The following is a 115,343-nucleotide window of genomic DNA, read 5'->3' on the forward strand; positions in this document are numbered from 1 at the left end:
ATAGTAAAAATCCGGAAAAGGCGGATTATCGTCCGTCAGGCCATACGAGAGTGATCTCGCCGGACTCACGCGTCTTCTGAAGGTCGATGATGCGCTGGTTCGACGAGCCTCTGAAATAGAGTCCCGGGTCTTTCAAAGCGTCGACGAAGGGGCCGTCGACGAGGACGTCGCACTGATCGAGGAGGGCCTTTTTTTGCGGATCCTGAATAATTTCATCGTAGGTGAAGCCGGAGTAGACCCAGACGGATTTGTCGGGCAAGACCGCTTTGATTTCCTGAATCAAAGGCGTCAGGCCGTCGGTATTTTCCATCGGTTCCCCACCGAGGAGGGTCAAGCCGCTGTTAGTCGGCGCCTGAAGCCAGGACAGGAGCTGTTTCTTTTCTTTGTCGGTCCACTCTTGGCCAAACTTAGCATTTTGGTATTCCGGGTTGAAACAATTGAAGCAGTTTCGCGAGCAGCCCGTCACGAAGAGGGTCGAGCGAATGCCGGGCCCGTTAGCGATATCATATTGTCTCATCTGTGCATAATGCAACGAAAGTCACCTCTTATATGTGGAGGACACGGTTGTTGATTTCCTGTGTCCGCCCTTCATTCCAGAAATTTTCGCCCAAGTAGCCGCAGGTCCGGCGGATAACCGTCAGTTTGTTGCGGTCCTGATTATGGCAGCGCGGGCATTCCCATTGGTTGTCGTCGTTAAGGATGATTTCACCGTCAAAGCCGCATTCGTGGCAGTAGTCGAGCTTGGTATTGAATTCGCCGTAGGCAATATGGTCGTAAATATACTGGATCATGGTAAGAACAGCCGGGATATTATGGGCCATATTGGGGATTTCGGCGTAGCTGATGCAGCCGCCCGTCGATTTGTCTTCAAAATCGGCTTCGAAGGAGAATTTATCGAAGACGTTGATCGGTTCGCGGACGTCGACGTGATAGCTGTTGGTGTAGTAATCTTTGTCGGTAACGTTGGCAATGGAGCCGAAACGAGCCTTATCGATCTTGCAGAAACGGTTGGTCAGGTTTTCAGCCGGCGTACCGTAGAGGGCAAAGCCGATGTTCGTTTCCTTCTTCCACTTTTGGATATGGGCGTTGAGGTCGTCCATGATGCGCATGGCAAACTTGCGGCCTTCCGGCGTCGTGTGCGAGCAGTGCTTGGTCAACATCGTCGCTTCGTACATGCCGATGTAGCCTAAGGACAGGGTTGCGTAGCCGCCGTAAATGAATTTTTCGATCGTTTCACCGGGCTGGAGGCGGGCAATGGCACCGTACTGCCAGTGGATCGGCGATACGTCAGACGTCACCTTCTTCAAGAGATTGACGCGAAGGAGGAGGGCTTTTTTGCACAGTTCCAAGCGCTTGTCGAGGATCTGGAAGAATTTTTCTTCGTCGCCATCGGCGAGAATCCCGATTTGAGGCAGGTTCAAGGAGACGACACCCATGTTGAAGCGGCCGTCGAATTTATAGTTGCCTTCGGCGTCTTTCCAGGGGCTTAAGAAGGACCGGCAGCCCATGGGACTGAAAACGTTGCCTTCATAGGATTCGCGCATCTTCTTGGCCGAAATGTAGTCGGGATACATCCGTTTTGCCGTGCATTCGGCAGCCAATTGGGTCAGGTAGAAATAGGGGCTGCCTTCGCTGACGTTGTGTTCGTCGAGGACGTAGATCAGTTTCGGGAAGGCCGGCGTGACGTAGACGTTGGCGTCGTTCTTAATGCCCTGAATGCGCTGACGCAGGAGTTCTTCATCGATGAGGGCCGCTTCCTTAGCGTATTCGTAATCGGGCTTAAAGTACATGAACAAGGTCACAAACGGAGCCTGGCCGTTAGTCGTCATGAGGGTATTGATTTGATACTGGATCGTCTGGATGCCGTCTTTGATTTCTTTCTTCGTACGCTTCCAGGCGATTTCTTCGGCTTTTTCCATGTCCGGTTCAATGCCGTAGACTTCGCGCTGTTCTTCGACGACGGCGCTCATGTATTTTTTGAAGGACTTGCGGACGTAAGGAGCCAAGATGCGGTCGATGCCGTTGATGGACTGGCCGCCGTACTGGCCGCTGGCGACTTGGGCGATGATCTGGGTCGTAACCGTGCAGGCAACCTGGAAGGACTTCGGCGTGTCGATTTTCTTGCCGTTGATGACCGTACCGTTGGCCAGCATGTCTTCGAGGTTGATGAGACAGCAGTTGAACATGGGCTGAATGATGTAGTCCATGTCATGGAAATGGATGGCGCCGCTGTCATGGGCCTGGACGATGTCGGCCGGAATCAATTTACGGCGGGCAATGTCTTTGGAAACTTCGCCGGCAATGAGGTCACGCTGGGTCGAAACGACGTGGCCGTTCTTATTGGAGTTTTCATTCAGGACTTCTAAGTTGGTGTTGTTCAACAGGCCAAAAACGTCGTTGTCCGTCGTATTGGTCTGGCGCTTAAAGGCCTGGATGGCTTTGTAGTTTTCATAAGCCCGGGCCGTGGCCGGATTGTTGTACTTCAAGAGGCGATAATAGACCTGATCTTCAATAGCGTAAATGGTCATGTCCTTATGAATGGATGCAGCATATGCTTCGATTTCACCTGCAATCTTCGCAGCCTGGCCTTCTTCGTATACGCCGCTGCTGCTGTTCATGGCCTTTTCAATGGCGATGGTAATTTTGTCCCTGTCAAAAGGCACTTTTTGTCCGTTTCTCTTGATTACTTCCAGCATATGTCTACCTCCACAGTATATTGTATAAAAATGTCCACAAGTCCCGCGTATCCCACAATATATACGATTTCGGGGCCGATATTTACAAGATTTATGATACTATATATAGTAGGTCGTGTCAACGCGCAAATACTCTATCATGTTGTGGACAAGTATGCTCCGATACTTATCAAAATCGCCGAAATACCGTGAAAATATCGTAAAAAAAGACTGCGATTTTAGATCGCAGCCTTTGTGTATAAGATAGGTAAAATTTTATTTTAATCTAAATCGAGGAGGTCGCGGATGACGGCACCGGCTAAAATCATACCGGCTGTGGCCGGCACGAAGGAGATGCTGCCCGGGCTGGGACGAAGTTCTTCGCTGTCCGAGATGGGCGTACGGGGTACTTCCGTCGAATAGGCGACTTTGATGCGGCGGATGCGGCGCTTCTTCAATTCATGGCGTATGATTTTAGCCAAGGGATCGACGGATGTCTTTTCGATGTAGTCGAGCTTGAAGTACTCCGGATGGAGCTTGTTGCCGGCCCCCATGGAGGAGACGACGGGGATTCCGCTGTGGTAGGCTTCGTCGATGATGGCGATCTTGGCACTGGTCGTATCGATGGCATCGACGACGTAATCGGCACCGGATTTGGCGATGAAACCTTCATGGCTTTCGGGCAAGTAGAAGGTGGCATGGGTTTCGACGTCGATATCGGGATTGATGGTAAGCAGCCGTTCTTTCATGACCTCTACCTTGGATCGGCCAATCGTGTCGACGGTGGCGCCTAACTGGCGGTTGAGGTTCGACGGGTCGAAGACGTCGGCATCGACTAAGATGAGATGGCCGACGCCGGCTCGCCCTAAGGCTTCGACGACAGCCGATCCGACGCCGCCGACACCGAAGACGAGGACTTTCTTGGTATTGAGCTCATCGACTTTATCCTGACCGATGAGGCGGGCTGTCCGCTGGGTATATTCTTTCTTCATCATCCACGCTCCGGAATGATTTCCAGCCAGTAGCCGTCGGGATCGACGATGAAGTAGATACCCATAGCCGGATTCTGATAGACGACGCAGCCCATTTCCTTATGTTTGGCCAAGGCAGCATCCATATCCTTAACGGCAAAAGCCGTATGGAATTCGTTGTCGCCGAGGTTGTACGGTTCTTTACGGTCTTTGAGCCACGTCAATTCCAGTTGAAATCCCGTAACGCCGTCACCGAGATAGACGATGGTGAAATCAGGATTTTCAATGCGGCGGACTTCCGTGAGGCCCAAAGCTTCTTTATAAAAGTCCATGCTGCGCTGGAGATCTAATACATTAAAATTGGTGTGTTTAAACGTAAACTGCATGGTGTAACCCCCTTTGTTAAATGCTTTCTTCCTGCCAGACCTTGGACACGTCGACCCATTCGAGAGCCTTCGAATAGGTCATCAGCTCATCCAGGGTCAATTCGATGGCGCTGTTGGCCGTGCCGCAGGCCGGAAAGACAGTGTGAAAACGCTTGAGTGATTCATCGAGATACACGTCGACGCCGGGATTGATGGCAAAGGGACAAACGCCGCCGACGGGATGGCCGATGAGACCTTCGACGTCGTCCGCTTTGATCATGGACGCCTTTTTATGGAACCTCTCTTTGTACTTATGGTTATCGACGCGGGCATCGCCGGCAAAGACGATGAGGATCGGCTGGTCACCGACCAGAAAGGACATGGTCTTGGCAATGCGCCGACCTTCCGTATGAAGGGCTGCTGCCGCTTCTTCAACGGTGGCACTGGACTCGGTCAGTTCCATGACTTTGTCTGCCATTCCCCACTGAGAAAAATAGTCGCGTACTTTTTGAATGGACATTCCGTCCCTCCTCTCTCGATTATGCCTTATTATATACTTTTTCCGTCAATTCAACAATATAGAGACGAGCTTAGGAAAATTCAAAGGACGACGTACTGCCTCGATCGGTTTTATGAATGGCCAGGCGGGCGTCGATGCGCTCTTTTAATTCCGGCACGTGGGAAATGATGCCGACCAGGCGGCCGCCGCTCTTAAGCGACGCCAGGGTCTTTAAGGCATAGTCCAAAGTCTCACTGTCGAGGGTGCCGAAGCCTTCGTCGATGAAGATGGCATCGAGGTGGATGCCGCCGGAATAAGCCTGGACGACGTCGGCCAGCCCAAGAGCCAAGGACAGGGACGACAAGAAGGTCTCGCCGCCGGACAGGGTGTTGGCCGGCCGGGCATAGCCCGTATAGTTGTCGTAGACTTCGATGTCGAGGCCGATCTGTTTAACCCTTTTATCATCCCAACTTTGGGAACGCTGCAGGGTATAGCGCTGACGGCTCATGGCCTGGAGCCGTTCATTAGCGGCGGCCAAGACGTCGTCGAGGAGGGCCCCTAAGACGTAGCGCTCGAAGTTGATGCCCGTCTGTTTGCCAGCAATGAGGTCGTAGACGGCACCGACGGTCTTATAGGCTTCGACGAGATCCGCTTCGTCCTGACCGAGGGCCAGTAGCTTCTTCTTTTCCTGCTGCCATTGGGAGAAGGTCGCCGACAGACGTCCCCTTTCTTCGGCAAGATCGCGGCTCGTCTTTTCAGCTTCAGCCAAGTTTTTCCCCAAAGCAGGGACATCGGGACGTGGCTTACCGTCGATGGCTGATTTTTCCTGTTCGAGCTGGCCTCGTACTTGCTGCAGCTTGGTCTCATATTGACGGACTTCGGCTTCCAGGACGGGAATATCCTTTACGGACGGCTGCATGTCCCGGCAGGCACGAACGGAGGCAAAGCCCGCTGCCAGTACCCGTTGGCCGAGGTCGTTATAGTCCTGTTTGAATCGACTGCGCAGGGTCAGGACCTGCTGGGTGAGGCTTCTGGCTTCTTCCTGGCGCTGAGCTCCCTGACGTTCACAGCTTACCAGATGATCCCGGCTTTTCTGAAGAGCTTCTTCATAGTCTTTAAGGTGCTGCGTCAACTCGGCCAGACGGCGGCTGAGTTCCTTGGGATTGCGATAGGCCTCGGGCAGTTCCGCTTCCAAATGGGCCTGGGTCTCGCCGGCCTTGACGGCTCTCGTTTTGGCCTCTTCTAAGGCCTTTCTTGCCGCTTCTTCGGCCGCTTCCCATTGGCTGAGTTTCGTCTCGCCATCGGAAACGGCCTTGCGAAGATTTCCCCCTTGGGCCAGGGCCTTTTCAAGGTCTGCCTGTGTCTTTTGCGCCGCTTTCAATTCAGCTTCCAGTTCTTTCAAGGAGACGTCTTGCGGATACTGCTGACGGAGATGATCGTATTGACCTTCTAAGGCTTTATAGGCCGTTTCGGCAGCCTTGGTATCAACTTCCAGCTTTTGCCGCTCCTGTTCGCTCGTTTCGGCTGCTTTTTGCCGCCGTTCGACGTCGTCCCGCGTCGGTAAATCCTCGGGCGGAATGGCAGGCGTAGGATGATCCGTCGCCCCGCAGACCGGGCACGGCTTCCCGTCGATAAGTTCCGATGCCAAGACGGCAGCCTGGGCTTGTAAGAAGGAGGTCCGGACGCTTTCATAGTCGACGCGGTCGTTCCGTGCCTTTTGAGCGGCTTTTTCTAACGACTGCTGAAGCTGCTGCCACTGTTTCTGACTGTCTGACTTCTGAAAGGCCAGGGCAGCTGCTTCTTTTTCTCGCGCTACCCTTTCTTCCAAGGTCCGGCACTGCTGCTTCACCTGTTCAGCAAGAACGGCCTTTTCAGACAAGGCCGACAAGGCGACGCGGGCTTTCTCTAAATCCTTTTTCCCCGATTCTGTTTCGCCCTTAGCCTTCTTCCAGGCCTGTTCGGCAGCCATTGCTTCTGACCGAAGCTTTTGGACCTGTTGGCACTGGTCGTAGTAAGAATCGGCTTTGCCCTTGAGATTGGTCAGCTTGATTCGTTCTTCTCCGGCCGCCTTATAGGCTCCTTCCTGCTTAGAAAGTTTTTCCATCTTCTCGTTAGCGGCCTTCAAGTCGACAGCCGCCTGCTGTGCCGCTTCATTGGCTTTGTCAGCAGCCTTGGCGGCAGCCTTCCCTTCCCGTTCCAGCTCATCGAGGTGGCGGCAGGGTTCGGCTAAGACCTCGGCTTTTCTCAAGACGTCAATCTTATTCCGCTTATCCTGAAAAACCCCTGCTTGGCCATCGAGATTGGCTGCTTCCTGCCGTTTCTGCTCCCACAGTTTCCAGTGGGCTTCCAAGGCCTGGGCTGCCTGAAAGTCTTTCTGCCGAGCACTGCGCTCAGCTTCGGCTTTGTGCCACTTTTCGGACACGGAAACTTCCTGATCCCGAAATTCCTGCTCTCGTTCCGAAAGTTTCCCTTCATCGTCGACGCCGAGATTGAGCAAACATTGTTCCCGATCGCGGGCCACCTGTTCATGGCGTTTTTCCAGTTCGTCATGGCGTTCTTTAGCCAGGGCCTGGAGTCTGGCATAGGACTGGGTATGAAACAGGGTCTGCATGATCTGCTGACGCTCGCCGGAGTTTGCCAATAAGAGTTTTCGAAAGTCGCCCTGCGGCAGGAGGACGACCTGGCGGAACTGATCGGCTTTAAAGCCCAAGAGCCCTTCGACGGCGGCGTTGACGTTTTTAGCGGCCAAGAGTTTTTCATCAGCCCCGTCTTCATCGGTTTCATACAAGGCAGCCTGGGCCGAGGCCTTCTTCAGCCCGTCGCCTCTTTTTTTGGCGATCTGTTGTTCCGGACTGCGGTCGATGCGGTAATATTTCTGGCCGATGGCAAAGCGGAACGAGACCGACGTCGGCTCATCCGGCGTGGCATATTCGCTGCGCATATAGGAGCCGGTGCGGATGTCGCCGCTGGTACTTCCGTAAAGGGCGTAGCAGATGGCATCGAGGATGGTCGTCTTACCGGAGCCGGTCGGTCCGTAGATGAGAAATAATTTATGGTCCTTCAACCGGCGAAAGTCGACGATTTCCACCCCGGCATAGGGGCCAAAGGCCTTCATTTCTAAGTAAATGGGAATCATGATAAGCCCCCTTGTTCACGTTTTTCTAACTCGTTCCACAACTGGCGGACGCATTCTTCTTCGGCTTCGGTCAAGGGCTGGTCGGGCCGCATGGCCTTGGAGAAGCTGTCAAAGAGTTCCTGTCCCGTCGACTGTCTGAGATTAAAATCCCGCTGTCCGCCACCTTCTGTATTGCGATTGGGCATTTCAAGGGCCATGGCGTTGGGGTATTTTCGCCGCAGTTTGGCCATGCCGTCGAGGATTGGCTGTCGATCCGAAAGGCGTACCAAGATAAAATCGTCAGGCCGATCGTCGGAAGCTGCCATGACGTCTTCAAAGGAACCGCTGACGATGCGCACGTCGTGGCGGGGCGTAAATTCATGAAAGACGGGATCGGCCTTGCCTTTTCCATCGAGGTCGACGACGACGGCCCCTTTTTTCTGTCGGGCTTCGCCGAAGGAATATTTCAGCAAACTTCCGGCATAGCGGATGGTCGGCAGCGTAATCTGCTGCGGTCCGTGAAGATGGCCCAGGGCCGTATAGGAAAAGGACGTGAACAAATCGCTTCCGACCTGGTCACTGCCGCCGATGGACAAGGGCCGCTCCGAGTCGCCGGCAAGGCCGCCGGCTACAAAAGCATGGGCTGCGCAAACGGTCCGCATGCCGCGGGGAATCTTTTCCTGCTGCCACGAAAGAAGGGCGCAAAGGGCCGCCTCATGGCTGCGAAGGTTGTCATCGCCCAAGAAATGGCGGACGACGGCCGGTTCTGCATAAGGGGCCAATAAAAAGGCGACGGGGCCGTATTTATCGTCTAACACCACAGGATCCGTCATGCGGTCTAATTCGCCGGCGATATAAAGGCCCTGGGAGGCCAGAAGGCGGCTGGCAAAGGACAGGCGTGCGGCGCTGTCATGATTGCCGCTGATGACGAGAAACGGGACCTTTAGTTCGGCCGTGATTTTGGTCGCCATTTCATCAAAGAGGGCGACCGCCTCCGTCGGCGGAAGGCTCCGGTCATAGACGTCACCGGAAAGGACGACGGCGTCGATTCCTTCGTCTTTAATGAGAGGCAGGAGCTGAGTTTTTAATACATAGTCCTGTTCTTCCGTCAAATACGATCCATAAAATAGTTTTCCTAAATGCCAGTCGGCAGTATGTAGTATACGCATAAAAAGTCCCCTTTATCTACGTTTATTCCGATCGTTGTAAGGAGCGAAGCAGTGCAATTTCCCGCGCATAGCCGTCGAGTTCATTGGGCGTCTCTAAATAAAACGGCAGGGCCCGCAGGGCCGGATGATTGACGATGGCATCAAAGGCGGCAATACCGATATGGCCCTCACCGATTTTCTCGTGGCGGTCTTTATGGCTGGCCAGTTCGTTCTTGCTGTCGTTGATGTGGACGGCCTTCAGCCGGTCGAGACCGATGACCTTATCGAAGGTCAAGAGGACGTCGTCGAGCTCATGGACGATGTCGTAGCCGCCGTCAAAGACGTGGCATGTATCGAGGCAGACGCCGATTTTATCATTCATAACGGCCTTATCGATGATGGCCGCCAATTCTTCAAAGGTCCGCCCGACTTCCGTCCCCTTGCCGGCCATGGTTTCTAAGAGGACTGTCGTCTTCTGAACGGCAAACATGCAGGTATTGAGCATGTCGGCAATGAGGTCGATGCCCTTTTCCGGCCCTTGGCCGACGTGGCTGCCGGGATGGAAATTATAACGGCAGTTATCGAGGTATTCCAGGCGGCGCAGGTCATCGGCCATGGCCTGACGGGCAAATTCCCGTGTCTTTTCGGTCTGGGAACAGCCGTTTAAGGTATAAGGAGCGTGGGCTAAGATCGGGGCAAAATGGTGTTTCTTCATGAGTTCATTCAAGGCTTCCATATCATCGATATCGAGCTTTCGCACCTTGCTTCCCCGCGGATTGCGCGAAAAAAATTGGAACGTATCGGCTCCTATAGATAAAGCTTCGTCACCCATATGCAAAAATCCTTGTGACACCGACAGGTGACAACCAATATGCAGCATAACATTTCCTTTCTTCTCGTTGAGACGTATACTATCATTATATATAAAAATACTGCCGCACAAAACCGACAGGTCTCGTGCGACAGCAGCGAAAACAGACGTTACAACCTATTACGATTTTTCCCGACATTTCGGGCACACACCGACAAACGAAACACTTACACCATTGACCGTAAAACCAGTCTGTTCGGCAGCCAACTGACTCAGATGCTTCTGATCCAAGTCGATATCCATGACGCGGTTGCACTTCTCACAGCGAATGTGAGCGTGAGGGTTCGTGTTATAATCATAACGATGGGCATCTTCTGCACATTGCAAGACTTGTACGACACCTATTTTAGCAAAAATTTCCATGGTTTTATATACCGTGGCCATACTCATAGACGGGTAGTTCGGCTGTAAGGTTTTGTAAATAGCTTCGGCATTGGGATGCATCGGGTTGTGAATGATCGCATCATAGACAGCCAGCCGCTGCGGTGTGACTTTATAACCGTTTTTTCGCAAAACTTCAGCAATTTCCATTTTTATCCCCCTTTCTTTGAAAAGTATGGTATAATAAGATATTCTAGCTTTATTCCACATGGACTTACATGAGTAATTTACATGGTCAAAAAATAGAATATCCTTATTATATTGTAACGGTTATTAAGAGAAAATTCAATGACTTGTGTAAAGTTTCTCTTACAAAATAAGCAATCTTAACTATACATTATGGAGGGAATGAATTCATGACTGACGAAACGATGATTATTGAAATTGCCCGTACCCTCGGCGTTCGTCCTCAGCAGGTGCAGGCTGCCCTCTCCCTTCTCGACGAAGGAAATACGATTCCCTTCATCGCCCGCTATCGAAAAGAAGCGACGGGAACACTGGATGAAGTCCAGCTGCGCTGTATCCAGGAACAGTACGCCTATGAACAGGCTCTGGCCAGCCGCAAAGAAACGGTACGCCAATCGATTGAAGACCAGGGCTGCTGGAATGCCGAACTGGAAAAGGCCCTTTCCAAAGCCCGTCAGCTCCAAGAAGTCGAAGACATCTATCTTCCTTATAAACCAAAGAAGCGTACCAAGGCATCCATGGCCTGTGACGCCGGCCTCGAACCCCTGGCCAAGCTCTTTGCTGAGCAAAATCCCAAAGGACCGTCTCCGGAAGAAGCGGCCAAGGCCTTTCTTAATGATGATGTCCCGACAATCGAAGACGCCATCCAAGGGGCGGCCAATATCTTAGCCGAACGGTTCTCCGAACGGGCTGACTTCCGTCAAAAACTGCGCCGCAGCCTCTGGCAGGAGGCCCGCTTAACCTGCAGCCTCCAAGTCGAAGAAAAAGACGCCGGCCCCATGCTGACCTACGCCGATTTTAGCGAACGCATCACCCGTCTTCCGAGCTACCGCATCTTGGCCATCAACCGCGGCGAAAATGAAAAGAAACTAAAGGTCACGATCAAGGAACCGACAGACAAGCACATCGACATGCTGTGCCGATTAGTCATGGAGCGCCATTCGCCGTATGAAGCCATCATCAAGAGTGCCGCTGCTGATAGCTATAAGCGGTTAATCTTCCCGCAAATGGATCGGGAAATCCGCAATGAACTGACGGCCCAGGCCGAAAAGCAGGCCATCGACGTCTTTGCCGAAAATCTCCGCCACCTCCTCTTGCAGCCGCCCTTTGAAGGACAAATCATCTTGGGCCTCGACCCCGGATTTCGCACGGGCTGCAAGGCCGCTGTCATCAGTGCCACCGGTCGGGTCCTCGACTACGGGACCTATTACCTGACCCATTCGGAGGCGCAGAAGAAAAAGAGCGCCAAGGATTTGGCCAATATGATCCGCCGCCACGGCGTCACCCTCATTTCCATCGGCAACGGGACGGCCTCTTATGAAACGGAACAATTCGTCTCCCAGCTCATCGAGAATTACAACCTGAGCTGCCGCTACGTCATCACCAATGAAGCCGGCGCTTCGGTCTACTCGGCATCGGAATTGGCTCGGGAAGAACTGCCCGACTTGGACGTCACCATCCGCGGCGCCGTCTCCATCGCCCGCCGCATCCAGGATCCCTTGGCCGAATCGGTAAAAATCGATCCCTCTTCGATCGGCGTTGGCCAGTATCAGCACGACGTCAACCAAAAAGATCTGGCGACGGCCCTCGATCAGACCGTAACCTCTGTCGTCAACTACGTCGGCGTCGACCTCAATACGGCCTCAGCCGCCCTCCTCCAGCACATCGCCGGTCTCACCACTTCGACGGCCGGCAACATCGTCACCTACCGCAACGAAAACGGTCCCTTTAAAAACCGTCAGGAACTTCTAAACGTTCCCCGCCTGGGACCGGCTACCTTTACCCAATGCGCCGGCTTCCTTCGCATCAAAGACGGCGAAGAGCCCCTCGACAATACGTCGGTCCATCCCGAATCGTATGACCTGGCCGCTCAAATTGCCGGTCAGTACGGCCTGACCCGCGACGATTTGAAGGAACCGGAAAAAATGGCAGGCCTACGCGATAAGATCCAGTGCAACGCCGCCCCGAAACTGGCGGCCTCCCTCGGTGCCGGCGAGCCGACCATCAAGGATATTCTGGAAGAACTCCGTAAGCCCGGCCGCGACGTCCGCAGCGAGTTCCCAAAACCCCTTACCCGCCAGCACGTCATGTCCCTCGCCGATCTCAAGGTCGGTACCGTCGTTCGCGGCACGGTCCAGAACGTCGTCGATTTCGGTGCCTTCGTCGACTTCGGCATCAAGACGCCGGGACTGGTCCACCGATCCCAGCTCAGCAACCATCCCTTCCGTCATCCCACGGACATCGTCCACACCGGCGACATCATAAACGCAGAAATCATCAGTGTCGATGCCGACCGCGGTCGCATCGGACTTTCGATGAAAAAAGTAAAACAATAAAAAGAAATCAAAAAAGAGGTTCAGCGATCATCGTGTCGCTGAACCTCTTTGGTTATGGAGAAAGTTTCTTACAGGCTGTTCCACTCGCTGTTCAATTTGTCATAGCGATCGGTTGCCGCTTGGCCGCGCTGGAAGCCCGGACGGTAGTCTTCGCCCTTCTGACTGGAGCTGACACCATCATAGAGGCCGCGAAGCCGATCCTGCTGGGCCTTAAACAAGGCATCGAGCTTGTACTTCATAGCCGTATTTTCGATGGACGAATCGCTTTCGAGCTGACTGCGGGTCTTAGAAATCTGGAGGTACAAGGTATTGGCCCGGTTGTTGAATTCCCGGCTGTCTTTGAAATCCTTGTGATCCTTCAAATAGTTGTTGATATCATCGGTAAGCTTATTGATATCGTCGTTGAACAAGTCCTTACTGCTGGCGTAGGATGAGAGAATCTGCTTGTCCGGATTGGCCTTTGCCTTCTTTTCTTCCTCATCCTTCTTTACTTTTGCCACATATTTTTCGAGGTAGGAAACGGCAGCATCGTCGTCGACGGCGGCCGTAAAGTCAGCCCCCGGGATTTGGATGGTGCGGGCGATTTTCTTGGCATTCTGGGACTGGGTGAGCATATCATTCAGTTTATCGTTAACGGCGGCATCGGTCGGCGCCTTGGCGATGGCAATGGCCTTATCGTAGAGAGCCATCTGATTTCGCATGACTTCGCGGATGGCCTGGTCATCGCTGGCATATTGGTCGGGGATCTTTTGCGGATTGTAATTCTTGGCTATTTTTTCCACATTAGCCCGACTCGTTTCCAGCGTCTTAATCAGCGACTCGGAACCATTCCCCTGGCCCTGCTGACTGAGGAGTTTAGCGGCATCGGTGACCGACTCATTTTCTGTCGTCAGCTGCTGTGAGAGGGAGACGGCGTCTTTCGTATAGTCATCTTGATGAGCCCCGTAAAAATACATGCCGATAACTCCGGCAATGACCACGACGAAGGCAATGATGAAGCCCACAATGGCTTTGCCGTGGCGGGCATAAAAGGGCTTTTCCTGAAATGGCGGCGGTGTCGGTCGGACGGGCGGCACCACAGGCGGCAGGTCCCCGTCAGCCGACATTTCCGGATGTTCGACGGCTTCTACCCGATCGTGATCAAAGGTTTCGGTCCCCGTCTCTTCGTCGATAATCGGTTCCTCTGGGGCTACCCGTTCGTGATCAAAGGTCTCAGTCCCCGTTTCTTCATCGATAACGGGTTCATCCAGGCCCATTTCAGGGAGTTTAGCTCCACAAAAAGGACAAAAGTCTCCGTCCACGTCGACCCATTTACCACATTCCGGGCAAAGGCGTTTTTTCATAAAATGACACATCCTTTCCGTATACACAAGCAGACTTTTTTTATTTCTATTATAAGCAATTCCTTTCAATCATGCAAAAACATTGCCATGCGCTTATAGGTATCGTCGATTTCCTCGCAGCAAATCTTTTCAAAGTTGAGGTAGGAATGAACCATATTGTCGTAATTATAGGTCTCCGCCCGAACGCCGAGGTCCCTGAGGCGGCGGATGTAGTCCAAACCTTCGTCATGAAAGGGGCAAAAAGACGTCGTAACGACAAAGGTTGACGGCATGGACGGCGTCAACTCGCCAAAAAGGGGCGACGCCGCCATTTTTTCGTCACGCCCCCGGAAGAACTGGTTGAAATACCAGGTCATTTTCTCCGCCGAAAATCCCGTTTCCGGGCAGCAGTTTGCCTGGCACGACGGAAAGGAACCGGTAAAGTCAAGGAGGGGATAGATCAAAATCTGATGGCTCAAGGGAAAGTCTGTCTCATGCTGCAGTTTTTGGCTGACAAAGGCGGCCATGCAGCCACCGGCACTGTCACCGCACAAGGTTACATCCCTTTCGTAGGCAATGTTCTTGGCCTCCAAAAAGGAAAGAGACTGCCGGGCCACGGCTAAGGCATCGTCGTAGGCGGCAGGATAGGGATTTTCCGGAGCCAGGCGATATTCCGGAGAGATGACGATATGGTCCGTCGCCTTGGCAATCCGGCGGCAGACGGGATCATAGACCGAGACCGTATCGATGACGAAGCCGCCGCCGTGGTAATAGACGAGGACCGGCAGGGGCCGACTCGTATGGGGAATGTAAACGCGAACCGGCACCGGATAGGCCGGGCACCCGTCAAGGACGCCGTCGACGACGGCCGCCATCTCAACTTTGGGCAGCATCTGTTCCTGCGCCGTCCGGAGCGATACTTCCCGCATCGTCACGGGCGTCATTATAAAATCCTCCACCTGATGGGCAGCGATAAAAGCTGCCACTTCCCTTTTGATAGCACTCATCATAAGCCTTCTTTCCCTCTGTTATGGTTTCTTATTTTATCATAAAAGAATCGGCCTGTGAACCGCATTTTCCGGCAACCTTTCTTTTTTAGGCAACAAAAAAAGACTGTCCATGAAAAAAGTTCATGTGACAGTCTCTTATGGCGTCGTATGGCGGAGAGCGTGGGATTTGAACCCACGATAGAGCGTTCGCCCTATACATGATTTCCAATCATGCTCCTTCAGCCGCTCGGACAGCTCTCCGCGTCTACATACCCTTTGTTGTATCTTCGGGATAAATACGGATATGTAAAATATGGTCGGGGCGACAGGATTTGAACCTGCGACCTCTTAGTCCCGAACCAAGCGCGCTACCAAACTGCGCTACGCCCCGTTGACCCGACTTGTTTATTGTACCATATCCCACAAAAAAGTCAAGAAAATCGGGGCATTCATCCGACTCGGCCGCACCGGTAACATGAATCAAAGGCCCTAGGCCAATTTCTTCTCGCGAATGAAATCAACGACCATGACTGCCGTATCGGCCATCAAGGTTTCGCAGGACACGGGACCGCCATTGGCCGGGCTCTTTAACACACGACAGCACGTCGCTTTGAAGCGGTCGCTCCAAATTTTCTGAAATTCCCGAACGGGCTGATTGATTTCAGCCTTTGTCTTTTCCTCGGGCTGCGTCCGGCCGACGAGACTGCCTAAGACGAGACAGGCTCCGTTCAAGGCCCCGCAGAGACAGCCGGAGCCGGCAACACCGCCGCCGAGGATGGATACCATGCGCAGCGTTTCATCGGGCAGATGCAAAGCCAGGCTGTCATTACAGACCTTGACCACCGTTTCTGCACAGTTATTGCCGGCCTTATGATAGGCCACGGCCAGTGTTCTTATATCTTCCATCGTATGTCCTCCTTGCTCTTTCTTATAGATCTATCTATATTGTACCTGTTTCCCTGCAAGATGGCCAGACTTTGTCGCAGGAACGTCCTCGTCCCCCTGGCCGCCTATAAAAGGGCATAAAAAGAGGATGACGACAAAATGATTTCCACTTTGTCGTCATCCTCTTTATGTTAAGATTACTGAGCTTTGGCAACTTCGACGAGTTTCGTGAAGGCAGCAGCATCATTGACAGCAAGATCTGCCAACATTTTACGGTTTACAATGACACCGGCTTTGGTCAGACCATAGATGAAACGGCTGTAGCTGAGGCCGTTTGCACGGGTAGCTGCGTTGATACGAGCAATCCACAATTTACGGAATTCGCGTTTCTTGGCACGACGGTCACGACGAGCGTAGTAGAGCGCTTTCATGACGCTTTCGTTAGCTTTTTTGAAGAGACGGCTGCGGGTACCGCGATAGCCCTTAGCCATTTTTAAGATTTTTTTATGACGAGCGTGTGCTGTAACGCCAACTTTGATTCTTGCCATTAGTCTATTCCTCCGAGTCTATGTCAAAAAATTTACTGTCTGTAATTAGATGAACGGGCACATCTTGCGAACGACGCCGGTCATGGACTGCGATACGAGTGCAGCTTTTCTCAGGTTACGTTTCCGTTTTGCAGTCTTGCTTTCCAAGATATGGCTCTTGTACGGTTTCATGCGTTTGATCTTACCTGTAGCAGTTGATTTAAAACGTTTTGCCGCGGCACGGCGGGTTTTGATTTTCGGCATAATAATTGTCCTCCTGTTACTTCTTGTTGACAGCAATGACCATGGTCATGTTTCTGCCTTCAATTTTAGGTTCTTTTTCTACATGGGCGGTGTCTTTCAATTCATCAGCGAATCGAACCAGCAAATCACGGCCCAGTTCCGGATGGCTCATTTCACGGCCGCGGAACATGATGGTAACCTTTACTTTGCTGCCTTCACCCAAGAAACGCTGGGCAGCTTTCATTTTAACGTAGAAGTCATGATCTTCGATATTGGGACGAAGCTTTACTTCTTTCAATGTCAAGACCTTCTGTTTTTTCTTAGCTTCCTTTTCGCGCTTCTGCTGTTCATAACGGTACTTTCCGTAATTCATGATACGGCAGACAGGCGGCTTGCCATTCGGTGCGACTTCTACTAAGTCCAAACGCCGTTCTTCCGCAATCTGACGGGCAGAACGAAGAGACATGACACCGAGCTGTTCGTTAGAATCACTGACCACGCGAACTTCACGGGCTCTGATTTGATCGTTGATACGTAATTCCTTACTAATTGTCTTTCACCTCCGAATAAAAAAAGAACGGATAGCATGACTATCCGCTCTACGTTTCCGTCATAGACCCTAGTGACACCATCGTCGTGTAAGGTGAGAAGCGGATAGCTTCTGCTTTATTTTCAACATTCTATATTATATCAGCACTTTTCGAAACTGTCAAGATTATTTAATCTTAACGAAGCGATATTCCTGTTCCGAACGAGGATATTTTTCCTTGTCGACTTCGCTCATAAAATCTTTCAACGGGCGGGCATAGGTCTTCATCGTATCATGCAGGGCTTTGTAGATAACGAACTTTTCACCCGTTTCCGTGTGTTCGGCAAGCGTAATGATTTCATAAGTATTGTTTTTAAAATGGCGCCACGTTTCATGCGCTTTCGGTAAGTCTCTCATCAGTGACCCTCCTAATATCATAACATTATAAGCTGTGTAGTAATTATACCATAGATCAGCCTTATTTCAATGGTTCGACCGGTGCCGCCGCCATGGTTTTTGCCGGAAGCTCGGCAAGAGATTTCTGAGCCGCCGCCGCGTCGATGCGGGCACTTTCCTGTTCGGCCACATCGATGCCCAGACGCAGTTTCGCTTCCTTCTTAATGGCCTTATAGAGCCCGTTAGGAAAATCGGCAACGGCCGTCGTTACGCCGCGGGGAAAGACGGCTTCCCGTTCGAGGGTATAGCCTTCAGGATAGAGACGGGAGCAGCGGGGATGATACATGTCGACGTACAGCCGGTCGGCAAAGTGACCGCTGACGTTGGTCAGTTCAAAAACATGGATGCGCCCGATCTGTCCGACATTATGAAAAAAGACCATCGATCCTGTCCGCCGCAGGCGCAGGCGCGACAAGTAGACGAACTCTCCACTCGGCCCGTTGACGGGAATGGGATTGGTCACATCATGGCCAAATCGGCCGTAAGCCCCGCTCACCTGATCACAGTCTTCGCCGGCAAGTACTTCTCGGGCAAGTTCCGCTGACAAGGCCTCGTTTTGCAGCTGAGGTGAATTAAAGATCTGCAGGGCACGGTCATAAATCTCTTCGCTCTTCGTGCGCTGCTGCTCTTTAAAAAACGCGTCGAAAAATCCCATCATATTCCTCCTAATATTATCATACAATGGGCCGCAGTCTTAACGGTATATAGGGGAGACTGCCGCCCTTTTCTTTATTATATTCATTATAGAACATTCTTTACGCTCCTGCCAATACTTATCTCACCATTATCTTATTTTATTTTTTTAAGTCACACCTTTATTTAAACGTAAAATTTAACATTTTTCGGTTTTGAATAAATAATCATTTTATTCACTTTTTTCTTGATTTATTTTTTCTTGAGAAATGATTATTTTGCCTAATACGCGAAAATATTTTTCCGCTTTTCGCTTGATATTCTCTATTTTATGCGCTTATTTTTGCATTCAAAGCATATTGACCCCCTACAATTGCATTTTTCAGCTATTGATTTTATTTTAATCACGCGTTATTATATTTATAGATAAAGAGATCAAACACCAGCCGGTCATTATCCAGTAACAACTTAAAATATTAGGCTGGCATATTATAAAGAAGAAATGAGGGAGAATCATGAACTTAAGTGCAAACGCAAAAATCATTATTTCCATGGGTGCTTTGCTTTCGTACAGCTTCATTGCACACCTTCTTTAATATGTCCGACTGTAATGCCTGAAAAAGCGACCTCACGTATTGTGGAGTCGCTTTTTTAGTTGCCATTTTCAGTTCTATCATCACCATTTGAGCTTTGTACCCATTCCGGTCTCCGTCCCCCCTTGCCATATATAAAGAATAATATATTACTAACTATCACTAACACAGCCAAAGAACGTCCCCATCACGAAGAGTCTTATAAAGATTATATAAATAACATATCAGCTGATGGAATGCAGGAGAGAGGCAAGTAAGAGACAACGACCAACAAAAAGGCCCTGTGTGAACCATACCCGTAACATGGTTCATACAGGGCCTTTAAAATTCTATCGGGCATTCAGAGCGTCAAGCCAATCAATACGATACAGACAATCACAACGATCAGATCTCTTACGGTCTGCTTATATTCACGATGATTGTAGTAAGACACAGCGGCATGGAAGATTGTCCCGAACATTACATAGCTCACTAAGATACGTATGTTCTCGATGAAGGTTCGCGGATCAATTATATTTATCAGTCCAATGCTTATAATGCCAAAAAGTAACCATGCTATCACGTGTGCATCTACCTGCCTTTCAAAGTTAATATGTGTCATCAAGTCTCTATATAACTATACAGACGTTTTGATGTGCTGTCTAGGTGTGGCGCTGTGATTGTAATGGCTAGTACAATTTAGCGCAGGCCTTGATAGTGCGTATAGGCACGATGAGCCGAATAGAACCGCAAGCGTCAATCGTGTGCAACGGGACAAAGGGCCTACTAAAGATTTTGTCATCCTAATGTGAGGCATGTTTCCTTAAAATGATATGCATGGCGAACTATTCGGGGTGTTCATTCTTCTTTTCGCTGTCTCTTCCTTTATCATGATTATTCGGCACAGCAAAAATCCATTTTGCTCTTGCATTTACTTGTGAAAAAATGTACTATATAGACATGGAGATTGTGAAATTTAGAACTCAAATTCTTCATTTCAACGTAACCCCCAAGGAGCTGCGTAAGCGGCGGCTCCGTCAATCAAGGCTATATACTATATTATTCTATATTTTGTTTCATGTCAGAAAGGATGGTTTTTCTAATGAGAGATGCTGTTATCGTAAGTGCTTGCCGTACGGCCATCGGCAGCTTCAATGGCCAATTCGCAGATATTACCGCTGTAGACCTCGGTATTGCTGCGGTTACTGAAGCAATCAAACGCGCAGGTGTCCCTGTCGATCAGATCGACGAAGTCATCATGGGTCATGTACTCCAAGCCGGTTGCGGTGAAAACACAGCCCGTCAAGTTGCCCTTCATTCGGGTATTCCCCAGGAAGTTCCAGCTTTCACATTAAATAAACTCTGTGGTTCCGGCATGCGTGCCATTTCCTTGGCTTCGCAGCAGATTAAACTCGGCGACGCTGATATCATCGTTGCCGGCGGTATGGAATCCATGTCCAATGCTCCCTACTCCATCGCGAAAGGCCGCCGCGGCTATCGCATGGGTAACGGCGTTCTCGAAGATCTTCTTCTTCGTGACGGCTTGATCTGCACGGAAAACAACTATCATATGGGCGTAACAGCTGAAAACGTATCCAGCCGCTTTGGCGTAACGCGTGAAGACCAGGATAAATTGGCTCTCCGTTCGCAGCAGTACGCTTACAAAGCTCAGCAGGAAGGCAAATTCGACAGCCAGATCGTACCGGTTACGGTTCATAAGAGAAAAGGCGACGTCGTCATCGACAAAGACGAATTCATCCGTCCGGACTGCACCATGGATATGCTCTCGAAACTCCGCCCGGCCTTCATTAAAGACGGCACGGTTACGGCCGGTAACGCTTCCGGCATCAACGACGGCGCAGCTGCTGTCGTCATCATGTCTGCTGACAAAGCCAAAGAACTCGGCATCAAACCGCTGGCTCGCATCATCGATTGGGCTTCGGCTGGCGTAGATCCGGCAATCATGGGTATCGGCCCTGTTCCGGCTGTTCGCAAAGTCATGAAGAAAACGGGCATGACCGTCGATCAGATGGACCTCATCGAATTGAACGAAGCTTTCGCAGCTCAGTCCGTATACTGCTGCCGCGAACTCGGCCTCAACATGGACAAAGTCAACATTCACGGCGGCGCTATCGCTCTCGGCCATCCGATCGGCTGCTCCGGCGCTCGTATCATCGTCACCTTGCTCTACGCTATGGCTGAACCGGAAATCAACGGCCGCTATGGTCTTGCTGCTCTTTGCATCGGCGGCGGCCAGGGCACGGCTGTTATCGTAGAACGCCTGTAAGTTTTTACCCCCCTATTCCCTAATAGTAAGCAATCAAATGTATAGACTACGTAATTTTCTGAACGTGGTCTATACATTTCCTTTTGGAGGGTGTATTATATCATTATCTGGTATCATCATTATGATGATGCTTTTCGCGGCGCATTCGCCTCATACCGATGCGTCCCATTTATTTCATACGTAAAAAAATCTCAAGGAGTGATTCCAATGAAAGAAGTAGTTATCGTAAGTGCTTGCCGTACAGCTATCGGTAAATTCGGCGGCGGTTTCAAAGATACCCCGGCTGTTGAATTAGGTGCTGTCGTTATCGCAGAAGCCCTCAAACGTGCCGGCATCGAAGGCAAAGACGTCGACGAAGTCGTCATGGGCAACGTTCTTCAGGCAGCTCAGGGCCAGAACCCGGCTCGTCAGGCTATGATCAAAGCCGGCATGCCCATCGAAGTTCCGGCTCTTACGGTCAATAAAGTCTGCGGTTCCGGTCTTCGCTGCGTATCCTTGGCAGCTCAGATGATCAAAGCCGGTGACGCAGACGTCATCGTAGCCGGCGGTATGGAAAACATGTCCATGGCTCCCTTTGCCGTTCCTAAGGGCCGTTACGGCTACCGTATGGGCAACGGCGTCCTCGTCGACACCATGATCAAAGACGGCTTATGGGATGCTTTCAACGACTACCACATGGGCATCACGGCTGAAAACGTAGCTGAAAAATTCGGTGTTACCCGTGAAGATCAGGACGAAATGGGCGTCCGTTCTCAGGTAAAAGCCTGCGAAGCTATTAAGAGCGGCGCTTTCAAATCCCAGATCGTTCCGGTTACGGTCCATCAGCGTAAAAAAGACGTCGTCATCGACACGGACGAATTCCCGCGTGAAGGCACGACCATGGAAAGCCTGGCTAAATTGAAACCGGCCTTCAAAAAAGGCGGTACCGTAACGGCCGGCAACGCTTCCGGCATCAACGACGGTGCTGCAGCCTTCGTCGTCATGTCGGCTGACAAAGCCAAAGAACTCGGTCTCAAACCGATGGCAAAAATCGTAAGCTATGCATCGGCTGGTGTCGATCCGACCATCATGGGTACCGGTCCGGTTCCTTCGTCCCGCAAAGCCTTGGCGAAAGCCGGCCTCGAAGTTAAAGACCTCGACCTTGTCGAAGCCAACGAAGCTTTCGCAGCTCAGGCGGTATACTGCTGCCGCGAACTCGGCTTTGATATGGATAAAGTCAACATCCACGGCGGCGCTATCGCTCTCGGCCATCCGATTGGCGCATCGGGCGCCCGTATCCTCGTAACCTTGCTCTACGGCTTGAAAGAAGTCGGCGGCAAATACGGCTTGGCTACGCTGTGCATCGGCGGCGGCCAGGGTACGGCCTGCATCGTCGAAAACATCGACTAATCACCCTTGTAAAAACTGCAAAGAGTCTCGCATGCATGATGGTGCGGGACTCTTTTTTATCGTGTTTTTTCCGATCGAAAAAAAAATCATTTCTTGTCTCAAAACTTTCCATTTCTTATTGACGTCTGACCCTAATATTGATATACTTATCCAGTCGCAAAGAGGATTCATTTTTACTGGCTTATGGTTCTGAGGCTTGCTCAAAGATGAATCCTCTTTTTTCGTCCTTTTAGAGGCGGACCGCGCAATTTCCATAGGAGAGATTCCCCTCCTCTTTCGGCCCTGATGCAGCCATTCCGATAGGAGGCCCATGACAGATTCTGCCTTGCCTTTGAATCTGGATAAGTTCAGTGAATTTTTGTTCTTTGAAAAAGAACCTTCGCTTCAAAAGAAAAAAAGTCAGGACAAAAACCATCTCGGACAGCTCTTTACAAAGAGCCTCCCAAAGGCTCAACAGCGCCTCATTTTCTTTGAAAATCCATGTTTTCAACCCCTTGGGAAAGCTGATGAAACCTAGCCTTCCCGGCCCTTATCACGGTATGTAAAATTTTCTATACAGATTTAGAATAATCGACGTCAAAAGGGCCCTAAATACATATAGCATTTTTCAAAAAGCTATTTAATTTTCCCTGCAAAAATGATAGAATTAACTTGCTAAAATTTCTAGCCGTATACGCATTCTAAACGAAAGAAGGACTGATAATGAAAACTACATGTCGTAAAATGTCTGTTGTCCAGCTGACCTTCGTCACTGCTGCCAACATGCTTGGAGCCGGTATCATCATGCTGCCGACCAAGCTTGCCGAAGTCGGTACTATTTCAATCATTTCTTGGATTATTACCTCTTTTGGCTCTTTAGCCCTCGCCATGGCCTTTGCCCGATGTGGCATGTTTACAACGAAGCCGGGCGGTATGGGTGGTTACTCCGAATACGCCTTTGGGCGAATAGGACATTTTATGGCAAATTACGCCTACTCTGTTTCCATCGTAATTGCAAACGTCGCCATTGCCATCACGGCAGTCGGTTACGGCGCCGGTTTCCTTGAGACAACCTTTACGCCGATTCAGACGTGTCTATATACGATCGCTTTATTGTGGATTGCAGCTGCCCTCAACTTCAGCGGTTCCCGGTATTCGGGCAAGCTGAGTGCCATCACCATCTGGGGCGCTATTATTCCGGTTCTCGGTATTTCTATCATCGGCTGGCACTGGTTCAGCCCGGCAACCTGGCTCGCATCGTGGAATCCCAATGACCTGGGTCTCGGCGATGCCGTCGGAAATTCGATTGCCCTTACGTTGTGGTCTTTCTTGGGACTTGAATCGGCAGCCGTCAACATGGACGCCGTGGAAAACCCGAAAAAATCCGTACCCATTGCGACCTTCGTCAGCACCATCAGCGTCGCTGTCATCTACGTCGCTTCGACGAATGTCATCGCCGGAATCGTTCCCAATGCCGAAATCCTGGCATCGAGCGCACCTTTCGGACTGGCCTTTTCCTACATGCTCGGCGATACGGCCGGCAAGGTAGTCATGGGCCTGATGGTATTCTCCTGCGCAGGCTCTCTCCTGTCGTGGCAGTTCACCCTGGCCCGCGTCTTCAAGACCAGCGCCCAGCGCGGCTTGTTCCCCAAGATTTTTGCCAAAGTCACCAGCGCCGATGTCCCCGTCAAGGGCATGCTCTGCATCTTAGGCATGCAAAGCGTCCTCGCTTTGATGACTATCAGCCCGACCTTGGCCGCCCAGTTCGAACTCTTGGCGAACCTGGCCGTCGTCACCAACGTCATCCCCTACATCCTTTGCGCCGGGGCCTTGACGACAATCCTTACTAAGGAAAACATTCCCAATAAAGTCTGCAATCGAAATACTTCGATTTTCTTAGCAGGCGTATCGATTATCTACTGCGTATACGCATTGACAACGACCGATGCGACGACCTTCCTCAGCGGCAGTTTCGCCGCCTTCCTGGGCTGGCTCGTCTACGTCGTCCGCTTCACGATCATGAAGCAGACCATCGTCGAAATTAAATGAACAGATCAAAAAGGAGACCCCTTCAGGAGGCCTCCTTTTTTTACAGCCTTTCCAAAAAACCGACCGTAAACAGAACCACAGGTTACACCATATCGAAAACAACGACGGCAGCAGCCCTGCTCGATTATGGAAAGGCTTACCTATCAGATAGGAGTATTCACTATGGACATGACCTTAACATTATGTACCGTCGATGACTTGGATGAACTTCGTAAATTATCGATTCAAACGTATTACGAAACCTTTGCAGCCGTGAATACGGCGAAAAATATGGAAGAATATTTGAACCGGGCCTTTGACCGGGAAAAACTTCGCCGGGAATTGGAAAATATTCATTCAAAGTTCTTCATCCTGCGCTGCCACGAAAAGGCAGCCGCTTACCTGAAGGTAAACGAAGCACCGTCACAGACGGATATCAATGACCCGGAGTCCTTAGAGATTGAAAGGATCTACGTATCCGGAGAATTTCAAGAACAAGGCCTGGGACGCTATTTGATGGAACAAGCCATTGCCATGGCCGTGGCGCAAAAGAAAAGATACGTCTGGCTCGGCGTTTGGGAACATAATGAAAAAGCCCTTCAATTCTACAAGGCCAATGGATTTTATAAAATCAGCACCCACCACTTTGTCATGGGAGATGATGTGCAGACAGACGATCTCATGAGAAAAGATTTAGACCAAGCCCACTAAGAATCCGTCAAGGCGTCGTAATCGATTCTTGGGCCGCAAAAAGCCCTCATGATCAAAGGAACGTTTGCTCATGAGGGTTATCTATATTTATAAGGGCGCTGCGACGACTCATGTCCCACCGGGTCGTCACACTGTAAGGATTTTTAGGTTGGAAAACATCTTATGGAGCCGATAGGCCTCAAAGGGAAGGTATTCGGCAATGGTAAAACCGACAATATCGGAGCAGCCCTGGATCGTTTGGAGGATCTCTGACAGTTTTTCAAGGGTCATTTTTCCGCCGCCTGAGCCATCGCCGACGAGGTCGGGATTGGCAAAATAGGTAGCATGGAAAAACCGTTCATCCAGCACATCGATGTCGAAATGGACCAGGACATGGTCGAATCTTCCGGCAAAGGCGCGAATTTCTTGATCGGTCACAAATTCCTCGGTCTGGATTTTATAGCTTACGCCCATGTCATCCAAAAAATTTCGCTGATAGTCATGTAAGTCCTGAAGGCCGATATACAAGAGGTCTTTGGGATCAAACTTTGGCGACTGCATTAAATCGGACAAGGCTGCATCCCCCTGCCCCAATAACGAGCCTAACACCATGGCATGGGCATTGGGGTAGCTGTCTTTTGTCGTGGATACGTCGGGATGGGCATCGATCCAGATAAGGCCAAGATTTCCGTACTTTCCATGCAAATAGTCAAACGGAGCCTGAGACACCATGCAGTTCCCGCCGATGGTGATGATTTTATCAGGCTGTGCGTCTTCGATTTTACCCATGGCGTCGACAATCCCGCTTACAACTGCTTCTTTCCCATAGATACCGTCGGTTACCTTTTTTTCTTCGCCTGTCGGCGGAAGGATGTTCACCCGTATCAGGGGCTGGTTTTCATTTTCCGGCAAAATATGAGCCATCAGGTTAGCGCCAAAATAATAGGTCTCCAATCCGCCGCTCACATAGTCCGGGTACAATAGTCTGATTGTTTTCACGTGGCTGCACCTCCTAATAAAAATTTGTATCCAATTATATCATAATGTAGATTTATTTTCCATCCGTTTCCTCTATCGGCGTATCAAAAAAATCCCCATGAGATTACACACAGCTCTCTCATGAGGATTATCTTATATGGAGTTGTTTCAGGATAAGGTTTCAACGACGACATTGCGAAGAGCCACACAGCCGATGATGACCAACGACGACAACAGAAAAGGCGTCACGAAGACTAAGGGATTATTCTGCAAAATCGGCATGGCCTTGAAGATATATCCGAGGACCTGCATATCGCTATTGAACAAGAGATTTTGGACCATGACCCACAGGAGGACCATGACGACGATGGAAAGGAGATGGACGATCTTCTCTTTTCGGCTGTAGCCGTAACGCTTATAGGGGAAGAAATAAAAGGCAAAGGTGGCGATGACGAAGATGCTGATGGCAAAGAAGCAAAAGCCCATGATAGCCATAATACCGATGAAGAGGCTCACTGAGGCCGACTCATCGCTGAAGGCCGGAAAGAGGAACATCCCCAGGACGGCACAAGGAAGGGGCAGGCTGAATAAGATGGGGTCAAGGAACTGGGAATACCAGTATCGCCGCAGCCGAGCATGCCAAAAATCAACCCCTTTCGCAGCCCCGTACTGAGCCGCAATGGTCAAAAGCATCCACAAGGTGAACAGGAATACCATTCCCCAATAGGAGTGCCAAAGAGACGATCCGATCAGACCGTTTAAGAGGCCCACGGCGACGATGAGGGCAACGGCACCGCCGTAGAAAGTCGCCCCGGCAGAGGCATAGTCATCGTATCGTCCCGCCTTACGACGGCGATAACCAAGCCACAAGGGGACGGCAAAGGACAGGATAAAAAAGACGAGGATCGACGCGGCGGCAATATAAGGCTTTCCCGACGCAAAGGCTCCGAAGGGAAGCGGCAGGATGCCGCAGGCCGCCCAAAGAACAGCCCTGAGCCAGTCGTACCCCTTCTGTTTCCATTCAACACGCATCATCCCACCGCCTTTCGACCCGGCATCAAAGAAGACAGCCCATAGGATACGAGCATGACCAGGCTCATTTCAGCATACATGGCAAGAATAAAGACGATATCACGACCGAAGGTCGGCCATTCCCAAAAGGGCGCCGCCTTCCAGTAACTGCCCAGATAGACCTTGACGGCCACTTTAAGGGCCAGCATGAAGAGCCAGACCAAGACGACGACCCAGCGGCGAATACGGCCCCTTTCCCGGCCAAAAACGGCATCTTGAGCTCCGACGTAGGCCGTAGGAACGACGAGAGACAGGAAAAGATAACTGACGACGGCCACAATAGCACTGGAACCACTGTGAATCGTATAGGCTCCAATGGGAATGAGGACGATAAAAATACACATGAAAACAGACTGCCGCAAAATATCGCGCCACCAACTCATTTATGCAAGACCTCCTAAAACAATGCAAACGAAATCACTTTAGTATACCATATCCCCAAAGGAAAGAAAAGTTTGCGCAAACAAGGGCTTTGTGTAATAATAATAGTTAGTAAGCACTTTGTTAGCACCTATAGAGAAAGGGCACGATATGACAAAAAATTTTCAATCTCTCGGCCTGACGTCGGACCTTTCCGATCTTCTCCACAAGCAGGGAATCGACGAACCGACGGCCGTTCAATCACAAGCCATCCCGGCCCTGTTCAAAGGCCGGGATATACTGGCTCAGGCTCAAACCGGTACAGGTAAGACCCTGGCCTTCCTCTTGCCGTCGCTGCAGCAGATCCGGACCGAAGTCCACGCCGAGCAGGTCCTCATCTTGGCGCCGACGCGCGAATTGGCCCGCCAAATCGCTGACGTAGCCGCGACCTTGGCCCCGTCCCTTGATGTCGACGTCTTAAGCCTCATCGGCGGCAAGACCATCGAAAACCAGCTCCAAAAACTCCATCGCCATCCGCAGGTCATCATCGGTACACCGGGACGGCTCCTCGACCACTGCCGCCGCAACTCCCTTGACCTCAGCGGGGTCCGCCGGGTCATCGTCGACGAAGCCGACCAGATGCTGCAGTCGGGGTTCCTCGAAGACGTCGATACCCTCATCGGCCTGACGCCGAAACGCCGGCAGCTCCTATTTTTCTCGGCAACCGTCCCCGATAAGATCAAGGGCCTTGCCAAAAAACACATGCAGAATCCCCTGGTCCTGAAGATTCTCGAAGGCGATACCATTGCCCTTGAAAATATCGAACAGCGGATCTACATGATGACGGAAGAGCAGAAGCTGCCGAAATTATGCCAGATGCTGACCGAGATGAATCCCTACCTTGCCATCGTCTTCTGCAATACCAAGGAGCGGACGTCCCTCTTAGCGGGCAAACTGATTGCCAAGGGCTTCAACATTGGCGAACTCCACGGCGATATGTCCCAAGGCCGACGCAACCAGGTCCTGCGCGACTTTGCCAAGGCCAAGACCCAGATTCTGGTCGCTACCGACATCGCCGCCCGCGGCATCGATATCGAAGGCATTACCCACGTCTTTAACTTCGACGTCCCTCACGACGTCGACTACTACATCCACCGCATCGGCCGCACGGGCCGGGCCGGCAGCGACGGCCTGTCCATCATGTTCGCCACCGGAGCCGATGTCGATTGGGTCCGCCGGATTGAACACAACATCCAGGCCACGATCACCAAGTACACCCTGACGGGACAAGTCAAAGTAAAAGCCAGCAGCACCCCGCCGAAGCGGCAGAAGACTTATCGCGACAAGTTACCGGCCAGCACCTATCAAACAACTCGAAACAAGCGCCACAAACAGCGTCATAAGGGCGGAGACAACCTCCGCCGCCGCTAATGAACGGGAGGTTTATTATGAAACGTTATCTTGCTATTGTTCTCATGTTAGTTACCCTTTTGACTGCCGGATGTTCGACGGCCGTGCCGACGGACTCCCAGCAAAAAGAACAGACCCAAACGCAGCAGCAGTCGAAGGATACGAAATCCAATCAGGATACGAAGAGCCAGACTGAATCGAAAGAAAAGGCGGTCGCCACCTTGCCGACCATCGGCGATACGCAAAAAGCCTGGGAAGACGAATGGGGCCACCCCTATTCCCAGGGTGATACGATTCGCGTCTTCCATAACGGCCGCTACCAGGTCGTCTTTGAAAACGGCCGGGCCGTTACGGTTACCATTGCCTTAAAAGATGGCGAAGACCTGAATATCAGCGACCTCTTGCCGGAAGATGCCCAGAAACAGTCATCGTCTTCGAAAAATGTTGGCGGTACGACCATGACCGTCCAAAAATGGCACAGCGATACGCTGGAAAAAGCCTTCTCCTCGACGAAGGGCAATTTCACGGTTATGAAACAAGCAGACACGATCATCATCGACTGCACGCCGAACCTGAGAAAGTAAAACGAAACAGATTCTATACAAAGCCGGAGCCTTGTGAACATCAGATTCACAAGGCTCCGGCTTTATGCTTTCGACTTGTCGTCAAAATACCTTAGATTTCCCCTACATATTCTTTTCTTTCGTTTTCATTACGGATGCGGAAACTGGCCGTTGCCGCCATAGCGGCCAAGCAGAAGTTGACCAGCCAAAGGGGCGAGTAGCCCCAGCCGATATCTACGAAAAGGCCGCCGAGATAGGCGCTGAAAAAGGCGCCTATCTGGTGCCCGATCAAGGTAAATCCATACAAGACAGCCATGTTTTTCGAGCCGAACTTTTTACTGATGATGCCCGACGTCGGCGGCACCGTCGCATCTCCTGAGAGCCCCAGTAAGGCCGTGGCGGCAAAGGCAAAGGCCACCGATTTGGGAAGAAGCAGAAAGGCCAGGGAAATCCCGACCCGCACGGCATAGACTCCGGCCAGAACGTTCTTCATCTTGAAAGCCGCTCCGAGAAAGCCCGTCCCGGCGGCACCGATCATGGTGGCGATACCGTAGACGGTCAGTGTCAGCGACGCCGTGCTGCCGTCGATGCCATAGGACAGATACTGTGAAAATAGATGGCTTTCAATGATGGACATGTTAAAGCCGCAGGTCGCAAAGCCTATGACGATTAAGCGATAGTCCCGGTCTTTTAGGGCAAATTTCAGCAGGGGAATGAGGAACACTTTCGAAGTCCCCTTCCCTTCGTGAACGGCCTCTTCTCGTTGAGTTTCCTTTTTACCGACAGAGTGCATCCAGACGGCAATGGGAATCATCAGTAAAAAGGGAACGGTCAAAGCCCTCATGGCAAAGGCGATATCAAAGGTTGAAATGGCCAGATTCAAAGCCGGAGACATGAAGGCGTCGCCAATGCCGGCACTGGCCTGAACGAGTCCTGAGACGACAGCCGCCCGTTTCTCTCCCAACATCGGCGTAATGGCCCCCATGATGATGCCAAAGCAAAGGCCCGTCGTGCCAAAGGGCAGGATGAGGCCAAAAAATAAGACCAGCGTCCAAGGGCTCGTACATAAGGGCGTCGCCGCCAAGCCGACGACGGTAAAAAGAATCCCTACCAGAATGACGAAGACCGGAGATCGTCTCAAGGCCAGGATGCCGAGAAAGGGCTGGGCCAGTCCATAGACCAGGGCGCCTATGCCGATAGCAAAGCTGATGGTCACGTAGTCGATGCCCGTATAGGGAATGAGTCCGGTCATCATGATGCCGTAATTGTCGTGGACGCCTTGCATCACGCCGTGGACGATGCAGGCGGCGATGACCAGGACGACGCTCTGAAGCAGTGAGCCGGGTTTCTGTAAGGTCGGTGTTGTTTTTAACATAATCATAAGACTCCCTCATTGACAGTTTGATTTTTCTCTGTTAGTATAGCATCAACAAACGCTTAAATAAAATCGATGTTTTTAATTTTATACTTCATTTATTTTGAACTATAGAGAGGTAACTATGGACTTAAAATATTTGCAGACCTTCAAGACCATCGTGGAAGAAGGCGGCTTTACCAAGGCGGCGGAAAAACTCAACTACACCCAATCGACGATTACCTTCCAAGTCGGACAGTTGGAGCAGGAACTATCCGTCAAACTCTTTGAACGGATGGGACGGCGGATGCAGCTGACCAAGGCCGGCGAACAGCTGTATCCCTATGTGACCGACGTCCTCACGTCCGTCGCAAAGCTCCGTTGCTTTGAGAATGATTTGTCGGAATATAAGGGTATCTTACGGGTCGGCGTCGGCGAAACTCTGCTCTGTTACAAACTGTCGCCGGTCCTAAAAAGATTTCATGACCTGGCCCCCAATACCCGGCTTTTTCTGCAGTCCATGAATTGCTACGACATCCGCAACGAACTCCTGGACGGAACCTTGGATCTCGGCGTATTTTATGAAAATGTCGGCGGCTTTGGTGACAATCTGGCCGTCGCGTCTTTTGGAAGTTACCCCATGACCTTAGTAGCTTCACCCGACATAAAAGAAGAATATCCCGATTTTATCACGCCCAAGCAGAACATTCCCCTACCGCTGATCATCAACGAACCGACCTGCGTCTTTCGTCAAATCTTCGAGCAGTACCTGCAGCGAAAATCCATCGTCCTCGACCATACCATCGAATTGTGGAGCATTCCGACCATTAAAAATCTGGTGAAAAGCAGCGTCGGCATATCCTACCTGCCGACCTTTGCCGTCGAAGAAGATGTAAAGCGCGGCGAACTGGCAGAAATCAAGACGGAACTGACCGACGCCCGCATTTCAGCCGCCTGCGGGTATAACCGCAAGAAATGGATCAGTCCGGCCATGGAATTATTTACTCGTCTGATAAAAGATACCTTTTCATAAAGAAATTTTCGCCGCTTTGTCCCCCTACGTGTCCCCGGCTTACGGGGCGGCTGCGGTAAGCGGGACCGTTTCAGTAAAAAAACGAAGAGCTTTTTTTCGAAAATACATTGACAAGTTCCTCTTTTTTTGTTATTATATATAAGTCGTCAGGAACGACAAGATATGACTCGGTAGCTCAGCTGGATAGAGTGACTGACTACGAATCAGTAGGTCTAGGGTTCGAATCCCTACCGGGTCACCAAAGAAAAAAGCTCACACATTTTGTGTGAGCTTTTTTTATACCCTTTTTACAGAAAACCGTCAAAAAAAATCCCTCCGCACGAAGCGAAGGGATCGAAGATACTTATAATTTTCCGATATCTTTCAAGTACTGCTGGCATTTTTCGCGGATTTCCGGATTGGCTTCGACTAAAGGCAGGCGAAGGGGGCCGGCGGGAAAACCGAGCATATTGACCATGGTCTTAATGGGAACCGGGCTGACCGTGCAGAAGACGCCTTTCATGAAGGGCAGGTATTTCTGATGAAGGGCAGCGGCCTTTTTGACGTCGCCGTCTTTATAGGCCTGAATCATGGCATCCATTTCCTTACCGATGACGTGGCCGGCAACGGTGATGACACCTTCGCCGCCGACGGCAACGATAGGCAGGGTCAAATTGTCTTCGCCGCTGTAAAGGTGGAAGCCTTCCGGAGCATTGGCAGCGACGTAACCGGCGAAGTCGAGGCTGGCGCTGGCGTCTTTGAGGCCGATGATGTTGTCATAGTCACGAGCTAGTCGGCAGACCGTTTCCGGTTCGATACTGCCGCCGGTACGGCCCGGTACGTTGTAGATGAAAAACGGCAGGGACGTCGCCTTGGCAATGGCTGCAAAGTGGGCGTAACAGCCGTCCTGGTTCGGTTTATTGTAATACGGTACGATGCACAGCAAGAGATCGACACCGGTGGCTTCGGCCTTTTTAGCGATGGCAATGGACTCAGCCGTATTATTGGTACCGACATTGCCCATGATAAGGGTCTTGCCTTTCAATTCGTCGGCAACGACTTTAAAAAGCTTGAGCTTTTCTTCTTCGGTCATGACGGCTCCTTCACCGGTCGTAGCACCAAGGAGGATGCCCGAACCTTCGTCGGCATACTTCTTAGCCAGTTCGACAGCGGCTTCATAATTGACGGAACCGTCCTGATTGAAAGGCGTTATCATAGCAATGATGATATTCGGAAAGGTTAACATAAAGATTCATCTCCCATCGTGATCTCAGTGAATCATATCGTGATCCAGCATATATTCGGCAATCTGCAGGGCGTTGAGGGCTGCACCCTTGCGGATCTGGTCGCCGGAAACCCAGAGGTTGACCGCCTTCGGATTGTATAAATCTTTGCGAATACGGCCGACGTAGCAGTCGTATTTTTCCGACGTAAATAAAGGCATAGGATATTCCATCGCTGCCGGATCGTCCTGAACCTGAGCGCCTGGGAAGGCATCGATGGCTTTACGAACGGCATCGACGGTCAATTCATCAGCCGTTTCTACGTAAATCGATTCGGCATGGCTGCGGAAAACAGGCACGCGGACTGTCGTCGCCGTAATGGCAATAGAGTCGTCATGAAGCATTTTGTGCGTTTCGTTGACCATCTTCATTTCTTCCTTGGTATAATCGTCTTCTACAAACTTATCAATTTGCGGAATGAGATTAAAGGCAATGGGATAGTGCTTCGGCAGGCTCTTGCTGGGCAAGATTTTCGGTTCCATCTCCCGACCGGCTAAGAAAGCTTCCGTTTCTTCGCGCAGTTCGTCGAGCCCTTCTTTCCCGGCACCGGACACAGCCTGATAGGTGCTGACGATGATCCGTTTGATGGGCGACAGATCATGAATCGGTTTCAAAGCCATGAGCATGATAATCGTCGAACAGTTCGGATTGGCAATGATGCCCTTATGAAGGGCGATATCGTCCGGATTGACTTCGGGAACGACCAAGGGGACGTCGGGATCCATGCGGAAAGTGCTGGAGTTGTCAATGACGACGCAGCCGCGTTTCGCCGCTTCCGGTCCCAGTTCTTTACTGACCGAGCCGCCGGCAAAGAGTCCGATATCTACCCCATCGAAGGATTCCGGCTTGGCTTCTTCAACGGTATATTCCTTGCCATTGACCGTCAATTTCTTGCCGGCCGAACGGTGGGATGCCAACAACTTCAATTGGCTGTACGGGAATTTTCGTTCTTCAATCAGGCGGATAAATTCTTGGCCTACGGCACCTGTGGCACCTAAAATCGCTACTACCGGTTCTTTCGTCATAACAAACTTCCTTTCCTCATGGTTCTTTATTTATAAATAGTTTTCCAGCCCGAAGACGAGTCCCGGACGGGAGCTTACTTTCTTAACGGCTAAGATGACGCCGGGCATGAAAGATTTACGGTCGATCGAATCGTGACGAATCGTCAGTAATTCGCCGTATCCCCCGAAGAGGACCTGCTGGTGGGCTACGTATCCCGGCAGACGGACACTGTGAATGGGAATGCCGGCAACAGAAGCACCGCGGGCCCCGTCCAGGCTTTCATGGGTCTTGTCCGGAGCTGCCTTAACACCGGCAGCTTTCCGCGCTTCATCGATTTTATCAGCCGTCATGATGGCCGTCCCCGACGGAGCGTCGAGTTTATTGTTGTGGTGGAGCTCGATGATTTCAACGTCCGGCAGATAGGGCGCGACTTCCGTCGACAACTTCATCATCAAAACGGCGCCGATGGAAAAGTTCGGTGCAATGAAGATACTGGTCTTCTTTTCCAAAGCCAGGGCATGGAGCTCATGACGCTGTTCGGCAGTAAGTCCCGTCGTACCGACGACCATGTTGATGCCGTGAGCTATGCAGGTTTTAGCATTTTTAAAAATGACGGCAGGCGTCGTAAAATCGACGACGACGTCCGGCTTAATATCGTCAAGGGCCTTGGCAAAATCGCCTTCGATGGCAAGGCCTAAATGACCGATACCTGCGACTTCGCCGACGTCTTCCCCGACGTGGTCGATACTGACACCGCCGGCGACGGTCAGTTCCGGATCTTCAAAGACGGCTTTGACGACCTGGCTTCCCATGCGGCCGTCTGCCCCATTTACTAATACACGAAGCATATTGATTCCCCCTGTAGTTTTATGATTTGATAGCGTATTTTTATTTTAAAATTATCTTTAACTATATACCTATCGCGGACATTCGTCAACCTGTATCTGTCACTTCGAAGGCTGCCTTACGATCCCTTCACCTGTTGTACGATCTGTCTGGCCGCTTCAATACTGGCTTTTGTCGTATCGTTGCCGGCAAACATGCGGGCGATTTCAAGGACGTGTTCACCGTCAGAAAGGCTGCGTACCTGGGTGACCGTCCGACCGTCGGCTTCCTTCTTATAGATGAAGAAATGGTGGTCGGCAATGGCCGCCGTCTGCGGCAAGTGGGTGATACAGAAAATCTGTCCTCGGCCGGCGAGTTTCCGGATATGGTCGGCGACCTGAAGGCCCGTCTGACCGCTGATGCCGACGTCAATTTCATCGAAAATCATGGTCTTATCGGCATCCTGGCCGGACCCGGTCGTCTTCAAGGCCAAGGCAATACGCGAGACTTCACCGCCGGAGGCAATTTTTGCCAAGGGCTGCATAGCTTCCCCCGTATTGGCCGAAAAATAAAGTTCAATGCCGGAAGCACCGTCCGGTGAAATTTCCTTCATAGGCTCTATGTGGAAGGCAATGCGGCTATTGGGCATACCTAGCTTGTTTAAGGTCTCAGTCATAACCTTGCTGAACCGGGCATCGGCTTTATGGCGCAAATCCAGTAAAACCCCTGCCTGATGCCGTACAGCCTCCGCTTCTTTCGCCAGCTGCGCCTCGAGTTTTGCCAAGTGGCTTTCCGACTGGTCAAGGCGTTCATAGTCTTCCTTGGCTTTGGCCAAAAACTGCAAAATGTCAGCCACGGTGACGCCGTATTTGCGCTTTAATTTTTCAATGGCTGCCATGCGAGACTGCATGGCGTCCAAAGCGTGCTCGTCGAAGTCGAAGGAATCGGCATAGCGAAGAAGAGCATCGTGGATATCTTCGATTTCATAGGACAAGGTTTCTACCTTTCCTGACAAGGCACTGAAGGTATCGTCGTAGGTCGAGGCCTTCTCGAGGCTGCGGTGAATCGTCTCTAACTGTTCGATAGCCCCGGTCTGACGCTCGCCGCCTTCTAACGCAAAGATGGCATCCCGCAGATTATCCTTCAGGTGTTCCGCATGGGACGCCTTATTGATCTTTCCTTCAAGCTCATCGTCTTCGCCTTCCTTTAACTCCGCCCCTTCGATTTCTTTGATTTGAAAGGCCAGGATACTGAGCATCCGAGCCTTTTCGCCTTCATCGCGGCGCAGGGCCTTGATGGCCCTTTCCGTTTTATGCCACGTGACATAGAGCTCGTCATACGTTTCTCTGGCCTTACGGACGTCGTCATTGAGGCCGTCTAAAATGGCGACGTGATAGGCAGGATTAAAGATGAGGCTGTTGTCGAACTGGCCGTGAATATCGAGAAGATAATCGCCTACGCGGCGCAGGACCGCCGTCGGCACCAAGGTGCCGTTAACCAGAATGGTCCCCCTTCCGCTGCGCTGGAACTGCCGGGAAATGATGAGCTGTCCCTCGTCAACTTCGATGTGATTATCTGCCAAAAGGGCTGCCAATTTGGCAGGCATATCGGCAAAAAAGAACGAGCCTTCGACGAGAAAGCCCTCGGTGCCGTGGCGGACGAAGGAGGCCGACGCCCGTTTTCCGGCCAACATACCGATGGCGTCGAGGAGAATCGATTTGCCGGCCCCTGTTTCGCCGGTAAAAATCGTCACTCCGTCCTCTAAGTCCAAATGCAGGTCTTCAATCAGCGCAAAGTTATGAATGTGCAGGGACTGCAGCATAAGAACCTCATTCCTTCATCAACGATACGATCAATTTAATCAATTTAGGAACTGTTTCTGTGTCTTTCACAATGAGCAGGACCGTGTCGTCGCCGGCTAAGGTACCGATGACGTTTTCCCAGCGGGCATGGTCCATAGCAGCGGCAATATGGTTGGCCGATCCCGGCAGGGTATGGACGATGATCTGATTGTAAGCCGAATCGACGCGGACGATGGAGTCCTGGAAGAGACGGGCCATGCGGTTCTTGGACATGAGCATGTTCTGTTCCGGCGACAAAGCATAGCGATAATGGCCGTCACTGGTCGGGACCTTGATCAGCATCAGTTCTTTGATATCACGGGACACCGTCGCCTGGGTGACTTCAATGCCTTCTTCCTGCAGTGCCTTGGCTAATTCCTCCTGTGTTTCAATCGGTCTGGACTGGACAATCTCTTTAATCTTTGTGTAGCGAAATCTTTTCATAATGACCTTTCCCTCTCTTCTGTACGACATATAATAAGGGCGGACAGTGGACCTCATTGATGGGTTTCCACGACGAGACGTGAAAGGCCCCTTGGGGTACGTCCTTCAAAAATGATTGCAGCGCTCTTTCTTCCTGAGCGCCGGCCTCAGTACCGGGATAAGCTGCTATTATAATTATCCCATTTATCGCAATTTTATTCAAGCCTATTTTTAGAGCCCTTAGTGTTATTTCATAATCCGTATGGATATGATGGTCTCCGGACGGCAAATAGCCCAAATTGAATACCATGACATCGATGCCGTCAGGGACCGTTTCCAAGAGTTCGTCATGAGAGCCACACTGGCAGCGGACATCGCGGTCGGTCAGCTTTTCTTCCAGAAGCCGCTGTTTCGTCCGTTCAACGGCACAGGGCTGTATATCAAAGGCATAGAGGACGGCATCGGCCGGCATGAGTTTTGCCAAAAAAGCCGTATCATATCCGTTCCCACAGGTCATATCGACAATCACTCCGGCCCGGTGGACATAGGGATCGAGGAGCATGTGCGATACCGTAACGGCATTGCGGAATGGATACATATCAATCATTTCCCATCATCTTAGTAAATAAATTACTATAAAAATAATTTTGGTTAAAACGAATCAGTTTCAGTACGTGATCGGCTTTTCGGATTTCAAGGGTCATATTGCCCATCAATTCCTGATCCATCACGCCGTCAACGGAGACGCGGACGCTGTTGCGGCTGTGGGCCGACGTGACTGAAATCTGATCGTCGTCGCGCAGGACCAGGGGTACTTTCAGGAGCAGATGCGGACAGATTGGCGTTACCATGATGCAGGGCACACTCGGCGCTGCAATGGGGCCGCCGCTCGAAAACGTATAACCCGTGCTGCCCGTCGCCGTCGATACGATGAGGCCGTCACCGGGATACTGCTGAATAAAATGACCGTTGATGCTGAGGTCGACGCGGATCAATTTGCCGACATTTCCGTGGCCGATGACGATATCATTTAAGGCATCGGGAAGAGACTGAATCATACCGTCTTCGTAGCACAGATCGGCATGGAGCATCATCCGTTCTTCGAGGAAATATTTTCCGGCCAGGATATCGTCCAGACGCTGTTCGAGGTTCCGCGTTTCGACTTCATAGAGGAACCCCAAGGAACCGAGGTTGATGCCGCAAATGGGGACGTCTGCCGAAGCAAATTTATTGGCCATCTTAAGAATCGTCCCGTCGCCGCCGAGAACCATGGCGATATCGATGGTGTCGTAAATCGTCATTCGCGGCCGGAAATGGTCGGCTGCAATTTCCTGATAGGCCGGCTGACAGCTCTCACTGACGTAAGCCGGCAAGTAGTATTCAAGACCCCGGGCTTCACAAATCCGGATGAGTTCTTTGACGATCGCTGCGCTTTCGCGTTTAACAAGGTTCGGAAAAATACCGATACGCATGAGAAATCACCTACATTTCATGAGATTTACCGACAATATCTTCGACGACGTCATCGGTGATATCGTTGTGACAAGGTTCATCTTTACGGCTGTACAACAGATATTCGATATTGCCGTCGGCCCCCTTTATCGGGGAAAACGTGAGCCCCAGCGGCGACAGCCCGTTTTCGGCGATGCCGTCGACGACGCGGCGGATGACGTCACGATGGACGGTGATATCGCGGACGATACCACCCTTGCCGACGTGTTCCCGCCCGGCTTCAAACTGAGGTTTTATAAGGGATACCATGACGCCGCCCGGTGCCAGAAGGGGCACGACGGCCGGCATGATTTTGAGGAGGGAAATAAAGGAGACGTCGATGGAAATGAAGTCCACGGGCTCGCCGATATCGGAAACGGTGACGTTGCGGATATTGGTCCGTTCCATATTGACAACGCACTCATCGGTCCTGAGTTTCCAAGCCAACTGACCGTAGCCGACGTCGACGGCAAAGACTTTCACGGCGCCGCGCTGAAGGGCACAGTCTGTAAAGCCGCCTGTCGAGGCGCCGATATCCATCATCGTCTTTCCCGTAAGGTCGATGGGAAATATTTCCATCGCTTTTTCTAATTTCAGGCCGCCGCGGCCGACGTAGGGAATGGGATTGCCTTTGACGGTGATTTCTACGTCGTCGGCCAGTTTGGTACCGGCCTTATCGACGCGCTGATTGTCAACGAAAACCAGGCCGGCCATGATGGTAGCCTTGGCTTTTTCCCGACTTTCAGACAAGCCGCGGTTGACGAGGAGTACGTCCAGTCTTTCTTTATGCTGCATACGATCTTACCTCTCCTATCATTAATGGACCCGGGTCAGCAGGTGTTCGACGAGTTCCTTCAGGAACCAGGCCTTGTCCCCTAAGGGTTCAAGGGCCATAACGGCTTTATCAGCCGCATCGCGCGCCATTTTCCGCGCTTCTTCGAGGGAAAATATGGTGACATACGTCGCCTTGTCGTTTTTAAGGTCGCTGCCGACAGGTTTTCCCAAAAGGGCTTCGTCGCCGACGACATCGAGGATATCATCGGTAATCTGGAAGGTCAGTCCCATATAGGTCGCGTATTCATCGAGGGCCTTTCGGACGGCCGGTTCGGCCTCAGAAACGATGGCCGCCATATCGATGGCCGCTTTGAAGATGACTCCCGTCTTAGAACGATGGAGGAGTTCCATCCCTTCCCGACCGATTTCCATCTTGCCGTCTGACGCCAGGTCAAAGGCCTGACCGCCGACCATGCCGGAAGGACCGGCTGCCTCGGCAATGACGGCAATACAGCGGTTCAGTTTATCCGGATCCATGTCCTTCTGACGAGCCAGGAGTTCAAAGGCAAAGGTCAAGAGGCCGTCACCGGCGAGAGTGGCAATGCCCGGCCCGTACATAACGTGATTCGTCGGTTTGCCCCGGCGCAGATCATCGTTATCCATGCAGGGCAAATCGTCGTGAATCAAAGAATAGGTATGGATACATTCCAGGGCACAGGCCATTTCCGTATAAGGCGCCGCATCATGCCCCAAGGCTTCGATCGTCGCCAACATGAGAACCGGGCGGATCCGTTTGCCGCCGGCCATGAGGCTGTAATTCATCGATTCATACAAGGTCCCAAACTGGGGCTGCTTCGTCTGAAGAAGCTGTTTAAGGACTGTTTCGATATGATTCTTTTTATCGTTCAAATAGTCTTTAAACATCATAAGTCCAGCACTCCTTCTGCCACATCAGCCGTTTCGTCGCCTTTATCGACCATGGCCGCTGCTTTCTGGCGGGCATAATCCAAGGCGTCTTCGCAGTCCTTGGACAATTTAACGGCCTTTTCATATAAATCGAGGGACTGTTTAAGCGTCAAATCCGGCGCTTCGAGGTCGCGGACGAGCTGTTCCAGTTTCTCGTAATTGCTTTCAAAATTTTTCAGTTTATCCGTCGTTCTTGCCATATCGCTTCACCTCTTTCACGTCTGTCACAATCGTACCGTCGACGAGCTGTATTTCAAGGGGTTTGTCGGCGGCTACGCTGTCGATGGCGGTAATGATTTTTCCGTCCTGTACGAGCTGGCCGTAGCCGCGGCGCACGAGGTTTTCCGGATTCAGGCCGTCCAGGCGGCCTTTTAAGGCCAGAATTCTACTCTGTCCTTGTTCGAGCTGCCGCTGCCACTGATGGCCGGCACCTTCCATGAGCAAGGCCAATTGAGCCTTTTTCATTTCCAAAAAGCGTTCATAGTGCGGCAGGTTAAGCCGACCGGCCGCGGCGTCGACGCGGCGCTTTTCACTGTCGATACGCCGCACAATGATGTCATACGCCCGTTCCGCCAAGGCGGCTAAGTCGAGCTGGGCTTCCTCAAAATCAAAAAAAGCCAGTTCTGCCGCATGGGTCGGTGTCGCCGCCCGTACATCGGCGGCATAGTCGGCCAAGGTCGTATCCGTTTCATGACCGATGGCCGTAATAACCGGGACCTTAGCCCCATAGATGGCCTTTACGACAGCCGGGCTGTTGAAGCACCACAGGTCTTCCATCGATCCGCCGCCGCGGCCGACGATGAGAATGTCCAAGTCTTTTCGCTTGCCCATCTCATCGATGGCGGCAGCAATGGTCTTATCGACGCCTTCTCCCTGGACGGGGATGGGTCGGAGGACGATGTCGGCAAAGGGATTCCGTTCTCCGGCAATGCGGCGGATATCATGGAGAACAGCACCGGTCGCTGAAGTCAGGACCCCGATGCGCCAGGGAAAGCGAGGCAGTTCTTTTTTATGGGAACTGTCGAAATAGCCCTTGGCCTCCAGGTCTTTCTTAATCTGTTCGTACTGAGCCTGGAGGGATCCCGTCCCCTGGGAAAAGAGCTGTTCAATGATAAAGGACAGGGCGCCGCCTTTTTCATAGACGTTGACGGCGCCGATGACGACGACGTGATCCCCTTCGCGCAGGGCCCTTACGGCAGCCGTAACCCGACTGCGAAAGACAATAGCCCGTAGAGAACAGGCTTCATCACGGATATTCATATAATAATGGCCGTTAGATGCCTGCTTCAAACCGATGACGTTGCCTTCCATGGCAATGCTCTGCAGTCGGTAATCCTTCTGTATATCCTCTTTAATGCGGCGGACGACGTCCGTAACCGATGCATATTTCATCATTTCTTCCCTTCCTGTAGGGCCGCCCAAAAAGCAGCTCCCGAAGCATTGTCGGCACTGAATCCGTCCTCGGCAAGGTCGAGTCGGATGTGCTTTTTTTTGCAGTATGTGCCCAGTTCTTGGCGCAGATAGGCATTGGACATGACGCCGCCGGCCGCGACGAGGTGGGTCATGCCGTCAGAGACGGCGTAATCGAGGAGGCGATGAAGTCCCCTCCAAACCGTAGCCAGCGTCCAGCGGCAGAGTCGAGGTATATCGGCGTCCCCGTCCTTTAAAAACCGCTGACCCTGTGATTCGGGACCGGAAAAACTGACTTCACCGTCTTTAAAAAAGACCGAGGCTCCTTTGAGGGTTCCCGAAAACGACTGTGCCATCTTATCGACGTGGACACCGGCCGGAAATGGCAGATTCATGGCGACGCCCATGCGGTCGATGAACTGGCCGGCGCTGATGTCGCTCGTACCGCCGATGCGGGTGATGTCAAGGCCTTTATCGTCGACAACGGCCCGGACGAGCTCCGTCGTACCGCCAGAGAGATGGATACCGTAAAAAGGCTCTTTTTCGATTTTCCCCAAACTGCGAAGAACAGCCAGCAAATGATTTTCCTGATGGCTCAAGCGGTATAAGGGTACCTGTAAGACGGCCGAGAGAGCCCGGGCATACCCGAGGCCTGCCAAAAAAGCCGGCATATACGAGTCGTCCCGGCGCCGTGGCTGGTCGGTCACGGCAATAGCCCGAATCCGGCGCGTCTTCAGTACTGCTGCCGCCCGTTCAAAGAGAACCGGCAGGTTGCGCGTATGCTGATAGACCATGTTCGACTGGGACAGGCCGCGGCCGCCTTTGGGAACCGTCAGGATGATCCGTTCATCAGCAGCGACGCCATAGGTTTCATCGACCAGGCACAGGGACGTCGTATAGCAGCTGGTATCGATACCGAGATAGGTATCCATCAGTCTTTCGACCTTACGTAAGCGCCGAGGATGCCGTTGACGAATTTCGCCGACTTATCGCCGCTGAATTCCTTGGCCAGGATAATGGCTTCATTGAGTACAATGGACGGCGCCAACGTTTCTTTCGGGTAGACCAGTTCGCACAGAGCCAAGCGCAAAATATTGCGGTCGATGCGGTTCATCCGTTCAATTTCCCAGCCTTTGACGAAGGGACGGATGATGTCGTCCAATTCAGCACGATGAGCCGTCGTCGTTTCGACGAGGTACTGGCTGTACGTATGCCGTTCCGATTCACTGAGTTCCGGACCGTCTTCAGTCAGCATATCCGTCGTGATGAAATCGCTTTCCATGATTTCATGTTCGTGGTACTGAATGTCGTTTTCTTCGTGAAATTCACGGGAATATAAGAGTTCGAGCGCCTCTTGGCGCGCTTTATGTCTGCTCACAAAAAACCTCCTGTTGGTAACTAATCTGCCGGCGGCAGTACCAAATCTTCTATAGTAACAGAAATATCAAGGCCCTTCGGGTCGGCCATATCCTGCACAGCCCCGGCGGTACACTTTTGGATGGCGAGGGCCAACTCATGCAGGTTAACACCATAGACAGCACGGATGCCCAAGCGAAGGGAGACACTGCCGTCTTTTACGGAAACACTGCAGCGGGTCACGGCCGTGACGCCGTCCACGTCTTTGGCCGCCGTTTCGGCAATGTTGCGCAGGGCCTTATCACTGACGGCATAAGCAAAGTCCTGATTGTCATCCATCTTGACCGGCCTCCTCGAAAACCACTTGCTGGACGATGATGTGAACGGCCGCAACGGGGCAGGCCGTCGCCTTTTCAACGGCGTCTTTGACCGTCTTTTGGACTTCCAAGGCGACGTCAGGGATGCGGCAGCCATAGCGGATGAGCAGCCGGACGGTCAACTCAATCACCTGTCCGTCAATGGAGACATCGACACCGTGATTAGGCCGTGTCCGGCCCAGTTTTTCAGCCGCCGCATCGGCAATATTCGTTCCTAAAGCAGCGACTGACGGAACCTTGGCCGCCGTCAGCGAAGCAATGGCGGCAATGACTTGTTGGGAAATGTGAATACTCCCCCATTCATTGACTTCTGTCGTTTCCATGGACATCACCTCTTTCATCCAAAAAAAGGGGCTGTCGCACGCGCGAAGCCCCTTGAATACCCTATGCTAGCGGCTAACACGGTAATCCGTTAACCTTAAGCTCTGCCGATATACTGGCCGGTTCTCGTATCGATTTGGAGAACTTCGCCTTCATTGATAAAGAGCGGTACTTTGACGACATAACCCGTTTCAAGCGTGGCCGGTTTGCTGCCGCCGGTAGCTGTATCACCACGGACGCCGGGGTCGGTTTCGATGACTTTAAGTTCAACGGAAGCCGGCAAATCGATGCCGATGACCTTGCCTTTGAACATCATGACCGATACATTCATTTCTTCTTTGAGGAAGTTAGCTGCATCACCCAAGGCATCTTTGTTCAATTCAATCTGTTCATACGTTTCATTATCCATGAAACAGTACATGCCTTCATTTTCATAAAGGTACTGCATCTGGCGGCGGTCGACGTGGCCGTCCTGAACCTTTTCGCCGGCATTCCATGTGCGTTCGATAACGGCACCGGTTTCGAGGTTTTTAATCTTAGCGCGTACGAAGGCAGCGCCCTTACCCGGTTTTACATGCTGAAATTCAACAACCTGCCATACCTGGCCGTCGATTTCAATCGTTACGCCTGGTCTGAAATCATTACTTGTAATCATGTCTAAACTCCTCCTATAACAGCTCCATCAATTCTTTGGGTGTTTTGGTTAAAATTTCACAGCCGTCGGCTGTTACGGCAACGGAATCCTCAATGCGGACGCCAAACTTGCCTTCTATGTACAGTCCCGGTTCGACCGTGACTATCATATTCTCTTGTAAGACACCGGTCGAGCGAGGTGACAGCACCGGCTGTTCATGGATTTCAAGCCCCGTCCCATGTCCCAGGGAATGGGTAAAATATTGACTGACGTGATAGCGGGCAAAATAATTGCGAACGGCATAGTCAATGGCTCGGCAGGAGCTCCCCGCTCTTACCAGCGATACGCCCATCTGCTGCCCTTCTAAGATGAGATTGTAGAAATCCTTTTGAGCCTCTGTCGCCTTGCCGACAACGACGGTACGGGTAATATCGGAATGATACCCATCCCAAACGGCACCGAAATCAAAGGTAACGAAATCGCCCTTTTCAATGACCTTGGAGCTGGCTGTACCGTGAGGCATGGCCGAGCGCTTGCCCGAGGCGACGATCGTCGTAAAAGATTTTTCTTCAGACCCGAGAAGCAGCATATTGCTTTCAAGTCTGGCGGCCATTTCCTTTTCCGTAACACCCGGCTTGATGTAAGGCAGGAGGTCCGAAAAGGCCTTGTCGGCGATCTGACTTGCTTTGCGTGTCGCTTCCAGTTCGTACGATTCTTTGACGGCCCGAAGATGGGTCAAATCGCAGGGCAGGAAGCCGCAGAAGGCCCCGTCGGCAATGGCTTCATATAAATAATGGGTCAGAAAATTTTCTTCGTAGGCCGCAACACCGATTTCCATCTCCGTCAGGGATTGGCGTATGGAGCGGGCCAAGGCCCCTTGATGATTTTCGATGTCATACCACGAGCCCGACTGCTGTGCGGCCTGTTCCGTATACCGGGAATCGGTCCACAGTACGGCCTTATCAAGGCCGATGACCAAGGCCCCTTCGCCGCCGGTAAAACCGCTGAAGTAACGCAGGTTTTCGGGCTGAACGATAATGGCGCCGTCGGCATCGTGTGCTTCGAGGAAGGCACGCAAATCGGCAATTCGTTGTTCTATCATACTATCACCTTATATTAATTCAATCATATTTTATAATACCATATTTTATCTTGCCTGAAAAGGAAAAAAATCAAAAGGATATATTCTCCATTATCACGATAAGCTGTCTCGTTCGTCATCCGTGAGCGGACGAAACTCACCGGGGCGCAGCCCTTCGTCGAGAAAGACCGGACCGATAGATTGGCGATGGAGTGCCGTCACCGTAAGTCCGACGGCAGCACACATGCGTTTTACCTGGTGGAATTTTCCCTCTTCAACGACGACGGTAATGGTGTGTTCCCCCGTCTTTTCCGCAGTTGCCGGCAGGCATTCGAGACCGTCAGAAAGGACGATTCCAGAAGCGAAGCGTTCCCCTATATCAGAGGGAATATCGCCTTCGACGACGGCTTCATAGCGTTTGGGCTGATGTTTCTTCGGCGACGTAATGCCATGGGCCCAGGTTCCGTCATTGGTCAAAAACAAGAGGCCCGTCGTATCTTTATCCAACCGGCCGACGGGAAACAGGCGGCTTCCCTGATACCGGCGCGGCAGGAGATCCAAGACCGTCTGCGACACGTTGTCTTCCGTAGCCGACACGACGCCGGCAGGCTTATAGAGCATGAGATAAATATATTCTTCATAAGATACAATCTCTCCGCCGACGGCGACGACGTCCGCTTCCGGATCGACCTTACGACTGCTGTCGCGGCAGATGGCACCGTTTATCGTGACCTGACCGCTCTTACATAAGTCTTTTAATTCCTTTCTCGTCCCCCAGCCCGTATGGCCCAGGAGTTTATCGAGACGCATCGCCTTTCCCATAGGCGCTCCTATAAAGAAGGCATCTTGTCCCACTGGGGCAGATAGCCGGCCGTACCTTCTAAATGACGGGTGCTGTTGAGGAGGGTCAAGACGTTGCGGTCGCCGTAATATTCGACGACATTGAAGGCCGTATTGAACTGTTGGAAGCACCAGATACGGCGCATATCGAGGCCTAAAAGGCCGAAGAGGAGGCAGCGGATGGCCGCTCCGTGGGAGACGATGAACACGCTGTCGCCGTCCTTATGCTTGGCCAGGATGTCTCGGGTTCCCTTTAAAATACGATCCCGGACCTGGCAGAACGATTCGCCGCCCCGAGCCGGCAAGGTCCCGTCTGACGCGTAGACCGCTTCCAGCTCGCCCGGCCACTTGGTCGTAATCTCTTCATACGTATGGCCTTCCCATTCACCAAAATCGGCTTCCTTCAACGATTCATCTGGGATGACCGACAAGCCGTGCGGCGCCGCTACGCATTCCGCCGTGGCCATGGCCCGCTGGAGGGTACTGCTGTATACGGCATCGAGGTGGGTATGGCTGAAAAAGTCACCGAGGTGTTTGGCCTGTTCCAGCCCGTGGGCATTGATGGGTACATCGGTAGAACCTTGGTACCACTGCTGTACATTTCCGTCCGTTTCACCGTGACGCGCTAAATATAATGTAATCATGAATATCCTCCATTATCGAAAATTCATCTAAAAAGCTTCGTGTCGTCCCATCCTTACAAAAAGGACGGACGCCGGAAAATAAGCGCCGTCCCAAGCGAGAGACATAGATATTATAACAGGAAATGAACGGCCTTGCTACCGATAACGACGAGAAGAAGCAAAACCATTTCACTGCCTTCGATGACGGCGCCGTACGTATCGCCTGTGACGCCGCCGAGTTTTCGGCTGATGCCGTGGTTCACCCATAGGGACAAGATCATGGCCGACCCTAAGAGGGCCAAATAAAAAGGCCCGCAAAGGAATACGGGCAAGAGAGCCAGCATCAAGGCCTTCGCCGTCGTATAGGGCGGACCATAGGTCACGAAGGCCTTTCCCAGTCCCTCTTTACGGGCATAGGGAAACTGGAAAATACTGATCAGCGTTCCGAACCGAGCTGCTGCCGGAATGGCCACGAGGCTGAAGACAGCGGCTTTCGGTTCGAGCTGACTCAAAAAAGTCACTTTTAAAAGGACCAAAAAGACGAAGGCCATGACGCCGCCAGAACCGACGCGGCTGTCCTTCATGATGTCCAGCATCCGTTCCCGGCTGCGGCCGGAAAAAAGACCGTCAGCCGTATCCATATAGCCATCGGCATGGAGTCCCCCGGTCAGGTAGAACCAAAAGGCCACGACCAAGACGGCGCGGCCAAAAGGATCCAAAATAAACGACAAAGCGCCGTACAAGGCGGCCAATAAAAGGCCGATGATAAGGCCTACGAGAGGAAAGAACATCACTGAACGGCCAAAGTCTTCGTCCGTCCAAACATCCTGCGACGCCAGGTGGATCCGCGATAAAAATTGCAGGGCTATCAGAAAGGCTTTCATGGGTTCACCTCCGGCAGGATCACGGCCCGATGCTTCCATTCCGTCGTAATGCCGCAGACCGACACGTAGACTTCATCGGCCTCGCTGGCCGCTTCCTGATTGATGCGGCCCATAATATCCCGATAGAGACGGCTGACATGCTCCATGGGCACGATGCCGCTTCCCAGTTCATTGGTAACCAAAACAGCCGTTACACCGGCCCTTCGAAAGGCCTTCAAGATGGTCCTAAGCTCCGTCAGAGCCCCATCCAGGAGAACATCGTCACTCTCTCCGTCATGGTCCCACAGATAATTTGAAAAATAAATCGTCAGGCAGTCGACGAGGACGACATCGGCCTGCTTACAAAGGTCGTCGACGACGTCGGGCAAGTGACGGGGAACTTCCCAAGTCGCCCACGATGCCGGCCGGCGCTTCCGATGAAGGGCGATTCGCCGGGCCATTTCATCATCAGAAACGAAAGCCGTCGCCACATAGGCATGACGGCCGGGCAGGACCGCAGCATAGCGCTCTGCAAAGTCGCTCTTGCCGCTCCGGGCCCCGCCCGTTACCAATACCAGTTTCGACTTCCCCATCATTTCTTGATTTCCGAATACAGATGGAACACTTCGGGCAGGACGATTTTTTCCATGCCGATTTTAATCAGGCTGGGAAGGGCCGGCAGGCAGTAGACCTGACACTGGTGGATGATGCCGGCCGTCGCCCGATAGGCCATAGCCTGAACGCCGCAGACCCGCCGATAGGCAAAGTAAGTCATCATTTCGCCAAAGGCCGGAATCGTTTTATCGAAGAGGGCTTCCACGGTCTCAACGGTCACGTCCCGTTTGGCAATCCCCGTACCGCCGCTGGTAATGACCAGGTCAACACTGCATACCCATTCATGGAGATGGCGTTCAATTTCGGCCCGGTCGTCCTTCACGATCTGATAGTCGACGACTTGGTGGCCGTGCTGTGCCAACAGCGATTGAATGAGCAATCCGTTCGTATCGTCGGAAAAGGTACGGCTGTTGCTGATGGTAAGAATGGCTGCCCGCAACGGGTGTTCTTCTGTTTTTTTGTGATTCAAAGTAAAACCCTCCTAACTCAGGACTCGTACGATGCTGCGATGGAAAAGGGGTCTTGTCCTTCTAAGAGTCCCTGGAGAAAATAAGGAATAAACATTTCGCTGACAACTTGCTTGTCATAGTGCCGCTCTTCGTTGCCGTCGGACACGGTAATTCCCGTTCCGATTGCCAGTCGGACGGCACACTTCGGACTGCCCGTCGGCAAGATATCCCCGTGAGCCCAAAGGACGGTCGCCATAGCCCGCCAAGGATAGGGATCGTCTTCATCCTCGTCGCATTCGGCAACTTCTGCCGCCACGATGAGTCCGTTTTCCCGAGCCAGTTCCGCCGTATGGAAGACGAACTGTGTATATTCATCTTCTGACGTCGCCGCCGCTTCCGAAATATACAGCAAGGGGAAATCTTCCCATAAGACGTGTTCCGAAATAAATTCTTCCGTCGGCGCAATATCGGCTTCTTCTTCGACAAAAGACGTATGCAGGTTGTAAGCCGCACAAATCTCTTCCGCATTGTCGCCGGCGTTGAGCGGATAGACGTGAAACCCTATTTTTTGGAACCCTTCGGTCACGTGAATATCCAGCCCGTGTTTCGATTCATCTTCCTGCCAAAAGACAAAGGGCAGTCCAATGTATATCACATCCACTATTATCACCTCTATACTTATAGTATTCGACCTGATCTGTCTAAACTCCTACTTCTACAATATATATTCTTGTATTGTCTGTCAATTCCTATATAATATATTTATAGCTAATACGGCCTTTCTAAAAAGGCCAGAAAGGAAGTATGCCTTATGTTCAAAAAAACGGCCAGTCTTGCCGTCTCCTTCTTCTTTTTGTTGACCCTTTTCGCATCGGCGAATAATTTTCTCGACAACAATCCCCGCTTCGTCCAAGTCGGCCACGACGATACGACGGAATCGTACATCGACATGAATACGATCCAGTCCGTTCGCTACGATCCGCCGTACTACATCATCCGGGCGACGGTCGTGACGTACGATTATGCCAACAATACCTTACAAGGATATGATAACAATTTTTTCTACAATTTTAAATCCCAATCGGTAAAAACGCAGACCTTAGGCGACGTCGGCTACGACCCTGCCGGTAATATCCTGTCTACCCTGGCCCTGGCTAACCCGGAAGTCAAGACGACAGACCGCCTCTCGGCCAACGGCAATGCAGCCAATCGTGCCTTCCGAGCCTGCTACAACATGAATTTTTTCCAAGAATAATACACTGAAAAGGATTGATAGTTATGGATTCCCTCATCCACATCGTAACCACCGTCGCGACCATCATCTTCATCGGCGCCGTTCTCTACTCCCTGACGTCGGCCCTTAGAAAAAAGCGGCGCAAGGCAAAGTATGAAAAAGACCTGGTGACCAAGGTCCACGTAAAAGTCGACAATCTCCACCAATACGACATCAAACCGGAAAAGGGCTACTACAAGTATCCCCTTGTCGAAAAGGGAAAACTCCGTCGCTTCCCCCAGCACTTTACGAGTATCGCCATCGAGCTTGCCAATGAGCAGCCTTACTCCATCTGTCTCCTGGCTCTGGCCGAATTTGATAAGGGCGAGATAAAAGACACGCGGTACTTCTACATCCGTCCGCCTGAAAACAACTTGTCCGCTACGGGAGGCCGACATCGCTGGGAAGACTTGTCTAAAGCCGATGAGTTCGGCGAATACTGGCAGGCCGGTCTTGAAAAACTCATCGAAGGCAAGACCCTCATCGCCCACAACGCCCCCTTCGTCCTGGGCTGCCTGACCCATGCCCTTCACATTTACGGCATCAAGGCCCCGTCCTTCCGCTATGCCGACACGATGGAAGCCGCCAAAAAATACTACCATTTCTCTTCCAATAAGATCGAAAACATCTGCGATGAAATGGACATCAAGACCGAGGAAGGCAATCTTCTCAGCAAGGCCATCGGAATTGGGAAATTCTTCCTGGAGGCCAAGAACGACTATCCTCTCTACCTGCCGTCTCTGACCTACATCGAAAAAGAACCGACCGATGACGATCGAAAAGCGGCCTACATCGCCGCCGTCGAACGTGAAGAAGGTACGCCGGAAGAAATGGCGGCCCCGGAAAAACCGGATTTGGCTCTCGTTAAAGACCTGGTCGACACGGGATGCATCACCGCGGGGAAACAGTCCGGCACCTACTATGCTGCCGACAAAGGCCTTGCTCTATTAGAACAGGCCGACTGACTTCAAACCGAATTCTTATTTTGCACATCAAAAAAGCGCTGTCTTTGAAAGACAACGCTTTTTTATCATACTCAAATAATTCTTATTTGGAGTACAATTCGACGATCAGTGTTTCGTTGATTTCTACAGGGATTTCGTCGCGTTCAGGCATACGGGTAAGGGTGCCTTCGAAGCCATCGAAATTCTTTTCAACGTAGGGAACGTCGAATGCTTTTAATTCCTGGAAGGATTTCTTGTACATTTCGTTCGAACGGGAATCTTCTTTCAATGTGATAACCGTACCAACTTTTACGTGTGCCGACGGAATATCGCAGCGTTTGCCATTGACCAAAATGTGGCCGTGGTTGACCATCTGGCGTGCCTGGCGGATAGAGTTAGCAAAACCGATGCGGTATACTAAGTTATCCAAACGGCATTCCAACAATTTCAGCATGTTCTGGCCCGTTACGCCTTCCATCTTCTTGGCTTTATCATAATAACGGACAAACTGACGTTCGAGCAAATTGTAGTATGCGCGAAGTTTCTGTTTTTCCAATAACTGCGTGCCATATTCAGACATTTTTTTCTGACGCTGATCTTTACGTACGCGTTTTAATGCCTTAGGGTGTCCGTACACATTAACTCCGAACCGGCGACATTCCTTAAAACGCGGGTCTCTCCTCGTTGCCATTTTCTACATCACCTCATATTAGTAATTCAAAAAAATAAATTTTGCTCACGCAATGTATTAATGTTACCACAGGGACATAGGGCCTGTCAAGTGGCTTGGGGCGTCTTTTCCGACCGGTTTCCAGGCCTCCAAAAAGCTGCCGCTAAAAGTATAGCTCACCCTATCAAAAAAAGAAAGGTCTCTTCATAAATTCTGAAGAAATCTTGACTTATATCGTACAAGATGCTATACTAGCTTAAAATAAAAGAGATTCATTATTAATTAATAAAACTCAGGAGGTGCCTTATGAATAACTTCACGACAGCCGTTACCAATCGGCGCACAAACTATGCTCTTAGTAAAGACGTTTCTATCTCCCAGGAAACGATTATAAAGACGATTGAAGACATGGTCCGCGAAGTCCCGTCGGCTTTCAACATGCAGTCCGGCAAAGTCGTCGTCGCCTTCGGTGAAACCCACGATAAGATTTGGCAGATCGCCATGGATACCCTTCGCGGCATCGTACCGGCAGCTAATTTCGCTGCAACGGAAGAAAAAATCAATTCCTTTGCCGCCGCGTACGGCACAGTCCTCTATTTTGACGATATCTCCATCGTTGAAAAATTGGCCGACCAATTTCCGCTGTATGCACAGAACTTCCCCATCTGGGGGCAGCAGGCTAACGGCATGATGCAGTTCGCCATCTGGACCGCCCTTACTGACCTTGGCTTAGGTGTCAACCTCCAGCATTACAATCCCCTCATCGACGATGAAGTCAAAAAATTGACCGGTGTGCCGGAAGAATGGAAACTCATCGCTCAGATGCCCTTTGGCCATCCCTTACAGAAACCGGATCCGATCGAAAAGGCTCCCATTGAAGAACGGGTCAAGATTTTCAAATAAGACGCATATCACTCACTCTCCCATCATAACATAGAGAAGGCTCCCTGCCAGGCAGGGAGCCTTTTTCGTTATCGTCGTTTACTATCCCAAGAGATCCTGTTCCTCTGTATGGCGCTTAAACCAAGCTTGGGCATAGGTGCAGCTGGTCGCCGTCTTTTTATTGCGCTTACGGATTTCATCGGCAGCGGCTTTGACCAATTTTCCGGCAGCCCCTTGGCCGCGCAGGCTGTCATCGACGAAAGTATGGACGATGTCATAGTTGCCGTCGTCACGCTGGACGAAATCGACTTCACCGACGACCTTTCCCTGTTCATTTTCGATCCAAATCTTATGGTCACTGTATTGTAATTCCATGTTAAAACACTCCTTTCGCAAGGGATGATGAAAAACCAACCTACCAGTTCATGGTAACCTCGATGATCTGCCCGTTGCGGACCGAACGGCTGCGCCGGAAGGCTGCCATATACTCCTCGACGGGAAGGTTCGGATTTTCATAGACTAAGAGAAAATTCCGTATGAACTGGGCATGGGTAAAGACTACAATAAATTCTTCCGGGCGCCGCTTCAAAAGGGCCAGTGTCCGCTGAATGCGCTCGATGAGATTTCGATAGCTTTCGGCCCCTTCTCCATCGACGTAATCGGGATCGAGATTACGCCAATAGTCGATGACTCTGGGCCGCCGCTGGGCCGATGTCGTCCCGACACAAGTGGCCGGCGCCAAATAGACAAATTCATGGACGACATCCCAAATCCCCGTGGCCGCATCGGGAAATCGGCCGATAGTATACATGGCCGTCTGCTGTGCCCGAAGATACGGTGAGGTCACGATGAGATCCGGCTGTTTCGGTATTTGCAGGGCCAGGGCCTGAGCCTGTTTCAGTCCCAATTCGGACAGAGGAATACTTTTGTGATCGTCCGTCGCTTCACCGGCATTGGCAATGCTCTCGCCATGGCGGATGAGCCATATCCTCTTCATAGTAACCACCTGCTTTCTGTTTCATTGTATCACAAACTGTGCGTTCTTTGGAAGGAAAAAGGAGCCCCATACAAAACGAAGGCTGCCGGAGCAGCCTTCGCCTTGGGGTATGTATATGGTTTTGAGCGTGAATCTATAGACTGAGCAAATCTATAGTCGTGCAAACATTATTTATCGGCCAATTCTTTGTATACTTCGTATTTCTTAGCAGCAAATTCTTCGGCCTTGGCAAAGAGTTCTTCGGCAATTTCCGGGAAGGTACGCGTAAGGGCTGCGTATCTCGTTTCGCCGAGGAGGTAATCGCGGAAGGACTGGGTCGGTTCCTTGGAATCGAGGATGAACGGATTCTTTCCTTCTTCCTTAAGGAGCGGGTTGTAGCGGTAGAGGTGCCAGTAACCGGCTTCTACGGCGCGTTTCATTTCATTCTGAGCGTTGCCCATGCCGCCTTTGATACCGTGGTTGATGCACGGTGCGTAAGCGATGACGATGGACGGACCGTTGTAAGCTTCAGCTTCTTTAACGGCTTTGATGAGCTGGTTGGCATCAGCGCCGAGAGCGACCTGAGCGATATAGATATGGCCATAGGTCATGAGCAGACGGCCCAAATCTTTCTTGTTGAACTTACGGCCCGAAGCTGCGAACTGAGCGACAGCACCGATCGGTGTAGCCTTGGACGACTGACCGCCCGTATTGGAGTAAACTTCCGTATCGACGAGCATGATGTTGACGTTGGCATTGGTAGCCATGACGTGGTCCAAACCGCCGTAACCGATGTCATAAGCCCAGCCGTCGCCGCCGTACATCCAAATCGTCTTCTTGATGACGTGTTCTTTATGAGCCAAGATGTCTTTCTGAAGGTCAGCTGCTTTGCCGGTCAGCTTCGCTGCCATCAATTCTTTGAGGTACGTCCGGCTGATGCCTTCCGTAACTTCACCTTCGTTGGCGACACCGATAGAATCGAGCCAAGCTTGGATAGCATCGTGGAGAGCGCCTTCCGTCAGCGGCAGGAGTTCTTCCGATTTCAGGATGATTGCTTCGCGCTGCTGATCCATGGAAAGGGACATACCGAGGGCAAATTCAGCATTATCTTCAAAGACCGAGTTCGACCAAGCCGGACCGAAACCTTCGTGGTTCGTCGTATACGGAATGCTCGGCATAGCAGAGCCCCAAGCCTGGGTACAACCCGTTGCATTGGCAACGATCATGCGCGATCCGAAGAGCTGCGTTAAAAGCTTCATGTAAGACGTTTCGGTACAGCCGGCGCAGGCACCATTGAACTCGAGGAGCGGCTGGTTGAACTGGCTGCCTTTAACGGAGAATTTATCGAGACCCGTTTCTTTTACCGACAAGGTAAGGGCATAGTCAAAGTTTTCACTTTCATGACGCTGGGTATCGAGGGGTTTCATGGTCAGAGCCTTAGCCGGACAAGCGTTTGCACAGGCGCTGCAGCTATAGCAGTCGAGAGGCGAAACCTGAATGCGGAATTCATAATCTTCGAGGCCTTTGCCGATGGCTTTTTTGGTCTTGAAGCTTTCCGGGCTGTTGGCTTTTTCTTCAGCCGTCAAGAGGTACGGACGGATGACAGCATGCGGGCAGACCAGGGCGCAGCGGTTACACTGAACGCACTTGTCGACATCCCATTCAGGAACCTTGGAAGCGACACCGCGTTTTTCGTACTGCGTCGTGCCCAGCGGATAGGAACCGTCAGCGTAAGGAACGAATTCGCTGACCGGAATCGAATCGCCAATCTGAAGGTTCGACGGTTCGACGACGTTCTTAATGAAGTCAGGAATATTGCGCGTATCTTCGACGACCGGATCGGACGGGAGGTCTTTCCATTCTGCCGGGACTTCGACTTCGACGAGGTCAGAGATGCCACGGTCGACAGCTGCCTGGTTCATGGAGATGACCTGTTCGCCTTTCGCAAGGTAGGTCTTAGCGATAGCGTCTTTCATATGTTTAACGGCATCATCGATGGGCATGATGTTAGCCAGTTTGAAGAAGGCTGCCTGGAGGACCGTATTGGTACGGTTGCTGCCGAGGCCGATTTCTTCGGCAATCTTAGTCGCATTGATGATGTAGAATTTTACGTGGTTTGCAGCCAGTTGGCGTTTAACCTTGTTGCTCAGGTGGTTGGCGACGTCCGCTTTATCCCAGTTGCAGTTGAGCAGGAAGATGCCGCCTTCTTTGATTTCGCTGACGATGTCATAGGTGTCCATGTAAGCCTGTTTATGACATGCCAGGAAGTCCGCCGCTTTTACGTAGTACGTAGCCCGGATCGGGTTGGTGCCAAAGCGCAGGTGCGACTTGGTAACGCCGCCGGATTTCTTGGTATCGTATTCGAAGTAAGCCTGGACGTACATATCGGTATTATCGCCGATGATCTTGATGGAGTTCTTGTTGGCACCGACAGTACCGTCAGAACCGAAGCCCCAGAACTTGCAGCTGATCGTCCCTTCCGTATCGACGGCAATAGGGATATCCGGCATGGAGAGATGGGTTACGTCATCGATGATGCCCAAGGTGAAGTGGTTCTTCGGCTGGAGGGCTTCCATGTTGTTGAATACGGCGTTGATGGCTGCCGGCGGAACGTCTTTCGACGACAAGCCATAGCGACAGGCTAAAACAGTAACGTCCTGTTTAATGTGAGATACAGCAGCGCAAACATCTTCGTAAAGCGGTTCGCCCAAGGCGCCCGGTTCTTTCGTGCGGTCCATAACGGTAATCGTGCGAACCGTATCCGGCATAGCTTTCATGAAGTGTTCGAGGGAGAACGGACGATAGAGACGTACTTGGAGGAAGCCGACTTTCTTGCCGTCTTTGCTGAGTTTATCGATCGTTTCCTGGATTGCGCCGGTAACGGAACCCATAGCGACGACGACGTGTTCAGCATCGGGAGCCCCGTAGTAATCGAAGAGATGGTACGGACGGCCCGTCAGTTCTCCGATCTGATCCATGTAGTCCTGAACAATGTAAGGCAGACGCTGGTACCAGAGGTTGTTAGCTTCGCGGGACTGGAAGAACATATCCGGGTTGGTAACGGTACTGCGCATGACCGGATGTTCCGGGTTGAGGCCCGTGTGTTTGAAATCATAAAGTGCTTTGCGGTCGATCAATTTGCCCAATTCTTCGGCCGGCAGCATCTGAATCTTTTGAATTTCGTGAGACGTCCGGAAACCGTCAAAGAAGTGCATGAACGGTACGCGGCCTTTGATCGTTGCCAAGTGAGCGACAGCTGCGAGGTCAGCACATTCCTGAACACTGGCACTGCAGAGCATGGCCCAACCGGTGTTGCGACAGCCCATAACGTCAGAATGGTCACCGAAGATAGACATGGTGTGAGTCCCTACCGTACGAGCTGCGATGTGCAGGACGATCGGTTTCAATTCACCGGCCAGACGGTGCATGACCGGGATCATCAGCATGAGGCCCTGAGATGCCGTAAAGGAGGTACAGAGGCTGCCCGTTTCGGAAGCGCCGTGAGCGGCACCGATAGCACCGGCTTCGGACTGCATTTCAACCAACTTAACGGTCTGGCCGAATAAGTTCTTACGGCCGTTGGCTGCCCATACGTCAACGTGTTCAGCCATCGGAGACGACGGAGTGATCGGGTAAATAGTTGCGACTTCGGTAAAGTTATAGGCCACGTGTGCCGCAGCTTCGTTACCATCCAAAGTTTTTACGATTTGCTTAATCATAAAGTACACTTCCTTTTCTTAAAATGAACATAAATTTAATCCGGACTCGTATAACGTTTAACGTTTCTATGCTTTTAGTATAGTCGTTGGAGCTATAAAAGTCAAGCATAGTGTTAATGCCATTTTATCATCGATACGTGTATAGTTATACGTTTTACGTAAACACTACGTAAATAGTTAAAATGGTACGTCCACTCTGGAAGTCTGCCGCAGCAGGCATATTTATGCCAAAAGAGAGGACCTTTTGTGATAGTTATGTCACAAAAGGTCCTCTCTCAGTGGATATTCGATTTTTCTCGCTTTACAAAGAAGTACTATTGAAGTCCATTAGTACCAACGAGTCATAGGCAGGTCGTTCTTACTTCCCTTGGTCATCAAGATCTGATGAAGATCGATATTGCCGATGTAGAAGGAGACGGCGCAGCCGCAGAGATAGAGATCCCACATGCGGGCAAATTCTTCGCCTCTGGCAGCGATGACTTCGTCGCGAACCTTCTGGAAGTTGTCGAACCAGCACATCAACGTCTTGTAGTAATGACGGCGCAGGCTTTCGACGTCGATGACCTGGAAGTCATTGTCATAAGCAAGGCTTACGATTTCACGGAGCGACGGCAAGGTTCCGCCCGGGAAGATGTATTTTCTCATCCACGGGTTGCCGATGCTTTCGTCGTGGCCGCTGATGTAGTGGAGCAGGAACATGCCGCCGTCTTTTAAGAGGTGGCTGGCCGTTTCCATATATAAAGGATAGTTGGAACGACCGACGTGTTCCAACATGCCAACGCTGACGATGCGGTCATACTGGCGGCCTTCGGCAACGAGGTCGCGGTAATCGACGAGGTCTATCTGAACCTTATCCTGAAGGCCCATGGCTTCAATCCGTTCCTGGCCTTTCTTCCACTGTTCCTTACTCAACGTGCAACCATAGCCTTTAATACCGTATTTCTTAGCGGCTTCGATGAGGAGGTAGCCCCAGCCGCAGCCGATATCGAGGAGGGTCATCCCTTCTTCAAGGGCCAGTTTTTCCAAAATATAGTGGACTTTATTGTGCTGAGCCTGTTCCAGTGTGTCGTCGTCCTTTTTAAAGTAGGCGCAAGAGTAACTCATGGACGGATCGAGCCATTTGGCATAGAAGTCGTTGCCTAAATCATAGTGCGACGAAACCTGCTGCTTCTGAGCGCTCTTCGATTCCGACGGATAGAGCAGACGCTTAAAGAAGGATTTATCCAGCGAGAACTGACTGTTTTGCGACAAGAGGCAGCGCAAGGCCGTGAATAAGTCTCCTTCGATTTCCACATCTTTGCGCATATAGGCTTCACCGAGAGCCAGTGACGTCGAAGCCAGGAGCTCTTTCTTCGGGATGTCTTTGTTGATGACAATATTGAACAAGGGCGTTCCTTCGCCAATGGTATAAGTCTTATCGTGAAGTCGTACGGTAAAACAATCTCTATCGAAGCGACGTAAATAATGAACTAGAAAATTATCTAAAATATTCATAGATACTCCCCTCTCTGTTATAAAATAGATTCTGTCCGGGCGATGCCGCAGACGACGTTTTCAAGAATCATCATCGTCGTCACGGCGCCGACACCGCCCGGAACGGGCGTGATGGCTCCGGCACGAAGAGCGGCGTCTTCAAAGGCGACGTCGCCTACGGTCTTACCGTCGACGCGGTTGATGCCGACATCGACGACGACAGCACCGGGTTTTATCATATCGCCGGTGACAAGGCCGGCCTTGCCAGCCGCTGCCATAATGACATCGGCCCTTTGGCAGACGGCCTTGAGATCATTCGTCCGACTATGGCAGACGGTCACCGTCGCATTGCGTGAAAGACAGAGCTGAGCCAGCGGTTTTCCGACAACATGGCTGCGGCCAATGATGACCACTTCTTTTCCGCTCAGCGAAATATGATAATAATCGAGGATAGCCATGACAGCCTGAGGCGTGCAGGGTACAAATCCGTCCCTTCCCGTATACAGATTGGCAATATTAGCATCAGTCAGTCCGTCGACGTCTTTTGACGGATCGATGCGATTGATGATGCGCTGACTGTCAATTGATTTTGGCAAGGGCATCATCAACAGGATGCCAAAGACCGACGGGTCCTCATTGAGCCTGTCGATGAGGAGCAAAAGCTCGTCTTCACCTGCCCCTTCCTTCTCCTGACAGATACGGGCATTGAGGCCGACGGACTCGGCAGTCCGCTTCATGGACGCCGCATACATAACCGACGGCGCATCGTCACCGACGACGACGATGGCAAGTTCAGGATCAATCCCCTTTTTTTCCTGAACATCCTGTATCTGTTGGGCAATGCGCTTGCCATGAAAGGCCGCCACATCTTTCCCATTGAGTAATTGCATGATATTCCCCCTAATTAGAACTATGATACTGTATCCGTTCAGCGTTTAAAGGTGACCGTTACGTCACTTCCGGAAGGCGCATAGCTTCCCGGCCTCGGATCCTGCTGAACGGCACTTCCCATCCCTTTTGGAACAAAGCCCAGGCCGGCTTCATTAAGCCAGTCGTTGACTTCCCGCGTACTCCAGCCGATAAAGGACGGGATGAGGACCCCGTCCTCTGTCTGATGGACAGGAGGGATGACTCTCGGCGGCGCCGTAACCAGCGGAGCCAAGGGCTTAAGTCCTGTATCGGAAGTCGGCCGCAGGCCTTTCATGCGAACGATTTCCGTCATCAAATCCTTAAAGACCGGGGCCGCAACCTGAGCCCCGTAATAGACGCCGCTCGGTGCATCGACGACGATTAAAACCAGGAACTGCGGATCTTCTACAGGACCAAAGCCGATGAAGGAACCGACATACTGCCCTTCGGCATAGCCCGTGCTGTCAGCCGTCTTCTTCTGGGCTGTCCCGGTCTTACCGGCAAAGGTATATCCTTCTATTTTTGCATTTTGGCCGCCGCCGGAAGAAATTTCTTCTCCCATAAATTTACTGATGGTTTCCGCCGTTTCCGCCTTAATAGGCTGACCGACTTCAACGGGTTCTTTCTTTTCGTAAACCGATCCGTCGGGATTGTCGATTTCTTTCACGATAAAAGGCTTCATCATGTGGCCATCATTGGCAATCGCACTGAAAGCCTGGACCATTTGCAGCGGCGTGACGGCGATCCCCTGGCCAATCCCCATGGAGGCCGTATCGACGATGGACATGGTACTCGGCGAAAATAGGATACCCTCCTGTTCGCCCGGAAGTTCAATGCCCGTAATCGAACCGAAGCCGAAACGGTGAGCATATTCGGTCAATAATTTTCCGCCTGCTTTTACAGCAATGTGGACCATACCGGTATTAATAGAGTACATAATGATTTCTCGAAGGGTGACATTTCCAAGGCCCTTCTCATCCCAGTTATGCATCGTCCGATCGGCTACCTGAATGGAACCCGTATCGTGATAGACGTCACTGACGCTCCATTTCCCCGAGTCGAGAGCCGACGCTGCCATGAGTGGCTTAAAGGTCGATCCCGGTTCATAAACGTTGACGACGGCCCGGTTCCGATACGATTCTTTATCGCCCTTGCCATAATGATTCAAATCATAGGTCGGCCGGCTGGCCATGGCCAAAATTTCACCGGTCTTGGGATTCATGACGATGATGGCAGCCCCTTCCGGCTTGTTTCGATTCATGATGCCGTCCAATTCTTTTTCAGCCAGGTACTGAATGGTACTGTCAAGGGTAAGGCTGACCGACCGTTCTTTATCGGGCAGGAATTTCTTCAAGGCCGATTCAAAGACCGGAATGTTATTGCTGTCGGTCTGAAGGCGGAAGGTCTGCTTGTTGCCACGGATTTCATCGTCGAGAATCATTTCGATACCATCGAGGCCGCGGTCATTATCGCCGACGAAGCCGATGACCTGAGCCGCCATGGAGCCGTTAGGATAAAAGCGGCGGTTTTCATCGCGAAAGACGAGACCGTGCAGCTTTTCGCCCTTGATGACCTCTTCGACGGCTTCGTATTTATCGTGGTCCATCTGGCGGTCGAGCCAGACAAAGGCCGTGTCTTCTTTAAGGCGCCGCAGTATTTCATCCTGAGAAATGCGAAGGTACGGTGCCAAAAGCTCCGCCACCTTTTCCGGCGGTTCATTGAGCATCGTCGGATCGGCGTAGAGTGATTTCGACATTTCACTGATGGCCAAAACCTTGCCATTGCGATCGAGGATCATGCCTCGCGGCGATTGAAGATTCCGTTCCGTCTCACTTTGCATCTCGGCCATGGCCATCATATCATCATGATGAAGGACTTGATGATAAAAAAGGGCGCCCAGGACAGCTGCTGAAAGGAGCATCATAAAGAAAACGCAGACGGCGATATGGAAACGGATATAGCGATTCTCTCTTTTTTCGGTATTATCCATGATTTGCATCCCCTTCATGGCGTTCCATCCAGCGCCGGGCTGCCGCCGCCAAGGCATCGGCATCGTTGACGAGATCCTTATTCTGAACCCGTTTCAACAGGATGCGCAGGCACTGACCGGTCCGGTTCCGACACAGATCAGGAATGCGGCGGTCATAGACGAGATCCTTCGTACTGACCGGCATGGCCTCTGCCAGCATGGCCATATACTCGCCAAAGGATTCTGTCCCTTCCGTATTAGAGTCAGGCCGGCCGCAGCCGATGATATCGCCGACGGACAGCGCCGTCGCCTGGCGGATGGCTTCAGCCAGTTCTTCTGTCCGGTGAAAAGGCCCTTGCAGGGCTTCGCGGCGAAGCCACTTGTCGACGTCCCCTTCAGCCGTATTGGCAAAAAAGTGAAATTTCATATGGGTCTTGACCAGCCAGGCCACACGATCGGCAAAGGCCGGTTTCTTACGCCAGCGCAGCAAAATCTCTTTGGCCATATCGGCCCCCAGCGAATCGTGGCAGTAATCGGTATAACGTCCTTTCTTTTCACCGCGGATGCCGGGCAGGCCCTTGGCGATGTCATGAAATAAGGCGGCATAGCGAACAGTCAGATCAGGTGGCGTATGAGCCACTGTCGCCAAGGTATGCACCCAGGCATCAAAAAGATGGAAGGGCTTCGACTGCGGCGTATCGGGCAAGTGACCTAATTCCGGCAGGATGGGAATCGCCGTATAAACCCCATTTTCTTTTTGACGGCACGAACAGGCTGCAAGGCCGCTGCGGACAAGAATATCCAAGCCGCGAAAAGAAGCCGGTGTCACCATCAGTCGGTCAAGTTCACTGACGACTCGCTCAAGGGACAAGCCGGAAACGCGGTCAAAGGCCGACGGCATGGCAGCTACGGTTTCCTTGGAGGCCATAAAATCGAGCTGACCGGCAAAACGGCACAGGCGAAAGAGGCGCAGGGCATCTTCCTGAAAACGACGCACGGGATCGCCGACGGTAACCAGCCGTTTCTTCTTCAAATCCTTTCGGCCGCCGACATAGTCGTAAATCTCACCGCTTCTGTCCATGGCCAAGGCGTTGACGGTAAAATCGCGGCGCAGCACGTCTTCGCGAAGGGACTCGGCATACCAAACCGATTCCGGCCGATGGCTGTCAGTACCGTAAGATTCACCGCGAAAAGTAGCAACTTCAAAGGGTTGTCCCTCAAGGACGACGACGACGATGCCAAAGGCTTCGGCGTTGATTTCCGCCGTATGCCAGCCCTTTTCTTCAGCGACGCGGCGGATATCGTCAGGCCGGGCCGACGTTGCAATGTCGTAATCATGAGGCGTCCGTCCCATGAGCAGATCACGGACAGCTCCGCCGACGACATACGCTTCAAACCCGGCATCTTCCAGTGCCATAAGCAGTTGATGCGCTCGTTCTTCCATCATCCCGGCCCCCTTTCCTTTAGAAATTAATGATGTTATATTATAACACGAATAGACGGTACTGACCACTATCTGATAGCCTATCGTTATGATATAATTCACTCATAAGGTGAACATAACAGTCCGCCAGGGAACATAAAAAGGAGGTAATCTCTTGGACACTGGTTTAATACATCTATACTGCGGCGACGGCAAAGGCAAGACGACGGCCTCATTAGGGCTGGCCCTGCGCTGTGCCGGCCGTGGGGGACGCGTCCTCTTTTCCCAGTTTTTAAAAGGGCGGCCGACGGGAGAGCTCACGTCACTGGAGCAGATTCCGGCCATTACCGTCCTTCGGGGAAAACCCATCTTAAAATTCACCTTCCAGATGACGGAAGCGGAGAAAGAGGAGACGAAGGCCGCCCAGACAGCCCTCTTCGACGAAGTCCGCACCTTCTGCCGTGACAACAAGCCCGATCTTGCCGTCTGCGACGAACTCATCGGAGCCTGCGCCCTGGGGCTGGTCCCGGAAGCAGAAGTCCGCCGTTTTTTACACGAAAAGCCGGCTAACACCGAAGTCGTCCTGACCGGGCGCAATCCCAGTCAGGCCCTCGTGGATCTTGCCGACTACGTATCGGAAATCAAAAAGATAAAGCATCCCTTCGATAAAGGTATCCCTGCCCGCCTGGGAATCGAAGAGTAGCCTGAAGGAGGCATCTCACATGATCAATATCTTTGAAGCTGTAAAAGAGGAACAGGAAGAACTCATCGCCCTGCGCCGCCATTTCCACGAATATCCGGAATTATCAAAACAAGAAGACCGGACCATTGCTTATATTGCCCAAAAACTCGATGAATACGGCATCTCCTACCGCATCGTCGACAAGGGCGGCCTCATCGCCTGGATTGACGGCAAGGGACCGGGAAAGACCCTGCTCCTTCGGGCCGACGTCGATGCCCTGCCAATTACGGAGGGTGAAAAGAATCTCTCCGTCCCTCGTGTCTGCCGCTCTCACCACGACGGCGTCATGCACGCCTGCGGCCACGACGGCCACATGGCTATGCAGCTCGTCGCCGCCAAACTTTTAAACCGCTGGAAGGACCAGTGGGACGGCACAGTCCTCTTCATGTTTGAACGCGGCGAAGAAGCCTCCGGACCGCTTGAATACCTCCTGCGCTACCTCGAACAGGACAGTCCGTGGCACGTCGATGCCTGCTATGCCACCCACGTCCGCTGGGACATTCCGGCAGGGAAAATCGCCATCTGCGACGAAGCTCCCATGGCCGGAGGCTTTGGCTTTGAAATCCGCATCGACGGCCACGGCGGCCACGGATCCCGACCGGACCTGGCCCAGAGCCCGATTGACTGCTTCCACGATTTCTACGGCAACCTCCAGGCCCTTCGTATGCGCATCGTCCCGCCCAAGGAATGCCTGACCTATTCCATCGGCAGCCTGCACAGCGGCGACACACTAAACGTCATCCCCAATTCCCTGACCTTTTCGGGAACGTCGCGTTTCTTCAGTTACGACAATGCCGGAAAAGCTTTTTACGAAGCCTTTCAGGACATCCTAAAAAATTCCTGCCAAACCTATGGGTGCAGCTATGAGATTCTGCACATGCCCGACCCCTTATTCGAAGTCCAAAATGATCCTACCTGCGTCGGTATCGCCCGCGAGGCCGTCAAAAAGTATCTGGGCCCCGACGTCTTAACGGACTGCCAGCCTTGGATGGCGTCGGAAACCTTTGCCCTCACGGCTCGCCTCTACCCCGGCGTCCTGATCTTTACGGGCATCGAAAATAAAGAAAAAGGCTGCGGCGCCAATCATCATACGCCGGAATTCGACCTCGATGAAGACTGCCTGCCCTACGGAGCAGCAACCTGCCTCGGTTTTGCTCTCGATTATTTAAAAGAAAAGCCGGACATTCCCTTCAAACGACCAGACGAGCCCCTTGAAAAACTCGTCGCCCGCAACATTTGACCGACACGGTCCGAGACTGAAAACAATCAGTCCCGGGCCGTATTTTTTTCAAGGAGATCAGGTACTTCGGCAAGACTTTGACAAATATGCCAGGCCATGGCCTGCACCTCTTTATCAATTTCAACCATATCCGGAATCCAAATGGACGGAATTCCGGCCCGATGGGCTGCCAAGATGCCGTTTTCTGAATCTTCCATGACCAGGGCCGTCTCCGGCAAGACACCGAGCTTCTCACAAGCAATGAGGAAGATATCCGGATCAGGCTTTCCGTGCGGCACTTCTTCCCCACTCTGGACGACATCGAAAAAAGACGCAATTCCCTTTCGCTCCAATAAGTATTCAATCATCGACGGTGGCGACGAAGAGGCAACGGCGCAAAGGAGGCCTTCTTTTCGGGCATAGTCTAAAACCTGACAGAGACCGGGTTTAAAAGGGATGTCGTGATGTCGATAATAGTCCATCTGCAGGGCCACTTCTTCTTGGCACACCTTGTCATAAGGATAATCCGGCCCGAAAGCCTCTTCACAAACAAAGCGGGTCCTCACATTGTCACGACCTGCGATCTTATCATAGACCGTTCGATCCAAATCATAGCCGTACCGGGCCGATATCTCTCGCCAAAAACGGTAGAAAATGGGCTCCGTATCAAACATCGTCCCATCCATGTCAAAAATTAAAGCTTTTCTTCTGTCCATACTTCCTCCCTGTGTATAATGGTCCTCATTTGCAACCATAATTCTGAACTTCCCCTTTATTATATCGAAATTAAGAGGAATTGCAATTTTCCCTCCTATAGAGGTAATAATTATTCCCATTTTCGATAATATTATGATTTTTTCGCATTTATATTATTCTCATTTGCATTTTCATTATCTCTTGTATCTTGCGTCAACTCTGCTATAATAGAGGAAATCAGAAAGTCAGGTGAATCGATATGACTGAATTTATCATCCGCCGCTTCATAAAAAACTATGAAGACACAGACAATAAAGGAGTCCGTGAACAGTACAGCATCCTCGGCGGCGTCTTAGGCATCATTTGTAATCTATTTCTCTTCGTCAGCAAATTTCTCGTCGGCATGGCCAGCAACAGTATCGGGATTTTGTCCGATGCCTTCAATAACCTGACCGACATGGGTTCCTCTTTCATTTCCATCATCAGTGCCAAACTGAGTAACCGTCCGCCCGATAAAGAACATCCCTTCGGCCACGGCCGCTTTGAATACCTGGCATCGCTTACCATTGCCATCATCATCCTCGTCGTCGGCTATAAGCTCTGCGAAACGTCGATTGGAAAGTTCTTCGAGCCGGAAGCCATGGAATTCTCCTACTGGAGCTTAGGGATTCTCGTCATCTCCATTGCCGTCAAGGTCTGGATGTGCGTCTACAACCGTTATATCGGAAAGAAGATAAATTCCAGCGTCAATGAAGCGACCGCCGCCGACAGCATCACCGATGCCATCGCGACGACCGGCGTCTTAGTCACGACCATCGCCCAGCAGTTTACGACCCTCCCCGTCGATGCAGCGGCCGGCACAGCCATCGGTCTCATGATCATGTACGCCGGCTACGGCATTGCCAAAGACGTCATCAATATTCTCCTCGGCAAGGCGCCGGATCCGGAGCTCATCGACGGCATCGTAGAAAGCGCCTTAAAGTGCCAATACGTCGTCGGCGTCCACAACATCCGCATCCACGACTACGGCCCGGGTCGGATGTTCGGCACGATTCACGCCGAAGTCCCGGACACGGCCAATCTGGCCGACGTCCACGCCGCCCTCGACGTATTGGAAGACGAATTAAAGGACCGCTACCAAATGGACCTCAACATCCACATGGATCCCTTGTGTACCGATCCCGATAAAATCGACGCCATCCGCCACGTGTTGGACCACATCGTCCACGAAAAATACCCGCGCTACCATACGGACCACCTGCGCATGACCTCCGGTAACGCCCGCTTGAACATCATCTGCGACATCCACGTCCCGCCTGACGAATATAATAAAGAAAACATCGCCCGCATCCGCCGGGAAATCAACGCCTGCATGAGAAAGTACAACGACAAGTACCGCGTCGTCCTGGCCCAGATCATCGCCGACCCGCAATAAAAAAGGTGAAGAAGGAATTCCTTCTTCACCTTTTATTTATTTAACGACTAAAGACCGCGGTTCGAGCATGGCCTGCAGGGGCTGACGCAATTCTTCCGTCGTTTCGACCCAATACTGTTCGTCGGTCAGAATCGTCTTGCGACTGCCCATGAGGTGGAAATAAACTTTGACCTGGCCCGGATGTTGTTTCAGAACCTTGCCGATACGGCCGGCAAGGTCAGTCCGTTCAAGGTGGGCCGGAATCTTGATGAAGAGTTTCGTTCCCATACCGGGATGCCAGTAGTCTCCGGCCTCTCTAGCCGCGACAGCCGATACGACCGGTGTCGGCTGCGGGTCTGAGGCCGCCGTTTCCTGGCCGAGGGGCCGCACTTCTTCGGCTAAAATCTGGATGCTGTCGTCGTTGATATCGGCTCGGCCGCGAATAGACACGGCCATATCGACGGCGACGAACTGCTGATAGCGGCCGTAGGTCTTGGGGAATACGACGACCGACACAGCGTGGGTAAAGTCTTCGAGGGTGATGATGGCCATCTGCTCATTGCGCTTGGTCATGACCTGCTTTTTCGCCGTAATCAGACCGCCGACACGAAGCATCTTACCATCATACTGGCGCCCGTCTTCCCCATAGAGCAGCGATAGGGGACTAAGCTTATCCATGATTTCTTGATACTTGCTCAAAGGGTGGCCGCTGAAATAGAAACCGTCATACTCTTTTTCCATGGCCAGCCGCATTTCAATGGGATATTCCTCGATATCGGGGTATTCGAGGTCGGTCATGACCTCTTCCGTATCGTCAAAGAGACCGATTTGGCCCGACGCATAGTCTTTTTGACTGAGGGACCCCATGGCCACAGCCTGATCGATGACGGCCATGAGCTGGGACCGCTTCTTGCCGAAGGAGTCCATGGCGCCACATTTAATCAGGCTTTCTAGGGCCCTCTTATTGACTAAGTGATAGTCGACGCGACTGCAGAAGTCGCCGAGGGACGAAAACGGACCGCCTTCTTCCCTGGCTTTCACGATGGCATCGATGGCGTTGCCGCCGACGCTCTTGACACCGGACAGACCGAAGCGGATGGCTCCGTCCTGAACGGAAAACATGGAGACGCTGTCGTTGACATCCGGCGATAAAACCTTGACGCCGTGGCGGCGGCACTCGGCGACGTAGTAGCTGATTTTGCTGCTGTCGTTGATCATACTGGTCATGGTCGCTGCCATAAACTCAGCCCGGTAATGGGCCTTGAGGTAAGCCGTCTGCCAGGCAACGTAAGCGTAGGCTGCCGAGTGGGATTTATTGAAGCCGTATCCGGCAAAATAGACCATGAGGTCGAAAATTTTGTTGGCGATTTCATCAGAAATGTTATTCTTCCGCGTCCCTTCGAGGAAGTTAGCCCGCTGGGCTACCAGAATGGACTCTTTCTTCTTGCCCATGGCCCGACGCAGCAAGTCAGCCTGACCAAGAGAGAAGCCGCCTAAGGCCGAGGCGATCTGCATGACCTGTTCCTGATAGAGGATGACGCCGTACGTATCCTTTAAGATCGGTTCCAGCTTCGGGTGCAGGTAGGTAACCTTCTTCTGACCGTGACTGCCCTTGATGAAGTCATCGACCATGCCGCTGCCCAAGGGGCCCGGGCGATATAGGGCCACGAGCGGAATCATGTCTTCAAAATGCTTCGGCGCCAGTTCCTTAACCAGGTTGGTAATCCCAGACGATTCCATCTGAAAGACGCCGGCCGTATCGCCTTCGGTCAAAAGCTTACACGTTTTCGGATCGTCGAGAGGAATAGCATCGATGTCGAAATCGATGCCGTAGTTCTTATTGATCATCTTGACCGTATCACCGATGACAGTCAAGGTTCTGAGGCCGAGAAAGTCCATCTTGAGCAGTCCCAGGTCTTCGACGAGATCCTTTTCATACTGCGTCGTAAGGTCGCCTTCCTTGGAGTGTTGGACCGGCACGTAATCGTCGACGGGCGCCGCCGAAATGACGACGCCGGCAGCATGGGTCGACGAGTGGCGCACCAAGCCTTCGAGAGATTTTCCGAAATCGACCAAACGGTGGACCGTATCGTTAGACTCGTATTCACTGCGGAACTCTTTGCTCATCTGCAGGGCCTTGTCGAGGGTCATGCCCAATTCATTGGGCACCAGTTTTACGATGCGGTTCACTTCACTTAAGGGAATGTCGAGGACGCGGCCGACGTCACGCAAAACGGCTTTGGCCGCCAAGGTCCCGAAGGTGATGATCTGCGAGACGTGGTCGATGCCGTATTTTTTCGTAACGTACTGAATGACTCGACCTCTGTTTTCATAACAGAAGTCCATATCGATATCCGGCATGGTCACTCGTTCGGGATTTAAGAATCGTTCAAAGAGGAGATTGTACTTCAAAGGATCGAGGCCGGTAATGCCCAAGAGGTAGGCAACGACAGAACCGGCTGCCGAACCACGGCCGGGGCCGACGGGAATCTCATGGTCCCGAGCATATTTGACGTAGTCCCAGACGATGAGGAAGTATGACGGAAACCCCATGGTATCGATGACGCCGAGTTCATAATCAAGGCGTTCTTTTACTTCCGGCGTAATGGGATCGTACTTTTCAGAAAGGGCTTGTTCGCAGAGCTTTCGCAGATAGGAAGAATCCGTTTCGCCGTCGGGAACGGGAAACTGCGGCAAGTGGCGGTCGTCAAAGGAGATATCGACGTTGCATTTATCGGCAATTTCCAAAGTCGTATCCAAGGCTTCGGGCATATCCGAAAAGAGGTCGGCCATTTCATCGCCGCTCTTCATATAAAATTCATTATTATAAAATCGGAAATGGGACGGATCGTCGAGGGTGCTGCCCGTCGAGATGCAGAGCTTGATTTCCTGAGCCGGCGCATCGGCCTGATCGATATAATGGTAGTCGTTGGTCGCCACCAATTTCAGTCCCAATTCCTGTGACCAGCGCTTAAAGACGGTACGGACCGTCTTTTCTTCAGGAATGCCGTGATTCTGGACTTCTAAATAGAAATCTTCTTTGCCAAAAATCGATACCAGTCGTTCCAAAGAGCGCCGAGCCCCTTGCTCGTTATGGTTGAGGATATCCTGCGGGACCTGACCTTCGATACAGGCCGTCGTCGCAATGAGGCCTTCGTGGTACTGCTCGAGCAAATCGAAGTCGACTCGCGGCTTGTGATAGTTGTTTTCCCCGTCGACGAAGCCTTTGGACACGATTTTAATGAGATTGTGATAGCCCTGATTGTTTTTGGCCAGCAACACCAGGTGGCAGAGCCGTTCCTTGGTCTTTTTCTCGAAACGGCTGCCGCGGGTCATATAGACTTCACAGCCGATGATGGGCTTGATGCCCTGGGCTTTCGCCTCCCGGTACAGATAGATGACGCCGTACATATTGCCGTGATCGGTAATGGCCACAGCCGGCATATCGAGTTCTTTCGCTCGCGATACCATGTCGGGAATCTTGCACAACCCGTCGAATAAACTGTACTGCGTATGAACGTGTAAATGAACAAAAGGCCGCATCCCCAAAATCCTCCCTTATCCTACTCGGTCAAAATAGCCTGTTGCTAGTGATTTATCATTATATCATATTCCGGCCTTGATATACAGACGGACGCCAAAAAAGAGACCGCCGGCAAACGGTCTCCTTCATACAAACCTCAGAAAAAGTCATCGTCATGCCGTTCCTCATAAGGATCGGCATAGTAGCTGTCATCGTCCGGTGCATCCCAGTTGCCGTCATAGTCCCGTTCTTCCCGGCTCCGGTGATGGCCATGGATTTCATGGTAGATCATCGACGCCGTAAAGGCTGCCATGAAGGCTTCATCGGTCCCCGTATCCGGATGGTCGTCTTTCGGCACTGACGGCCGTTCATGAAGGGCCTTTAAAGCCTTGTTCTTTTTTTCAGCTTCAGCCTTTTGTTCGGCTTCGGCCTTTTTCTTCATCCCCGGCAAGAGAGCCAAATACAGGGCGATCAAGGTAAGCGCCGCCGCCCCGATGGCATAAATCGGTTCCGTCATATCAAAAATCCAGATATACAGTTTCGTCAGTCCCAGCATGATGACAAACAGCGTAACAAAAACAGAAAAGGGCATAATCCCATCTCCCATCCGATTCGCACTCTTTTTTCTATTATAACACGATTCGATATGGACCGGCAGATTTCTTACCTGATTTCGAGGGGAACTTCCCTTTTTCTGGTACAAACTTATATTTTTATGATAAAATAAGAACACATCTATATAATTTATCGTGAAAGGGGATTCTTATTTCATGCTCCATCAAGTTTCTGTCTTCGCTGAAAACAACAAGGGCACCCTGCGCAAGATGACCTCCATTTTGGCCGATGCCAATATCAACATCTACACCATGCTGGCCAATGACAGCGCCGAATTCGGCATCATCCGCCTCATCGTTACCGATCCGGAACTGGCCGTCCAAGAGCTGAAAAAAGCCGGTTACCAGTGCCATATGGACCGCGTCGTCGCCGTCGAAATGGGCGATACGCCGGGCTGCCTGGATAAAATTCTCGACCATCTCTGCCAGGCCAACGTCGCCATCGACTACTTGTACATTTCTTACAACCGCCAGACGGCAACGCCGGTAGCCATCTTCAAGACCCGGGAAATGGAAACAGAAACCTTCCTGCGGGGCAAAGGTTATCGTCTCCTCGATACATTCTAAAAAAAAAAGTCATCCATGAGGATGACTTTTTTTGTTGGGAATACAGATTCTATAATACGTCGGCCATGTCGTAAATGAGGCGTTCCGTCTTTTCCCAACCGAGACAAGGGTCTGTAATCGACTTGCCGTATACACCATCACTGATTTTCTGGCAGCCGTCTTCGAGATAGCTTTCGATCATAAGGCCTTTTACGAGGTCTTTGATATCGGCAGCATGGCGACGACTCTGAAGGACGTCTTTGGCAATGCGTATCTGTTCGAGATACCGTTTTCCCGAATTGGCATGGTTGGCATCGACGATGACGGCCGGATGGGAGAGGTCCCGTTTTCCGTAGGCTTCATACAGGCGCTGAAGGTTTTCGTAATGATAGTTTGGAAGACTATTGCCAAAGCTGTCGACGTAGCCCCGAAGAATGGCGTGAGCCATGGGATTTCCGGTCGTCCGGACTTCCCAGCCGCGGAAAAGAAAATTTTGGGAATGTTGAGCAGCTTCAATCGAGTTGAGCATGACAGAAATGTCGCCGGACGTGGGATTTTTCATGCCGACAGGAATGCCGACGCCGCTGGCAATCATGCGGTGAACCTGGTCTTCCACAGAGCGGGCGCCAACGGCAGCATAGGACAAAAGGTCCGATAAGTAACGGAAAATTTCCGGATAGAGGATTTCTTCGGCACAGGTAAAGCCCGTTTCCCGGACGACCCGTACGTTGAGTTCGCGGATAGCCATGATGCCGCCCAGCATGTCTTCCTTCCCTTCCGGATCAGGCTGGTGGAGCATCCCCTTGTAGCCGACGCCGATGGTCCGCGGCTTGCTGGTGTAAACGCGGGGAATGATGAATATTTTGTCTTTCACCCGGTCCTGTACCTTGACCAGGCGATGGATGTAATCGAGAACAGCCTTTTCATTATCGGCAGAACAAGGACCGATGATGAGCAGGAATCGATCATCCTTCCCGGCAAGGATATTTTGGATGACCTCATCACGCCGTCTTTTAACAGCCTTTGAGCCGTCATCCATAGGGAATTGTTCCATCAATTCCTGCGGTTCCGGCAGTTTCCGAATATATTCCATTTGCATTTCCATAGTCTTCCCCCCTGAGTAAAATTCGTCACGTCCTCATTATAGCACAGATACTGCCGTTGTCGGACAAAAGATTATCCCAGACGGACCGTAAAGGTAATCCGATCTCCCTTATAGGTCGCAAATATCTTTCCACCCATCAATTTGGTCAATTCCTCAGCCATGGACAAGCCGATACCGTAGCCGGCCTTTTGGCTGTTGTGGGACACGTCGCCGCGGTAGAACCGCTCGAAGAAGCGAGAATAGTCGACATTGGCCCCGTCGACATAGGTATTGGACACGTCGAGGACGACGCCATTTCCCAGCCGTGACCGGCGCAGGGCCACTTCGATACTGCCGCCGTCGTCACAGTATTTGACGGCGTTGTCGACGAGGATATTGACCAATTCATACAGGCATTTACTGTCGCCTTTGAGTCTGACATTGTCGGTAATAGCCGTAGTCAGCGTCTTTTCAGCGTCGATAGCCAGCTGCTGGAAGGAGTCCGACACGGTTTTGACCGTATCCGAGAAGTTGACGTCGGTAATGACTAGATCGACTTGCGACCGTTCGCCCATTTTGGACAACAGGATCAAATCTTGAATGAGGTTCGACAGGCGACGGACCTGCTTTAAGATACTGTCCGTCCACTGACTTTGGCCATTCAGCATCTCAATGGCTTCAGCATTGGCGGAAATGATGGCAATAGGCGTCTTCAGCTCATGGCCGGCATTGGTAATGAACCGCTTCTGATTCTCCATATTCTGGACAAAGGGCCGGATGGCTATGTTGCAGAGGGCGGCCAAAATGAGGATGTAGACGACGACGCAGCCGAAGCCGAACCAGGCCGAGTAGCGCATAAAGGACGTAACGGCCGCCGCATCGCGGGTAGCGTCCATGATGACGATGAGGAAACTGCCGTCGTCATTGGGTTTTATCATATAGGCGTAGGTCGCCCGTCCCTTTTTGAAAAAGCCCTGTTTCTGCCCGGTCTCGCGCGACTCTTCGACAGTCGTCCGAGCGTATTCGATGGCTTCCGGCTGAGAAAAAGCTGCAATGTGCTGAATATCGATGTGTTCGGCATAGCCGTTGCCGTTGACGAGGACGCTAAAGAAACGGATTTGATAGGCAAATTCCGGCGTCTCTTCGGTCCACGACGGATCGCTGAAGAAACTGCTGTCGTCACCGCCGATTTTCTGAGGCACGGCGCCGTCATTATGGATGATATAGGTCAAAACGGACATGACCTGGGCGTTCATGCGCATATAGGCAATGGCGTTGATGAGTCCTAAGGCCCCGCCGACGACGACCAGGACGCCGATGACGGCCATGATGAGAAATTTGCGGCGCAAGCGCTTGATCATGTTCATAAGCCTATTTCCTTTCTTTTACCGAGAGCAAGTAGGTCTGGCCTCTTTCGCCGACGATTTCGATATCGGCCTGGATGGCTTCCAGTTTTTCCCGTAAATAGGAGACGTACATAAAGACGATGCCGTCGTCGACGTCACCTTCATCGCCCCAGACGTTGTCGAAAATTTGCTCCGTCGATAAGGGCTTCCCGACGTTGGCCATGAAAAACTTCATTAACTTCGTTTCTCGGTTAGCCAAGCGAATGGAGCTGCAGCAGACCATTTCCTGTTCATCCACGTCGAGTTTGACGGCTCCGACGTGGAGCTTCGACGGCGTAAAGGACTGGGACCGCCGCGTCAACGAGCGCAGGCGGGCCAGGAGTTCTCCCATGGCAAAAGGTTTGGTCAGGTAGTCGTCGGCGCCGGCGTCGAGACCGGTGATGCGGTCATCGACTTCGGCCTTAGCCGTCAGCATGAGGACCGGCGTCATATCCCCTTTTTCCCGGATTTCCTGCAGGGCCTGAACGCCGTCTTTTTTCGGCATCATGATGTCGAGGATCATACAGTCATAGGACTGGACCAGGGCCTTATCGACGGCGGCCTGGCCGTCATAGACGGCATCGACCTCATAGCCCGAATGAGTCAAAATCGCGACCAGGGCCGCGGACATTTCTTTTTCATCTTCTGCTAAGAGAAGGCGCATCTTCATTCCTCCTTATTCTTGTGCATGGATCAAATTGCGGATGGTCTGCATGGACACGTCGCACGACGCCAGCTCATCGGCACAGCGCTTTAATTCCCGGATGATGAGCTGGGGATTTTTGATATCTTGCTTGTACTTCATCTGGTGTTCCAGGCTGGCCCAGGAATCCATGGCAATGGTCCTAAGCTGGACTTCGGCATAAAAGCGGCCCGGATTAGCGCCGGTTACATCTTCATAGGGCACCTGCAGTTCTAAAATCAGATGATAACTGCGATAACCGTTGGGCTTGACGTTGCGGATATAATCTTTTTCTTCGACGACGCGAATGTCGGGCTGACTCTTCAAAAAATCAATGGCTCGATAAATATCGTCGAGAAAACAACAGACAATGCGGATGCCGATGGCATCGTATATATGGTGGAGCGCCGACTGTGCTGTCTGGGGCAGCCCTTTGCGGTCGCACTTTTCCCGCATGCTGGCCTCGCCCTTCAGGCGGTAGATCAAATGCTCGTAAGCGGCTTCACCGGTCTTTTTCTTGGTATCGCTGCTATAGGCCCGGATACGGCCGATAAGGTCCTGCATCACGGACTCGAGAGCCGGTTCATATGCACCATAAATGGATGTGCTGTCCATAAAATCACCTCATTCACTAACTAGTACGAGTATTATACCATAAAAAAGGACGGTGCCGCACACGGGCACCATCCTTTTTAGATACTGTTTAAATTCTTTTATGAAAGTTTATACAATCGTTTTGCAACGATCTTCATTCTGTCTTATTGGTCAGATAGTATGAAATACGGCTCAGGCCGATGGACAAATCTTCTCGAAAGACGAAAATCCCGTCCGGTACGGTCAATCTGAGCGGTGCGAAAGACAAAATACCGCGGATACCGGCATCGACCATTTGATCTGCCACCTGCTGGGCAACGGCTGCCGGCGTCGTAATGATGCCGATCTGGATGCCTTCGCGACGGATGACGTCCCCCATTTCAGAAATCGGCGTGACTTCGACACCGCCGACGTTTTGGCCGATAATGCGATGGTCCACATCGAAGAGTCCTGTCGTCCGGAAACCCAAACGACCGAAGGTCTTATAGTTCGCCAAGGCCCAGCCCAGATGGCCGATGCCGGCGATGCCGACTTTCCAATGCTGCTGCAAACCGATGATTTCCACGATCTGTTGACACAATTCACTGACATAATAACCGACGCCTTTTTTTCCAAAGGCACCAAAGCAGGTAAGGTCCTTGCGAATCTGTTCCGGTGTGATGCCTAAGCGTTCCCCTAATTTTTCGGATGAGATGATATCGATTCCCGCATCTTGCAGTAATAGCAAGTCCCTGTAGTACAGCGGCAACCGTTCGATGACAGCATCCGATATTGCCTTTTTCTGTCTCATGGATAGTAACCCTCCAACTATGTCCCCAGCTATTCCCTATAGCTATAAGCAATCTTGTCTAGTGATAATAGTCACATGCCTATTATATATCATTGTGAATTATTTCGCAAACTGTTTTTATTACTTTTTTCACATAGTTCCCCAAACATATTGGCGAAGAGGGCACTCATCAACCAAAAAGTGAGCGATATTTGCGTGCTGAACAAATCATAATCACTGATTCCACTGATGGAAAGCGACAGGACGGACGCCGCCAAGGTCATGGAAAGGGACCGGTCAAAAGTCCGAACATGATGATCTTTTACGTAACGAATAGCGTACCAAGCATTTCCGAAGAAAAACCACAGGCCGAAAAAGGTACCGACCAGCCCCGTTTCCGCCAAGAAATTGAGATACATATTGTGGGCGTGGAAGATGACGATGCCCGCTTCCTGTATCAGTTCATTGTACACGGGATAAACGTGTTTAAAAGCCCCCCAACCGATGCCGAACAAGGGATGGTCGAGAAACATAGCAATGGCCGCTTCCCACATATCCATGCGCATGGCAACAGACGTATCGGCTTCACTGTGGCTAAAAATCGATAAGAGCCGGTCGGCGACACCGCCATGATAAAAGGCTCCGATCAAAGGCGCTGCCAAAAAGAGGAGCCATACCCTCTTGTCCCAAAAAAGGCCAAAGAAAAAGACCAAGGCGCCGACACTGAGCCAGGCCCCGCGGGAGTAGGTCAAAACCAGGCAAAGGGTCAGGATGGCCAGGAGCACCAAGTACATGACCCGGTGCCAGTAATGGCGGGTGCAGATCATCATCGATGCTGAAGCGCTCATGACGATCAACAGGAAGGCCGACAGCAAGTTGGGGTTGTACAGCGTCGAATACATGCGACGCCGCAGAAGCGGAAAAGCCGCCTCATCGACCCATTCGGCATTGTTCAGAACCAGCATGTGAGCATACTGATACAGGCCGTACAAGGCGACGGCAAAGGCACTGAACAAGAGGGCCGAAAAGAGCATCCTCCGTTCCCACGAACGGTGCACAAAGACCAAGATGCCGTAATAAAGTAGGATATACTGCAGAATCGTAAAAACGTAGAATGCCATTCCCATAAAAAAATGGGGCGAGCCGATGAGCGACAAAAAAGCGGCGACGGCAAACCCGACGGCAGGCATGGAAAGAGGCCCTTTTCGAAGAGGCAGGCGCGGGTACCGCATCATATAATAAAGACCGAGAAGCAAGGCCACGACGAAAAAGCCCTCCATCACAAAAAGATTCAGGGGCATAAAAAAAACAGTCCCGGCCAGGGCATAGACGACGCGCAGCCGTGCCCGCTCAGCAGGCGTACTGCCGGTCCGTATCATCCACTTCATATAGGTTCGCTCCTCCGTAAATATATGTTTTATTTTATCATAAGGTCCACTCCAGCGCAACGAAAAAGGAGTATCTCCACAGGGAGACACTCCTTTTTCGACAGCCTGCTGACAGGTCTGTAAAACGATAGGTAACGCGTCTTTCCAAGCCGACAAGACGGTTTAAAAAAGCTGATAGTTTTTCCGAAGATATGCCCGTACTTCACCTTGAATGTAGAGCGATCCCACAATGCACAGGACCTGATCCGGTGTTACAGCGGCGAAGGCCTTATCGAGTCCTTCAGCAAGACTTTCGGCCCAATCGGCTTTACAAGGCACAAGTTCTGCCATGGCCTTCGGATCGGACGTGCGCGTCGTCGGTGCCGGTGCACAGACGACGTAGTCATCTTCGTGAAAGAGTTCCCGTACCATTTGGCTGTAATCCTTATCGGCTAGGACCGAAAACAGGAAGACCCGCTTGCGGTCTCCAAAGACGTCTTCATAGGTCTTGCAAAAAGTCGTAATGCCGGCCGGATTATGAGCGCCATCGAGGACGACGTCTGTATGGCCGGCCTTAAAGACTTGAAATCGTCCGGGCCACTCGACGTGGCGGATACCATTTTCAAGGGCCGTCCGAGTCAGCTTTTTCTCATGGCGGGCCAAGAGGAGCAAGGTCATGACGGCGGCGGCACAGTTGATCCGCTGGTGTTTCCCCAATAAAGGCAGGACCGTCGTAATGGCAAAGCCGAATTTTTCCCGGACGGTCACCATCTGGCCTGTCGCCGGGTCTTCGGGACCGGCATTGCCGACGACGTCGAAGCTGTGATCAAGGGCATAAAGCCGGCTGTGCATGGCATAGGCCTTGCGGGCGATAACCGATAGTGCCGGCTCTTCCGCCGTCGTGACGACGGGTACCCCTTCTTTAATGATGCCCGCCTTCTGCTCGGCAATGGCTTCAATCGTATTGCCGCAGTATTTCATGTGGTCCATAGCCACGTTGGTGATGACCGATACGGCCGGAACGATGACGTTCGTCGAATCGAGGAGTCCCCCCAGTCCGACTTCGATGACGGCATAGTCGACACCGATGCTGGCAAAATACCAGAAGGCGGCCGCCGTAATCAGTTCGAATTCTGTCGGCCCTTCCCCGCCGTCAGCTACCATGGCCGTCACGGCGTCTTTGACGACGGCGACGGCAGCGGCAAAGTCATCCTCAGAAATGTCGTGATGGTCGATGTGGATCCGTTCCGTATAGGACTCCAAGTGAGGCGACGTGTAGCGGCCGGTCTTAAAACCCGCTTCTGTAAGGGCCGATGCGATCATGGCCGTCACCGATCCCTTGCCGTTGGTACCGGTGACGTGGATGGTCTTATATTTGTTTTGGGGATTTCCCAGGCGTTCCAAGAGATTTTGGATGCGCCCGAGTCCCAACTGGATGCCAAAGACGTTGGCAGCTTCTAAATAGTGTATTGCTTCTTCGTATGTCATGAGAGCCTCTTAGAGTTTTGCCAAATCTTCCATGCGTTTCGTAAGGGCAGCCATTTTTTCCTGATAATCGGCCAGTTTCCCCTTTTCCTTTTCGACGACGGCTGCCGGAGCTTTGGCCAGGAAGCCCTGGTTAGCCAGCTTCTTGTCGAGGCGGTCGATTTCCTTCTGGAGCTTTTCCTGTTCTTTCTGGACGCGGGCCGTTTCTTTTTCGACGTCGATCAGGTCTTTGAGCTGTAAATAAACTTCGATGCCGGGCACGACGGCGACGACGGCGTTTTCAGGTTTGGCGTCACCAGCCGAAAGGAGGGTAACTTTGTCGGCAAAAGCCAGGGTATGGAAGTAATCTTCATAATCGTTCAAGGTCTTGGCCAAGTCTTCCGTTGCCGGTGCTAAGATGACCGGAGCCTTCTTGCCCATGGGAACGTTCGATTCGGCTCGGAGGTTACGGATTCCCTTGATAGCTTCCATGAGGGTGTTCATAGTAGCCGCGTCATCGGCAAAATTCCACTTATCCTGAGCCTTCGGCCAGGGGGCGACGATGATGCTTTCCCCTTCGTGAGGCAGATGCTGCCAAAGGTGTTCCGTAACGAAGGGCATGAAGGGATGGAGCATTTCCAAGGTATGGGTCAAAACGTAGACCAAAACGTACTGGACGGTGTGCTTGTCGCGGTCGCTGGCGGCCTGGTAGAGGCGCTTCTTGGCAAGTTCGATGTACCAGTCGCAGTAGGAGCTCCAAATGAAGTTATAGACGGCATCGGCGGCGTCGCCCAGTTCAAATTTATCGAGGTCTTCCGTGACTCTGGCTGCCGTTTCATTAAAGGACGTCAAAATCCAGCGGTCGGCCAAGGTCAAATCGCTTTCTTCGGGAACGAAGGCTTCGTCAAAGTCGGTAAGGTTCATGATGACGAACTTCGAGGCATTCCAAATCTTATTGGCAAAGTTACGGTTAGCTTCGACTCGTTCCATGTAAAAACGCATGTCGTTGCCCGGCGTATTGCCCGTAACCAAGGTAAAGCGAAGGGCATCGGCGCCGTATTCTTCGCAGACGCCGAGGGGATCGATGCCGTTGCCCAGAGACTTACTCATCTTGCGTCCCTGGCTGTCTCGGACGAGGCCGTGGATGAAGACGTTTTCAAAAGGAATATCCTTCATGAATTCGCAGGTCATGAACATCATGCGGGCAACCCAGAAGAAGATGATGTCGTAGCCCGTAACCAGGACGCTGGTCGGGAAGAACTGGTCGAGATCAGCCGTCTTATCAGGCCAACCCATGGTCGAAAAGGGCCAAAGGGCCGAGCTGAACCAAGTATCGAGAACATCGGGATCACGATGGATATGCGTGCTGTGGCAGTGCGGGCATTCCGTAATGTCTTCACGGCTGGCCGAGGCTTTGCCGCAGTCGTCGCAGTACCAGACCGGGATCTGATGGCCCCACCAGAGCTGGCGGCTGATGCACCAGTCATGGACGTCTTCCAGCCAATGGTTGTAGGTCTTGACGAAGCGTTCGGGAATGAAGCGGGTCTTTCCGTCTTCTACGGCTTTGAGGGCGGCTTCGGTAAGGGGCTTCATCTTGACGAACCACTGCTTAGTGACGAAGGGTTCGACCGTCGTCTTGCAGCGCGAGCAATGGCCGACGGCATGGGTCAATTCTTCAATATGATCGAGGAGTCCCAGTTCTTCGAGGTCGGCGACGACGGCTTTGCGGCAGTCTTCGCGGGTCATGCCATTGTATTTGGCACCGGCTTTTTCATTCATCGTACCGTCGAGGTTCATGATCATGATCGATTCCAGGTTATGGCGCTGACCCATTTCAAAGTCGTTGGGGTCGTGAGCCGGCGTAATCTTGACGGCGCCGGTACCAAAACCGATATCGACGTAGTCGTCGGCAATGACTTCGACTTCGCGGTCGACGAGGGGCACGATGATTTTCTTGCCGATATACTTCTTCATACGGTCATCATTGGGGTTAACGGCAACGGCCGTATCGCCCATGATTGTTTCCGGCCGAGTCGTGGCAATCATGATGTAGTCGTCTTCACCGACGACGGGGTATTTTACGAACCACAGATGGCCGGCTACGTCAGAGTGGTCGACTTCGATATCCGACAAGGCCGTATGGCAGTGAGGGCACCAGTTGGTAATGCGCTGGCCCTGATAGATGAGGCCTTTTTCGTACAGGGAAATGAAGACTTCCCGAACGGCACGGGCGCAGGTATCGTCCATGGTGAAGCGCTTGCGGCTCCAGTCGCAGGACGAACCCAGGCGGCGAATCTGTTTTTCGATGCGGCTGCCGTACTGTTCCTTCCAAGCCCAGACCCGTTTCAGGAATTCTTCGCGGCCGATTTCATAGCGGTTTTTGCCTTCTTCCGCCAACTGCTGTTCGACCTTGACCTGGGTGGCAATGCCGGCATGGTCCGTGCCGGGAATCCAGGCGACGTTATAGCCTTCCATGCGCTTGAAGCGGACCAGGATATCCTGCAGGGTATTGTCCAGGGCATGGCCCATGTGGAGCTGGCCGGTTACGTTCGGCGGCGGCATGACGATGCTAAAGGGTTTCTTGCTCTTATCCGGTTCTTGATGGAAGTAGCCCTTCTTTTCCCAAAAATCGTACCACGTCATTTCCATCTCATTCGGTGCATACGTGCCCAGTTGTTCTTTATTCCATTTCATGCTTATTCCCTCCAAAACAAAAAAGAGCATTCCCTCGCCTAAGGGTTCATTCCTTAGGACGAAAGAATGCTGTATCTTCCGCGGTACCACCTAAATTGCCGCTTTTGCGACCGCTTCATGGCACAGGTAACGTCTGTTTGACGGACAGGCCTTTCCTCCTGCCAGCTCACGGGTGACGCGCCTTATTCTCTTTGAATGCCCTCTCACCGAATCGGCATTTCGCTGACAAAAAGAAGTAAAGCTTCTTCCGCTCATCGCCTTTATTGTGATAAATATTGTAGCAAGTTTACCTAAGCCTGTCAAGACGCGCCGACGGGTTACACCTTCAAATCGGCGATGGAATAGAGGGTGGCATAACCGGCCAAGGACACCGTGTCGCCTTCCAGTCGGCATTGGAGTTCTCCGCCCCGTCTCGATGCCTGATACGCCAGGAGATCTTGTTTTCCAAGCTTTTTCGCCATAATAGGAATAATATGGCAGTGGCCGGAGCCGCAGACCGGATCTTCGGGCACGGAGAGCTTGGGAGCAAAGCTGCGGCTGACGCAGTCGTATTCTCGGCCCGGTGCCGTAATGTGACAAAGCATGCCGTCGAGGCCTTTGATTTTCTCTAAGTCCGGCTGATAATTTCTCACGGCATCTTCGTCCGGCAGGATACAGACCAAATCCCGCGCCATATAAGCTTCTAAAGGCCTTATGCCGAGAGCGTCGGTCATGGCATCGGTGACCGGCGTCGGTACCATATCGTAGGCCGGAAAATCCATGGAAAACAGGTCCCCGTTACGGGTAACGACCAAATCCCCGCTCAGGGTATGGAAGACGAAGCGATTGACCTTTGGCTCGACGAAGTTAGCCAGGACAAAGCTCGTTCCCAAGGTCGCATGGCCGCAGAGGTCTATTTCACCACCCGGCGTGAACCAGCGAAGGCGATAGGCGTCCCCTTCTTTTACGGTGAAAGCCGTTTCTGACAGGTTGTTTTCCATGGCAATGGCCTGCATCAATTCATCGGGCAGCCAAGCATCCAAAACGCAGACAGCAGCCGGATTGCCTTTAAAAATTTCTTTGGTAAAAGCATCGACGACGTAACATTTCATAAGAATCCCTCCTCCAAAAATCTCTTTTCCTGCCTTCATGATAGCATAGGAAAAAAAGGCACACCATAACATAATTGTATGCCCCACGATTATGTTCGATAGGAATCTAAGACCTTCTTTATGATATGGAGCCCTTTTTCTAAAGACGCCTTATCATACGGCGCCCCAATAGCAAGTCTGGCGCCGTTGACGGGAACATCGGTACCGACAGCAAAGTGTTCCGCCCCTAAAAGGCGTACGCCTTGGTCACGGCAAAGTGCTTCAAAGACTTGACCGGTCAGTCCCTCAGGCAGGGTCAGCCAGCGGCAGAGGGCCTCGGCCCCACCGGCTAAGGGCCAGCCGCGTAAGATCCGATCAGCGAGCTCATTGCGTTCCCGCAGGCTTTGGCGTCGAAGAGCCATCAAGGCGCCGCACTTTCCCGATACGACGAGGCGGGCAGCCAGTTCCATGAGGAGGGCCGACTGAGAAAGATTCAACGTGTATAAGGCCGAAGAAAGCTGCTCTTCAAGCCTTCTGGGCGGCACGACATAGGCCAACCGCAAAGCCGGCAGAATCGCCTTGGACAGGCTAAAAATATAGACCGTCTGTTCCGGCGCCAGGGTCTTGATCGAAGGCATCGGCTTTTCCGTAAACAAGGCGGCAATGGCGTCTTCGATGATGAAGAGGCCGTGCCTTTGGGCAAAGGCAGCCAGCCTTTTTCGTCCCGCTTCAGACAGGGTACGGGTCGTCGGATTCTGAAAGTCCGGCGTCACGTAAAAACCCTTGATATGATGATTCTTTAAGGCATAGGAAAGGCCGTCTTCACTCATTTCTCCCTCCTGCTGCCCGACGGGAACGAGGCGGATACCAAATAGTTTTGCCGCACTTTTGAGTCCCGGGTAGACCAGAGGATCGACACCGATGCGGTCACCGGGGCGAAAGAAGGTTGAAAGGACGGCTGCCAAGGCATTCTGACCGCCGCTGGCAAATAAGACCGGTCCTTCCGGTACGACACCGACATCTTCCAACAGGCGACGAGCCGCTTCCTGATAAAATCCGTCAGTCCCATAGGCGTATTGGAAAAAAACTTCGCGGCTCGGATCTTCCATCATTTCGGCTACTAAAGCCGCCACCGCATCGCCGGCCAAACGCTCGGGCATCATGGACCCCATCTCGATGAGGGACGTCCGGTCCGGTGCGACGGATACGTTCATCCCGGCATCATAGGCAACGAAGGTACCCCTGCCGACGACGCTGGTAAGAAAACCTCCATTGGAACAGTATCGGAAAGCCTTAGATACAGTACTGACATTGACATCGAGAAAATCAGCCAGTTCCCGTTGAGGCGGCAATTTCGTTCCCGGCAAAATCTTACCATTCTCGATATCAGCCATAAGTTGCGCCGCCAATGCCTTATAAAAAGGCTGGGCCCTGCATTCTATCTCTCGACGGGATGGCCTCCAGGACATGGGATAGGTTTCAAAAGAATTGACCGGCATCAGAGGGCCTCCCTTCTCTATTTTTGGTAAAAAAATTATCCTTATGAAGACGATTGATCTTCATAAGGATAATGATACAAGATAGTACGAGGTTTGAAAAGCCGCTTATAAGGTCCCTACCAAATCGATGCCCGGTTTCAAGGTCTTAGCGCCGGGTGTCCACCGAGCCGGGCACACTTCGTCTCCGTGTTCACGGACGAACTGGCAAGCCTGTACCTTGCGCAGCAGTTCTTCAGCATTTCTGCCTACATTGCCGGCATTGACTTCATAAGAGACAATCTGGCCTTCCGGATTGATGATGAAGGTTCCCCGTTCAGCGACGCCGGCGTCTTCGATGAGGACTTCAAAATCACGAGCCAGGGCATGGGTCGGATCGGCCAACATGGGATACGTAATATCCTTGATGAGCGGCGAGTGATCATGCCAGGCTTTGTGTACAAATTCCGTATCGCAGGAAACAGAATAGATTTCGCAGCCTATTTTTTTGAACTCTTCATAAAAGCTTTCGAGGTCGGCTAATTCTGTCGGGCACACAAAGGTGAAATCAGCGGGATAAAAAAAGAATACGCTCCATTTTCCCAAGAGGTCTTCCTTGGTAACGGTGATGAATCCGTTATCATGGTAGGCCTTGGCCGTAAAATCACTGACTTCCTTGTTGATTAATGACATAAGTATGAACCTCCTTTTAAATGAAAATCACTATCATTATAAATAAAAGATATCATGAATTGCCTGAAAAATCAAGGCAAACATAAAAACTTTTTGTAATAACTCAGGTCTTTCAAAGGACAAAAAAGGACGTGAGCAACTGTACTCACGTCCATCCGAGGCAGCTGCTGTAAAAGACATCGCCACTATATAAGGAAGTTTCTATGGGTATATTATTTTACTGTCGTCCGTCCCGTTTCAGGAAAAAGGGCAAGGCCACTTCCGGGAACAAGGTATAACTCAGGACGTCTTCCATGCTGGCATTGGGGAAGCCTTCGTTAGCCAGGGACTTCTTAGCTGCTTCCAATTCCGGAGCCAAGTCATCGGCCGGACGATGGGTAATGACCGGTTCGTCGCCAATGCACATCTTCCGGAATGCTTCATCGATCTTGCCGGGTACACGGCCATATTTGCCGCGAACGATATCGCGCACTTCATTGGTTACGATTTTATAACGGCCGTAGAGGACGTTTAAGGCAGCTGCTGAACCGGTGATCTGACTGGTCGGCGTAACCAGAGGCGGATAACCGAGGTCACGGCGGACATTCGGCATTTCAGCCAGGACTTCGTCGAAGCGGTCTTCGGCTCCTTGGGCTTTAAGCTGGTTATAGAGGTTGGTCAGCATGCCGCCGGGAATTTGATATTTGCGGACAGCCGGGTTGATCTGACTGGGCATGGTCAGTTTAAATTCATCGGCCAGTTCCTTGCGGACATTCTTAAAGTGATTGACAATAGGCCACAGGCGGTCGACGTCGATGCCCGTGTCGTAAATACTGCCATTTAAGGCCATGACCATCGATTCCGTCGCCGGCTGGCTGGTGATTTCACCAAAGGGTGACAAAGCGGTATCGATGATGTCGACGCCGGCTTCAATGGCCTTCATGTAGGTCATTTCACCAAGACCGCAGGTACAGTGCGTGTGCAGTTCAATGGGAACGGTCAGATGCCGCTTCAGCATGCGGATGAGGTTATACGCGTCATAAGGCGACAGGAGACCCGACATGTCCTTGATACAGACGGAATCGACGCCCATATCCTGCAGTTCCTGACCGACTTTGGTGAAGGATTCCATGGTGTGAATCGGGCTGATGGTGTAGACCAGAGCCCCCTGGACGTGGACTGATTTCGTGTCTTTCGCCGCTTTGATGGCCGCTTCCATGTTGCGCGGATCGTTTAAGGCATCAAAAACGCGGATGATGTCGATGCCGTTGTCGACGGCACGGTTGACAAATTCATAGACGACGTCGTCGGCATAGTGCCGATAGCCCAAGATATTTTGACCGCGAAGCAGCATCTGGAGAGGCGTCTTTTTGACGTGCTGCTTAATCGTCCGCAGGCGTTCCCACGGGTCTTCATCGAGGAAGCGCATACACGTATCAAAAGTAGCTCCGCCCCAACATTCGAGAGCATTGTAGCCTAATTCATCTATCGCTTCCAGTACAGGAAGCATCTGGCGAAGGCGCATGCGAGTCGCTGCAATGGACTGATGGCCGTCGCGCAGAACCGTTTCCGTTATTTTTACTCTTGCCATTCTCTTTCCTCCATAGTATATCTATTGCAATGTGTTTATTTTAAAATCATACGTACTATTTTATTATATCATAGTAGGACCGGCATGGCTATTCATATCTAGGTCATAGGCCGTCTGTCCTTGAAAGACGTAGACGTGACCGAGGGGGACGTCCCCTTCCCGCCACGACAGGGCCAATGGAAGACTCCAACGAGCGGTCCTGACGGTAAGGCTGCGGTAACCTCGAACGCGCGACGTTTCGCGGCGATGATAAGAAATAGTAACGGCCTCATCCGTTGGCAGGGTTCTTAAAAAGGACAGGAGCTGCTTTCGGTAGCGATAGGTGTCGACGAGCTCACCCATAGCCGGCGTGTAAGCCCCGGCCATGACCTGCGATGCGTCATCAAGGTCTTCGGTGGCCTGAAGTCCCGTTCGTATACACGAGATTCCTCGTTCCAGAAAGTGCTGCTTCATATAAGCCGCCCGCCGTACACCTTCATCGATGGTAAGCGGCTTATATCGCCCTTCTTCATACATCGTGGCCAGTTCCGTCCCCTTTAGGACGGCGACGGGATAAATGCGGGCTATATCGGGCTGGAGACGGCAAATCGCCTTCGTCGTTCGGCACAGGCTGTCCCAATCTTCCCCGGGAAGGCCCGGCATGAGCTGATGACCGACGGTAAAGCCATATTGCCGCAGCAAGGCCGTCGCCGCGACGACGTCTGCTGCCGTATGACCTCGCTGGGCCTCCTGCAGCACCCGGTCGTCCATCGATTGGACGCCGAGTTCTACACAGGTCAGTCCGTAGTTTTTTAAATTCGTTAAAATATCTTCACTGATGCAGTCCGGCCGCGTCGAACAGCGAAGGCCCTGAATAAGGCCTTTTTCGAGAGCTTCATAAGCCGGCCGGAGCAATTTTTTTTGCATCTCCATGGGAATGGCCGTAAAGCTGCCGCCGTAAAAGGCCACTTCCCAGTGACGCCCTTCACCGGCTGAGGCCGTATAGCCTTGAATAAGCTCTCGTATGGCACCTGCCGAAGGCAGGCCATGATGGCCCGTAATCTGCCACTGATTACAGAAGACACAGCGATGGGGACAGCCGATATGGGGGATAAAAATAGGGATGATAGAAGTTTTCATGGTCATAAAGTGTATAAATTGCGAAAGAGGAGCTGCTCAGGCAGCTCCCCGTCTACTTGCCTTTTAACCGCATGAGCGCTTCGTGCGCCGCGTGTTGTTCGGCATATTTTTTTGATTTTCCCGATCCTTCACCGAGCACCTTGCCATTGACCAGAATTTCCATGTAAAAAGTTTTATCATGGTCCGGTCCTTCTGTCCGGCAAAGGCGATACTCGATATGCTGCGGACCGTCTTGCTGTACGTACTCTTGGAAAATCGTCTTGTAGTCTTTTTCATAATGACCACTGTCGACGAGGTCCAAATAGTCCTTTAATTGGTGAAGGATGAATTTCCGCGCCTCTTCGTAAGAGCTGTCGATATAGATGGCACCGACAACGGCTTCAAAGGCATCGGCCAGCATACTGGGACGCGTGCGGCCGCCGGTTGCAAGTTCCCCCTTCCCCAGGAGGAGATAGTCACCCATATGGAACTTCATGCACACCGAAGCCAGGGGGCTTTCACTGACGACACTGGCTCTGGCCTTTGATAGCTGCCCTTCGGGCATATGCGGATAGTGGAGAAACAAGTATTCCCCTACGACCAAGTCTAAAATGGCATCGCCTAAAAACTCAAGGCGTTCATTGTAGTAGCCGTAATTGGCTTTATTTTCATTGGCATAGGAAGAATGGGTCAGGGCCTGGTCCAAAATAAGGAAATTATGGAACTCTCCAAGGCCCAAGACCTGTATGAACTGTTCTAACTGTTCTTTACGAGTCGTATCCATCAGGTCAGTCTTCTTCTTTATTCAGCATATTTTTTGAACAGCAGCGTCGCGTTGTGACCGCCAAAACCAAAGGAGTTGGAGATGGCAACGGTGACGTCGGCGTCAACGGCTTTATTCGGAACATAGTTGATGCCAAAAGCTTTCAGTTCCTCTTCCGGTTCAACAAGGTTGATCGTCGGATGGACCTTGCCGGTTTCAATCGTCATGGCGCAGGCAATCGCTTCGACGGCGCCGGCGGCACCGAGGAGATGGCCGGTCATGGACTTCGTCGAGCTCATGAGCATATCTTTGGTATGGTCGCCAAAGACACGGGCAACGGCGACGGATTCATTAAAGTCATTGAGGTGAGTGGATGTGCCGTGGGCATTGACGTAGTCGACGTCTTCCGGTTTGAGGCCGGCGTCTTTGACAGCCAGGGCCATGCACTTGGACTGCTGAAGGCCTTCCGGTGCCGGTGCCGTGATGTGGTAAGCATCGGCATTGCTGCCGTAGCCGCCGATTTCACAGTAGATGTGAGCACCGCGTTTTTTAGCATGTTCCAGTTCTTCGAGAACGACGATGCCGGCGCCTTCGCCCATGACGAAGCCGTCACGGTCTTTATCGAAAGGACGCGAAGCATGAGTCGGATCGTCATTGCGCGTGCTGAGGGCCTTCATCGCCGCAAAGCCGGCAACTGCTCCCGGAGAAACGGCAGCTTCCGTACCGCCTGCCAAGGCTGCATCGAGTTCGCCCCGCTGAATCATGCGGTAGGCATCGCCAATGGAGTTGGTCCCCGTTGCGCAGGCCGTAACGACACTGGCGCAGTGGCCTTGAAGGCCGAAGAAAATGGATACCTGGCCGGAGGCCATGTTGGCAATCATCTTCGGTACGACAAAGGGATTGACCCGGGACGGGCCCTTCGAAAAGAGGCCTTTATATAAGTTATGCAGCGTTTCCATGCCGCCGATACCGGTGCCGATAATCGTACCGATACGGTCGCGGTCTTCTTCGTCTAAGTTGATTTTCGAATCATCTAAGGCCAATTTTGCAGCGGCTACTGAATACTGCGTGGACGAGTCCATGTGACGGGCTTCTTTCCGGTCGATACCGAAATCGGCAGGATCAAAATCCTTGACTTCGCCGGCAATGCGAGTCGTATATTCCGCTGCGTCAAAGTGGGTAATGGGGCCGATGCCGCTTTCGCCGTTGAGCAGGGCCTTCCAAAAAGCATCTTTACCGATGCCGACGGGAGAAATAACCCCTAACCCTGTAATTACTACGCGTTTTTCCAAAGTTTTCACCTCATTATAAAATGTAACGCACTTATCACTCGGGAATCTCTTCCATTTCCCGCTTGATATTTGCAAATATATCCTTGACCGGCAGGATGTCATGAATTTCCATCATTCGTTTGCCGGAAAATACCAGGCCTGTTTCAACGTCCCCTTGCTGGGCCCGCGTCAATGCCCGGATAATACAGTATTTATGACTGCACTTTTTCAGACAGAAATCACACGTTTCCGGCTTCGGTGCCGTACCCAAAAGGATTCGTTCCGAGAACGGCGTACGGATAGCTTGACCGGGAAGGCCGACAGGGCTGTGTACGAGGATAAAATCTTCCGGTTTATTGGCCCGGAGGTAGACTTCTTTTAAAGCGTCAGCGCCGTTTGATTCGACACTGGCTGCAAATCGGCTGCCCATTTGGACGCCGTTGGCTCCGAGACGGAGCATTTCTGCAATATCGCTTCCATGCAGGACGCCGCCGGCGCCGATGACAGGAATGTCAACAGCGGCCCGTACTTCCGGTACGATGACGCGGCTCGAGCGATTCGTTCCCAAATGCCCGCCTGCTTCTGCACCTTCGACAACGACGGCCGAAGCACCCAGGGATTGGGATATTTTAGCTAGTTTGGCAGAAGACACAATAGGGACAATAGGCGTGCCCGAATCCTTTCCCCAAGCAAACATATCTCGGGAAAAACCTGCGCCTGCCACAACCAGATCGATTCCTTCTTCAATTGCCGTAGTAACCAAGCCCTTAAATTCGCGGGCTGCCACCATGACATTTATACCTATAATTCCACGAGGAGATAACTTTCTGGCTAACTTAATTTCATGTCGCAATTCGTCAAAAGGCATGCCAGATGCCGCAATAAGGCCGATACCGCCTTCATTGGCTACTGCTGCCGCCAAACGGGCTGTGGACAAACGGATTGCCATACCACCTTGAATAATTGGCACCTTTGCTACAAGCTTACCTATTCTTAATTCTGGCAGCTTCACTCTGTTTTCCTCCATTCAAGATACCAGGAGGGGAAGACACATATGCCTCCCCCTTCAGGCTCTTATTGCAAACTTATGCTTTCTTTTCCTTTTCAATGTAATCAACTGTATCTTTGACAGTTTTGATTTTTTCAGCAACATCGTCAGGGATTTCGATATTGAATTCTTCTTCGAAAGCCATGATCAGTTCTACGATGTCCAAGGAATCAGCGCCTAAATCATCGATGTAAGCAGCGTCCATTTTGACTTCTTTTTCGTCAACGCCTAACTGTTCAACAACAATGCTCTTTACTTTTTCAAAAGTATTTTCTTCGCTCATGTCCATTCACCCCCTTTCAGTGGAGTATGATTGTTTACATTACCATGCCGCCGTCTACATTGAGGGTCTGGCCGGTAATATAACTGGCATCATCCGATGCAAGGAACAACACGGCTTTTGCCACTTCTTCCGGCTGAGCCACGCGGCCCATGGGAATCGTTTTAATCATGGCATCGACAGTGTCCTCGCCGAGGACAGCCGTCATATCCGTTTCGATGCATCCCGGAGCAATGGCATTGCAGCGGATGTTTCGCGAAGCCAGTTCTTTGGCAACCGATTTGGTGAAACCGATGAGGCCTGCTTTCGCCGCAGCATAGTTAGCCTGGCCGGCATTGCCCGTTTCACCGACGACAGACGTGATGTTGATAATCGAACCGCTGCGCTGCTTCATCATCAGCCGGGTAACGGCTTTGGTGCAGTGAAAAGCGCCGGTAAGATTGGTGTCAAGCACAGCCTGCCAGTCTGCTTCTTTCATAATCATGAGCAGGCCGTCGCGAGTGATGCCTGCATTATTCACTAATATGTCGATACGTCCCAATTCCTTCTTGACGTCTTTGACCATGGCCGTAACGGCGGCTTCATCGGCCACATCGCACTGGATGGCAAGGCCCTTACGCCCTTTTTCTTCGATAAGGCGGACCGTTTCTTCAGCAGCGGCGGTATTGCCGGCATAGATGACAGCGACGTCGGCACCGGCTTCAGCAAGTGTCAAAGCTGCCGCACGACCGATGCCGCGGGAGCCGCCGGTAACGATGGCTGTTTTTCCTGTTAACTGCATTTTATCGAACCTCCTGGAAAAATTCAAGCGTTTTCTGTAAGGAAGGAATATCTTCTACATTTTCGCTGTGGATTTTACGGTCAATTTTCCGGTTAAAACCGCAGAGTGTTTTACCCGGGCCGACTTCTACGAAGTTTTCAGCACCGAAATCGAGCATGGTTTTAGTGCAGTCGATCCAAAGGACGGGACTTGCCGCCTGCTTGATGAGCGACGCTTTAATATCGGCTGCAGCCGTTTCAATTTGGCCGTTGACATTGGCAACGACGGGAATCTTGGCATCGGAAATCGTAATATCGTCGAGGACTTCGGCCAGGCGTTTCGCTGCCGGTTCCATGAGCGTGCTGTGGAAGGGAGCGCTGACGTGAAGGAGAACGGCCCGTTTAGCACCGGCATCCTTCATGCGATTGGCCGCTTCTTCAACAGCTTTGGTGCTGCCGGCAATGACGATCTGGCCGGGGCAGTTGAAGTTGACTGCCTGAACGACGCCGCCATCTTTAGAAATATCGGCGCAGATTTCCTTGATTTTATCTTCCGCTAAACCGAGGATGGCTGCCATGCCGCCTTCGCCAAGGGGTACGGCTTCCTGCATGAACTGACCGCGAAGGCGAACGGTCCGAACGGCATCGGCAAAGGTCAGGGAACCGGCAGCAACGAGGGCCGAATATTCACCGAGGCTGTGACCGGCTGCGATGTCAGGCAGAAGGCCTTCCTGAGCCAATACACGGCAGCAGGCCGTGCTGGCCGTAAGGATGGCCGGCTGTGTATTATAGGTCTTCATCAGTTCTTCGTCAGGACCTTCAAAGCAAAGTTTCGTCAGAGAGAACCCCAATGCGTCATCAGCTTCTTCAAAGAGCTGTTTTACAATCGGGTAGGCATCGTATAAATCCTTGACCATCCCCACTTTTTGGGCGCCCTGGCCGGGAAAAACAAAGGCTTTCTTCATCATCAATCACACCTCTCGCAAAAAATCAATACCACTTCATAACTAAGCCGGCCCACGTCAATCCGGCACCAAATCCGGCCAAAACGACGATATCATCGCGCTTCATACGGCCTTGACGTAAGGCTTCATCGAGGGCAATGGGAATGGATGCTCCCGACGTGTTGGCGTATTTATCAATGTTTACAAAGACTTTTTCCATGGGAAGGTGGAGCCGTTTGGCTGCCGATTGGATGATGCGGGTATTGGCCTGATGAGGAACCATGAGGTCGATGTCTTCATAACTGAGACCGGCTCGTTCCAAGGCTTTTTCCGCCGTCCGTCCCATAACTTTAACGGCAAATTTATAGACTTCCTTACCGTCCATCTTAACGTAGGTCAAGTGTTTTGCCCGCGCTTCGTCCGTCGGCAAAATAGCGACGCCGCTGGACGGGATGCTCAGGTATTTACCGCCGCTTCCGTCAGCACCCATGTCGGCACCGAGGATGCCGTAGCCCTGCGGGACGGGACCGAATACAGCGGCCCCGGCTCCATCGCCGAAAAGGACGCACGTGTTACGGTCGGTCATATCGAGGAAACGGCTGAGGATTTCAGCCCCGATGACCAAGACGTGGCGGTACATGCCCGTTTCGATGTACTGTGACGCCGTAATGGCGCCATAGGCAAAGCCCGAGCAGGCAGCGTACAAGTCAAAGACCGCTGCATTCTTGGCACCGATATTATCCTGTACAATGCAGGCTGTCGACGGAATCGTCATGTCCGGCGTCAAGGTGCAGACGATAATCATATCCAGGTCTTCAGCAGACAGATTGGCCATTTCCAGGGCCTGTTTGGCCGCGATGGTGCACATGTCCGACGTATTCATTCCGTCTTCGGCAAAGTGCCGCGTTTTGATACCCGTACGGCTCTGAATCCATTCATCCGATGTATCGACATACTTTTCCAATTCGGTATTGGTAACGACTCTATCGGGTACATAATGGCCCGTCCCCAGCACGCCGGCTGCGTTAGCTTTCACTATCATACTGTTCTACCTCTTCTTCCTCTATACTTTTTCGAATATGGCCGATGACGTCTTGCTCTGCAATTTCGCCGGCCACGCGGACGGCATTTTTGATGGCCTTCGCTTTAGAGCTGCCGTGGCAGATAATGAAGCTGCCGTTGACACCCAATAAGGGTGCTCCGCCGTATTCGGTAAAGTCCAGTCTCTTCTTGAGCGATTTCAAGGCCGGATAGATGGCCAGGGCCCCTAATTTAGCGATGAAGCCGCTCTGTTTGATCGTGTCGCGGACGAGACGGATGATGAACATGGCCATGCCTTCCCCAAATTTCAGGATGACATTGCCGACGAATCCGTCGCAGACGACGACGTCGACCGTTCCTTTCGGTATATCTCTGCCTTCTACGTTACCATAGAAAGTAATGGTTTTCAAATTTTCCAACATGGGATGTGTCTTTTGACACAACTCATTCCCCTTCGACGCTTCTTCACCGATGTTCAAGAGGCCTACAGCCGGCTTTTCGATGCCGAGGATATATTTGGCGTAATGGCAGCCCATAATGGCGCCTTCGACCAAATGCTTCGGCTTGCTGCTGGCATTGGCCCCGGAATCGAGGAGGACAGTAATCCCCTTTTTCGAAGGAATCGGCGTAGCGATGCAGGGTCTTTCAATTCCCTTTATGCGGCCCAGTTCGAAAAGGGCAGCCGTTACCGCAGCCCCGGTGCTGCCGGCTGCAACGACAGCATCACATGCGCCGTCCTTTACCAAGCGGGCAGCAACGACGATGGATGCGTCTTTCTTGCGGCGAATGGCCTGAGCCGGATGCTCGCCCATTTCGATGACTTCACTGGCATGGACGATCGACAGGCGTTCATTTTCTTTTGCCCCATGCGTCGTCAATACCTGGCGTATCTTCGTTTCATCACCGACCAGGACGACATCGTAATCATATGCTTTGACGGCTTCGATGGCACCGAGGACAATTTCTTCCGGTGCATAATCGCCGCCCATCGCATCTACTGCTATTTTCATGATACTACCGCTCCATTATTCCAAAGATTCTATAATAAATTTCGCCCGGAACACTTCTTTTCTCATCTTCCGAATCGTAACCCATACGTAGTATTTCTGGTCGCGCTGGCGGATGACGTCAGCTTTTGCAATCAGTTTATCGCCTACGGTAACGGGTTGTTTATATTTTACATTGGCCACTGCCGTGATACAGACCGGAAGGTTTAATACGGTCCGTGCCAGGGAGCTGGCCTGGGCATACAGGCATTGGGAGCGTACGATATGGGCTTCGTCGACCATATCATCCGTAGCCGTCATAATCGAAATGGCATTCTTTCCGATGATGCAGTCTACGAGTTCGCCGACGACGGTCGCATTTCGCAGTTTGGGCTGCGCAGCCTCCGCCTTTTGACGGATGCGGATACGCATTTCAGGGATCCCCAAGGCCATGCGGTCCAAGCGGATTGTAGCTACACTGACGGAAAGTTCTTCAGCTAATTCTTCGTCATTTATAAAAGGATTATCTTCAATTCGCTTCTGTAACAAAGCATGTCGCTTATCTCTTGCTATACGGACCATGTCATTCACCCTTGAAATTATTACCAAGTACTATTAGCACATACAACTAGAGATTATATAATGTTTTGACGATTTTGGCAAGGAAAATAAAAAAAGTATGCTTTCACCCCATTCATTCTCGTTGAATTGCCGAAAGCATACTCCTCACTCCTTAGTATTTATCGAAATCCATTTCGTTCAATACGTCACGCAGTTTTTCTAACTCTTCTTTGGTCATAGTAATCCCTTTGGTCATGGCCTGGTAATCCGGATCCCACGAGCGCAGGTCAAACTTAGGAGCCCGATTGTTCCAGCTGATATAGGTCAATTCTTTGCGCCATCCGTCCTTATTTTCAGACAAGGTGCCGCAGATATCTTCGATGTTAAAATTTAACTGTGCCATTGTATACCTCCCGATAGCGTTCATTGTTTGCATCATGTCAGGTTATGTCGATAACCCAATTATTTTATATAATAGCAAATATGCAAATTATGTCAATACAGCAGATTCGCCAATAATGTCAAGCTTTTTTTCACCCTTAACCGTGGCTCTTTCTCCGTTTGAAAAGCCCTCCGTGAGCCTCACTGATATCGAAGACCGAGACGAAGGCGGCCGGATCGATGGTCGTAATGGCGTCGCGAATCTTAGTAATTTCCAGACGCGATACGACGCAGTACAAGATCATCGTCTTTTCCCGTTTATAAGCCCCTTCACCGTTGATGAGGGTTACGGCGCGGCCCATGTCCTGGGTAAGGCACTGGGCGACGGCGTCGTGTTTTCCCGTTACGATGAGCATCCCCTTCATTTCGTCGAGACCGGTCGTAACGACGTCGATCATCTTATAGGCAATGAAGTAGGCGACAAGGGAATACATGGCACTGTCCCAAGAAAAGACAAAGCCTGAGCTGCCTAAAATGAAGAGGTTGAAGAACATAATGATTTCGCCGACAGAAAAAGGCATCTGACGATCGGCGATGATGGCCAGGACTTCCGTGCCGTCAAGGGACCCGCCCCAGCGAATGATGAGGCCGACACCGAGACCGATGATGATGCCGCCGTAAATGGTCGACAGAAAAGGGTCCGACGTGACCGGCGGATAGTGGAGGAAATCGCTCCATACGGACAAACAAAGAATCGAAAAGAGCGATGACACGGTAAAAAAGGCACCGATTTTTTTATACCCGAATATGAAAAAGGGAATGTTCAAGACGATGATGAAAATACTGAAGCTGACGCCCGTAAGCTCAGCTGCCATAAGGGCAATGCCGACGACACCGCCGTCAATGACGTGGTTCGGTACGAGGAATACATCGAGACCGAGCGTATAGATGAAGGCCCCAAAGGCAAGTCCCAAGGCGCGTAAGAAATATTTCATAGATTACCTCCCTGTTTTTTAGCTACATAGCGGCGACCGATGATCCAGGCGACAAAATCGTCGACCGGTTCCGGCGGATATTGAAGCGACAAGGGGACAAAACGCCGCCACCCCTTGCGCGGTGTGTACTTAAAATAGAGATTACGCCCTTCAACGGTCGTAAATTTTTCATCGATAAGTGAAAACGTGACGGCATAGCTGCTGCCGGCAATCCACTGCTCAACCAACGGCTGCAGATGCTTATGGTTCGTCCCGTCCCCCATGACGATATGGGAAAAGGGATAGGTCCCATAGATCTCTTCGATATAAGAAAGAAGGTCCGGCGTCGGCACGATGGCCTTGGTGACCAGGCTGCCGTCATCATTCACAACGGCAGTCCCCGTCTTTTCTGAGCCCGGGTCAATAGCAAAAATCATGGTCTTCCTCCCTTACTTACCGGCTTCGACGCGGATGTCAATCTGCAGCGGTCCTGCCGTATAGGTGTCGGTTTCCGCCACAGCTTTGAGGACGACAGCGGTCCCGGCATGGCTCCGAATGCGATTGATAGTGTCGAACATTTCCGAGGCCGTCAAAGCGCCGACGTTGCCCGTCAAAGGATCCGGCAAGAGACCCTTAGTCTGGGCCTGTTGGTTTACATTGTGCAGGAAGCGCATGACCTGCAGTTCTGTATTACCCGACAGATCATCACCGGTCAACGTTTCTTCAAAGACGACGTCGCCGCGATGATAAATCAATTGGTTATCATACATTTCGACATGAACCAAGGCCGGCTCGCCGAGGATGATGTTGCCGGCAGCGATGATCCGCACCAATTTTTGCGATTTACCGGCTTTTTGCAGCGCATCGACGGTGGCATTGAATTCTTCCGGAGAAATATACAGCAAAATCGTATTTTCATCAGAAACGCCGAGATGGCGGCCAATCATCGTGTTGGTCTGACTCATAGCCCGACTCAGTTCTTCCCGCGTCTGTTCAATGGAAAGACCGCCGCGAAGGACGTTGCTCGAAAGGACTTCGCCGACGCGGAATACGACCGTACCTTCACGGATATTGGTCATCGTCGCGTTGAGCAGCTTAATGCGCTTGTCAAGGCCGTCGATGGTATCCATCATTTTATTCTTTGTTTCTTCCAGCATAGCCACGTCCTGGCGCGCTTTTTCACTGTCGGCCAGGGCCGAGTCACGCTGCTTTTTCGCCTCATCCATAGCCACCTGAATGACCGTCAGCTGACGAGCCTTGTCGTCGCGAGCCAGTTGAGCCTGCTGAAGGTCCATTTGGGTGGCACGGATTTCTTCGTTTTTCCCATCGAGCTGTTCCTGTTGTTGTTTTAACAGTTCTTCATTAGACGCAATCAGTTGGTTCTTATCATCAAGTTCCTTGCCAAGCTCTACGGCCTGCTGCATAAGCTGGCTGCGCTGGGCTTCGAGCTGGGCTTTCTGCATCTGAAGCTGATGCATGCCGAACAAAGCGATGCGGACGTTTTCGGAAAGGATGGACATGACGCCTAAGGTAATGGCGGCGATACTGATGCCGGTCAGGATGGTGACTAAGATAGACGTGTACTTCGGCCTGAGTCCGAATAATTTAATTTTTTGTTTGCCTACACGAGAGCCGATTTTATCGCCAAGATAGGCAATAATGCCGCCCATAACGGCTAAAACGACCAGCATAACCCATCCGTATTCCATAAGCCACCACCTTTTCTCATCATTTAAGTTCATTATATTATAGACTATAAAGGAGACTTCCTGCAAGCGTGAAGGAACAGAAAGGCTCCCATTATCCCAAAACGGTCGAAGTCCTATCGTATTTCAGTCACAATCGAGACTCTGATTTTCGGGCTCTATTTCATAATTGAATCTCAAAAAAAGGAACTGCCTATCGGACAGTTCCTTTGCTTACTTCGATTTCTTATAGACTAAGATGACACCGGCGATACCGCAGATGATATCGGGCAAAAAGGCGGCGATATACGCCGGTATCTTACCGCCGTTCCCCAGGGCATTGCCGAGGGTCATGATCGAGTAATAGATAAAGATGACGACGACACTGATGCCAAAGCCGATGGAAGAGCTTCCGCGCTGCTTCTGCATTCCCAATGGGGCACCGACGACAGCACAGACGAGGCTGGCCAGGGGCAGGGCAAAGCGGTTGTACATTTCGACTTTCATCTTATTGGTATCGACAGAGTTTTGGTCGAGGAGTTTTATCTGTTCGCGCAGTTCACGAATGGTCAACTCATCCGGTTTTTTCTGAGAGGCCGAAATTTTATCCGGCTTCTGCGTCACCGGAAGGGCCTGGTTTTGGAACTTCATGGACCGCGTCGTCCGCTCATCCGTCGAGACGTCAAAAATCGTGCCTTCGTGCATGATCCATTTCTGTCCGTTCCAGTCGGCCCTGTCAGCCTGTTCGACGCGCTTGAGCTGGTCGTTTTCAAATTCCTGGACGGTAATATCCTTCAATTGCCTTGATTCCGCATCGTACTGCCGGGCATACATCAGGCTGGATATATCGGAGCCGTCTGTATTTTTGATGATAATATGATCCTGTGTCTTCGGCGCGACGTTGTGCTTTATTTCGTCGTTAATAATCCGGTTATAGGCGTTATTGGCCTTGGGCACGACGTATTCATTAAAGGCCGTAGCACTGAGTGAAATAAACAAGGCGGCGACGAATACCGGCATGGCCAGGCGGATGAAGTTTTGACCGCCGGCCCGCATGACGATCATTTCACTGGAACTTGAAAGGCGGCCAAAGGCCATGAGCGAACCTAAGAGGACGGACATGGGAAAGGTGATGACGATGATAGAGGGTATGGCCAGCACGAAGACGCGAAAAGCCGCCCAAGGAGAAGCGCCGTACTGATTGATGAGGTTGGCAATCCGGTACAGCGTCCCTGTGCCGATGAAAACGGCCGTAAAGGCGCAGACGCCAAACAGAAAGGGGCCGATAAATTCTTTTAATATATACTTGTCTAATATACGCATTCCATACTCCCTGTTACATCCTGAATTCTTCGCCTAAGTAGAATTTCTTGGCGACCGGGTCATTGGCGATGAAGTCCGGACTGCCTTCGAGGAGGATTTTTCCGTCACTCAAAATATAGGCTTTATCGACGATGCTGAGCGTTTCCCGGACATTATGGTCGGTAATGAGGACGCCCATGCCGCGCCGTTTCAAATGGCTGATAATGCCTTGGATATCGTTGACCGCTAAGGGGTCGATGCCGGCAAAAGGTTCGTCGAGGAGAATGAAAGCCGGATCGGTCACCAGGCAGCGGGCGATTTCGACGCGGCGCCGTTCGCCGCCGGAGAGCTGGATGCCCAGTCGGTCCCGCAGCTGGGTAATGGAAAACTCTTCCATCAAGGCTTCCGCCTTTTCATGCTGCTGTTTTTTGCTGAGCTTCGTCGTTTCCAGCAGGGCCAGGAGGTTGTCCTCTACGGTCAGCTTACGGAAGATAGATGCTTCCTGAGGCAGATAGCCGATGCCGTGGGCCGCCCGTTGGTGGATGGGAAGCTGAGTAATATCGTTTCCGTCAATCGTGATTTCGCCGGATGTCGGCCGCTCGATGCCGACAATCATGTAGAAGGTCGTCGTCTTCCCCGCCCCGTTAGGCCCGAGGAGACCTACGATTTCTCCTTGGTCGACACGAATGCTGACACCGTCGACGGCATTTCTTTCTTTATACGATTTTACGAGATCTTTGGTCTGAATGAACATGGATACCCCTTACTCACTGCCCGGCACGATGACGATGGTCGAGCGGCTGCGAGTCTGAACAGAATTATCGGCAAGTTGAATATCGACATTATCCCCATTTAAGGAATTGCCGTTCTGGGTCGCATTGACGTTGCCCCGGAGATGGACGACGCCGTCATTTTGGCCCGGAGTCTGGGTGTAGATAGCCTGATTGGCATAGGCCACCAGGTTGTCCGCCGGCGATTCGATATGGACATTGCCCGTACCGACGGCCTTTATCTGTTTAAACCAGGCATCGATGTGGTCGGCCCACATCTGCGACCCCTGAGCTTCGAGATAGCCGTTGCCGGTGACGATGCTGTGATCCTTGTCGAGGTAGTATTCTACCTTATCGCCGCGAACTTTTTTATCTTCATAGACACCGTGGACATTCCCCGTGGCTACGATATAGTTGCGGTTCGTCGAATGCATTTTATCTGAATTGAGCTGCATATTCGGCTGCTGTACGGCAACATTGCCTTCCATGTCGGCTTCGGACGTCTTCAAGTTGTAGACGCCTTTATTGCCGGTCATGGTCGCCTGGTCGCGGACGATGACGACGTTGCCCGTAGCCGTTGCCACCTGCGTCTTACCGTTGTATTCGAGCTTGTCTGCCGTAACCGATACGGCAGGATTGCCGTTGTTATCGGCGGCCATGACCCCGGCAGACGGAAGGATCAAGGACCCGATAAGGGCAGCGGCTGCCAATTTTCTTCCCAAGAATTCTATCATAATTATTCTCCCCTTGTCACTTGCGCATGGCCGGTCAGCAAGACCTTGGTCAGACTGCTGTCGGTTTCAAAAGAATCTGCTTTCAGCGTCGTATTATCATGGCGCTCCATGACGACTTTGCCGCCTTTAATCATACGCGTATCCATATTATAATACACACTGCCTTCAGTCTGCAACGTATCGCCCTTATCGGTTTCAGCCTTGACCGGCTGCTTGATTTCAATGGTACGCTTTTCCCGGTCGACAATGCCTTTATCAGAGGTAATGGTCATCTGCGTTCCGTCTTCGGCGACGACCAGTGCTTTCGGATTCGTAAAATACATGATCTGCGTATCCGGATCGATTTGAATCTTATCCGCCGTCAGTCTCCAGACCAGTTTGCCATCCTGTTTTTCTTCGAGTTCCGACCCATCGAACTCGACGAGCTTATCAGGACTTACCATCGTATCCTCCGACGTGTTGGGATTCATGAAGACGTAGAGCATGACAGCAAAGCCGATGACTGCGATGACGGCAATCAGGGAAATCTTATTCTTTTTCAGCTTTTCGGCTATCATCGATATGCGCCTCCGGTTTCTGTTGTAATGCAATGATCTCTTCCGGCTCCGTACTCCAGCGATGCTGGAACCACAGCCATTCGGTCGGATGTTCTTTGATGAAATTTTCCGTAATAACCGCCATCTTACGGGTCATGCGGGCAATATCGGCTTCCTTATCCCCCGTGTCTTCATAATGCATGATTTCTCCGATAGCCAGGTGCGTACGGTGGTTTTCATCATGGATGGTAAAGACCGGAATGATGGGCGAGTGAAATTTTTGGGCAAACATGGCCGGTCCCTTAGGCGTCGAGCTCATCTTCCCCAAGAAGGGTTGCGGCACGCCGTAAAAGCCGCCGTCCTGGTCGGCCAAAAAACCGAGGAGTTTCTTTCGTTTCAGGGCACGGGCGGCGATGATCATTTCATTACCGCCTCGGGCAAAGACTTCAAGTCCCATGCCTTCCCGATTTTCATTGAGCAGTCGGGTAACGGCACTATTAGCCTGGTTTTTGACAATCGTCGATGCCGGATAGCCATACATGGCTAAGGCACCGAGCCATTCCCAGTTCCCCATATGCGCGGTAAGAACGATGACCCCTTTATCTTCTTTCATCGCTTCATCGAGTCGTTCCGGATGGTCGAGCGTGACGTATTGGCGAATATTGTCGGGATTCAACCGCGGCGTATAGAGAATTTCCATCAGCGACTGTCCCAGATTGCGAAAGACTTCGGTCATGATGGCTTCCGCTTCGGGCCGACTGCATTCCAAACCGCGCTGGATTTGGAAGATACCGCGTTCGCGCTGCTTTTTCATAAGTTTTCCTACGAAAGGACCGAGTGTACGGCCCAAAGAAATGATGAGCGGATACGGAAGACAACAGAGAAATTTCCCAAATCCGCGAGCAACGTGGTACTGCCATTCCTTCCCCACAGTACAGACTCTCCTTTCTTATTGGCGCAACGTAAATGCCGAATCCCCCAGATAACGGCGCAGGACGTCATCCCAAACGTGTTGGCTTTTTAAAATATATTCGGCAAACTCCCTGAGGGCCCCATGGCCGCCGGGATAGGCAGACACAAAAGCAGCCGAGTTCCGTGCTTCTTCACAGGCATCGAGGGGGGCGGCACCAAATCCGGCATTGGCAATGAGTTCAACGTCATTCAGGTCATCTCCCATGTAAGCCACTTCATCGAGAGAAAGACCGATTTCACTGCATAATTGCTGCATAGACCGCAGTTTATGAGAACAATCCTGCAGGACATAATCGATATGCAAATCCTTGGCACGCTGTTCAACCATGGGTGAACGGCGACCCGTAACCAAAGCCGTCTTCAAGCCGGCTGCCCGGACCAGGGAAATCCCCATGCCGTCACGAGCCGAAAAGCCTTTCATGGCATCGCCGGACGGACTGTAATAAATAATGCCGTCCGTTAAGACGCCGTCGACATCGAGGGCCAGCATTTTAACGTGTGTCAAAAAGCCCATCAGACCACTCCCTGCCGCAGTAAATCTGTAATGTGGACCATGCCGACGACCTTCTGATCTTCATCGACGACGGGCAGAACCGTAATCGGCCGCGGCTGATTCTTTTCCATGATGTGCAGGGCTTCTGTCGCCAGTTTATGGTTGACGATCACCCGCGGGTTTTTGGTCATCATGGCGTCGACGGGCCACTGCAGGAAATTAGAGCCCGTTTCCAGACCGCGGCGGACGTCGCCGTCGGTGACGAGACCGATCAGTTTGCCGCCTTCATCGATGACGGAAACGGCGCCGAGGCCTTTTTCGGTCATGAGAAACAGGGCGTCCTGAACGCTGCTGTCTTCATTGACGACCGGGTTGTCCTCGCCTTTATGCATGACATCATCGACGGTGAGCAGCAGTTTTTTGCCAAGGGCACCGCCGGGATGGAAGATACCGAATTGTTCTTTCGTAAAGTGGTGCTGTGTAAGGAGAACCACTGCCAGGGCATCGCCAAGAGCCAACGAGACGGTCGTACTCGTCGTCGGAGCCAGTCCTAAGGGGCAGGCTTCTTTTTCAACGGATGCATCGAGGATGATGTCAGCATGTTTAGCCAAGGTCGAATTATGGTTGCCGACGACGGCGATGAGTTTCGCCCCAATGCGTTTGAGCGACGGCAGGGTATTGAGGATTTCAATGGTTTCCCCGCTGTTTGAAAAAGCGAGGACGACATCGTCGGCCGTAACCATGCCCAAGTCACCGTGGATCCCTTCAGCCGGATGGAGAAAAATGGACGGCGTTCCCGTACTCGACAAGGTAGCCGCTACTTTGCGGGCAATATGCCCTGATTTTCCCATGCCGGTGACAATGACCCGACCGTGGGATTCCATGATAAGATTCACGGCATTGACGAAGTTCTGATCCAATGTCGGAATTAATTTTTCAATCCCCTGTGCTTCCTGATGGAGCACGTCTCTTGCTTCTTCTAAAATATCCATCATATCGGCTCCCCTCACATTTCCGTACTTACGCTGTTTTTGGCAATGTCGCGAATGGCGACCATATCGCGAAGGACCTTTTCGACCTGCGACAAATACAGCATATTCGGGCCGTCGCTGAGCGCTTCGGCCGGGTTGTCATGAACTTCCATGAAAACGCCGTCGATGCCGGAACCGGCAGCAGCACGGGACAGATTACCAATGAACTGGCGCTGACCGGACGATTTGGTACCGGCACCGCCCGGCAGCTGAACGCTGTGGGTCGCATCAAAGACGACAGGATAGCCGAAGCTGCGCATAATCGGGAAGGAACGCATGTCGACGACCAGGTTATGATAGCCCAGGCTGACGCCTCGTTCGGTGAGCATGATATTTTCATTACCCGAATGGACAATCTTATCGACGACATTCTTCATGTCTTCCGGTGCCAAAAACTGGCCTTTTTTTACGTTGACGCATTTACCCGTTGCAGCAGCGGCTTCGACCAGATCCGTCTGCCGGCAGAGAAAGGCCGGAATCTGGATGACATCCAGGACTTCAGCGGCCGCTTCCACCTGGTGGACTTCGTGGACGTCACTGACGACGGGAACTTGAAGTTCCTTTTTGATGTCCCCTAAAATACGCAGGCCTTCTGTAAGGCCCGGTCCGCGATACGACGTATATGACGAACGATTGGCCTTGTCAAAAGAGGCTTTAAAAATATAGGGCAGGCCCAGTCGTTCGCAAATTTCTTTCATCTTGCGGCCGATGTTGAGCGTCCGTTCCGGATCTTCGATGACACACGGACCGGCCATGACAAAGAGGCTGCCGTTGCCGCCGACGATCGTATTGCCAACATGAATTTGTTTCACTGTTTCCATAGTCTATTCCCCTTTATGAGCAGATTCAGCAAAATAACGGCGGATGCGTTCAAGATCATCCGGCGTATCGATGCCAATGAATTGATGATGCGTTTTTATCACTTTTATCTTATAACCATTTTCGAGAACTCGCAACTGTTCGAGGGACTCAACTTTTTCTGCCGGGGTCGGTTCCATAGCGGCATAGGCCAAGAGAAAGTCCCGGCGGTAGGCATAAATCCCGATGTGTTTGTATGGTACCACGCCGCCCTCTTCAAAAGCATGCCGCGGATACGGAATGAGGGACCGTGAAAAATACATAGCTTCGTCGCGCTGATTGAGGACGACCTTTACGGCACTCGGTTCATGATATTCTTCTTCAGTCAGAGGCGCTGCAACGGTAGCCATAGAAAGATCGGGCTCCTCTTCAAAAACCCGGCACAGATCATCGATGACGTCCGGCGCAATGAGCGGTTCATCGCCTTGGACGTTAATGATGACGTCGGCATCGGGAAAGTGAGCCACGGCTTCGGCCAAGCGATCGGTCCCATTGGTATGGTCTTCCCGGGTCATGACGGCATGACCGCCAAAGGAAACGACAGTGTCATAAACTTTAGGATTGTCGACAGCGACGACGACAGCCGTCAGTTTCGAGGCCTTGGACGCCTGTTCATACACGCGCTGTACCATCGGTTTGCCGGCAATATCACATAAAGGCTTCCCCGGCAGGCGCGTCGAAGCGTAGCGCGAGGGAATGATGCATACAAAATTCATAGTTTATCCTCCAATACAGATTGCAAGACGGCATCTATTTTTTCTTGCCCTTCTACGATATCAAGGGTAATGGCCAAGACGTACAAGGGAAGGTCGTATTCTTTTACAAGATCGGCGGGAAGCTTCACGGCATCTTTTTCTGTCGTCACCAGAATACACTGCTTTTCGGCAGCCATGTCGGCCATTCGCCGGATATCCGAAGGTCCGTAATGATGATGATCTTCAAAGCGAAGGACGCCGGATACGGTGAAGCCGGCCCCGCGAAGGGTCTCTTCAAAAGAGGCCGGATTGCCGAGGGCCGATACGGCCAGCACCGGTTGTGCCATAAGGTCAGCCGGCATGGCCTCTTCCGGGTGAAGGCCTTGATCCCAATTTAAAAAAGGAAGGACGGCCGAGGGCTTGTGGACCGATAAGGCCACGGGAGCCGACGAATTGTATCGCCGAAGGTCCTCTTGAATCTGAGCCACAGTCTCCGGTGATACCTGGTCAACCTTGGTAATGATAAAGACGTCGGCCCGAGAAAGATGCGCCAGCGGTTCGCGCAGGATGCCTCGCGGCAGGACATGGCCATTTCCAAAGGGATTGGTTCCATCGATGAGGACGATGTCGACGTCGCGATAAAGCTGCCAGTGCTGGAAGCCGTCGTCGAGGATGAGTATCTGAGCATCGAATTTTTCAACGGCCATGCGGCCGCTTACAGCCCGGTCCCGACCGACGAGGACGGGAATGCCCATGAGGCTTCTGGCCATGAGACTCGCTTCATCGCCCCCCTCTTCAGCCGTAAGGAGTACCATGCGGCCATCGGACATGACCGAAGCGCCGCTCTTCTCCCGTTTCGAGTGATAGCCTCGGTTGAGGAGTGCTACGCGCCAGCCCCGGGCAGAAAGTTCTTTAGCCAGCATACAGGCCATAGGCGTCTTCCCCGTCCCGCCGACGGTAATATTACCCAAGCTGATGACGACAGCCGGGAGCCGTTCCTGCCGCTCCTCGTGGTCGGCAAAGGAGCGGTACTTCATGATGACGGCCTTTCGATAAATCCAAGAGGCGCCGCTAAGGAAGAGCAGAGCCGGCCAGTCCCACCAGTGATGTTCTTTGCTTCCTGTCAAATAATGAAAGTAAGCAGTTCCTGCCGTTCTCAAGGACATAGGCTCACCTCCCGGTCTGAATCGATTCCAACATTTCTTGCAGTTTATCTAAATTCTTACGAGTCGCCCCTTGATTTTCCCGGACGACGGCAATACAATTTCGCTTCATCGCTTCGGCCCGATCGGGATTGACGAGGATGTCGAGGCAAGTGTCGACGAATTCCTCTTCGTTATTCACCATGACACAGGCACCGTGACGACTGAGGAGCTCGAAGATTTCAACGAAGTTAAACATATTCGGTCCGACGACGATCGGTTTCCCGTGCGCCGCCGGTTCGAGGATATTATGGCCTCCAATATGGGCCAAACTGCCGCCGACGAAGATTAAATCGCCAAGGCTGTAGACCCGCCCCAGTTCCCCGATGGTATCGAGGACGACGCCGTCATAGGCCGAGCGAACGGCCTTTCCGGCCATCATGTCACTGCGTTTGACCATGGTCACGCCGTGCTTAATGCCTTCATCGACGATGAGGTCGGCCTGGTAAATATAGCGCGGTGCAATAATCAATTTGGCATCGGGAAAATGGTCGCGAATTTTCACAAAGGCCTTATATACCGGACTGTTTTCGCCGCGGTGGGTACTGCCGGCAATCATGATGGGACTGCCTTCAGAAAAGCCGAGTTCATGAAGGAAGCGCTTCTTCTCTTCTTCCGTTACGATACCATAAGTCTGGTCGTACTTGGTGTTGCCCGTGACGATGACCTTATTGGGATCGGCGCCGATATCGATGATGTACTGGGCATCGATATAGCTCTGCATGCAGAACATGCGAATCGTCGACAAGACGCGGCGCGTAAAAAAGGTAATCAGGCGGTAGCGAACGGCACTGCGCTGACTGATACGGCCGTTCATCATCATGACCGGAATCTTTTTGTCAGCAGCAATGCGCAAAAAGTTAGGCCAGATTTCCGTTTCGACTAAGACGATAGCCTGCGGATTGACGATGGTCAGGATACGGTTGGTCAAATAAGGCAAATCCAAAGGGAAGTAGAGGATCCCGTCGGCCCCTTTTATGATTTGATGGGCCATGCGGAACCCCGTCGCCGTTACGACCGATACGATGATGACTTCATCGGGGTGTTTTTTTCGCATTTCACGCACAATGGGGCTGGCCGCTACGATTTCACCGACCGAGGCGGCATGGACCCAAATGGCATGGCGATTGGATATTTTTTCTTTTAATTCATCCGGCAAAAAGCCGATGCTCTGTTTGATGCGCTGATAAAAACCTTCTTCATGGATTAAGCGGTAAATCAACATGGGAATGAGAGTCGCCCAATAAATGAGGAGGAGAATATTATACAGCCAGTACATCGGATGGGATTTTAAATTCTTCATCGCTATCAACCTTCTGAAGCTTCTTTCTTATCGTTAAATTGAACGGCGTAGAGGTGTGCATAAAGGCCGTCTTTGGCCAATAATTCGGCGTGAGTCCCCGTTTCCACGATGTGACCATGGTCGATGACGACGATGTTGTCGGCGTTGCGGACCGTGCTCAGACGATGAGCAATGACGACGGCAGTCCGGCCTTCCATGAGTCGATCCAGGGCAGCCTGGACAATTTTTTCGCTTTCCGTATCGAGGGCGGACGTCGCTTCATCGAGGATGAGAATGCGGGGATTTTTGAGAATAGCCCGGGCAATAGCAATGCGCTGGCGCTGACCGCCGGACAAGGAGTTGCCCCGGTCACCGACGAGGGCGTCATAGCCGCCGGGCAGTCTCATAATGAATTCGTGGGCATTGGCAGCTTTGGCGGCCGCGACGATTTCGTCTTCCGTCGCATCGAGCCGACCGTACAGGATGTTTTCCCGAACGCTGGCATTAAAAAGCATCGTTTCCTGCGGCACGAGGCCGATTTGCTGGCGCAGGGAGGCAAAGGTGACGTCCCGGACGTCGATGCCGTCAATCAAGAGGCGGCCTGCCGTAACGTCATAAAAGCGAGGCAGTAAGTTGGCCACCGTCGATTTTCCGGCACCGCTGGGACCGACGAGGGCAACGACTTCGCCCGGACGGACTTCGAGATTAAAGTCAGTCAAAGCCGGGTGTTCTTTATCATAGGCAAAGGAAACGTTATCGAAGGTCACTTCCCCTTTTACTTGCGGCAGGGTTACAGCACCTTCTTTTTCCTTGACGTCGGGCACGGTGTCGATCGTTTCAAAGACGCGGTCGGCAGCGGCCAGAGATTTTTGGATGTCACCGTAGATTTCACTGATGCGGCGAACGGGATTCGCCAAGTTAATGGCATAGATGAGGAAGGCAATCAAGGCACCGGCCGTCATTTCTCCGTTGATGACACTCATGCCGCCATACCAGATGATGCCGGTTACGGCAATGGCCGCAAAGAACTGGATAAACGGCGTCAATAAAGACGTCAGCCGGGTCGTATTCATAAGGGCCCAGAAGTTGCGGTCGTTTTGCAGCATGAAACGCCGGATTTCAAAATCTTCGCGGTTAAAGGAGCGAATGATGCGAATGCCGGAAATGGCTTCTTCAAGCAGAGACGTAATATCTGCCATCTTGCCCTGTACGTCGTGGCCGGCACGGCGCAGGCGGGAGCCGAAGAAGTTGATCGTAAAAACGACGAGAGGCACGATGACCAGGGTCAGGAGGGTCAGCTTCCAATAGAGGAAAATCATCGATGCCAAAGAACCGACGAGGATGACGGCTTCCTGAACGAAAGAAATGAGGTTGCCGGCAATGGCCGTCTGAAGGGCCGTGACGTCATTGGTCAGGTTGCTCATGATATTGCCCGTCTTATGCTTATCAAAATAAGACAGGGACAGGGTCTGCAAATGGCGGTACAGTTTTTCGCGGATATCATTGACGATTTTCTGGCCGACGAAACTCATGAGATAGCGTTCGCCAAAGTAAAAGACGCCGCGCAGTAAAAACAGGACCAAGATGCCGATGACGATAAGGTTCAAGGTATAAATGTCTTTATTGGCCAATACCTTGTCGATGACGTCCTTGATTAGCCAGGGAACGACGACGTTGCTCGCCCCGGACAGAGCCATACAGATGACGGCGAAAACGAGCCGTGTCTTATAGGGTTTGATGAAAGTTAATAATCGTTTATAACCTTGCCAACTATTGTACTGCTTCATGAATACCTCTTTCTCTTGCAAAAGTTAAGACAGCCTGGGCTGTACGCATCACAGCTCCTGATTCCCCCATCGTACGGCGCACGGCAGAAAGGTCCTCACAGAGCTTCGCCCGGCGCGGTCCGTCGTCCAGCATAGGAAGGACGACGTCAGCAATATTATCCGGCGTCACATCATCCTGCCACAGCTCGGGAATCACCCTGCGGCCCATGATGATGTTGGGCAGGCCGATACTTTCAATATGTACCAGAATCTTGGAAAGCCAATAGGTCAGGCGATTGACGCGATATACGAGAAGGGTCGGAAGCCCCATCAGGGCCGTTTCAAGGGTTGCCGTCCCCGAAGCTGCAATCGCAGCGGTACTGATATTCATCATGTCATAGACATTGCCTTCTCCGACAGTGACAGTCATGCCGGAAGAGGCAATGATATCATCAAGCATGGCTCTATCGATGGTCGTAGCCCGCGGGATGAGAAATTGCAGGTCTCCGTAGTCACGCTCTATCTGTTTCGCCGCTTCCAACATACACGGCAGCAGGCTTGTCACTTCCTGGACACGGCTCCCGGGCATGAGAAGGATCGTTCGCTTCTCTTCCGAAAGGCCAAACTTCAAAAAAGCGTCGTGACGGCTCAGGCTCGGATGGACGCTGTCTAAAAGGGGATGCCCCGTATAGAGGACATTCGTCCCTATATCTTCATAGAGCTTGGCTTCAAAAGGGAAAAGGGAAATAGCCAAATCCGTATATTTTGCAATCGTCTTCCCCCGGCTCTTATGCCAGGCCCAAATGGTCGGCAGAATATAATAAATGACAGGAATTCCGGCAGCTTTGGCGGCCTTTATAAGGCGCATATTAAAGCCCGGATAGTCGATGCAAACGAGGACGTCGGGCTTTTCCTTCTTCATCGTATCGACTAGAAAATCACGGAGGCGAAAGAAAAAAGGAATCTTGCGGATAATCTCACCGATGCCGATGACTCCCAAATTATCGATGTCATAGACGATATCGACACCGGCGTCTCTCATCTTTTCACCGCCCATACCGAGCAGTTCGATGTCCGGCGCAAGTTGTTTCAAAGCTCGTGCCAAATTGGCGCCGTGGAGGTCACCGGACGCTTCACCGGCAGAAAACATAATCTTCATAGGATCTCCCGTCAAAAGTTCTTATCAACAGCACAGATAACGATGCCGTGGCTGTCCGCCAGGCGCAGGACTTCATCTTGTTCGACAAAAAGGGTCCGTCCAGCTTCCATGGCAAGGACATTGCAGTTGCTTTCAATCATGGACAAAATCGTCTGCCTGCCGACGGCCGGCACATCGAAACGAGGGTCCTGGTTGGGTTTTGCCACTTTGACGACAACCGATTTTTCACGGCCGAGAGCCCCGCCGCGGCGAATACAGGCATCGGTCCCTTCAATGGCTTCGACAGCCATGACGGCCTTATGCTTAACGACGACGGTCTGGCCGATATCCATACCGCCCATGGCCTTAGCCGTCACGAAACCGAAGCGGATATCGTCTTCTTCCCCTTCCGTCGGCTTGCGGCGCGACAAGACACCGATGGCCGGCATGAGATCCTTCAAATACAAGGTCTGGTCGACGACTTCAAGGCCGTCTTTGGCCAGTTCATCGACGATGGCCAGCATGATCGTATCGTCCTTGCGATTACGCAATTTCGCCAACAGTTTAATGGCCCGCAAATCGGGAAATTTAAGCCCTTTAAAGAGAATTTCCTTGGTGACCTTCCCGATCATGGTAACTTTCGAGACGTCATTTTTTTTGAGGGTCTTAATGATTTTATCCAACTTGGCAACGTTGATATCGTAGTATGCATCGGCTTCCGCTGCCAGTTCCGGTTCGACATCGCTGACGACGGCGATGACGACAACTTCATATCCCAGGTGTTTTGCAGCACGCATAAACTCGACAGGAAGCTTACCGATACCGGCCAAGAGCCCAACTTTTTCCATAGCAATCATCCTTATTCATAAAGAGAAATATTTATCTCTATATTATACAAAAAAACAGGTCCCTTGTCAGTAAAAAAAGGGCTATCGCAGGTGCGACACCCCTTTTACTCACTGGCTGCTGCCTAATCCTTTGTTCCTCGGCAAATACCGCGGTCGGCATTGCGAAGGAAGCGGAGAAAATGTTCTACTTCTTCGGAACTGTCCAGTTCCTGTTCCATTTCAAAAATAGCCTGGCGCAAATTGAGTCCGGAACGGTACAAGATGCGGAATGCTTTTTTCAATTCCCGGCGGACATCTTCGGGAACTCCGGCCCGTGAAAGGCCGACACTGTTAAGGCCGATGCAGCGTGCAGGCTGACCGTCGGCGATAACGAAGGGCGGAATGTCCTGTACGACTTTCGCCAGGCCGCCGATCATGCTGTTGCGGCCGATTTTGACAAACTGATGGACACCGGCAATGCCGCCGATGACGACCCGATCTTCAACGGTAACGTGACCGGCAAGGCCGGCGCAGTTACTCATGATGACGTGGTTGCCGACGACGCAGTTGTGGGCAACATGGGTACAGGCCTGGAACAGGCAGTCATTGCCGATTCGCGTTTCTTCCCCTTCACCTGTCGCCGTGCTGACCGTCACGAATTCCCGGAAAACCGAGCGGTCGCCGATGATAAGAAAGCTCTTTTCACCGTGATATTTTAAGTCCTGCGGTTCCGAACCGATAGAACAGCTCGGGAAAAACCGGCAGTCTTTACCAATCGTCGTCCAACCGTCAATCGTAACGTGGGCCATGATTTCTGTTCCGTCACCAATAGTGACATGAGGCCCGATAACGGCATACGGTCCGATTTTAACACCAGCCCCAATTTTCGCCTGCGGGTCTATAACAGCCGTCGGATGTATCATGCTCTGACGCATGTTATTCGTTTCCTCGGTCATTAAAGTCACTCCTCGCTTCCCTGTCCCTAAAAGGGACAGTCGCTTAAATTCATAAATATCTACGTATATAGTCGCAGGAAGGACGATTTATTTCGCCCGGCAAAATCAAGCCATTTCCCGCAATATTCCCCTTTATGCTGCTAAATACGCCCGTTTAGCTCATTATTTAACATAAAGTCAATTTTATTGATTACTTTTTCGGATTCTGTCCCGGCATGAGGGCAAAGAGATATTCTCCTTCGGCGCAGAGGATATCACCGACGTGACACTGAGCCTTGACCTTGCCCATACGGCCCTTTACCTTTTCGATGTCAGCCCGCATGACCAACTGGTCACCGGGGATGACGGGATGGCGGAAGCGGATTTTATCGATTCCCGTAAAGAAGGGAATGAGGCCGCGGTTTTCTTCAGGATACAAGAGGGCAATACCGCCGACCTGGGCCATAGCTTCGGCAATGAGGACGCCCGGCATGACCGGCTTGCCCGGAAAGTGGCCTTGGAAAAATTGCTCATTAAAGGTCGCATTCTTGATGCCGATGGCATATTTCATCGGTTCCAATTCAATGATCCGGTCAATAAGCAGCATGGGATAGCGATGCGGCAAAATTTCCATAATATCAGTTACTTCCAAAGTCATGAGAATTCCTCCTTAGCTCACTGTAGTTCTTCAAAAATCTGATGTGTCAGCTGGTTGTTTAAGTTATGGCTCGATTTGACGGCAATGACATGGCCTCGTATCGGTCTTCCGAGTAAAGACAAATCACCGACGATGTCGAGCACCTTATGGCGGACCAATTCGTCATCGGAGCGCGGAACGGACAGGCACGACGTCTTATCATAGACGACGACATTTTCAATCGTACCGCCCTTGCCAAGGCCCAATTTCTTCAGCATTTCCAATTCTTCCGTAAAGGCGATCGTCCGGGCAAAGGAAATCTGCTCAATGTACGAAGCCTTGGTGACGGTCTCGTCAAAAAACTGGACGCCCAGCATAGGGTGCGGATTGATAGATGTAAAGGTAATGCGGAATCCATCGTAAGGCACAAGAGCGATAAACTTATCTCCGTCCTGAATGAGATGCTGTTTCTGTATGACCAGCGGTCGGCGCGGCACATCGAGCTCACGGACTCCCGCTTCTTCAATGAGCTTGACAAAGGTCAGACTGCTGCCGTCGGCAACGGGCGGTTCGACGGAATCCATTTCGACAAAGCAGTTGTCGATTTCCATCCCATAAAGGGCCGACAGCAGATGTTCTACCGTAAAGACCTTGGCGCTCCCTTTTTCCAGGGTCGTCGCCCGCATCGTATTGGTTACATTCGTCAGATGGGCTTGTACAGACGGTTTTTCCGGCAAATCGGTCCGAATAAAAACAATCCCTGTATCAGCCGGAGCCGGGCGCAGTACCATATGAACTTCGTTGGCAGCATGCAGGCCGATCCCGTTAAATGAAACGTCATGAGCCAGTGTCGTTTGTGCTGTCTGTGACATAGGCAGGCCCCTCCTTTCCTGTTACGAGTAAGACAAATAATTTTTTCGTAATTTTTTTTATAATTTTTTTCATGCTTTTTTATTATACCTTATCGAGAGGCCATATGACAAGTAATTGTTCACCCGGCCCCTTTCGCCAAACAAAAAGGAGCTGCCTTGAAAGACAACTCCTTTTTGTTTCAATCGCTGTTACTTCAGTAGTTCATAGACAGAGGATACGACATCGTCCCAAGTTCCGATTTGGGTATGCTCACCGGCAATCGTATCGCGGCCGGCCTTGCATTGACGCGCAACGGACGTTGGCGACGTGCCGTTATATGTGTTACGCTGTTTGACGCACGTTTCGATATCCAAGTAATGATGGATATCTTCGGCGAAGAGAGGGCTCATGGCCTGCAGCTCTGACAGCGATAACTGCTGTAATACCTTGCCCTGTTCGATGCAGTAGTGGACGGCTTTCCCGACGACGGCATGGGCTTCACGGAAAGGAAGTCCTTTTTTGGCCAGGTAGTCGGCCATATCGGTAGCGTTCGAGAAATCGCTTTCCAGCACTTCCCGCATATGCTCGCCGTTGACGGTCATTTTGTCAATCATGGCGGCATAGATGGTCAGGGCAAATTTCAAATTGTCGATGGCATCAAAGACGCCTTCCTTATCTTCCT

Annotated in this window: 115 protein-coding genes and 3 tRNA genes (1 of these 118 only partly in view); 17 read left to right on the plus strand and 101 right to left on the minus strand. The window is 51.8% G+C overall.

Features of this window, described 5'->3' with window-relative positions; all coding sequences use genetic code 11:
- Positions 1–25: 25 nt before the first annotated feature.
- The 9 genes from nrdG to UCI88_RS02350 all read right to left on the minus strand — a co-directional run bounded on the left by nrdG (position 26) and on the right by UCI88_RS02350 (position 10,175).
- Entirely contained in the window at positions 26–532 is a 507-nt protein-coding gene (nrdG, locus tag UCI88_RS02310; protein ID WP_256179876.1) for an anaerobic ribonucleoside-triphosphate reductase activating protein, read from the minus strand.
- A gap of 13 nt (positions 533–545) precedes the next feature.
- Positions 546–2,696 carry an anaerobic ribonucleoside-triphosphate reductase gene (gene nrdD, locus UCI88_RS02315; RefSeq protein ID WP_044504385.1) on the minus strand — a complete coding sequence of 717 codons (2,151 nt, stop codon included), beginning with the start codon at positions 2,694–2,696 and terminating at the stop codon, positions 546–548.
- 260 nt (positions 2,697–2,956) lie between these two features.
- Positions 2,957–3,667: a tRNA threonylcarbamoyladenosine dehydratase gene (locus UCI88_RS02320; protein ID WP_256179886.1), complete on the minus strand. Its 711-nt coding sequence runs from the start codon at positions 3,665–3,667 to the stop codon at positions 2,957–2,959.
- Complete coding sequence (locus tag UCI88_RS02325) at positions 3,667–4,032, minus strand: VOC family protein (protein WP_044504387.1); 366 nt, start codon at positions 4,030–4,032, stop codon at positions 3,667–3,669. Before UCI88_RS02325 ends, UCI88_RS02320 begins: the two co-directional genes overlap by 1 nt.
- A gap of 16 nt (positions 4,033–4,048) precedes the next feature.
- Positions 4,049–4,531, minus strand: coding sequence for a YbaK/EbsC family protein (locus UCI88_RS02330; RefSeq protein ID WP_044504388.1), 483 nt, complete (start codon positions 4,529–4,531; stop codon positions 4,049–4,051).
- A 70-nt stretch (positions 4,532–4,601) separates the two neighbouring features.
- The gene (locus UCI88_RS02335; RefSeq protein ID WP_256179877.1) at positions 4,602–7,646 is read right to left on the minus strand and encodes an AAA family ATPase; all 3,045 of its coding nucleotides are present in this window, start codon (positions 7,644–7,646) and stop codon (positions 4,602–4,604) included.
- A complete protein-coding gene (locus UCI88_RS02340) occupies positions 7,643–8,794 on the minus strand; it encodes an exonuclease SbcCD subunit D (RefSeq protein ID WP_256179878.1) in 1,152 nt (383 codons plus the stop codon). Before UCI88_RS02340 ends, UCI88_RS02335 begins: the two co-directional genes overlap by 4 nt.
- A gap of 22 nt (positions 8,795–8,816) precedes the next feature.
- Complete coding sequence (locus UCI88_RS02345) at positions 8,817–9,653, minus strand: deoxyribonuclease IV (protein ID WP_256179879.1); 837 nt, start codon at positions 9,651–9,653, stop codon at positions 8,817–8,819.
- Between the two features lie 111 nt (positions 9,654–9,764).
- Entirely contained in the window at positions 9,765–10,175 is a 411-nt protein-coding gene (locus UCI88_RS02350) for a Fur family transcriptional regulator (RefSeq protein ID WP_044504392.1), read from the minus strand.
- A gap of 206 nt (positions 10,176–10,381) precedes the next feature.
- Here UCI88_RS02350 and UCI88_RS02355 point away from each other — a divergent pair, with 206 nt between their 5' ends.
- Positions 10,382–12,547, plus strand: coding sequence for a Tex family protein (locus UCI88_RS02355; protein WP_044504393.1), 2,166 nt, complete (start codon positions 10,382–10,384; stop codon positions 12,545–12,547).
- Positions 12,548–12,615: 68 nt separating this feature from the next.
- Here the strand turns inward: UCI88_RS02355 and UCI88_RS02360 are convergent, their stop codons facing one another.
- The 10 genes from UCI88_RS02360 to UCI88_RS02405 form a co-directional block, all read right to left on the minus strand.
- Positions 12,616–13,890, minus strand: coding sequence for a zinc ribbon domain-containing protein (locus tag UCI88_RS02360; protein WP_256179881.1), 1,275 nt, complete (start codon positions 13,888–13,890; stop codon positions 12,616–12,618).
- Positions 13,891–13,955: 65 nt separating this feature from the next.
- Entirely contained in the window at positions 13,956–14,879 is a 924-nt protein-coding gene (locus UCI88_RS02365; RefSeq protein WP_256179882.1) for an alpha/beta hydrolase, read from the minus strand.
- Positions 14,880–15,027: 148 nt separating this feature from the next.
- Positions 15,028–15,119 (minus strand) — tRNA-Ser (locus UCI88_RS02370).
- 53 nt (positions 15,120–15,172) lie between these two features.
- Positions 15,173–15,249: transfer RNA gene (locus UCI88_RS02375), tRNA-Pro, on the minus strand.
- Between the two features lie 98 nt (positions 15,250–15,347).
- The gene (locus UCI88_RS02380; RefSeq protein ID WP_044504396.1) at positions 15,348–15,764 is read right to left on the minus strand and encodes a C-GCAxxG-C-C family protein; all 417 of its coding nucleotides are present in this window, start codon (positions 15,762–15,764) and stop codon (positions 15,348–15,350) included.
- 176 nt (positions 15,765–15,940) lie between these two features.
- Positions 15,941–16,291 (minus strand): 50S ribosomal protein L20, encoded by a 351-nt coding sequence (rplT, locus tag UCI88_RS02385; RefSeq protein ID WP_044504397.1) that lies wholly within the window; start codon positions 16,289–16,291, stop codon positions 15,941–15,943.
- 45 nt (positions 16,292–16,336) lie between these two features.
- On the minus strand, positions 16,337–16,534 hold the full coding sequence (gene rpmI, locus UCI88_RS02390; protein WP_044504398.1) for a 50S ribosomal protein L35: 198 nt from the start codon (positions 16,532–16,534) through the stop codon (positions 16,337–16,339).
- 16 nt (positions 16,535–16,550) lie between these two features.
- The gene (gene infC, locus UCI88_RS02395; protein ID WP_071822351.1) at positions 16,551–17,063 is read right to left on the minus strand and encodes a translation initiation factor IF-3; all 513 of its coding nucleotides are present in this window, start codon (positions 17,061–17,063) and stop codon (positions 16,551–16,553) included.
- A gap of 165 nt (positions 17,064–17,228) precedes the next feature.
- A complete protein-coding gene (locus tag UCI88_RS02400) occupies positions 17,229–17,459 on the minus strand; it encodes a DUF1653 domain-containing protein (protein WP_044504400.1) in 231 nt (76 codons plus the stop codon).
- Positions 17,460–17,520: 61 nt separating this feature from the next.
- Positions 17,521–18,156 (minus strand): hypothetical protein, encoded by a 636-nt coding sequence (locus UCI88_RS02405; protein WP_256179883.1) that lies wholly within the window; start codon positions 18,154–18,156, stop codon positions 17,521–17,523.
- A gap of 1,649 nt (positions 18,157–19,805) precedes the next feature.
- On the opposite strand from UCI88_RS02405, the gene UCI88_RS02410 reads away from it, so the two are divergent.
- From UCI88_RS02410 to UCI88_RS02430, 5 genes are all read left to right on the plus strand, one after another.
- Positions 19,806–20,990 carry an acetyl-CoA C-acetyltransferase gene (locus UCI88_RS02410; RefSeq protein ID WP_044504405.1) on the plus strand — a complete coding sequence of 395 codons (1,185 nt, stop codon included), beginning with the start codon at positions 19,806–19,808 and terminating at the stop codon, positions 20,988–20,990.
- Between the two features lie 207 nt (positions 20,991–21,197).
- Positions 21,198–22,379 carry an acetyl-CoA C-acetyltransferase gene (locus UCI88_RS02415; protein ID WP_062412290.1) on the plus strand — a complete coding sequence of 394 codons (1,182 nt, stop codon included), beginning with the start codon at positions 21,198–21,200 and terminating at the stop codon, positions 22,377–22,379.
- 310 nt (positions 22,380–22,689) lie between these two features.
- Positions 22,690–22,896 carry a hypothetical protein gene (locus UCI88_RS02420; RefSeq protein ID WP_256179776.1) on the plus strand — a complete coding sequence of 69 codons (207 nt, stop codon included), beginning with the start codon at positions 22,690–22,692 and terminating at the stop codon, positions 22,894–22,896.
- A 185-nt stretch (positions 22,897–23,081) separates the two neighbouring features.
- Positions 23,082–24,407, plus strand: coding sequence for a putrescine-ornithine antiporter (gene potE, locus UCI88_RS02425; RefSeq protein ID WP_044504410.1), 1,326 nt, complete (start codon positions 23,082–23,084; stop codon positions 24,405–24,407).
- Positions 24,408–24,569: 162 nt separating this feature from the next.
- The gene (locus tag UCI88_RS02430) at positions 24,570–25,097 is read left to right on the plus strand and encodes a GNAT family N-acetyltransferase (RefSeq protein ID WP_256179775.1); all 528 of its coding nucleotides are present in this window, start codon (positions 24,570–24,572) and stop codon (positions 25,095–25,097) included.
- 126 nt (positions 25,098–25,223) lie between these two features.
- On the opposite strand, the gene UCI88_RS02435 is transcribed toward UCI88_RS02430, so the two are convergent.
- From UCI88_RS02435 to UCI88_RS02445, 3 genes are all read right to left on the minus strand, one after another.
- The gene (locus UCI88_RS02435; protein WP_256179774.1) at positions 25,224–26,075 is read right to left on the minus strand and encodes an arginase family protein; all 852 of its coding nucleotides are present in this window, start codon (positions 26,073–26,075) and stop codon (positions 25,224–25,226) included.
- A gap of 147 nt (positions 26,076–26,222) precedes the next feature.
- Complete coding sequence (locus UCI88_RS02440; protein WP_330023963.1) at positions 26,223–27,086, minus strand: hypothetical protein; 864 nt, start codon at positions 27,084–27,086, stop codon at positions 26,223–26,225.
- Positions 27,086–27,508: a hypothetical protein gene (locus UCI88_RS02445; protein ID WP_044504412.1), complete on the minus strand. Its 423-nt coding sequence runs from the start codon at positions 27,506–27,508 to the stop codon at positions 27,086–27,088. Before UCI88_RS02445 ends, UCI88_RS02440 begins: the two co-directional genes overlap by 1 nt.
- Before the next feature lie 148 nt (positions 27,509–27,656).
- Here UCI88_RS02445 and UCI88_RS02450 point away from each other — a divergent pair, with 148 nt between their 5' ends.
- Both UCI88_RS02450 and UCI88_RS02455 read left to right on the plus strand, forming a co-directional pair.
- Positions 27,657–28,916 carry a DEAD/DEAH box helicase gene (locus UCI88_RS02450; protein WP_256179772.1) on the plus strand — a complete coding sequence of 420 codons (1,260 nt, stop codon included), beginning with the start codon at positions 27,657–27,659 and terminating at the stop codon, positions 28,914–28,916.
- A 17-nt stretch (positions 28,917–28,933) separates the two neighbouring features.
- On the plus strand, positions 28,934–29,479 hold the full coding sequence (locus tag UCI88_RS02455; protein ID WP_044504415.1) for a hypothetical protein: 546 nt from the start codon (positions 28,934–28,936) through the stop codon (positions 29,477–29,479).
- Between the two features lie 91 nt (positions 29,480–29,570).
- On the opposite strand, the gene UCI88_RS02460 is transcribed toward UCI88_RS02455, so the two are convergent.
- The gene (locus UCI88_RS02460) at positions 29,571–30,833 is read right to left on the minus strand and encodes an MFS transporter (RefSeq protein WP_256179771.1); all 1,263 of its coding nucleotides are present in this window, start codon (positions 30,831–30,833) and stop codon (positions 29,571–29,573) included.
- A 124-nt stretch (positions 30,834–30,957) separates the two neighbouring features.
- Between UCI88_RS02460 and UCI88_RS02465 the strand changes: the two genes are divergently transcribed.
- The gene (locus tag UCI88_RS02465) at positions 30,958–31,845 is read left to right on the plus strand and encodes a LysR family transcriptional regulator (protein ID WP_044504416.1); all 888 of its coding nucleotides are present in this window, start codon (positions 30,958–30,960) and stop codon (positions 31,843–31,845) included.
- A gap of 164 nt (positions 31,846–32,009) precedes the next feature.
- Positions 32,010–32,086: transfer RNA gene (locus UCI88_RS02470), tRNA-Arg, on the plus strand.
- 102 nt (positions 32,087–32,188) lie between these two features.
- Here the strand turns inward: UCI88_RS02470 and dapA are convergent.
- The 23 genes from dapA to UCI88_RS02585 all read right to left on the minus strand — a co-directional run bounded on the left by dapA (position 32,189) and on the right by UCI88_RS02585 (position 49,656).
- Positions 32,189–33,070 (minus strand): 4-hydroxy-tetrahydrodipicolinate synthase, encoded by an 882-nt coding sequence (gene dapA / locus UCI88_RS02475; protein WP_065360855.1) that lies wholly within the window; start codon positions 33,068–33,070, stop codon positions 32,189–32,191.
- 24 nt (positions 33,071–33,094) lie between these two features.
- Positions 33,095–34,132: an aspartate-semialdehyde dehydrogenase gene (locus tag UCI88_RS02480; protein ID WP_044504419.1), complete on the minus strand. Its 1,038-nt coding sequence runs from the start codon at positions 34,130–34,132 to the stop codon at positions 33,095–33,097.
- A 30-nt stretch (positions 34,133–34,162) separates the two neighbouring features.
- On the minus strand, positions 34,163–34,960 hold the full coding sequence (gene dapB, locus UCI88_RS02485) for a 4-hydroxy-tetrahydrodipicolinate reductase (RefSeq protein ID WP_044504420.1): 798 nt from the start codon (positions 34,958–34,960) through the stop codon (positions 34,163–34,165).
- 116 nt (positions 34,961–35,076) lie between these two features.
- Entirely contained in the window at positions 35,077–36,759 is a 1,683-nt protein-coding gene (gene recN, locus UCI88_RS02490) for a DNA repair protein RecN (protein WP_256179770.1), read from the minus strand.
- Between the two features lie 7 nt (positions 36,760–36,766).
- Positions 36,767–37,222 (minus strand): arginine repressor, encoded by a 456-nt coding sequence (gene argR / locus UCI88_RS02495; protein ID WP_044504422.1) that lies wholly within the window; start codon positions 37,220–37,222, stop codon positions 36,767–36,769.
- Positions 37,194–37,808 (minus strand): tRNA 5-(aminomethyl)-2-thiouridylate-methyltransferase MnmM, encoded by a 615-nt coding sequence (gene mnmM, locus UCI88_RS02500; protein WP_256179769.1) that lies wholly within the window; start codon positions 37,806–37,808, stop codon positions 37,194–37,196. The genes argR and mnmM overlap by 29 nt, the downstream gene beginning before the upstream one ends.
- Positions 37,801–38,673, minus strand: coding sequence for an NAD(+)/NADH kinase (locus tag UCI88_RS02505; RefSeq protein WP_044504424.1), 873 nt, complete (start codon positions 38,671–38,673; stop codon positions 37,801–37,803). Before UCI88_RS02505 ends, mnmM begins: the two co-directional genes overlap by 8 nt.
- 10 nt (positions 38,674–38,683) lie before the next feature.
- A complete protein-coding gene (locus UCI88_RS02510) occupies positions 38,684–39,487 on the minus strand; it encodes a TlyA family RNA methyltransferase (protein ID WP_330023969.1) in 804 nt (267 codons plus the stop codon).
- A gap of 21 nt (positions 39,488–39,508) precedes the next feature.
- The gene (locus UCI88_RS02515; RefSeq protein WP_044504426.1) at positions 39,509–40,393 is read right to left on the minus strand and encodes a polyprenyl synthetase family protein; all 885 of its coding nucleotides are present in this window, start codon (positions 40,391–40,393) and stop codon (positions 39,509–39,511) included.
- Positions 40,390–40,632: an exodeoxyribonuclease VII small subunit gene (xseB, locus tag UCI88_RS02520; protein WP_044504427.1), complete on the minus strand. Its 243-nt coding sequence runs from the start codon at positions 40,630–40,632 to the stop codon at positions 40,390–40,392. Before xseB ends, UCI88_RS02515 begins: the two co-directional genes overlap by 4 nt.
- Positions 40,613–41,827 carry an exodeoxyribonuclease VII large subunit gene (xseA, locus tag UCI88_RS02525; protein WP_230198094.1) on the minus strand — a complete coding sequence of 405 codons (1,215 nt, stop codon included), beginning with the start codon at positions 41,825–41,827 and terminating at the stop codon, positions 40,613–40,615. The genes xseB and xseA overlap by 20 nt, the downstream gene beginning before the upstream one ends.
- On the minus strand, positions 41,824–42,774 hold the full coding sequence (locus UCI88_RS02530) for a tRNA (adenosine(37)-N6)-threonylcarbamoyltransferase complex transferase subunit TsaD (RefSeq protein WP_330023971.1): 951 nt from the start codon (positions 42,772–42,774) through the stop codon (positions 41,824–41,826). The genes xseA and UCI88_RS02530 overlap by 4 nt, the downstream gene beginning before the upstream one ends.
- Entirely contained in the window at positions 42,774–43,220 is a 447-nt protein-coding gene (gene nusB / locus UCI88_RS02535; RefSeq protein WP_044504430.1) for a transcription antitermination factor NusB, read from the minus strand. Before nusB ends, UCI88_RS02530 begins: the two co-directional genes overlap by 1 nt.
- 20 nt (positions 43,221–43,240) lie before the next feature.
- Positions 43,241–43,537, minus strand: a complete 297-nt coding sequence (locus UCI88_RS02540; RefSeq protein WP_044504431.1) for an Asp23/Gls24 family envelope stress response protein — start codon at positions 43,535–43,537, stop codon at positions 43,241–43,243.
- Entirely contained in the window at positions 43,530–43,898 is a 369-nt protein-coding gene (locus UCI88_RS02545) for an Asp23/Gls24 family envelope stress response protein (RefSeq protein WP_256179767.1), read from the minus strand. The genes UCI88_RS02540 and UCI88_RS02545 overlap by 8 nt, the downstream gene beginning before the upstream one ends.
- A 95-nt stretch (positions 43,899–43,993) precedes the next feature.
- On the minus strand, positions 43,994–44,551 hold the full coding sequence (gene efp / locus UCI88_RS02550) for an elongation factor P (protein WP_044504433.1): 558 nt from the start codon (positions 44,549–44,551) through the stop codon (positions 43,994–43,996).
- Between the two features lie 13 nt (positions 44,552–44,564).
- Positions 44,565–45,632, minus strand: coding sequence for a M24 family metallopeptidase (locus UCI88_RS02555; protein WP_044504434.1), 1,068 nt, complete (start codon positions 45,630–45,632; stop codon positions 44,565–44,567).
- Between the two features lie 93 nt (positions 45,633–45,725).
- A complete protein-coding gene (locus tag UCI88_RS02560) occupies positions 45,726–46,433 on the minus strand; it encodes a pseudouridine synthase (RefSeq protein WP_044504435.1) in 708 nt (235 codons plus the stop codon).
- An 8-nt stretch (positions 46,434–46,441) separates the two neighbouring features.
- The gene (locus UCI88_RS02565) at positions 46,442–47,095 is read right to left on the minus strand and encodes a histidine phosphatase family protein (RefSeq protein WP_044504436.1); all 654 of its coding nucleotides are present in this window, start codon (positions 47,093–47,095) and stop codon (positions 46,442–46,444) included.
- A 110-nt stretch (positions 47,096–47,205) separates the two neighbouring features.
- A complete protein-coding gene (gene cobS / locus UCI88_RS02570) occupies positions 47,206–47,958 on the minus strand; it encodes an adenosylcobinamide-GDP ribazoletransferase (RefSeq protein WP_256179766.1) in 753 nt (250 codons plus the stop codon).
- Complete coding sequence (gene cobU / locus UCI88_RS02575) at positions 47,955–48,533, minus strand: bifunctional adenosylcobinamide kinase/adenosylcobinamide-phosphate guanylyltransferase (protein WP_256179765.1); 579 nt, start codon at positions 48,531–48,533, stop codon at positions 47,955–47,957. Before cobU ends, cobS begins: the two co-directional genes overlap by 4 nt.
- Complete coding sequence (locus UCI88_RS02580) at positions 48,530–49,021, minus strand: MogA/MoaB family molybdenum cofactor biosynthesis protein (RefSeq protein ID WP_044504439.1); 492 nt, start codon at positions 49,019–49,021, stop codon at positions 48,530–48,532. The genes cobU and UCI88_RS02580 overlap by 4 nt, the downstream gene beginning before the upstream one ends.
- A gap of 17 nt (positions 49,022–49,038) precedes the next feature.
- Positions 49,039–49,656 carry a hypothetical protein gene (locus UCI88_RS02585; protein WP_230198096.1) on the minus strand — a complete coding sequence of 206 codons (618 nt, stop codon included), beginning with the start codon at positions 49,654–49,656 and terminating at the stop codon, positions 49,039–49,041.
- Positions 49,657–49,812: 156 nt separating this feature from the next.
- Between UCI88_RS02585 and UCI88_RS02590 the strand changes: the two genes are divergently transcribed.
- Both UCI88_RS02590 and UCI88_RS02595 read left to right on the plus strand, forming a co-directional pair.
- On the plus strand, positions 49,813–50,256 hold the full coding sequence (locus UCI88_RS02590; RefSeq protein ID WP_044504441.1) for a hypothetical protein: 444 nt from the start codon (positions 49,813–49,815) through the stop codon (positions 50,254–50,256).
- 23 nt (positions 50,257–50,279) lie between these two features.
- Positions 50,280–51,239: an exonuclease domain-containing protein gene (locus UCI88_RS02595; protein WP_256179764.1), complete on the plus strand. Its 960-nt coding sequence runs from the start codon at positions 50,280–50,282 to the stop codon at positions 51,237–51,239.
- Positions 51,240–51,321: 82 nt separating this feature from the next.
- Here UCI88_RS02595 and rpsD read toward each other — a convergent pair whose 3' ends face one another.
- Positions 51,322–51,909, minus strand: coding sequence for a 30S ribosomal protein S4 (gene rpsD / locus UCI88_RS02600; protein ID WP_044504444.1), 588 nt, complete (start codon positions 51,907–51,909; stop codon positions 51,322–51,324).
- A gap of 285 nt (positions 51,910–52,194) precedes the next feature.
- Here rpsD and UCI88_RS02605 point away from each other — a divergent pair, with 285 nt between their 5' ends.
- Complete coding sequence (locus UCI88_RS02605; RefSeq protein ID WP_044504445.1) at positions 52,195–52,791, plus strand: nitroreductase family protein; 597 nt, start codon at positions 52,195–52,197, stop codon at positions 52,789–52,791.
- Between the two features lie 81 nt (positions 52,792–52,872).
- Here UCI88_RS02605 and UCI88_RS02610 read toward each other — a convergent pair whose 3' ends face one another.
- The 7 genes from UCI88_RS02610 to UCI88_RS02640 all read right to left on the minus strand — a co-directional run bounded on the left by UCI88_RS02610 (position 52,873) and on the right by UCI88_RS02640 (position 63,260).
- Complete coding sequence (locus tag UCI88_RS02610; RefSeq protein ID WP_255304061.1) at positions 52,873–53,184, minus strand: GNAT family N-acetyltransferase; 312 nt, start codon at positions 53,182–53,184, stop codon at positions 52,873–52,875.
- A gap of 1 nt (position 53,185) precedes the next feature.
- A complete protein-coding gene (locus UCI88_RS02615; RefSeq protein WP_044504448.1) occupies positions 53,186–53,767 on the minus strand; it encodes a histidine phosphatase family protein in 582 nt (193 codons plus the stop codon).
- A 167-nt stretch (positions 53,768–53,934) separates the two neighbouring features.
- Entirely contained in the window at positions 53,935–57,465 is a 3,531-nt protein-coding gene (gene nifJ, locus UCI88_RS02620) for a pyruvate:ferredoxin (flavodoxin) oxidoreductase (RefSeq protein ID WP_256179763.1), read from the minus strand.
- Positions 57,466–57,792: 327 nt separating this feature from the next.
- On the minus strand, positions 57,793–58,959 hold the full coding sequence (locus UCI88_RS02625) for a class I SAM-dependent methyltransferase (protein ID WP_044504451.1): 1,167 nt from the start codon (positions 58,957–58,959) through the stop codon (positions 57,793–57,795).
- A gap of 17 nt (positions 58,960–58,976) precedes the next feature.
- Positions 58,977–59,828: a bifunctional 5,10-methylenetetrahydrofolate dehydrogenase/5,10-methenyltetrahydrofolate cyclohydrolase gene (locus tag UCI88_RS02630; RefSeq protein WP_256179762.1), complete on the minus strand. Its 852-nt coding sequence runs from the start codon at positions 59,826–59,828 to the stop codon at positions 58,977–58,979.
- 38 nt (positions 59,829–59,866) lie between these two features.
- Complete coding sequence (locus tag UCI88_RS02635) at positions 59,867–61,837, minus strand: penicillin-binding protein (protein WP_230198097.1); 1,971 nt, start codon at positions 61,835–61,837, stop codon at positions 59,867–59,869.
- Positions 61,830–63,260 carry a CCA tRNA nucleotidyltransferase gene (locus tag UCI88_RS02640; protein ID WP_256179779.1) on the minus strand — a complete coding sequence of 477 codons (1,431 nt, stop codon included), beginning with the start codon at positions 63,258–63,260 and terminating at the stop codon, positions 61,830–61,832. The genes UCI88_RS02635 and UCI88_RS02640 overlap by 8 nt, the downstream gene beginning before the upstream one ends.
- A 154-nt stretch (positions 63,261–63,414) precedes the next feature.
- Here UCI88_RS02640 and UCI88_RS02645 point away from each other — a divergent pair, with 154 nt between their 5' ends.
- Both UCI88_RS02645 and UCI88_RS02650 read left to right on the plus strand, forming a co-directional pair.
- Positions 63,415–63,942, plus strand: a complete 528-nt coding sequence (locus UCI88_RS02645) for a cob(I)yrinic acid a,c-diamide adenosyltransferase (RefSeq protein ID WP_256179761.1) — start codon at positions 63,415–63,417, stop codon at positions 63,940–63,942.
- A gap of 19 nt (positions 63,943–63,961) precedes the next feature.
- On the plus strand, positions 63,962–65,221 hold the full coding sequence (locus UCI88_RS02650; protein WP_256179760.1) for a M20 metallopeptidase family protein: 1,260 nt from the start codon (positions 63,962–63,964) through the stop codon (positions 65,219–65,221).
- Positions 65,222–65,247: 26 nt separating this feature from the next.
- On the opposite strand, the gene UCI88_RS02655 is transcribed toward UCI88_RS02650, so the two are convergent.
- A complete protein-coding gene (locus UCI88_RS02655) occupies positions 65,248–65,916 on the minus strand; it encodes an HAD family hydrolase (protein WP_256179759.1) in 669 nt (222 codons plus the stop codon).
- A 239-nt stretch (positions 65,917–66,155) separates the two neighbouring features.
- Here UCI88_RS02655 and UCI88_RS02660 point away from each other — a divergent pair, with 239 nt between their 5' ends.
- Positions 66,156–67,331 carry a cation diffusion facilitator family transporter gene (locus tag UCI88_RS02660; protein WP_044504463.1) on the plus strand — a complete coding sequence of 392 codons (1,176 nt, stop codon included), beginning with the start codon at positions 66,156–66,158 and terminating at the stop codon, positions 67,329–67,331.
- Positions 67,332–67,367: 36 nt separating this feature from the next.
- On the opposite strand, the gene UCI88_RS02665 is transcribed toward UCI88_RS02660, so the two are convergent.
- Both UCI88_RS02665 and UCI88_RS02670 read right to left on the minus strand, forming a co-directional pair.
- Entirely contained in the window at positions 67,368–70,853 is a 3,486-nt protein-coding gene (locus UCI88_RS02665; protein WP_256179758.1) for a DNA polymerase III subunit alpha, read from the minus strand.
- A gap of 137 nt (positions 70,854–70,990) precedes the next feature.
- A complete protein-coding gene (locus UCI88_RS02670; protein WP_044504466.1) occupies positions 70,991–71,425 on the minus strand; it encodes a hypothetical protein in 435 nt (144 codons plus the stop codon).
- Positions 71,426–71,603: 178 nt separating this feature from the next.
- Here UCI88_RS02670 and UCI88_RS02675 point away from each other — a divergent pair, with 178 nt between their 5' ends.
- The gene (locus tag UCI88_RS02675) at positions 71,604–72,014 is read left to right on the plus strand and encodes an amino acid-binding protein (RefSeq protein ID WP_044504468.1); all 411 of its coding nucleotides are present in this window, start codon (positions 71,604–71,606) and stop codon (positions 72,012–72,014) included.
- Positions 72,015–72,063: 49 nt separating this feature from the next.
- Here UCI88_RS02675 and UCI88_RS02680 read toward each other — a convergent pair whose 3' ends face one another.
- The 44 genes from UCI88_RS02680 to argH form a co-directional block, all read right to left on the minus strand.
- Positions 72,064–73,098, minus strand: a complete 1,035-nt coding sequence (locus UCI88_RS02680) for a 3-deoxy-7-phosphoheptulonate synthase (protein ID WP_044504469.1) — start codon at positions 73,096–73,098, stop codon at positions 72,064–72,066.
- Positions 73,099–73,169: 71 nt separating this feature from the next.
- Positions 73,170–74,444: a sensor histidine kinase gene (locus UCI88_RS02685; RefSeq protein WP_065359409.1), complete on the minus strand. Its 1,275-nt coding sequence runs from the start codon at positions 74,442–74,444 to the stop codon at positions 73,170–73,172.
- A 4-nt stretch (positions 74,445–74,448) separates the two neighbouring features.
- Complete coding sequence (locus UCI88_RS02690; RefSeq protein ID WP_044504475.1) at positions 74,449–75,126, minus strand: response regulator transcription factor; 678 nt, start codon at positions 75,124–75,126, stop codon at positions 74,449–74,451.
- Between the two features lie 12 nt (positions 75,127–75,138).
- On the minus strand, positions 75,139–75,759 hold the full coding sequence (locus UCI88_RS02695; RefSeq protein ID WP_256179756.1) for a GTP pyrophosphokinase: 621 nt from the start codon (positions 75,757–75,759) through the stop codon (positions 75,139–75,141).
- Positions 75,760–75,892: 133 nt separating this feature from the next.
- Positions 75,893–76,528, minus strand: coding sequence for a redox-sensing transcriptional repressor Rex (locus UCI88_RS02700; RefSeq protein WP_044504479.1), 636 nt, complete (start codon positions 76,526–76,528; stop codon positions 75,893–75,895).
- 89 nt (positions 76,529–76,617) lie between these two features.
- Positions 76,618–77,895: an O-antigen ligase family protein gene (locus UCI88_RS02705; protein ID WP_256179755.1), complete on the minus strand. Its 1,278-nt coding sequence runs from the start codon at positions 77,893–77,895 to the stop codon at positions 76,618–76,620.
- Positions 77,896–78,057: 162 nt separating this feature from the next.
- Positions 78,058–79,362, minus strand: coding sequence for a bifunctional folylpolyglutamate synthase/dihydrofolate synthase (locus tag UCI88_RS02710; protein WP_044504481.1), 1,305 nt, complete (start codon positions 79,360–79,362; stop codon positions 78,058–78,060).
- Positions 79,363–79,371: 9 nt separating this feature from the next.
- Complete coding sequence (locus UCI88_RS02715) at positions 79,372–82,032, minus strand: valine--tRNA ligase (protein ID WP_044504483.1); 2,661 nt, start codon at positions 82,030–82,032, stop codon at positions 79,372–79,374.
- A 317-nt stretch (positions 82,033–82,349) separates the two neighbouring features.
- Positions 82,350–83,123 carry a PhzF family phenazine biosynthesis protein gene (locus UCI88_RS02720; RefSeq protein ID WP_044504485.1) on the minus strand — a complete coding sequence of 258 codons (774 nt, stop codon included), beginning with the start codon at positions 83,121–83,123 and terminating at the stop codon, positions 82,350–82,352.
- An 89-nt stretch (positions 83,124–83,212) separates the two neighbouring features.
- Entirely contained in the window at positions 83,213–84,601 is a 1,389-nt protein-coding gene (locus UCI88_RS02725) for an aminotransferase-like domain-containing protein (protein WP_330023986.1), read from the minus strand.
- 105 nt (positions 84,602–84,706) lie between these two features.
- Positions 84,707–85,270, minus strand: a complete 564-nt coding sequence (ahpC, locus tag UCI88_RS02730; protein ID WP_044504489.1) for an alkyl hydroperoxide reductase subunit C — start codon at positions 85,268–85,270, stop codon at positions 84,707–84,709.
- A gap of 217 nt (positions 85,271–85,487) precedes the next feature.
- Entirely contained in the window at positions 85,488–86,840 is a 1,353-nt protein-coding gene (locus tag UCI88_RS02735) for a pyruvate carboxylase subunit B (RefSeq protein ID WP_256179754.1), read from the minus strand.
- A gap of 63 nt (positions 86,841–86,903) precedes the next feature.
- Positions 86,904–87,965 carry an elongator complex protein 3 gene (locus UCI88_RS02740; RefSeq protein WP_256179753.1) on the minus strand — a complete coding sequence of 354 codons (1,062 nt, stop codon included), beginning with the start codon at positions 87,963–87,965 and terminating at the stop codon, positions 86,904–86,906.
- A 46-nt stretch (positions 87,966–88,011) separates the two neighbouring features.
- Entirely contained in the window at positions 88,012–88,722 is a 711-nt protein-coding gene (gene rnc / locus UCI88_RS02745) for a ribonuclease III (protein ID WP_330023987.1), read from the minus strand.
- Between the two features lie 17 nt (positions 88,723–88,739).
- The gene (gene fabF / locus UCI88_RS02750) at positions 88,740–89,993 is read right to left on the minus strand and encodes a beta-ketoacyl-ACP synthase II (RefSeq protein WP_330023988.1); all 1,254 of its coding nucleotides are present in this window, start codon (positions 89,991–89,993) and stop codon (positions 88,740–88,742) included.
- A gap of 34 nt (positions 89,994–90,027) precedes the next feature.
- The gene (locus tag UCI88_RS02755) at positions 90,028–90,984 is read right to left on the minus strand and encodes an NAD(P)H-dependent flavin oxidoreductase (protein WP_176698822.1); all 957 of its coding nucleotides are present in this window, start codon (positions 90,982–90,984) and stop codon (positions 90,028–90,030) included.
- 73 nt (positions 90,985–91,057) lie between these two features.
- The gene (locus UCI88_RS02760; RefSeq protein WP_044504498.1) at positions 91,058–91,303 is read right to left on the minus strand and encodes an acyl carrier protein; all 246 of its coding nucleotides are present in this window, start codon (positions 91,301–91,303) and stop codon (positions 91,058–91,060) included.
- Between the two features lie 34 nt (positions 91,304–91,337).
- Complete coding sequence (gene fabG / locus UCI88_RS02765) at positions 91,338–92,081, minus strand: 3-oxoacyl-[acyl-carrier-protein] reductase (RefSeq protein ID WP_044504500.1); 744 nt, start codon at positions 92,079–92,081, stop codon at positions 91,338–91,340.
- 1 nt (position 92,082) lies between these two features.
- Entirely contained in the window at positions 92,083–93,024 is a 942-nt protein-coding gene (fabD, locus tag UCI88_RS02770) for an ACP S-malonyltransferase (RefSeq protein WP_256179777.1), read from the minus strand.
- A 25-nt stretch (positions 93,025–93,049) separates the two neighbouring features.
- Positions 93,050–94,045, minus strand: coding sequence for a beta-ketoacyl-ACP synthase III (locus UCI88_RS02775; RefSeq protein WP_044504504.1), 996 nt, complete (start codon positions 94,043–94,045; stop codon positions 93,050–93,052).
- Positions 94,029–95,054, minus strand: a complete 1,026-nt coding sequence (gene plsX / locus UCI88_RS02780) for a phosphate acyltransferase PlsX (protein WP_044504506.1) — start codon at positions 95,052–95,054, stop codon at positions 94,029–94,031. Before plsX ends, UCI88_RS02775 begins: the two co-directional genes overlap by 17 nt.
- Positions 95,055–95,069: 15 nt before the next feature.
- Positions 95,070–95,612 carry a transcription factor FapR gene (fapR, locus tag UCI88_RS02785; RefSeq protein WP_044504508.1) on the minus strand — a complete coding sequence of 181 codons (543 nt, stop codon included), beginning with the start codon at positions 95,610–95,612 and terminating at the stop codon, positions 95,070–95,072.
- Between the two features lie 151 nt (positions 95,613–95,763).
- Positions 95,764–95,994, minus strand: coding sequence for a YdbC family protein (locus tag UCI88_RS02790; protein WP_014015045.1), 231 nt, complete (start codon positions 95,992–95,994; stop codon positions 95,764–95,766).
- A 136-nt stretch (positions 95,995–96,130) separates the two neighbouring features.
- The gene (locus UCI88_RS02795) at positions 96,131–96,967 is read right to left on the minus strand and encodes a YitT family protein (protein ID WP_044504510.1); all 837 of its coding nucleotides are present in this window, start codon (positions 96,965–96,967) and stop codon (positions 96,131–96,133) included.
- Complete coding sequence (locus UCI88_RS02800; protein ID WP_256179752.1) at positions 96,964–97,383, minus strand: RuvC family protein; 420 nt, start codon at positions 97,381–97,383, stop codon at positions 96,964–96,966. Before UCI88_RS02800 ends, UCI88_RS02795 begins: the two co-directional genes overlap by 4 nt.
- Positions 97,384–97,395: 12 nt before the next feature.
- Positions 97,396–98,655, minus strand: coding sequence for a DUF3084 domain-containing protein (locus UCI88_RS02805; RefSeq protein WP_044504512.1), 1,260 nt, complete (start codon positions 98,653–98,655; stop codon positions 97,396–97,398).
- 210 nt (positions 98,656–98,865) lie between these two features.
- Entirely contained in the window at positions 98,866–99,954 is a 1,089-nt protein-coding gene (gene lptG, locus UCI88_RS02810; protein WP_044504513.1) for an LPS export ABC transporter permease LptG, read from the minus strand.
- Between the two features lie 13 nt (positions 99,955–99,967).
- Positions 99,968–100,687, minus strand: coding sequence for an LPS export ABC transporter ATP-binding protein (gene lptB / locus UCI88_RS02815; protein ID WP_044504514.1), 720 nt, complete (start codon positions 100,685–100,687; stop codon positions 99,968–99,970).
- Between the two features lie 9 nt (positions 100,688–100,696).
- Entirely contained in the window at positions 100,697–101,437 is a 741-nt protein-coding gene (locus tag UCI88_RS02820) for an LptA/OstA family protein (protein ID WP_065359425.1), read from the minus strand.
- A 2-nt stretch (positions 101,438–101,439) separates the two neighbouring features.
- The gene (gene lptC / locus UCI88_RS02825; protein WP_044504515.1) at positions 101,440–101,994 is read right to left on the minus strand and encodes an LPS export ABC transporter periplasmic protein LptC; all 555 of its coding nucleotides are present in this window, start codon (positions 101,992–101,994) and stop codon (positions 101,440–101,442) included.
- Positions 101,966–102,904: a lysophospholipid acyltransferase family protein gene (locus UCI88_RS02830; RefSeq protein ID WP_044504516.1), complete on the minus strand. Its 939-nt coding sequence runs from the start codon at positions 102,902–102,904 to the stop codon at positions 101,966–101,968. Before UCI88_RS02830 ends, lptC begins: the two co-directional genes overlap by 29 nt.
- Positions 102,905–102,922: 18 nt before the next feature.
- Entirely contained in the window at positions 102,923–103,459 is a 537-nt protein-coding gene (locus tag UCI88_RS02835) for a KdsC family phosphatase (protein ID WP_044504517.1), read from the minus strand.
- Positions 103,459–104,430: a KpsF/GutQ family sugar-phosphate isomerase gene (locus tag UCI88_RS02840; RefSeq protein ID WP_044504903.1), complete on the minus strand. Its 972-nt coding sequence runs from the start codon at positions 104,428–104,430 to the stop codon at positions 103,459–103,461. The genes UCI88_RS02835 and UCI88_RS02840 overlap by 1 nt, the downstream gene beginning before the upstream one ends.
- 14 nt (positions 104,431–104,444) lie before the next feature.
- Positions 104,445–105,290: a 3-deoxy-8-phosphooctulonate synthase gene (gene kdsA, locus UCI88_RS02845; protein WP_044504518.1), complete on the minus strand. Its 846-nt coding sequence runs from the start codon at positions 105,288–105,290 to the stop codon at positions 104,445–104,447.
- 3 nt (positions 105,291–105,293) lie between these two features.
- The gene (gene kdsB, locus UCI88_RS02850) at positions 105,294–106,043 is read right to left on the minus strand and encodes a 3-deoxy-manno-octulosonate cytidylyltransferase (protein WP_065359428.1); all 750 of its coding nucleotides are present in this window, start codon (positions 106,041–106,043) and stop codon (positions 105,294–105,296) included.
- The gene (lpxK, locus tag UCI88_RS02855; protein ID WP_256179750.1) at positions 106,040–107,188 is read right to left on the minus strand and encodes a tetraacyldisaccharide 4'-kinase; all 1,149 of its coding nucleotides are present in this window, start codon (positions 107,186–107,188) and stop codon (positions 106,040–106,042) included. The genes kdsB and lpxK overlap by 4 nt, the downstream gene beginning before the upstream one ends.
- A 4-nt stretch (positions 107,189–107,192) precedes the next feature.
- A complete protein-coding gene (locus tag UCI88_RS02860; RefSeq protein ID WP_044504521.1) occupies positions 107,193–108,527 on the minus strand; it encodes a 3-deoxy-D-manno-octulosonic acid transferase in 1,335 nt (444 codons plus the stop codon).
- Positions 108,528–108,532: 5 nt separating this feature from the next.
- Entirely contained in the window at positions 108,533–110,293 is a 1,761-nt protein-coding gene (msbA, locus tag UCI88_RS02865; RefSeq protein ID WP_044504522.1) for a lipid A export permease/ATP-binding protein MsbA, read from the minus strand.
- A complete protein-coding gene (gene lpxB, locus UCI88_RS02870) occupies positions 110,277–111,431 on the minus strand; it encodes a lipid-A-disaccharide synthase (protein WP_256179749.1) in 1,155 nt (384 codons plus the stop codon). The genes msbA and lpxB overlap by 17 nt, the downstream gene beginning before the upstream one ends.
- Positions 111,432–111,442: 11 nt before the next feature.
- On the minus strand, positions 111,443–112,258 hold the full coding sequence (locus UCI88_RS02875; RefSeq protein WP_065359432.1) for an LpxI family protein: 816 nt from the start codon (positions 112,256–112,258) through the stop codon (positions 111,443–111,445).
- Positions 112,259–112,380: 122 nt separating this feature from the next.
- Positions 112,381–113,193: an acyl-ACP--UDP-N-acetylglucosamine O-acyltransferase gene (gene lpxA / locus UCI88_RS02880; RefSeq protein ID WP_044504525.1), complete on the minus strand. Its 813-nt coding sequence runs from the start codon at positions 113,191–113,193 to the stop codon at positions 112,381–112,383.
- Between the two features lie 190 nt (positions 113,194–113,383).
- Positions 113,384–113,830 carry a 3-hydroxyacyl-ACP dehydratase FabZ gene (gene fabZ / locus UCI88_RS02885; RefSeq protein WP_044504526.1) on the minus strand — a complete coding sequence of 149 codons (447 nt, stop codon included), beginning with the start codon at positions 113,828–113,830 and terminating at the stop codon, positions 113,384–113,386.
- 17 nt (positions 113,831–113,847) lie between these two features.
- Positions 113,848–114,681, minus strand: coding sequence for a UDP-3-O-acyl-N-acetylglucosamine deacetylase (gene lpxC / locus UCI88_RS02890; protein ID WP_044504527.1), 834 nt, complete (start codon positions 114,679–114,681; stop codon positions 113,848–113,850).
- 189 nt (positions 114,682–114,870) lie between these two features.
- On the minus strand, positions 114,871–115,343 hold the final stretch of the coding sequence (gene argH / locus UCI88_RS02895) for an argininosuccinate lyase (protein ID WP_256179747.1). The gene runs 961 nt beyond the window's last position; the window shows 473 of its 1,434 coding nt (coding positions 962–1,434); its start codon lies beyond the right edge, outside the window; the stop codon is at positions 114,871–114,873.

Source organism: Megasphaera massiliensis, from assembly GCF_036305205.1.
Lineage (GTDB): Bacteria > Bacillota > Negativicutes > Veillonellales > Megasphaeraceae > Megasphaera > Megasphaera massiliensis.

Excerpts from the sequence above, each read along its gene's own strand:
- nrdD (WP_044504385.1), bottom strand. The coding sequence starts at position 2,696 with ATGCTGGAAGTAATCAAGAGAAACGGACAAAAAGTGCCTTTTGACAGG.
- UCI88_RS02320 (WP_256179886.1), bottom strand. The coding sequence starts at position 3,667 with ATGAAGAAAGAATATACCCAGCGGACAGCCCGCCTCATCGGTCAGGAT.
- UCI88_RS02325 (WP_044504387.1), bottom strand. The coding sequence starts at position 4,032 with ATGCAGTTTACGTTTAAACACACCAATTTTAATGTATTAGATCTCCAG.
- UCI88_RS02330 (WP_044504388.1), bottom strand. The coding sequence starts at position 4,531 with ATGTCCATTCAAAAAGTACGCGACTATTTTTCTCAGTGGGGAATGGCA.
- UCI88_RS02335 (WP_256179877.1), bottom strand. The coding sequence starts at position 7,646 with ATGATTCCCATTTACTTAGAAATGAAGGCCTTTGGCCCCTATGCCGGG.
- UCI88_RS02340 (WP_256179878.1), bottom strand. The coding sequence starts at position 8,794 with ATGCGTATACTACATACTGCCGACTGGCATTTAGGAAAACTATTTTAT.
- UCI88_RS02345 (WP_256179879.1), bottom strand. The coding sequence starts at position 9,653 with ATGCTGCATATTGGTTGTCACCTGTCGGTGTCACAAGGATTTTTGCAT.
- UCI88_RS02350 (WP_044504392.1), bottom strand. The coding sequence starts at position 10,175 with ATGGAAATTGCTGAAGTTTTGCGAAAAAACGGTTATAAAGTCACACCG.
- UCI88_RS02355 (WP_044504393.1), top strand. The coding sequence starts at position 10,382 with ATGACTGACGAAACGATGATTATTGAAATTGCCCGTACCCTCGGCGTT.
- UCI88_RS02360 (WP_256179881.1), bottom strand. The coding sequence starts at position 13,890 with ATGAAAAAACGCCTTTGCCCGGAATGTGGTAAATGGGTCGACGTGGAC.
- UCI88_RS02365 (WP_256179882.1), bottom strand. The coding sequence starts at position 14,879 with ATGATGAGTGCTATCAAAAGGGAAGTGGCAGCTTTTATCGCTGCCCAT.
- UCI88_RS02380 (WP_044504396.1), bottom strand. The coding sequence starts at position 15,764 with ATGGAAGATATAAGAACACTGGCCGTGGCCTATCATAAGGCCGGCAAT.
- rplT (WP_044504397.1), bottom strand. The coding sequence starts at position 16,291 with ATGGCAAGAATCAAAGTTGGCGTTACAGCACACGCTCGTCATAAAAAA.
- rpmI (WP_044504398.1), bottom strand. The coding sequence starts at position 16,534 with ATGCCGAAAATCAAAACCCGCCGTGCCGCGGCAAAACGTTTTAAATCA.
- UCI88_RS02400 (WP_044504400.1), bottom strand. The coding sequence starts at position 17,459 with ATGAGAGACTTACCGAAAGCGCATGAAACGTGGCGCCATTTTAAAAAC.
- UCI88_RS02405 (WP_256179883.1), bottom strand. The coding sequence starts at position 18,156 with ATGATGGGATTTTTCGACGCGTTTTTTAAAGAGCAGCAGCGCACGAAG.
- UCI88_RS02410 (WP_044504405.1), top strand. The coding sequence starts at position 19,806 with ATGAGAGATGCTGTTATCGTAAGTGCTTGCCGTACGGCCATCGGCAGC.
- UCI88_RS02415 (WP_062412290.1), top strand. The coding sequence starts at position 21,198 with ATGAAAGAAGTAGTTATCGTAAGTGCTTGCCGTACAGCTATCGGTAAA.
- UCI88_RS02420 (WP_256179776.1), top strand. The coding sequence starts at position 22,690 with ATGACAGATTCTGCCTTGCCTTTGAATCTGGATAAGTTCAGTGAATTT.
- potE (WP_044504410.1), top strand. The coding sequence starts at position 23,082 with ATGAAAACTACATGTCGTAAAATGTCTGTTGTCCAGCTGACCTTCGTC.
- UCI88_RS02430 (WP_256179775.1), top strand. The coding sequence starts at position 24,570 with ATGGACATGACCTTAACATTATGTACCGTCGATGACTTGGATGAACTT.
- UCI88_RS02440 (WP_330023963.1), bottom strand. The coding sequence starts at position 27,086 with ATGCGTGTTGAATGGAAACAGAAGGGGTACGACTGGCTCAGGGCTGTT.
- UCI88_RS02445 (WP_044504412.1), bottom strand. The coding sequence starts at position 27,508 with ATGAGTTGGTGGCGCGATATTTTGCGGCAGTCTGTTTTCATGTGTATT.
- UCI88_RS02450 (WP_256179772.1), top strand. The coding sequence starts at position 27,657 with ATGACAAAAAATTTTCAATCTCTCGGCCTGACGTCGGACCTTTCCGAT.
- UCI88_RS02455 (WP_044504415.1), top strand. The coding sequence starts at position 28,934 with ATGAAACGTTATCTTGCTATTGTTCTCATGTTAGTTACCCTTTTGACT.
- UCI88_RS02460 (WP_256179771.1), bottom strand. The coding sequence starts at position 30,833 with ATGTTAAAAACAACACCGACCTTACAGAAACCCGGCTCACTGCTTCAG.
- UCI88_RS02465 (WP_044504416.1), top strand. The coding sequence starts at position 30,958 with ATGGACTTAAAATATTTGCAGACCTTCAAGACCATCGTGGAAGAAGGC.
- dapA (WP_065360855.1), bottom strand. The coding sequence starts at position 33,070 with ATGTTAACCTTTCCGAATATCATCATTGCTATGATAACGCCTTTCAAT.
- UCI88_RS02480 (WP_044504419.1), bottom strand. The coding sequence starts at position 34,132 with ATGACGAAAGAACCGGTAGTAGCGATTTTAGGTGCCACAGGTGCCGTA.
- dapB (WP_044504420.1), bottom strand. The coding sequence starts at position 34,960 with ATGCTTCGTGTATTAGTAAATGGGGCAGACGGCCGCATGGGAAGCCAG.
- recN (WP_256179770.1), bottom strand. The coding sequence starts at position 36,759 with ATGCTGCAGTCCCTGCACATTCATAACTTTGCGCTGATTGAAGACCTG.
- argR (WP_044504422.1), bottom strand. The coding sequence starts at position 37,222 with ATGAAAAGATTTCGCTACACAAAGATTAAAGAGATTGTCCAGTCCAGA.
- mnmM (WP_256179769.1), bottom strand. The coding sequence starts at position 37,808 with ATGATTGATATGTATCCATTCCGCAATGCCGTTACGGTATCGCACATG.
- UCI88_RS02505 (WP_044504424.1), bottom strand. The coding sequence starts at position 38,673 with ATGCGTATCGGTATTTTTCCGAACCTTGTTAAACGCGAAAGCGCAGCG.
- UCI88_RS02510 (WP_330023969.1), bottom strand. The coding sequence starts at position 39,487 with ATGCAGCATAAAGAAAGACTGGACGTACTCCTCGTCAACCGCGGCTTG.
- UCI88_RS02515 (WP_044504426.1), bottom strand. The coding sequence starts at position 40,393 with ATGATGTTTAAAGACTATTTGAACGATAAAAAGAATCATATCGAAACA.
- xseB (WP_044504427.1), bottom strand. The coding sequence starts at position 40,632 with ATGGCAAGAACGACGGATAAACTGAAAAATTTTGAAAGCAATTACGAG.
- xseA (WP_230198094.1), bottom strand. The coding sequence starts at position 41,827 with ATGATGAAATATGCATCGGTTACGGACGTCGTCCGCCGCATTAAAGAG.
- UCI88_RS02530 (WP_330023971.1), bottom strand. The coding sequence starts at position 42,774 with ATGGATACCTATCTCGGTATCGATACCAGCTGCTATACGACGTCCCTG.
- UCI88_RS02540 (WP_044504431.1), bottom strand. The coding sequence starts at position 43,537 with ATGGATGACAATCAGGACTTTGCTTATGCCGTCAGTGATAAGGCCCTG.
- UCI88_RS02545 (WP_256179767.1), bottom strand. The coding sequence starts at position 43,898 with ATGGAAACGACAGAAGTCAATGAATGGGGGAGTATTCACATTTCCCAA.
- efp (WP_044504433.1), bottom strand. The coding sequence starts at position 44,551 with ATGATTACAAGTAATGATTTCAGACCAGGCGTAACGATTGAAATCGAC.
- UCI88_RS02555 (WP_044504434.1), bottom strand. The coding sequence starts at position 45,632 with ATGATAGAACAACGAATTGCCGATTTGCGTGCCTTCCTCGAAGCACAC.
- UCI88_RS02560 (WP_044504435.1), bottom strand. The coding sequence starts at position 46,433 with ATGGGAAAGGCGATGCGTCTCGATAAACTCCTGGGCCATACGGGCTGG.
- UCI88_RS02565 (WP_044504436.1), bottom strand. The coding sequence starts at position 47,095 with ATGATTACATTATATTTAGCGCGTCACGGTGAAACGGACGGAAATGTA.
- cobS (WP_256179766.1), bottom strand. The coding sequence starts at position 47,958 with ATGAAAGCCTTTCTGATAGCCCTGCAATTTTTATCGCGGATCCACCTG.
- cobU (WP_256179765.1), bottom strand. The coding sequence starts at position 48,533 with ATGATGGGGAAGTCGAAACTGGTATTGGTAACGGGCGGGGCCCGGAGC.
- UCI88_RS02590 (WP_044504441.1), top strand. The coding sequence starts at position 49,813 with ATGTTCAAAAAAACGGCCAGTCTTGCCGTCTCCTTCTTCTTTTTGTTG.
- UCI88_RS02595 (WP_256179764.1), top strand. The coding sequence starts at position 50,280 with ATGGATTCCCTCATCCACATCGTAACCACCGTCGCGACCATCATCTTC.
- rpsD (WP_044504444.1), bottom strand. The coding sequence starts at position 51,909 with ATGGCAACGAGGAGAGACCCGCGTTTTAAGGAATGTCGCCGGTTCGGA.
- UCI88_RS02605 (WP_044504445.1), top strand. The coding sequence starts at position 52,195 with ATGAATAACTTCACGACAGCCGTTACCAATCGGCGCACAAACTATGCT.
- UCI88_RS02615 (WP_044504448.1), bottom strand. The coding sequence starts at position 53,767 with ATGAAGAGGATATGGCTCATCCGCCATGGCGAGAGCATTGCCAATGCC.
- nifJ (WP_256179763.1), bottom strand. The coding sequence starts at position 57,465 with ATGATTAAGCAAATCGTAAAAACTTTGGATGGTAACGAAGCTGCGGCA.
- UCI88_RS02625 (WP_044504451.1), bottom strand. The coding sequence starts at position 58,959 with ATGAATATTTTAGATAATTTTCTAGTTCATTATTTACGTCGCTTCGAT.
- UCI88_RS02630 (WP_256179762.1), bottom strand. The coding sequence starts at position 59,828 with ATGCAATTACTCAATGGGAAAGATGTGGCGGCCTTTCATGGCAAGCGC.
- UCI88_RS02635 (WP_230198097.1), bottom strand. The coding sequence starts at position 61,837 with ATGGATAATACCGAAAAAAGAGAGAATCGCTATATCCGTTTCCATATC.
- UCI88_RS02640 (WP_256179779.1), bottom strand. The coding sequence starts at position 63,260 with ATGGAAGAACGAGCGCATCAACTGCTTATGGCACTGGAAGATGCCGGG.
- UCI88_RS02650 (WP_256179760.1), top strand. The coding sequence starts at position 63,962 with ATGATCAATATCTTTGAAGCTGTAAAAGAGGAACAGGAAGAACTCATC.
- UCI88_RS02655 (WP_256179759.1), bottom strand. The coding sequence starts at position 65,916 with ATGGACAGAAGAAAAGCTTTAATTTTTGACATGGATGGGACGATGTTT.
- UCI88_RS02660 (WP_044504463.1), top strand. The coding sequence starts at position 66,156 with ATGACTGAATTTATCATCCGCCGCTTCATAAAAAACTATGAAGACACA.
- UCI88_RS02665 (WP_256179758.1), bottom strand. The coding sequence starts at position 70,853 with ATGCGGCCTTTTGTTCATTTACACGTTCATACGCAGTACAGTTTATTC.
- UCI88_RS02670 (WP_044504466.1), bottom strand. The coding sequence starts at position 71,425 with ATGCCCTTTTCTGTTTTTGTTACGCTGTTTGTCATCATGCTGGGACTG.
- UCI88_RS02675 (WP_044504468.1), top strand. The coding sequence starts at position 71,604 with ATGCTCCATCAAGTTTCTGTCTTCGCTGAAAACAACAAGGGCACCCTG.
- UCI88_RS02680 (WP_044504469.1), bottom strand. The coding sequence starts at position 73,098 with ATGGAAATGCAAATGGAATATATTCGGAAACTGCCGGAACCGCAGGAA.
- UCI88_RS02685 (WP_065359409.1), bottom strand. The coding sequence starts at position 74,444 with ATGAACATGATCAAGCGCTTGCGCCGCAAATTTCTCATCATGGCCGTC.
- UCI88_RS02690 (WP_044504475.1), bottom strand. The coding sequence starts at position 75,126 with ATGCGCCTTCTCTTAGCAGAAGATGAAAAAGAAATGTCCGCGGCCCTG.
- UCI88_RS02695 (WP_256179756.1), bottom strand. The coding sequence starts at position 75,759 with ATGGACAGCACATCCATTTATGGTGCATATGAACCGGCTCTCGAGTCC.
- UCI88_RS02700 (WP_044504479.1), bottom strand. The coding sequence starts at position 76,528 with ATGAGACAGAAAAAGGCAATATCGGATGCTGTCATCGAACGGTTGCCG.
- UCI88_RS02705 (WP_256179755.1), bottom strand. The coding sequence starts at position 77,895 with ATGAAGTGGATGATACGGACCGGCAGTACGCCTGCTGAGCGGGCACGG.
- UCI88_RS02710 (WP_044504481.1), bottom strand. The coding sequence starts at position 79,362 with ATGACATACGAAGAAGCAATACACTATTTAGAAGCTGCCAACGTCTTT.
- UCI88_RS02715 (WP_044504483.1), bottom strand. The coding sequence starts at position 82,032 with ATGAAATGGAATAAAGAACAACTGGGCACGTATGCACCGAATGAGATG.
- UCI88_RS02720 (WP_044504485.1), bottom strand. The coding sequence starts at position 83,123 with ATGAAATGTTACGTCGTCGATGCTTTTACCAAAGAAATTTTTAAAGGC.
- UCI88_RS02725 (WP_330023986.1), bottom strand. The coding sequence starts at position 84,601 with ATGCCGGTCAATTCTTTTGAAACCTATCCCATGTCCTGGAGGCCATCC.
- ahpC (WP_044504489.1), bottom strand. The coding sequence starts at position 85,270 with ATGTCATTAATCAACAAGGAAGTCAGTGATTTTACGGCCAAGGCCTAC.
- UCI88_RS02735 (WP_256179754.1), bottom strand. The coding sequence starts at position 86,840 with ATGGCAAGAGTAAAAATAACGGAAACGGTTCTGCGCGACGGCCATCAG.
- UCI88_RS02740 (WP_256179753.1), bottom strand. The coding sequence starts at position 87,965 with ATGACCATGAAAACTTCTATCATCCCTATTTTTATCCCCCATATCGGC.
- rnc (WP_330023987.1), bottom strand. The coding sequence starts at position 88,722 with ATGGATACGACTCGTAAAGAACAGTTAGAACAGTTCATACAGGTCTTG.
- UCI88_RS02760 (WP_044504498.1), bottom strand. The coding sequence starts at position 91,303 with ATGAGCGAAGAAAATACTTTTGAAAAAGTAAAGAGCATTGTTGTTGAA.
- fabG (WP_044504500.1), bottom strand. The coding sequence starts at position 92,081 with ATGCAGTTAACAGGAAAAACAGCCATCGTTACCGGCGGCTCCCGCGGC.
- fabD (WP_256179777.1), bottom strand. The coding sequence starts at position 93,024 with ATGAAGAAAGCCTTTGTTTTTCCCGGCCAGGGCGCCCAAAAAGTGGGG.
- UCI88_RS02775 (WP_044504504.1), bottom strand. The coding sequence starts at position 94,045 with ATGATAGTGAAAGCTAACGCAGCCGGCGTGCTGGGGACGGGCCATTAT.
- plsX (WP_044504506.1), bottom strand. The coding sequence starts at position 95,054 with ATGAAAATAGCAGTAGATGCGATGGGCGGCGATTATGCACCGGAAGAA.
- fapR (WP_044504508.1), bottom strand. The coding sequence starts at position 95,612 with ATGGTCCGTATAGCAAGAGATAAGCGACATGCTTTGTTACAGAAGCGA.
- UCI88_RS02790 (WP_014015045.1), bottom strand. The coding sequence starts at position 95,994 with ATGGCACAGTTAAATTTTAACATCGAAGATATCTGCGGCACCTTGTCT.
- UCI88_RS02795 (WP_044504510.1), bottom strand. The coding sequence starts at position 96,967 with ATGAAATATTTCTTACGCGCCTTGGGACTTGCCTTTGGGGCCTTCATC.
- UCI88_RS02800 (WP_256179752.1), bottom strand. The coding sequence starts at position 97,383 with ATGATTTTTGCTATTGACCCGGGCTCAGAAAAGACGGGGACTGCCGTT.
- UCI88_RS02805 (WP_044504512.1), bottom strand. The coding sequence starts at position 98,655 with ATGGAATACGGATGGGTTATGCTGGTCGTTTTAGCCGTTATGGGCGGC.
- lptG (WP_044504513.1), bottom strand. The coding sequence starts at position 99,954 with ATGCGTATATTAGACAAGTATATATTAAAAGAATTTATCGGCCCCTTT.
- lptB (WP_044504514.1), bottom strand. The coding sequence starts at position 100,687 with ATGTTCATTCAGACCAAAGATCTCGTAAAATCGTATAAAGAAAGAAAT.
- UCI88_RS02820 (WP_065359425.1), bottom strand. The coding sequence starts at position 101,437 with ATGATAGAATTCTTGGGAAGAAAATTGGCAGCCGCTGCCCTTATCGGG.
- lptC (WP_044504515.1), bottom strand. The coding sequence starts at position 101,994 with ATGATAGCCGAAAAGCTGAAAAAGAATAAGATTTCCCTGATTGCCGTC.
- UCI88_RS02835 (WP_044504517.1), bottom strand. The coding sequence starts at position 103,459 with ATGGGCTTTTTGACACACGTTAAAATGCTGGCCCTCGATGTCGACGGC.
- UCI88_RS02840 (WP_044504903.1), bottom strand. The coding sequence starts at position 104,430 with ATGGATATTTTAGAAGAAGCAAGAGACGTGCTCCATCAGGAAGCACAG.
- kdsA (WP_044504518.1), bottom strand. The coding sequence starts at position 105,290 with ATGGAAACAGTGAAACAAATTCATGTTGGCAATACGATCGTCGGCGGC.
- kdsB (WP_065359428.1), bottom strand. The coding sequence starts at position 106,043 with ATGAATTTTGTATGCATCATTCCCTCGCGCTACGCTTCGACGCGCCTG.
- lpxK (WP_256179750.1), bottom strand. The coding sequence starts at position 107,188 with ATGTCCTTGAGAACGGCAGGAACTGCTTACTTTCATTATTTGACAGGA.
- UCI88_RS02860 (WP_044504521.1), bottom strand. The coding sequence starts at position 108,527 with ATGAAGAATTTAAAATCCCATCCGATGTACTGGCTGTATAATATTCTC.
- msbA (WP_044504522.1), bottom strand. The coding sequence starts at position 110,293 with ATGAAGCAGTACAATAGTTGGCAAGGTTATAAACGATTATTAACTTTC.
- lpxB (WP_256179749.1), bottom strand. The coding sequence starts at position 111,431 with ATGAAGATTATGTTTTCTGCCGGTGAAGCGTCCGGTGACCTCCACGGC.
- UCI88_RS02875 (WP_065359432.1), bottom strand. The coding sequence starts at position 112,258 with ATGGAAAAAGTTGGGCTCTTGGCCGGTATCGGTAAGCTTCCTGTCGAG.
- lpxA (WP_044504525.1), bottom strand. The coding sequence starts at position 113,193 with ATGACCGAGGAAACGAATAACATGCGTCAGAGCATGATACATCCGACG.
- fabZ (WP_044504526.1), bottom strand. The coding sequence starts at position 113,830 with ATGACTTTGGAAGTAACTGATATTATGGAAATTTTGCCGCATCGCTAT.
- lpxC (WP_044504527.1), bottom strand. The coding sequence starts at position 114,681 with ATGTCACAGACAGCACAAACGACACTGGCTCATGACGTTTCATTTAAC.